We start from the raw sequence: 115,343 nt of genomic DNA on the forward strand, positions 1-115,343 counted from the left end.
CTGCGAATTCATAATGTTGAATTCTTTATAACTGGGAATCATACGGGTTGTAAATTCACCGGTATAGCTCATTTTGCTAACGCCGGCTTTTCCCTTCTTGGTTGTTACTACAATAACCCCTGCCATGGCTCGTGCGCCATAGATAGAGGTTGCTGATCCGTCTTTCAATATTTGAAAGCTCTCGATATCATCTGAATTCAACCCGGCAATGGCTGAACTGATTAGCGTCTCTGCATCTCCTGAAGATAAGTCATCCGGACCTACGTCAATAGCATCCTCCATGATGACTCCATCTACTACCCATAATGGCTTTGAACTACCGAAAATAGATGTGGCACCGCGTACCCGGATTTTCGGGGCAGTACCAAACGTGCCGGAAACATTTTGTACAGATACGCCTGCGGCGCGTCCTTCAAGTCCACGGCTGATATCAGGCAAACCATCTAGTTTCACTTCATCTGCGGACAATTGTTTGGTTGCTCCTGTAAACAGGCGTTTATCCATTTTTTGCATACCTGTTACTACTACTTCTGATAAAGTTTGTACATCAGGCATTAATGTAACATTCATAGTTGGGGTAGGAGTCAGATCTTGTGGCTTCATTCCTATATAAGAAAATTGTAACAGGGATTTATTGGATACATTTTCTATCGAAAACTTTCCGTCTATGTCTGTTAATACACCGGACTTGCTTCCCTTGATGACAACAGTTGCACCGATGAGAGGCTGTCCGTCATCACCGGAAATTACCACTCCTTTTACATTGAATACTTTCGCTTGCTTGGAAGGACCTTTGGAAGTAATTGTGATAAATTGATCTTCAATATGGTATTCTAGTGGCTTATTGGCTAAGATAATATCGAGAGTCTGCTCTATACTCTTATCTTTGACAGAGCCGGAAACGGTGAATTTCTTGACATCGTCATACGTAAATAGGATTTTGTAGCCGGAGAGTTTTTCCAGACGTTTAAGTACGGACGGCAATCGTTCGTTGCTAATCTCAATCGTGATTTTCTTTTGTGATTGCGTTTGAGCATTAACTTGGTAAGGCTGGAAGCACAATACGCATAGAAAACACACAATAAATAAGTTCCAATTATTTCTCATACGTTTGTTTTTAATAACACAATTTGGACATGTTTATATAACTAATGCGTACGAGAAAAGAAAATGGATACCCCTTTTGCGATTTATTTTTTAATAAAAGTGATATTTTGTTGTTTATTGCATAGATTTGTTATACTTATGCAATAAAAACCTAGTCTATGGTAAGCGTATTGCCTTGCAAGGTGACAGTGACTTTTTTCATTCTATTAAGCAATGAGATTGTATGCTCTAAATCTTTAGTGCGATCGGATATGAAGTGCATTTTATACGTCATTGCTTCTTTGTTTCTGAATTCTATGTTTACATTGTACCAGCGTCCTAAGTTTTGCATAATATCTTTCAATGTAATATTGTCAAAATAGAAATAGCCGTCTTTCCAATAAACGTAAGAGTCTAAGTCTACTTCTGTTAGAACGAAATTTCCATCAGATTGCAGGTGTGCATCTTCTCCCGGATATAGTCGGGTATATGATCCTCCTTTTGTGTTACTTACTTCTACTTTCCCGTTAATAAGTACTACATGAGTATCTTCGGGAGTATAGCTACGTATATTGAATTCCGTACCGAGAACGCGGGTTTGGACTGTCTTGGTTTTTACAATAAAGGGGCGCTTGGCGTCTTTGGCTACCTTGAAATAAGCTTCGCCTTCTAAAGTAACGATACGCTCGTTGCCAATAAAGGCTGTAGGGTAAACAAAATTACTATTGGCATTCAGCCAGACTTCTGTGCCGTCACATAATACCACTTTGAAACTTTCACCTCGTGGCACGGTAAGTACGTGTGTCTGTGTAGTTGTTGAGATGACTTGCCTATAATCCAGCTCTTTCTTTTCAGACTTTGCGATGGCGGTTTTAGGCAGGACTTGATTGTTTGACTGCGGTTCGTCTAACACAATTTTTTCTCCATCATCTTTTTGCAAAACAATATGTTGGGGAGTAGTATCAGCAGTGAATACAGTGATTGGTTCGAGTGCAGGGGTTGTCAGACTATTAATTAAATAGTAACTCCCGAATAGAACGGTAATCATGGCGGCTATTCCGATAGTTATTTTCCAGAGATTGGAACGCATTCGTGTTGAATGTTGTTTTTTCTTGAATCGCTCCAATTCCATTTCTACATTGGGAAGTTCTATTCCTCCTTTTTGTTGTAGGAAAAGACTACTATCCATGATGTCGCGACAAGCTTGCAGGATTTCTTTATCTTTAAGCATCTCCTGCAGCTGTTCGTCGTTTATATCTGAAGAACTCTCCATGATGTCGAGCGCCTTCTTTACAGATTCATCTGTATTGTTTATATTGTCAATATCTTTATTCATCACTGTTTGACTGTATCATACTTGTTTATATTACGTTTAATCATAAAATAAAGATACCTGATTTATGATTTTTTTGCACATTCTTCACGTATCACCTGTAATGCTTTCACAATATGCTTCCTGACTGCACTGACACTGATATTTAACTCTTCTGCCACTTCCTGATATTTCTTGCGTTGAATATAACATTCTTCTAAAATATGCCTGGTATGTGGAGTCAGTTTTTCCATTGCCTTGCTGATATGCATCATTCTTTCATCCTGCTCCAGATATTCCGTTTCAACATAACTTTGGGTCAGTTCGGAATAGATTTGTACATACTGTTCATGTATATTCTGATGTCGCAGGAAGTCAATGCTTTTGTTGCGAACGTAAATATATAGATAAGATTTAGCCGTGGCTTTATCTATTTTTGCATAATTGGCCCAAATAAATTCGAAGGCGTCGCTTACGATATCCTTGCTAGCCTCCATATTATTAATCAGGTGAAATGCATAATAATAAAGTTGAGGATAGTACTCTTTAAAAAGAAAATCAAAATCGGCCTTATCTTCCACGTGCTTTAAAAGTGTTGAATAGTAAATAAATCGCGTTGCAAATAAACAAATAATAATTGAGAAAAGCAAAATGGCTTTTATTTTATATTTATCGTATCTTTGTGGCATCATATTTTTTCAATTAATATTCATGTAGGACCTGAAAAGTAATAATGGAGAGTATTTTAATTACAGGCGCGAGTGGTTTTATCGGCAGTTTCATCGTGGAGGAAGCGTTGAAGCGAAAGTTTGGTGTGTGGGCCGGGATTCGTTCTACGAGTAGCAAGCGGTATTTGAAAAACCGGAAAATCCACTTTCTGGAACTGGATTTTGCGCACCCTAATAAACTTCGTGCCCAACTCTCCGGGCATAAAGGCACTTACAACAAATTTGATTATATCATTCATTGCGCCGGTGTTACAAAGTGCCCCGACAAGCACTCTTTTGACTATGTGAATTATCTTCAGACCAAATATTTTATCGATACGTTGAAGGAGCTGAATATGGTTCCGAAACAGTTTATCTATATCAGTACATTGAGTGTGTTCGGACCTGTACGTGAGAAGGACTATACTCCGATAAAAGCGGACGACCCTCCGGTACCCAATACTGCTTATGGACTGAGCAAGCTGAAAGCGGAGTTGTATATTCAGAGTATGCCCGGTTTCCCTTATGTCATTTATCGTCCTACAGGAGTCTATGGACCTCGTGAAGCTGATTACTATCTGATGGCAAAGTCTATCCAGAAACACGTTGATTTCTCGGTCGGTTTCCGTCGTCAGGATTTGACTTTTGTGTATGTGAAAGACATTGTGCAGGCTATTTTCCTGGGAATAGAGAAAAAAGTAGTTCGTAAGGCGTATTTCTTGACAGACGGGAAAGTTTATAAAAGTCGTGCCTTTTCGGATCTGATACAAAAAGAATTGGGTAATCCGTTTGTTCTTCACTTGAAATGTCCATTAATTGTGCTAAAAGTTATATCTTTGTTCGCTGAATTCATTGCTACACGTTCCGGGAGGAGCAGTACCCTGAATTCGGATAAATATAAGATAATGAAACAACGCAACTGGCAATGCGATATAACCCCGGTAATGGATGAACTGGGGTATGTGCCCGAATATGATTTGGAAAAGGGAGTTCGGGAAACCATTGCCTGGTATAAAAATGAAGGATGGCTTTAGACTTATTTAAGCGCATAGAAACCCGGAAAGGGTTGTTTGCTGTGGAAAAGATTACATTGATTTATAATCTGTTGACTTCCATATTGATTCTGTTCCTGTTTCAGCGGATGGATCATCCATGGCACATGTTGCTGGATAGGGCGATGATCGCGGCAATGACTTTTTTATTGATGTATCTTTATCGTCTTGCTCCCTGTAAATTTTCGGCGTTTGTGCGTATTGTTATTCAGATGAGTCTGCTGTCTTACTGGTATCCGGATACTTTCGAGTTCAATCGTTTCTTTCCGAATTTAGATCATGTATTTGCAACTGCCGAACAGTTTATTTTCAATGGTCAGCCTGCTATTTGGTTCTGCCATACGTTTCCACATCTTATAGTCAGCGAGGCATTCAATATGGGATATTTCTTTTATTATCCGATGATGCTGATTGTGGCTCTATTCTATTTCATTTATAAATTTGAGTGGTTCGAGAAGATGTCTTTTGTGCTTGTCACTTCTTTCTTTATTTACTATCTGATTTATATATTCGTTCCTGTTGCAGGCCCTCAATTCTATTTTCCTGCCATTGGTATTGATAATGTATCTAAAGGTATTTTCCCTGCTATTGGTGATTATTTCAATTATAATCAGGAGTTGCTTCCCGGACCGGGCTATCAGCACGGATTTTTTTATAGTTTGGTGGAAGGCTCGCAGCAAGTGGGTGAACGCCCTACGGCGGCATTCCCCAGTTCGCATGTAGGCATTTCTACTATTCTGATGATTATGGCTTGGCGTGGCAGCAAGAAGTTGTTTGCCTGTCTTATACCTTTCTATATGTTGCTCTGTGGGGCTACCGTATATATTCAGGCGCATTATGTGATTGATGCCATTGTTGGTTTTTTCTCTGCATTCCTATTGTATGTAGTCGTAACCTGGATGTTTAAAAAGTGGTTTGCGCAGCCGATGTTTAAATAGAAACCAAAGACCTTGACGTTTTAATTAGATCATGTTATTCTTCAGGAACAAGTACAAGTTCCTGAAGAATAGATATAATAGGTGTTGATTTAAATTTCCGGATTTTCTTTGCGTTGGGAAGTGATTTCATCAAATATCTGGAAAAGCTCTTCTTTTGTTTCTGCTCGTAACATCGCAATACGTGTGTTGCGGAAGTTAGGGATTCCCTTGAATAGAGGGCTTGCGGCCAGATGACGGCGTACATGCAAAATACCTCTACGCTCATCGAGCAGATTAACGCTGTCTACCACTTCCTGACGAAGTACTTCCATACACCATTCAAAACTAAGTGGAGGTAATTCTTCACCTGTCTCTAAATAGTGTTTTACTTCCTTGAATATCCATGGACGACCGAAGCTGGCGCGACCGATCATTACAGCATCTACTCCATAACGGTCAAAACACTCCTTACAGCGTTGAGGATTGGTCACGTCTCCATTACCGATAATGGGAATATGCATTCTCGGATTATTCTTCACTTCGCCTATCAGTGTCCAATCCGCCTCTCCGGTATACATTTGTGCGCGGGTACGGCCATGTATAGTCAATGCGGCTATGCCACAATCTTGCAATTGTTCCGCTAATTCTATAATTACTTTATTGTTTGCATCCCATCCCAAACGAGTCTTCACTGTTACGGGTATTTTCACCGCATCTACGACAGCACGGGTGATCTCCAGCATCTTGGGGATATTTTGTAGCATACCTGCTCCAGCACCTTTTCCAGCTACTCTTTTCACGGGACATCCGAAGTTAATATCCAGAATGTCAGGTTGTGCCTGCTCTACAATCTTGGCAGCTTCCACCATTGTCTCTGTATCTTTCCCGTATATCTGGATGGCGACAGGACGTTCTGCATCGCTGATACTTAGTTTCTGCGCAGTCTTGCTGACAGCGCGTATCAGTGCGTCACTCGATACAAACTCGGTGTACACCATGTCTGCTCCGAATTTCTTGCATATCAGGCGGAAAGCCGGATCGGTTACATCCTCCATCGGGGCAAGTAAGATGGGGTGTTTTCCTAAATCTATATGGGCTATTTTCATATATAATATTACTGCTTATTAAAGTTTTTATTGGTTGCTTTATATTTCTGTTTCGGATGGTTGGGAATTCCGGGGTATAGTCTCTCTATTGTACCGTTTTGAAGCATTCTGGGGATAATAAAATTGATAAGATATTTAAGTGTTTTATGAACTTTTGTTGCTATTTCTTCAATACTAATATAGTCTTGTGATAGCGAAATGATGAGTGCTTGCAATTCTTCAAAAGTCATTCTTTGTTTATTTTGCTTTGAACTCTCCATGTTACTCTTCAGACTCTCCATGTTACTCTTCAGACTCTCCATATTACTTTCCGAGCTCTCCATATTACTTTCCGAGCTTTCCATATTATTCTCTGAACTTTCAACCTTATCTTCCAAAGTTTCAAACTTTCCCTCAGATTCATTAATATGGTATTTCGTTCCTCTGCCATTTCCTTCTGCAATCAAAAATCCTTCATTACAGAGTTTTTTTAGCATCTTTGTGATATCTGAACGATGTTGAGGAACAACGTATTGTAGTTGAGTGTTATTAATCTCATTTTCACTATAACAAGTAACCAAAGCCGTTAACTCATCTTGGGTTAGTTTTTCAATCTTTCCATCAAATAGTTCTTTTAGTTTGATTACAGCATCATCCGGTAATAAACTTATCATAGGTAAAGTTAGTTCCACCTTGTCCGGACGGTTCAATTCTTCAACATACGGTTTTTGCCAGTTAGCTTCTCTCCAACCTTTTATAATCTTATTTACACCGCTACCAGCTTTCTCCGAGAAACCGATTAGCATGAACATTTTTTGTAATGCTTTATTACGGCATACGCTGTCTCCCCCTGAATAATATTGTGTTTTGCTGACCAACATTGTTCCGGGATTCTTGAAGCGGTATTTATCTACCCACTGTTCAACAACAATGTTTCCTTCTTCCGAGAAATCACAATGAATAAGTGTGTTGATAAATGCTTCACGTATTGCAATATGTGTGGGAGTCTCATCAATTCGTATACCATTTCTTATTTGGAAAGGTTTAGGGAGTATGACAGTCAGTTTAGGGTATACTTTGCGATAAAATTGGAAGAGATTTGCTTCCCAAGTTCCGTCCGGGCAGATACGATCTGACCATCTGATAGAATCGTCTGCTCCTAAATGTTCCCTATAATCTGGAAAATAATTAGGAGCGCATTCAGGATCTGTGATACTTTCTGTTTTGCCGAACATAAGTATTCCGGCTAAAGTGAAACCTTCCTCTTTAGTATGCCGGTCTTTACGATACGCTTCCAATTTTGTCAGAAATTCCAGGTCATTCAGGCTAAGCCATGGATGAGATGGTTTCAGATTGGCAAATAGTTGCCTGTATTGTGTCAGGGTTTCCTTATCAATATCTTCTATGGAATAATTGCACAGGATTCTGGAATCACGTGGGTGGTTTTCGTCCGAATCTGCAATCAAGCGTTTCACTTCAGCATCTGTACATTTATAATCGCCTTCATGGTTACGTTTAAATGTATGTCCGCCAAAAGGATTTCTTGTTCTGTAGATAGGACGTTGTATACGGGTTGCACGAGGAACATAAATGAGGAGCAGATTTTTTCCTTTATAACAACCTTCATACAGGTCGTTATCAGAAAGCAGATTCTCATTTACACAATCCGGATTATTAATCTGATTCCAAAAGTCTTTTTTGTACTGGCTGATTTGTTCTTTTGTCAGTCCTTCAATAATGAATTGCTGTTTATACTCTTTCACACCAAGTATAATAACTCCTCCATCTGTATTGGCAAAAGAAGAATAAGTGTCCCATAAACTGTTGGGAAGACCATCTTTGGCAATCTTGAATTCCAAATCTACAGCTTCCTCTTTTTGTATCAACGAGTCTATATAGTCGGTGAAATCCCACTCTTCCAGATTGTTGAGTACGATTGGTTTCTTATTTTCCATTTCTTCTTTCTGCTTTATTCTCTGCAAAAATACGGATAAATTCGTACCTTTGCACACTTCTATCATATTAATGATTATTGGACAGTAAAATGAATATAAAAGATTTTGAAATAATGGCTCCTGTGGGTTCGCGCGAATCTCTTGCTGCGGCCATTCAGGCAGGTGCCGATTCTATCTATTTCGGTATAGAAAACCTGAATATGCGTGCCCGTTCGGCTAATACATTTACGATTGATGATTTGCGGGAAATAGCCCGTACGTGTGACGAGCACGGGATGAAGAGCTACCTGACGGTCAATACGATTATCTATGATAAAGATATCCCTCTGATGCATACCATTGTCGACGCAGCCAAGGAAGCGGGAATTTCTGCGGTGATTGCAGCTGATGTGGCAGTGATGAATTATGCCCGTCAGATAGGACAGGAGGTGCATCTTTCCACCCAGTTGAATATCTCCAATGCGGAGGCCTTGAAATTCTATGCGCAATTTGCAGATGTGGTAGTATTGGCCCGTGAGTTGAATCTGGAACAGGTGGCCGAGATTTATCGTCAGATACAGGAAGAACATATCTGTGGTCCGAGCGGTGAACAACTTCGTATCGAAATGTTCTGCCACGGCGCGCTTTGTATGGCAGTATCGGGTAAATGCTATCTCTCTTTACATGAGATGAATCATTCGGCCAATCGCGGTGCTTGTATGCAGGTATGTCGTCGTTCTTACACGGTTCGTGATAAGGAAACGGATGTGGAACTGGATATTGATAACGAATATATCATGTCTCCCAAAGACTTGAAGACCATCCATTTTATGAATAAAATGTTGGATGCCGGTGTACGTGTATTCAAGATTGAAGGCCGTGCCCGTGGACCTGAATATGTACGTACGGTGGTTGAATGTTACAAAGAAGCTATCAAGGCTTATTTGGATGGAACATTCACCGATGAAAAGATTGCGGCTTGGGATGAACGCCTGAAAACCGTATTCAACCGTGGCTTCTGGGATGGGTATTACTTGGGACAGCGTTTGGGCGAATGGACCAGGAATTATGGTTCGGCAGCTACGGAACGTAAGATTTATGTAGGTAAAGGTATCAAATACTTCTCTAATATCGGAGTTTCCGAATTCCTGGTAGAAGCGGCTGAAGTAAGTGTAGGCGATAAGCTTCTCATTACAGGGCCGACTACCGGTGCCCTATTTATGACTTTGGAAGAAGCTCGTGTTGACTTGGAATCTGTGCAAACAGTGAAGAAGGGACAGCATTTCTCCATGAAATCGGATAAGATACGTCCCAGTGACAAGCTGTATAAACTGGTATCGACCGAAGAATTGAGGAAGTTCAAAGGACTCGACATTGAGCAAAAAAGAGGCTAACTGTTATTTCTCAACTTTTAATTCTCAATTTAAATGAACTATATCTATGAATTGGAAATGAAGGTTCGCGATTACGAATGTGACCTTCAAGGTATTGTCAATAATGCCAATTATCAGCACTATCTGGAACATACCCGCCACGAGTTTCTGACTTCGGTGGGTGTCAGTTTTGCTGCACTTCATGAGCAAGGAGTCGATCCGGTAGTGGCACGTATTAGTATGGCATTCAAGACTCCATTGAAAAGCGGAGATGAGTTTGTCTCGAAACTATATATGAAAAAGGAAGGTATCAAATATGTGTTTTATCAGGATATCTTCCGTAAGAATGATAATAAAGTAGTAGTGAAATCCACTGTTGAGACGGTATGTGTGGTAAACGGACGTTTAAGTGACAGCGAATTGTTCGATAATGTCTTTGCGCCCTACCTGAAATGAACAGCTCGGAAGAAGAACAAATTTATAGTATTGCTCTGACAATGGTGCCCGGTATCGGGCACATAGGAGCAAAACATTTGATAGATGGAATGGGTAATGCCGTTGATGTCTTCCGTCTGCGCAAAGAAATACCGGAACGTATTCCAGAAGTAAGTCAACGGGTGATAGAGGCATTGGATTGTCCGCAAGCTGTGCTCCGCGCCGAACAAGAATATGAATTTATCCGGAAGAATCGGATCTCTTGTCTGTCTTTTCATGATGAGGCTTATCCTTCCCGTTTGCGGGAATGTGAAGATGCCCCTGTCGTTCTTTTCTTTAAAGGAAATGCCGATCTAAATTCCCTTCATATCCTGAATATGGTAGGAACCCGTAATGCTACTGATTATGGGACACAAATCTGCGCCTCTTTTCTGCGGGATCTGAAAGCACTTTGTCCTGAAGTGCTTGTAGTCAGCGGTCTTGCTTATGGAATCGATATTCATGCGCATCGTGAAGCTTTGGCCAATGAATTACCTACAGTAGGTGTTTTAGCTCATGGGCTGGATCGTATTTATCCTCATGTCCACCGGAAAACAGCTGTTGACATGCTTGAAAAAGGGGGATTACTGACCGAATTTCTGTCCGGCACCAATCCCGACCGGCATAACTTTGTCAGCCGTAACCGTATTGTCGCCGGTGTGTGTGATGCTACAATTGTCATTGAATCAGCAGAGAAAGGCGGTTCACTGATTACAGCCGAACTTGCCGAAGGTTATCATCGCGACTGTTTCGCTTTCCCCGGTCGCGTGAATGATGAATATTCAAAAGGATGCAACCTGTTAATCAGAGAAAACAGAGCTTCTTTGTTATTATCAGCCGAAGATTTTGTGAAGGCTATGGGCTGGGAGGTTAGTGCTCATTCGGCAAAAGTGGCAAATGTGCAGCGTAGTCTTTTTCTTGATTTGTCTGAAGAGGAGCAAAAGGTTATTGAAATTCTTGAGAAACGAGGCGATTTACAGATTAATACATTAGTAGTTGAAGCGGATATTCCCGTGCAGAAAATGAATACGATTCTTTTCGAGCTTGAAATGAAAGGTGTAGTTCGTGTGTTGGTAGGGGGAATGTACCAGTTATTATAGTAATTTCCTGATAATTTGTATACTTTATATTGTGGAGAAACAGAAACCTTTTCGTATTTTTGGCAAAATTTCGAAGGTACAATGAGCATGGCAAAAAAGACAAAAGCAGATAAAAAGACGAAAAGCACAGTGAATAAAGTTTCTTATCATTATCGACCGGACAATATGACTTTGCAAGACTGGCAGATTGCTTTGCGGAGGCAGGCGGCAATGAAAGAGAAGTTTGTAATATTTGAGAGAGACAAAAAAGAATATCCCGGTTATTATACGGTGATAAATCCTACATCCGGCAATGAATATAATGTGGTATATAGAGGACATCAGAGTCCTTGGAATTATTGTTCGTGTATGGATTTTAAGGCAAGCCAATTGGGTACTTGCAAACATTTGGAAGGAGTCAAACTATGGATTAGAGAGAAAAGACGTAAAGTTTGCCGTGTCACGCCACCGTATTCTTCCGTATACCTGTCTTATCAGGGAGAGCGTAAAGTTTGCTTGCGAATCGGTACGGACAATGAGGAGGAGTTCCGCAAACTGGCAAGTCCTTATTTTACTCCCGACGGAGTGATGCGCCCTGCCGCCATTGACTCGATAACTGAATTCTTGAGGGCTGCTACCCGCCTGAATAACACATTCCGTTGGTATCCCGACGCACTGGGATTTATACTTGAACAGCGTGATTTGCGGCGGCGGTCGCAATTGCTACCGGACTATGCTTCGGACACAGCATTGGACACATTGCTGAAAACAAAACTTTACCCTTATCAGAAAGAAGGAATCCGTTTTGCTTTTCGTGCCGGAAAATCTATCATCGCGGATGAAATGGGACTGGGCAAAACTATCCAGGCTATTGGAACGGCTGAACTGATGAGGAAGCATCAGTTTATATCTTCCGCTCTGATTATATGCCCTACATCATTGAAATATCAATGGAAAAAGGAAATAGAGCGTTTTACCGATGCCAAGGCTATTGTGGTAGAAGGAAATCACCTGACCAGGAAAGTGCTATATGGAGCGGAAGAATTTTATAAGATAGTGTCTTACAACAGTGTGTGCAATGATATTAAAATCTTGAAGTCTCTTCATACTGATTTCCTTATCATGGATGAAGTGCAGCGTCTGAAGAACTGGAATACTCAAATATCCAAAGCAGCCCGTCATATTGAGTCGGATTATTCGGTTATTTTATCCGGTACTCCATTGGAGAATAAGTTGGAGGAACTTTATTCCATCATGCAGTTTGTCGACCAGTTTTGTTTGGGACCTTATTATCAGTTTCTTGACCAGACTGTTGTCCGGTCGGATACGGGTAAGGTGGTTTCTTACAAGAATCTGAATGCCATTGGCGAGCAGATGAAGAACGTACTGATTCGCCGCCGGAAAAAAGATGTAGCTCTCCAGTTGCCCGGGCGGATGGATAAAGTTCTGTTTGTGCCGATGACTGAGCAACAGAGGAATATGCATGATGAATATCAGTCTATCGTGTCGCAACTAGTATTCAAATGGACGAAAACCCGTTTCCTGAGTGAGAAAGACCGGAAGCGGCTATTGTTGATGCTTAGCCAGATGCGTATGCTTTGCGACAGCACTTATATTCTTGACCAGAAAACCCGTTATGATACGAAGGTGGAGGAAACGCTGAATATTCTCAGGAATGTCTTTGAGAGTGGAGATGAGAAGGTGGTTATTTTCAGCCAATGGGAGAGGATGACTCGTCTGATAGCGAAAGAACTGGACGTTTTAGGTGTCCGGTATGAGTATCTTCATGGGGGGATTCCTTCCGAAGCCCGTAAAAATCTGACGGATAACTTTACCGAACTGCCGGAAAGCCGCGTCTTTCTGTCAACTGATGCCGGAAGTACAGGGCTGAATCTGCAAGTTGCGTCTATACTTATCAATCTCGATTTGCCTTGGAATCCGGCCGTTCTCGAGCAGCGTATTGCCCGTATTTATCGTATCGGTCAGAAAAAGAATATCCAGGTTATCAATCTTGTTGCCAGCCAGACTATTGAAGAGAGGATGTTGTCTACCCTCAACTTCAAAACTTCTCTTTTTGAGGGTATCCTTGATAATGGTGAAGATACCATCTTCTTGGAAAACAGCAAGTTCGACAAGATGATGGATAGTCTCAAGGTGGTGGCCGAACCGTCTGAAGAAGTGGACGGAGCGCATAATCGTATGGCGGGCTGCAGTATTGATTTGAATGATAATGAAGAGAAAGTTGTGGAGGAAACGGCTGTTTTGCAAACGACGGACACGGATTCATTGGCATTGCTTGAGGAAGAAACACCTGAAGAAGGAGTAACAGAGGTGAGTACGGAAAAGAAGTCTTCTGTATCTGCGGCAGATAATAATCCGGAGCAATTGCTTCAGCAGGGATTTTCTTTCCTTAGCGGACTGGCACGTACGCTTAGTTCGCCAGAAGCTACTCAGAGATTGGTTGATTCTATTGTAGAGGAAGATAAGGAGACAGGTCGGACTAGTATTCGGATACCTGTATCTGATAAAGAGAGTGTAGTGGGGATTCTGAATTTGTTCGGGAAGCTGTTGGCGGCAGGGAATAAGACATAAAAAAAGGAGCAACGCCTTGCTCCAACCTTTGTTAACCTTAAATCTAATACTATGAAAAAAATCACATGACAAATATAAGCCTTCTTCTTGCCCTTTCCAAATAATTTTGTTGTATTTGTTTCTCTTTTGAATTCTTTTACGGATTTTCACTGTTAACGGGCACAATATGCTTCCATTCCCAGTGATGTTCGAGATTCTGTATAGCTTTATTGCTGAGTTTGCTTTAAATTTCTTCACATACCGGCATATCCATTCCCTTATACACCACCACAATCTTATGAAGTTGTGTGGCATCGACCGCATTCTTCACCGTCTCGGTTTCTGCATAGCGGTTAGCTTGTGTAATCCCTTCCAGACGCAGTTCTTCCACACGGCTTTCGGGGTCTTTATATTTGGCGTATTTCAGTTCTACAATGTAGCTGTGCTTCATGCCAGAATAGATATCCAGTAGCGGACAGAGGAAAATATCGACATATCCTGCCTGTGTATCCTGTTCGGAAATGGGACGGTAGAAGCGGTTCTGTGCCGTCATGGCAAGCGTAAAGCCGTGGACAAAAAGTTCACCTTTCTGTTTGTCGCGTTGGGAAGTGTAACGTTTCAGGCAGTCGGCAATATAACCGAAATAGGCTTTCCAGTTAGCGTGGTAGGCAAGGGTGCTGGCAGTTCGTTCTTCTCGTAACCGCTGAAACTGAGATCGGCTTCGTCATAAGTACTCAGCAGATAGGTGTAGATTTGTTCGCGGACTACCTGATTGGGGATGGTAAGTTTAGTCTTTCCTTCATACATACCACTGATAGTAAGCATGCCGAAATAATAGAGCAGGCTCACAAAGTTGTCGGGGTTGGTGATCCCTGGGTGCTTTGCCTCGTTGAATATAATTCTTGACGAAGTAGAGCACCATATTTGAGTTGTGCATGGTGGTTTCGCCATAACATTCTTCCGTAAAGCAGTAGTTGTCATACCAGGGTTTTATTATTTCTATCAATTCGTCCACCGTATCTTGTGGCAGATAGTCGGCATATATTTTGCAGAAGTTCTCAAAGGTGGTGCCACAATGCGCATCCAGCCTCTTTCGGTAGTTGTGCAGTTCACCGACTATTCCGGAGAAGTTGAGATACAGCACCAAATACCTGTTCCGGTCAGGGGGTAGGGTGTTTTCCGATGTAAAGGTCGTCAAACAGGGCATCGAACTTATTCTTGGCAAGTATATCATAATAATGTTGCAACATATTTACTGTAAGACTTTTGCCGAAACGGCACGGGCGAATAAAGAAGAAAAACTTGTCTGCCTCTTCTATCATGGGGATAAACCGGATTTTGTCCACATAGTAACAGTCGTCGCGGCGGATTACTGCGAAGTTCATCATGCCGTATGGGATACGTTTTCTGCGCGGTATTATATATTCTTCCATAATTTAGTTAGTTTTGTCTTAAAAGTGTCTTTAGAGTAGTAGTGATGCACAGAGAATCGATTTATGATCGGCAATCTGTGCATCTTTTATTGTATATATGTCAGTAAAGCATTTCTTTTTTAAACCATACTCCAAATACTGGATCTGCAAGAACTATCTCTTTTCCATTTGTCTCTATGAGCTCCTTTTGTAGTAATGCATTTTTTAAGCGGACAATATTGGCCGATGTTCCTAAATTGTATTTTGAAATGACTTCTTTGCTGCTGAATTTAGTGTGTATTCCATCAACAATTGCTTTTAGAAAATTCATTTGATAGGCAGAAAGGTTTTCTGTTTCACTTTGGAATAGAATATTGTTTTGGTCGAGTAGGTCTTCCAATGCATAAGAAAGTTGTTCTGTGGTTGCCGTATTAATGGTACGTATCCAAAGTAGCCAGGAAAGTTGCTGTACATAAGACGAATGGTTGTCTACAAGGCGGCAGATTTCTTCTGCAAGTTCGGGAGAAATGTGTTTTCCTGTATTTTCAAATCGTTTGCATATATATTCAATCCAGTATTTTGTTTCTATTTTTGCGAGATAGATAGCATCTCCAAATTTATAGAATGGTAAATTCTTCTTTTCAAAGAGTTCGTTCATTAAATGCTTTTTACTTCCGAAAAGACAATATGAGACATGTTGTTGTAATTGCCATACGCTACGTAGCTTTTTCTGAAACGTTTTGGAATCTTCGAAATCCGAAATTTGTTGGAACTCATCAATGCAAATGACTATCTGTATTCCTTTCTCTATTGCAATTTTTTCGGGTAACTGTAAGATGTCATTCTCCGTATTATTTTGCATGTTGTACTCGAATGATATAGAGAAATCGTTCATCGGATCTGCTCCGATAGAGATTTTGGGATTGATGTGTGAGAGGAATTGTTTAGTATTCTCTATCCATTCCTCCCATTTGGAAGAAGTTTGTTTTAAGATAGAAGTGGCAAAGAGACGATAAAACTCATTTTCGGTGCGACAGGAAAAAATGTCTATGTAGACCACTTTTCTCTTGCTATCTTGTGATAGCTGGGCTACTTTCTTAACTAGTGATGTTTTTCCCCATCTTCTAGGAGAAATAAGCACTGTATTTACACCATGTGCAAAGTTTAGGAGTAAACGTTGAGTCTCTTTTTCGCGATCTGTAAAGTTATCTCCGGAAGTGGCTACACCAAAAACAAACGGCTTTTCCATAACTATTCTTTATTATTCTTATTGGGCAAATATAGTGATTCTTTGAAATACTAACAAGTTTGTTACTAACAATGTTGTTACTAATAGACTTGTTAGTATTCTTAAAAGAATAAATGCGAACATAAAACAATTTGATTTGTTATTTATAGTAAATGGATCTATGTGGAGGTGGTTTTCTTGCATTATGATATTAAACATCTCTTTATATCTATTTTTTAAGGTGATTGTTTGACTATATGTCAGTTTAAACCTTTATATTTGTATATGTGAAGTTAACCGAAGAAAAAATCACTTATTATTGGCTATGATGAAAAAGGAAATTAAATTCAGTCTTGTTTATCGGGACATGTGGCAATCTTCCGGTAAATATCAACCTCGGGTTGATCAGCTTGTTCGTATCGCTCCTTTGATTATTGAGATGGGCTGTTTTGCCAGAGTTGAAACGAATGGCGGTGCTTTTGAGCAAGTGAATCTGTTGTACGGCGAAAATCCTAATAAGGCTGTCCGTGCTTTTACCGCACCTTTTAAAGAAGCGGGTATTCAAACGCATATGCTCGATCGCGGATTGAATGCGTTGCGCATGTATCCGGTTCCGGCAGATGTGCGTAAATTGATGTATAAAGTCAAGCATGCGCAAGGAGTGGACATCACACGCATTTTCTGTGGACTGAACGAAACAAGAAATATCATTCCTTCTATTAAATATGCTTTGGAAGCAGGTATGATTCCGCAGGCAACTCTTTGTATCACCTATTCTCCCGTACACACTGTTGAGTATTATGCCCGAATTGCCGATCAACTGATTGAGGCCGGTGCACCTGAAATATGCTTGAAGGATATGGCGGGTATCGGTCGTCCGGGTATGTTAGGAGAATTGGTCAGGACTATCAAGGAGAAACATCCGGATATATTGATTCAATATCATGGTCATAGCGGACCGGGATTGTCTATGGCTTCTATTCTTGAAGTTTGTGAGAATGGTGCGGATATCATTGATGTGGCTATGGAACCGATGTCCTGGGGCAAAGTGCATCCGGACGTAATCTCTGTGCAGGCTATGTTGAAAGATTTAGGCTTCCAGGTTCCCGACATAAATATGAAAGCATATATGAAAGCTCGTGCCATGACGCAAGAATTCATTGATGATTTTCTGGGTTATTTTATGGATCCTACCAATAAATACATGTCTTCACTTCTACTGAAGTGTGGTTTACCGGGTGGTATGATGGGTTCCATGATGGCAGACTTGAAAGGAGTGCATTCCGGTATCAATATGATATTAAGGAGTAAGAATGAGCCGGAACTTAGTCTGGATGATCTGCTTGTGATGCTTTTTGATGAAGTGGAATATGTATGGCCTAAGCTGGGGTATCCTCCTTTGGTGACTCCTTTCAGCCAGTATGTGAAGAATGTTGCATTAATGAATCTTATGCAGCAGGTAAAAGGGGAAGATCGCTGGACAATGATAGATAACCACACTTGGGATATGATTCTGGGTAAAAGTGGACGTCTTCCGGGTAAGCTCGCTCCGGAGATTATAGAGTTGGCGGAATCTAAAGGATATGAATTTGTCGATACCGACCCGCAGTTGAATTATCCGGATGCTTTGGATGAATATCGAAAGGAAATGGATGAAAATGGCTGGGAATATGGAGAGGATGACGAGGAACTTTTCGAACTGGCCATGCACGATCGCCAGTATCGTGATTATAAGTCCGGGGTTGCCAAAAAGCGTTTTGAGGAAGAGTTACAACATGCTAAAGATGCAGCAATGGCAAAGAACGGATATTCGGAAGAGGAAATTAAGAAATTGAAACGTGCCAAAGCAGACCCGGTCATTGCTCCTGATAACGGGCAGGTACTTTGGGAAGTTTCCGTAGAGGGACCATCCATTGCTCCATTCATCGGACGTAAATATCAGCATGACGAAGTTTTTTGTTATCTTTCTACCCCGTGGGGAGAATATGAAAAGATTCTGACCGGATTTACCGGAAGGGTTGTGGAGATATGTGCACAGCAAGGTGCCAATGTACATAAAGGAGATGTAATAGGTTATATTTTACGGAGTGATATTTTTGCGTAGACTCTTATAAGAGTTAGGGTATAGGTAACTCAATAAAGAATTTTAGGGACTGTCTAACAAGTCTTTTTTTAACGATTTCACCCTTGTCAGAGTTTGAACTCTAACAGGGGTGATTTCTAATTTTAGGGATTTGTTAGACAGCCCCTTTCTTTTGCATATAAATTCTGTAAAGACGATCATGGAAATTCTTATTTGTTGTAACTGAATGGATATTTATCGGTAGTAGAATGGAATGTTTAATATGGAATGAGCGTATTTTGTAAAAAATGCGATGATCAGAGCAAAAAAAACGGACTTATTTTGTTCTTTCTATAATTAAGTACAATTGCTTGAATTTCACGATTGGACGGCCAAGGTAGCTGGAGGTGCTGTAACCGTTCGCTTTTGCCCAATCTACGACTTTGTTACGCTGCTTTTCCGGATAGTAGATTGTAAGTAGTTTTTTCTCTATTTGCTCTCGCCATGATTCTGGTAAACTTATGTTGTTAAGGTGGCTAATTGAGGCAATGCCAAGAGCGAGAGCAACGACACTATGGGTGAAGTCTCCACTTTCGGGTGTGGGCTCTATCTGTAAATTTTGTTTCACTCCATCCACGAGGCTCTTGATAGCAAGAATATCTTGGGTGAGGTTGAGTTCTGAGATGAAATCAACCTCTACTTTTGCTAATTGATGAAATAGATCTCCTTTCTCTGCGCCAAGTAGTTTTAAACCCCAATCAATTTGGAAACACAGAGATTCTACAGCTCTCTTTATACTGAGAGCATCTTTTTTCTTTGGATTTTTTTTGTATGCCATGACGAATAGAATGTTAAAATGAGTGTGCAAAAATAATGGTGAAGTATGCAGAAACGTTGCACACATAAAAAAAATTGCTATAAATTAATATATTTAGGTGGTATGCAGTTTTTTTGCATACAAAAAAGTTAACTTTGTACTAAATAAGATTATGAATTCTACCCTATAAAACATGCTATCAAGATATCTAAAGTAGGAAAAACAATTAGATGAGATATACAAAAAGGGTTTAAGCAATTGAATAATAAAAAATAGTAATAATATTTTGAAAATCACGGAAGTTTAGAAAATGATAAGTAAAACCTTCAACCGCTATATCTGGTTGCTCAACACGCTGCTTCAGCATCGCAGATTAACTTTTGAGGAGATAAGCTGTCGATGGAAAGATAGTTGTCTCGGTGATGGTAGACCGCTTGCATTACGTACATTCCACATGCATAGAGAAGCTATTGCAGAACTTTTTGGTGTAGAGGTCGAATGTGATACATCCAGCTATGAGTATTATATTTCTTCTTCTAGTCAACTGAAAAATGACAAGACTCGTCAGTGGTTGCTTAACTCCTTCACTGTGTCTAACATGATAGAAGCAGGGCGCAACATGAAAGATCGAATTTTGTTTGAGGAAATTCCTGAAGGAACTGAATATCTCCAAACAGTCATAGATGCAATGCAACGAAAAAAGGAATTGAAGATTGATTATAAACCTTTCAATGGTCATCAGTCAATATTTCACTTGCAGCCATACGCTATGAAGGTTTACCATCAGCGTTGGTATGTAGTCGGCTATCTCAAAGAGCAGGAGGGAATAAGGAATATTGCCCTTGATCGTATTTTGGAAATGGAATTGACAGATGACTCATTTATACTTCCCAATGATTTTGATGCAGAAGAATATTATGCTCATACAGTTGGCATATTTGTCAATGGCAAATTGAAGCCACAGAAAGTAGTTGTTCGGGTATTCGGTGTTCATGTAGAGTATATGCGTTCTCTGCCACTGCATTTCTCTCAACAAGAGATAAAAACAGAACACAAAGAGTACAGCGACTTTGAATACCAACTTTGCTTAACTCCAGAGCTAACAAGTCAGCTACTTGCTATGGGTGAAAAGATCGAAGTTATGGAACCAATAGGGCTGCGTGAAGAAATTAGAAAACGACTTTTTGCTGCCATAAATAGATATAAATAGGAAAATAATGGCGTGCAGAGTCTTAGCAGAGATCAATAATACATAGTTATAAACTCTAAATGAAGAAATTGAAAATGGTTAATAATTACACAATAAAAACAACCTATTACGATAGGAAAATGGATGAAAAGTTGCTAACCCAAATAAACGAGCGGTTTCCTTGGATCATCAGTTATGTTAAATCACATAATTGTTTAGATTTCCAGACTGGAAATGATCCTAAAACTAATCGTTCTTGGTTTTCTATATATAGAGGTACTGGACGTATACTAACCTTTCGTAGTCATTCGGGTAAAGTTAATGAAATATGTGATGTAGCCGAGGCTTACAAAGAATTAATGCAACCAGATTTTTTTAGAAATCCAACACCGGATCAGTTTGATACATATTTAGCGAAAATCGCTTCCACGGAAAAGTTCAAAAGATACTATAATACAGATGTTTACAATGAAGGATATTATCAGACATTAATAGGACGTCGTTATACGTTTGGAATTAAAGATACTGATGATTTTATTCTTTTTGACAAGGAACTAGTTATCGGTTTTAAAACAAAAGGCATAAAAGATGAATGGAATAAGGAAATTGTAGACCAACAAACATTGAAAATTAAACAATTAAGAAAAACGTACAATGGAGAACTTCCTGAAAATATAAAACCTGAGTATGGTGAATTTGACTTCCTTGGTCTAAATACTAATGGAGATATATTGATAATGGAACTTAAACAAAATGATCCTACTAAGACTGCATTGTCGCCCATTCAAACTTCATATTACTATCTACAGTTTCAAAAATTAGCTAGAGAAGATGATAAGTTGTACCAACGAATAAAAGCAATGATCGAGCAAAAAATAGATTATGGACTTATCGGTTCCAGTTACAAAAATAAAATACCATTAAAGCTTTCCGGAAGAATAATACCGTGTGTAATTGTGGGAGAAGACAGTAATTTGTCTAAAACAATCTGCGAAAGATATAGATTTATTCGTGATTTATTTTTGCCAGAAATGAAAGCATACACATGCACACCTAAGGAGGGTACTCTCGTTACATCAAAAAACTTAGAAAACAGAATGAATCTTATTATTCATCGTGGGGCTGACCAGATAGGTGGTTGTATTACAGAAATATCGACTGAGAATTGTAAAATTCTTATAGACTTCGGTAGCAATCTTCCTGGTTGCAAAAAAGAAGAACTGACAGAAGAACAAGTAAAATCAATCATAGGAAATGCTGATGCCGTATTCTATACACATTATCATAGTGATCATGTTGGTTTGCACCATCTGATACCAACAAATGTCCTTCAATATATAGGAGTAGGAGCAAAAGAAGTTATGCTCTGCAAATATGACGCTTTGAGGGGGCACGGAGATTACTCCAAACAGATTGAAGCGATAGAGCGTATGGAAACCTATTGTGCGGCAAAACGTATTGATGTCAGTAAGAAAGGGAAGATTTTCGTTACTCCTTATTTTGTTAGTCATTCTGCTTTTGATGCATATATGTTCTTAATAGAATGTGAGGGAAAGAAGATATTGCACACAGGAGATTTTCGCAGACATGGCTATATTGGCAAAGGTCTTTTTCCTACTTTGAAGAAGAATGTGGGAGAAGTTGACATACTTATAACAGAAGGAACAATGTTAGGGAGAAGTCAAGAATGTGTGATTTCAGAGAGCGAAATACAGAAGAATATTATAAAGGCATTGCGTGAACACAAGTATGTCTTTGCCTTGTGTTCGTCAACTGACCTTGACCGGCTTGCAACATTCCATGCGGCGTGTAAAAAGACTGGACGTATATTCTTAGTTGATGAGTATCAAAATAGGGTCCTTAATGTATTCACGAAATATGCAGGATGCAAATCTGATTTATTCCAGTTTAATGCTTTCAAGCTAATCAATTATAGAACTGTCAATGTTAGAAACAAGCTACAGAAGGAAGGGTTCTTAATGCCAATTCGAATGAGCAGTGGCTATTTGCTTAAGGGAATGCTCGATATATATAATGATGAAAAACCGTGGTTGATATATTCTATGTGGGGTGGCTATGCAAAAGAGGGTAAAAACTACACAAACAGCGATGTTATAAATATCCGTAATCTGTTTGGCGATAGAATATTAGATGGAACAATGGATGGTGTTCACACAAGTGGACACGCTGATGTTGAAACATTAAAAGAAGTCTGTCAAACTGTTCATCCTCGTATTGGAGTCATACCTATACATAAAGATGAGAACTCACGATATGATAGCATTAGTGGAATTTCTTCATACTTTATATTCGACGAAGGTGATGTTGACATACATGACATTCATATTTCTGTAAAATGAAAATACTTCAAATTTCTGATACACATAATCAGCATCGGCAGTTGACCGATCTTCCAGCTGCTGATGTCATTGTACACTGTGGCGATTTTACGGACAATGGTACAGAGGAAGAAGTGCTTAACTTTCTCAACTGGTTCATCGAATTACCCTATCCTCACAAAATCTTCATAACTGGTAATCATGACCTTTGTCTTTGGGAGGCTGAAGGCATTGAAGATTTGCCTAATAATGTATACTTCCTTCAAGATTGTGAATGTGAGATTGATGGTATTAAGTTCTTTGGTTTGGCATATAACCATCCTGAGACTTTGATACCAAATGATGTTGATGTGCTCATTACCCATGAACCTCCTATCATGATACTTGATGAATCAGCAGGAATTCACTGGGGAAATGCATTACTTCGAAACAAGGTTTACGAGGTAAAGCCACATTATCATTTGTTCGGTCACGCTCACGAAGGATATGGTACATTCAAGGATGAGCACATCATTTTCTCAAATGGGGCAATACTTGATGACCACTACAACTCTTGCTATAAACCTAAACTGATTATCTACAAATAGGTCGAAACTATAGTTTTCCCAATAGTTGTTGACTGACAAGACAAGCTTTTAACTAGTAGATACACAGAGAATCGATTTATAGTCGATAATCTGTGTATCTTTTTTTATTTATGACTGACTTTAGTTATCCAAACTTGCAAAATCGTTCCAATCGTTTCACAGAACCTTTCATGCCTTTGTTTTTGTTCTAAAAGTATGATTCGATTTGTTTTCTAACTTCTATATTTGTCATCAGAAACGAACGACAATGAAACATGGTATCTATATATTGACTATTCTTATGGCTTTATTAAGCCTTCCAGAAAGTGGGTATGCTTCGATTCCATTTTTCGCTGTTGCGAATGATACAATCCGGCGGATGGTGATATATTTTGATGCGAATGAAGCGAAAGTGGATCTTAGTTATAAAGATAATAATCAGGCAATTACAATTTTAGATTCTTTGCTTCTCGGAAATTTAAATACGAAATATATAACAGCGCTGAATGTGGAAACTTTTGTTTCTCCTGATGGTGATGAATCTTATAATAGAAGTTTGGCTGCTCGGAGAAATGATTCGATAAAGGAATTCTTACAACGGTATAATTCGGATGTTAGTGTTGATAAGATTCATTTTTTTTCAGGGGGAGAGGATTGGTCGGAGTTTCGTAAGTTGGTGGTATCCGACTCTAACTTACCAGATCGGGAAGAAGTGCTGATATTGATTGATTATCATAAGAATGATGTCAATAAACGGAAACAACTGTTGCGAAAATTGAATCGGGGAATTGCTTACCGATACATTGTTCACAATATCTTTCCAGAACTGCGGAGATCGGTTATTACGATTGTCGGAGAAACTTCGAAATTAGGTAAAGAGGCTTTTGAACCGGTATCTTCTGTCTCCGGGTTGTTTGTTTCAAAGCAGGAAGAGGCGCTTCCGAAAGATCAACCTGATAAGCCTGTGGGAGAAAGTGAAGAAAAACAGGCCTGTGAGGTCGATATATCGGAGGCAGAAGGGCCGGTGAAAAGCCAAACTGTACTTGCAGTGAAGAATAATCTGTTATATGATTTGGCATTGGCGCCAAATATAGAAGTGGAAATTCCGATAGGCAAGAGGTGGTCTTTGAATACTGAATATAAATGTCCGTGGTGGCTGAATAGCAAACATGATTTCTGCTATCAGCTCCTTTCGGGAGGGATGGAAGGACGTTGTTGGCTGGGAAACCGTCAGAAACGCGACCGATTGACCGGACATTTTATCGGACTTTATGCTGAAGGCGGGATATATGACTTCCAGCTGCGTGGAGACGGCTATCAAGGTAAGTATTACGGAGCTGCGGGAGTGACTTATGGATATGCACGGCAATTGGCACGGCATTTTTCCCTTGAATTCAGTCTTGGCATAGGGTATTTGACAACAGAATATAAAAAATATACTCCTTATGAGGGAGATATTGTATGGACAAATAGTGGGCGTTATAACTTTATTGGTCCTACCAAGGCGAAAGTTTCTTTGGTATGGTTGATAACAACAAAGAAATAGGAGGGCGTAATGCGAAATACAAGATATGGGTTTCTTGTGCTTTTGTCCTCGCTGCTGATGCTAACTGGATGTAGCCGTCGCGATATATTGGATGATTATCCCGTAAGTGGGGTAGATATAAAGCTGGATTGGGATGGAGTGACAGTTCAACTGCCGGAGGGAGTTCGGGTGATTTTTTATCCGAAGAACGGAGATGGCAGGAAAGTAGATAAATACCTTTCGGTACGAGGTGGAGAAATGAAAGTTCCTCCGGGGAGGTATTCGGTAGTAGTCTACAACTATAACACGGAATCTATACGAATCAGGGGCGAAGAGTCTTATGAAACGATAGAAGCCTATACGGGAAACTGTAATGGTTTAGGGATTGAAGGAACGGAAAAGATGGTTTGGTCACCGGATTCATTGTATGTGTTGAATATAGATGAGCTGGAAATAGAGAAGAGTGAAGAAGTGCTTCGCTTAGACTGGAAGTTGGAATCTGTGGTGAAGAAATATTCTTTTGCAGTAGAGGCTAAAGGTTTGGAGTATGTTGCAACAGTGGTAGGAAGCATTGATGGATTATCCGATTGTTACTGTATAGGCAAAGGTCGTGGAGTATGTAGCTCACAACCTATCTACTTTGAGGTAAGGAAGGGAGACAATAAGGTAACGGCATCTTTCACCGCTTTCAAACAAGTAAAGGAAATGACAATGCCGACGCGAATGTCAACATCAGAGAGAGAAACTTCTAGTGAGAAAGATGCTATAATATTAATATTGAAATTTATCAAAACAGATAATACAGTTCAGGAAGCAACAATTGATGTTACTGAAATAATAGGTACACTTGAAAATGCTGGAACAGGGGAAGATGGAAAACCAACCCCACCACCGGAGATTGAGTTACCGCCTGATGATAAGATTGAGGTTGATAAGCCGGAAACACCACCGAATCCTGATGGAGGTGGAGGAATGGGCGGCAATGTTGATGGATGGGGACCCGAAGATAATGTTGAGTTACCCGTGAATTGAAATAGAAGCTATAAACAAAATATAACAATATTATAAACTTAAAAAAATACAGTTATGAAGAAGATTTTATTGGCAGTTACAGCTGCTTTGGCAATTACGGGTTGCTCACAGAATGAAGAATTTGAGAATGCTGGACAGAATGCAGTCATAAACTTTGAGAGCATAGTCAGTAATGCTACAAGAGCCACGGAGATGAAGCTCGATGAATTAAAAACTCAAGGTTTTCATGTTTATGCATATAATACAGGTGATGCTGTTGTTGGAACTGGAACTTTAAATAAGTCGATAATGGAGAATGAACCTGTTTCATGGAATTCGGGTGACAATAAATGGACATCTAATAATGCATATTACTGGCCTTCTCAGGGAAAAATCCAATTTTTTGCATATTCTTCTTCTCGGTCATTAACACTAACAGCTACTGATACAGATCAGTATCCTACATTGGTTAATTATCAAATTGCTGATACGGCACCTAATCAGGAAGATTTGCTTGTGGCTAAAGTTACGGATAAGACAAAAGCAGATTTGAGTGTTAATTTCACGTTCTCACATGTACTTACACAGATTCAATTTGCTATAAAATCAAAGCTTGATGATAAGTTAACATATACTGTATCTAAAATAGAAATAAATGGAGTGAATGATAAAGGAACATATAAATATGCTGATAATGTTTGGACTTCTTTGGAGGGATCTGCAACATATATTTATCCTTTGGATGATATTACTACTACAAATAATGCAGTTCAGGGAACAACGAGTAAAAATATTGGTACTGAATCTTTAATGTTATTGCCTCAAACATTGACAACAAGGAAAATGTTAGTAAGCTATAATGTTACTGATAAGAATGGTGATGAAGTGTATACAACAGGAGCTACTCCTAAAGAAGTTGATTTGAAGGATGCTATATGGGGAGTAGGTAAAAGTATACGTTATACATTGTCTCTAACAAATGATGCTGCAACTATTGGGTGGGATGTTACTGATGTAGATAAATGGGCTGATGAGGATAATCAGGAAAAAGATCCTGTGGCTCCTGCAGTGTAATAACTAGTTGCATAGGAATGTAGAATGCTTGAACATATCTTAATTTAAGAATCTTGAAGCCTAGTTTTTCAAATCAGAAAAACTAGGCTTCAAGATGTTCAAGTGAGTATCTCTTATCTAACCTCTTTTTCACTTTTCTCTTTTTTTTTATGGCAATATGAAAGATTTCATATATTTTTGCTGGCAGCATAAACAAAAACAAACACAGTCAGCGTATGCCATCTATTTGTCAAGGAACCTGGGATTGTCAAATATGTCCAAAAGCGGTGAGTAATGCCATTACTCATGTGATTTATCAGCGTGGTTTTCATAAACCGGCTCAAAAGTGTGAAGAAAATCTTATCCTTTTTTTGATGAAGGGAGAAATACTGGTCAATAGTAAGGAATATGCGGGGACAATGCTTAAGGAAGGTGAATTTATCCTTCAGGCCATTGGTTCTATGTTTGAGATGCTTGCTATGACTGAATGTGAGTGCATTTATTATCGTTTTATCCAGCCCGAACTGTTTTGTGATTTCCGTTTCAATCATATCATGAAGGAAGTATCTCCTCCACTTATTTATACTCCATTAAAAATAATTCCAGAACTGCAATATTTCCTCAATGGGTCTATCACTTATCTGAAAGGGGATAAAGTCTGTCGGGATTTGCTATCTCTGAAACGAAAAGAATTGGCGTTTGTATTGGGATACTATTATTCCGATTATGATCTTTCGAGCTTGGTGCATCCACTCTCTAAATATGTAAACAGTTTCCAATATTTCATTATTCAAAACTATAAGAAAGTAAAGACTGTGGAAGAACTGGCACAATTGGGTGGATATACCCTTAGTACATTCCGTCGTATCTTCAATAACGTCTTTCATGAACCTGTTTATGAATGGATGCTGGCGAGACGTAAAGAGGGCATTCTGGACGACTTGAACAACTCTGAATGTAGCATCTCGGAGATATGCTATAAATATGGTTTTGAATCTTTACCCCATTTTTCTAATTTCTGCAAGAAATCTTTTGGTGCCTCTCCACGTAATTTACGTAGGCAAGACATTTCATAAATGCAACTATGTAAAATAACTGCGGTTCACCGGTTTCACCCAATTCTCTAAATGCCGATGAATAAGGTAACAGCGGGTGAAAGCAAGGGAGAAATTCAGGCGAAACTGAACCTTCCCGGTTTCACCTATTGAGTTTATTCATACCGACTGTTGGACATATAGCTCCAAGGTGTTGGATATATAGCTCCAAGATGCTGGATATATAGATGCAACAACTCAAGTATTAACACATGAGAACTAAGGTGTTAAGACCTGGTGGCCAAAGTATTACATCCGCACAGTTCACTCATTAATACCTGAAAGCGGATTTGCTATAAGCATATCCGGATTAGCTATAATGATAATTGTTTTAGCTCAAGGGATATTTTAATAAGACAGGTGAAAGTGGTAACGAATGATTTTACCTTATTTCAATCCTCGCTTTCACCCGTAATTCTCTCATTCATAACAGTTCTGGCTATAAGGTGAAATCGGTGAAACTTATGAATTAAAAGTTCATGTTACTGATCCGTATTAATAATAATTGTGATCTACTCATACATAAAGAAATCCCCTGTCGGACTAGCCGGCAGGGGATTCTGTCATTAATCAAATTAAGCTCTCGCTATTGAAATCTAGCAATTTCTAGTCTTTTAATTTTGCGATGATGAAGTCGCGGTTCAAGCGAGCGATGTTGCTGATAGAAATATTCTTCGGACATTCAGCTTCACAAGCACGAGTGTTTGTACAGTTACCGAATCCCAGTTCATCCATCTTTGACAACATAGCTTTTGCACGGCGCAAAGCTTCCGGTTTACCTTGCGGCAACAAGTTCAACTGGCTAACTTTTGCAGAAACGAACAACATAGCAGAACCATTCTTACATGCAGCTACACAAGCACCGCAACCGATACAAGAAGCAGCATCCATAGCTTCGTCAGCGATAGGTTTCGCGATCAGGATAGCGTTAGCATCCTGCGGAGCACCTGTGCGTACGCTTACATAACCACCAGCTTGCATAATCTTGTCGTATGCAGTACGGTCTACCATCAAGTCTTTGATGACAGGGAAACCAGCCGAGCGCCAAGGTTCAACAGTGATGGTGTCACCGTCGTTGAAACGACGCATATAGATCTGGCAAGTAGTAGCACCTGTTGCAGGACCGTGCGGGTGTCCGTTGATGTAAAGAGAACACATACCGCAGATACCTTCGCGGCAGTCATGATCGAATACTACCGGTTCTTTTCTTTCGCTGATGAGCTGTTCGTTCAGAATATCCAGCATTTCGAGGAAGGAAGTATCACCGGGGATATCTTTCATTTGGTAGGTTTCAAAAGCACCTTTAGCTTTCGGACCAGCTTGGCGCCATACCTTCAGTGTAAATGATATATTTTTATCCATTTTCTTCTAATTCTTTTAAATGTTTAACTTCACCGATTAGCTCTTGTAGTTACGAGTCTGAACCTTGATAGCTTCGTATACCAGCGGTTCTTTGTGCAATACCGGAGCCTTTTCATCATCACCTTGATATTCCCAGCATGCTACATAGAAGAAGTTTTCGTCATCACGTTTTGCTTCTCCTTCTTCAGTCTGGTATTCTTCACGGAAGTGACCGCCACAACTTTCGTTACGGTTCAATGCATCGTAAGCAACAAGCTCACCCATAGTGATGAAGTCGTACAGACGGATTGCTTTGTCAAGCTCTACGTTCATACCTTCCTTAGAACCGGGGATAAACAAGTTCGTTTCGAATTCCTTGCGGATTTCTTTCAGTTCGGCGATACCTTTTTTCAGGCCTTCTGCCGTACGTCCCATGCCTACATATTCCCACATGACATGACCCAGTTTCTTGTGGATAGAATCAACAGATTCTTTACCCTGGATGCTCATGAACTTGTCGATCTTAGCTTGAACGGCTTTTTCAGCTTCAGCAAATTCAGGAAGATCGGTAGAGAAACGAGGAACAGTGATCTGATCTGCCAGATAGTTCTGGATAGTGTAAGGCAATACGAAGTAACCGTCAGCCAAACCTTGCATCAATGCAGAAGCACCGAGGCGGTTTGCACCATGGTCGGAGAAGTTACATTCACCGATAGCGAACAGACCCTTGATAGTGGTTTGCAGTTCGTAGTCTACCCAGATACCACCCATTGTATAGTGGATAGCCGGATAAATCATCATCGGGTTATAATATTTCACACCACTGATTTCTTTAGCCAGTTCGCCCGGATTAACGTCAGTGATTTCTTCGTACATATCGAAGAGGTTACCATAACGTTGAAGAACAACGTCGATACCCAAACGGTTGATAGCTTCAGAGAAGTCGAGGAATACGGCCAAACCTGTGTTGTTTACACCGAAACCAGCGTCGCAACGTTCTTTAGCGGCACGGCTGGCAACGTCACGCGGAACCAGGTTACCGAATGCCGGATAGCGGCGTTCCAAATAATAGTCGCGGTCTTCTTCCGGAATATCACTTCCTTTGATTTCGCCTTTCTGGAGTTTTACAGCATCTTCTTTTTTCTTCGGAACCCAGATACGACCGTCGTTACGGAGAGATTCAGACATCAAAGTCAGCTTAGACTGCTTGTCGCCATGTACCGGAATACAAGTCGGGTGAATCTGAACGTATGCAGGATTTGCGAATACAGCACCCTTGCGGTAGCAAGAGATAGCAGCTGTACAGTTACAACCCATAGCGTTAGTAGACAGGAAGTAAGCGTTACCATAACCACCGGTAGCGATTACTACAGCGTGAGCGGCGAAACGTTCCAATTCGCCTGTTACAAGATTTTTTGCGATGATACCGCGGGCACGTCCGTCAACGATGACAACATCCTGCATTTCATAGCGGGTATACAGTTTAACAGTACCTACGTTTACCTGACGGCTCAATGCAGAGTAAGCACCCAGCAGCAATTGCTGACCAGTCTGGCCTTTAGCGTAGAAAGTACGGGATACCTGTGCGCCACCGAAAGAACGGTTGTCCAGCGTACCGCCATATTCGCGAGCGAAAGGAACACCTTGCGCTACACATTGGTCGATGATAGCGTTAGACACTTCAGCCAAACGATATACGTTTGCTTCACGGGCACGATAGTCGCCACCTTTTACAGTATCGTAGAACAGACGGTAAACCGAGTCACCGTCATTTTGATAATTTTTTGCAGCATTGATACCACCCTGTGCAGCGATAGAGTGTGCACGACGGGGAGAATCCTGAATACAGAAATTGAATACTCTGAAACCCATTTCACCAAGTGAAGCAGCGGCAGAAGCACCTGCCAGACCCGTACCCACAACGATGATGTCCAAACGACGTTTATTAGCGGGGTTCACCAATTTCTGGTGAGCTTTATAGTTGGTCCATTTCTCAGCCACCGGGCCTTCTGGAATTTTTGAATCTATCTTGATCATAATATTATTTACAATTTAATCATTTACAATTTACTATTTAGCAAGCACCGCCACAAATCAGTGTTTTCACGAAGAATACCACTACTACCAGTGCGAAACCGAGTACAACAATCGTAGAATAGATGTTAGAAATACATTTCCAACGATTGATCCATACTTTGTTGTTCCATCCCAGTGATTGCATAGAGCTCCAGAAACCGTGAGTCAGGTGGAACCACAAAGCAAACAGCCAAACGAGGTAAAGAACTACGTAAACCGGGCTAGAGAAAGTCTGCTGGATGTGATAAGCACCGTTAGCGGCATAAGCCAGCGTCAGTGTATCAGCGTGCATGCCCATGTTGTGCATCAGTTCCGGCAACTGCATTTTTGCCCAGAAGTTGAAGAGGTGCAAACCAAGACCTACGATAACGATCAGACCCAGCACCAACATGTTTTGAGATGCCCATTCTACAGTTTTTGGTTTGTCAACCACTGCATAGCGTTCGCTACCACGCGCTTTGCGATTCTGCATTGTCAGCCAGAATGCGTAGATGATGTGAATCACAAAAAGAGCGGCTAGTCCTGCGGTAGCCACTAACGCATACCAGTTTGCTCCCAGGAACTCACAAATCATGTTGTAACCATCAGCCGAGATGATTGCAACCAAGTTCATCGCCATGTGAAATGTTAGAAACAGGACAAGGGCGATACCGGTAACGCTCATCACCACTTTCCTTCCTACAGATGAATTACTTAACCACATAAATGATTGAATTTAAATTATTTAATTGTTAGAACTAAAATTTCGACGTTTTACACCTCTTACAGACTGCAAAAATAGGGGAAATAGATTGATTGAGCAAGGAATTAAAGAAATAATTCTTTAATAATGGATCAATGCGCCAATGTGTCAATATGCCAGCCAGTATGTACGCATGGTGCAACTGATTGGCACATTAGTAGGATGAGGCTGTTTATTGTACTTTCCCGATTTTCTCACCGCCGGCTGCTTTCTTGCGTAAAGCGCGTGGGGTATCTCCGAAAGAGTCTTTACAAAAGTGGGCGAAATGCGACAGGGAGTCGAATTCGTATCTGTTACAGATTTCAGTGATTCGCATTTTGGTGTGCTGTAGGTCTTCCAGGATTCCTTCCCGTTTCTTTTCCAGTATCCATTCGTATACGGGCACACCATAGAGGTTTTTGAATAGTCGGCGGAAAGTAGTGGTCGTATATCCTCCCAGATGCGCAAATTCTTCCACGTTCTTCACCTTGCTGTAATTCTGCATGACGAAATAGTGGAAACTTTCCGTATAAGTGCTGATCGGATAGAAGAATGAACTCAGTTGGGGCAGCGGATAAAAGTTGGTAATCAAGAAAACCAGTTCTTTGCATTTTAAGTCGATATACTTGCTGCAAGGGTTTTCCTCAGCGAGGAATTCGGGCATACTGGTGACAAGGTGGTAAAGCCTTTCGCTCATAATCAGTGGAGTGTAGGTCAAAGGAGCTTCCGCCTGTTCCATCATTTCCCTATATCGGTCTTCGCAAAGCAAAGGCAGTTCGTTGAACCAGTAGACAACGTATTCAACATCTGTCAGTGCCAGTATTTCGACCTTGGAGCCAATAGCTTGCAAAACAATTTGTCTCTCGCGTAACGTTATTCCGGGATGCTCTTCGCTATTGATAAGTAATTCGCCCTTTATCATAAAAAGCATACAATTCTGCGTACACTTATCCTTGGGGATATGCTCTCCTTTAGGTAAGTTTCTATATACAAGGATATTCTCAACATTTTTTGGACATCCCGTACAGTTGGTATATTGTATGCAAAATGAATCTCCTGGCATGAGTTTTATGCGTGATTTATTATCTTAACGGAACAAAGATAGGCTTTTTTTGCGGAAAATGGAACTCTTTCTTTTATTTATGTTTTAGTAGAAACCTGCAAATATTATTCTTATCCCTTTGGATGATGTTAAAGAATTCAATATTTATCTGTTGTAAATTTCTGAATAGAAAACTTTATGTTGATTTTTGGAAGTATTATAGTTGTTTTTGAACATCTGTTTCCCTTTGATATGCGTATTTTTGCAATCTAAACGTTTTAATTATCAATCATTATGCTAATGCTAAGAAAAATTGTATTCTTCCTTTTTGTGTTTGTTGGATTATCATTGTTTGCACAACAAGACTATATGGTCAGTTCTTATGTGCGGGGTAATTTTTACAACCGTGGTCGTATCTCTACAGAAAGCTTGCGGGCAAGTGACGACCTTATTTTCTTGAATGTTCATCCTAATAAAGACGGATCATTGTCATTTGAGAATCCACGTGTATTTCAGGGAAAAGGGGTGACCACTTGGGAAGGTTTGATTAAATCGGTTCGTGCAAAAGTAAAAGGTACAAAAGTGAAAATACGTTTGGGTGCTTCCAGTGGCGAATGGAAAGCGATGGTGGCCGATGAGGCCGCTCGTACGACGTTTGCAAAGAACATAAAGACTGTACTGGAAAAGAATAAACTGGATGGCATTGATCTTGATTTTGAGTGGGCGGAAAATGAGAAAGAATATAAAGATTATAGTTTGGCTATCCTGAAGATGCGTGAAGTGTTGGGAGACAAGTATCTTTTCAGTGTATCTCTGCATCCTGTTTGTTATAAGATTAGTAAGGAAGCTATTGAAGCAGTTGATTTTATTTCACTTCAGTGCTATGGTCCTTCACCGGTTCGCTTTCCGATAGAGAAATATTGTTCGGATATACAGATGGTATTGGAGTATGGTATTCCGAAGGAAAAACTGGTGGCAGGAGTTCCTTTTTATGGGGTGACCAAAGATAATTCAAAGAAGACAGAGGCTTATTTCAATTTTGTACAGAATGGATTGGTTACGAGTCCTGCACAGAATGAAGTGATCTATCAGGGAGATACTTATGTGTTTGACGGTCAGGATAACATTCGTATCAAAACCCGTTATGCAAAGGAACAGAAGCTGAAAGGTATGATGAGTTGGGATTTAGCTACGGATTTGCCGTTAAGTGACAGCAGGTCATTACTAAAAACAATGACTGAAGAATTGAGGGAATGACTTAGTTTGCACGACTGCTGCTTGTAAATCCTTTTTATAGATGCTGCCTAACAGGCTCTGTTTTAATAGGTTCCTCCCCTCCTTTATTATAAATCAGATTTATAAAGAATGTGTTAAAACGCTTTTCTTTAGAGAAATACTCCTGCCGCATCGTTTGAAGTGGCCTCCAAAAGTTGGAGGTTTATAAATTAACAAAATAAATAAAGAGTTCGGTATTAGCACCGGACTCTTTCCTTTTAATTTAGGCATTATGACTTTACCCTCTTCTTTTTCGGTAGGAGCTTAATTCGTTTTTCAAAACGTATTAAATGTAAATGGCTCTCTCCCTTTTTATGATTGTATGATCTGCTTCAGGTAATCCGAAGGCGAGACGCCAAATTCCTCTTTAAAGCATTGACGGAAATACCCCGTACTGTTCATTCCTACTTTATAGGCGATTTCAGAGATGTTGAACTTCCCTTCAAGCAATAAACGTTCTGCATTCTGCATTTTCACTTTCCGGATATATTCGTTGGTCGATAATCCTGTCAGTGCTTTCATTTTCCGGTAGAGGGTGGAACCGCTCATACACATCTTGTCTGAAAGATAGGTAATATCAATCTTCTCCGAAGAGAGGTTTTCTTCGATTAAAAGGGTGATTTTTTCAATAAATTCATTATCCAGCTTGCTTAGAGCTTCGGCGATTACGATACGTTTTTCTTTTAAATCTGCCTGATTGCCCGGAACGGATTGTGTCTGGAATTGAGCTATCAGTTTCTTTCTTGATTCCAGCAGATTATTGATACGGCTACGCAGCAGAGAAGCACTGAAAGGCTTTGTCAGATAAGAATCGGCTCCTACCTCATATCCTTCTTCTTTATCTTGCAGAGAATCTTTGGCTGTCAATAGGATGATAGGGATATGACTGGTCCGTACGTCCTCTTTCAATTGCCGGCAGAGAGTGATACCGTCCATGACAGGCATCATAATATCGCTGACTACGATATCCGGGATGCGGCTAAGAGCTTGTTGCTTTCCTTCTTCTCCATTGTAGGCGGTGAGTACTTCGAACGAATTTGCGAAGGACTCGGCGATATATTTCTGTATCTCTTCATTGTCTTCTACAATCAACAGGATCGGTTTGCCGGTATCCAGTGTGGTTTCTTGTGGATATTCAAGGCTTGCTTCCTGATTCGTATCCTCTTGAATCGGTTCTGTAGAATCTGCGTGTAAAGCATTGGGATAGATATTATCCGTCAATAGGCTGATATAGAAAGTACTTCCTTCGTTTTGCATACTTTCTGCCCGGATTTCTCCTTCATGCAGGGTGACCAGATTCTTTACTAGGGCCAGGCCAATGCCTGTACCGGATGCCTGATGTTTGCCGCTTTCCTGATAATAACGGTCAAAAATATGTGGCAGGGCTTCAGCAGAAATTCCATATCCCGTGTCACTGACTTTTATCTCCGTATAAGCAACTTCATTGCGCATTGTCTGATACAAACTTAGAGTGACGCGTCCCTGTTCCGTATATTTGATCGCATTGGAAATCAGGTTGTCCAAAACGATGGTAATGATTTCCTTATCAAAGAAAAGGAGCATTTCTTCTTTCTCTATCTGAATCTGGAAATCAATCTTGGTCTTTTGATTTAGTTCTTTGTATTTAAGCCCTATCTCATGGATCAGAGGAGCGATATTGCCTTTGCTGACACACAATTTCTTGTTTTGTGTCTCTGTCTTCCGGAATTCCAGTATTTGATTAATCAAGTTGAGCAACCGTAGTGCACTCTGATGGATGACAGATAACTTCTGGGCTTGTTTTGCCGGAAGTGAGGTCTCTTTTTGCATATCTTCCAGAGGACCGAGGATTAAGGTCAACGGTGTACGTAGCTCATGGGTAATATTAGTATAGAACCGCAAACGTTCCTGGTTCAATTCCTGTTCCTGCTCATGGTTTTTCTTTTCCAAAGTATAGAGGCTTTCCAAATCCAGCTTCTTTTTATATGCATGCAGGATAAGATAAGTGATGCTGATAGATACCAAAATATAGATAAGCTTTACCCACCATGTCAGCCAAAGAGGGGGATTGACACGGATGGTAAGTGAAGTAGCTTCTTCCGGCCATTCCTGATTATGTACCCTTGCTTTGATGAGGAATTCATATTTTCCCGGAGGAATGTTTCGGAAAGTGACGCTGTTGTTCTCATTGACGGTGTACCATGAGTTTTCAAGCCCTTTCAGCATATAAACATATTCCACTTGGTTGACTAGTGAATAGTTTTGTACGTTAAATGTAAGTCCAAAGCTATTTTGCGCATGACTTAATTCTACATTCTGTCCTTTGGATAAATTGATAATCATGTCATTATTTTCCAGGTTGCTCAATCGTCCGAGTATTTTCATTTCTGTGATAACTGCTGCCGGAGCTGGTTGTTCGTTCATGGTGATATCGGGATTGAAGCAGCATACTCCATTGATAGAACCGAAATAAATCCATCCGTTCTTGTTTTGTGTTACACAACTGCTTGAGAAACTTCCCGCCGGTACATCATCAGAGTGACCATAGTTGTAAAAACAGTCTTTGCTTGTAACATAACAGCTGATCCCTTTGTTGTTACTAAACCAGATATTTCCTTTTTTGTCTTCTGCTATAGCGCAGATATTCGTATTGATCAAGCCGTCTTTCCGTTGATAAGTCTTATAATTCAGTTCATCGGTAGACAGGAAACAAACCAATCCCTCTCCTGTTCCTATCCACATTCTTTTTTGTTTATCTTGTATGATCTGGTTGATAGTATTGGAACAGAAACCATCCCTTTGAGTGAACGTTTTGATTTTTTGTAAGTCCGGAGTGTATATACCAAGTCCGTCTCCGAAAGTCCCAATCCAGAAACGCCCTTTCTCATCTTGAGCTATGGAGCGTATAAAGTTGCTTTGTAGTTCGCTGTTTTCTGTATTATAATGTCGGATAATCTCCATTGTAAGAGGGTTCAATACAACAATCCCTCCACTGTATCCTACCCAAATGTTGTGTTGGGCATCTTCATAGATCGTACGAACATCCTGATTAGACTGCCCCATAAGAGAGATGGAACGGAATTTTTTATTCCGGTTATCATAATAGCTGATTCCCCCTTGGTAGGAACCAAACCATAAATTACCTTTTGAATCCTGCAAAGAGGCTAATATAAAATTCGAAGGAATATTTCCACTCTCTTTTTTATAGATAGCGATACGTTTCTCTCCTTCAAATACATTGATTCCTCCACCGTCTGTTCCGATCCAAACCCGTCCTTGTCTGTCCATACAGAGGCTACTGGCTACTTTATTGTTCAAACTGTTCTCATTGTTTGGAATAGGAGAATAGCTCAATGTGGTGAACAAAGGTGATTTACTGCTGATAAAATTGATTCCTCCTCCCCATGTTCCTATCCAAATGTTATCAAAAGAATCCTGAAATATGCATCGGGCACTTGCGTTAGAGAGGCTTCGGCTATCGTCACCTTCCTGTATGTATTCAAGAGAAATCTCCTCTGGTGAGAGAAACATACTTTGTTTTAGGTTCAATATAGCAATGCCATTCAGCTCGGAGGCAATCCAAAGCTTATTATCTTTTAGTTGGCGGATAGATAATATACGACTGCATAAAGTGTCATACTTGTCATTCTTGTTTTTTTTGAACGTAATGAAGTTTTCATTAGCAGCATTATATAGGGCCAATCCTTTATTTGTACCTAACCAGATATTTCCGTTCGTATCTTTTATAATACAAAACACATCATTACCGGGTAAACTCATTGGGTTTCCGGCTTCGTTCCGGAAGTTTTTTACACTTTTATCTTTAAGAGAAAGAATACTGAACCCGCTTCCGACATGTCCGATATACAAATTCCCATCACCTCCGTCCAATACTGTCCATGTTTGCTCACAGGGTAGATCGGGAACTGTATTTTTATTATAATGAGTGAATTGTCCGCTGGTGATATCAAGATATTCTATACCTCTATAATAGGTACTAATCCATAAACCATCATCATGTTGAGTGGAAGGAGAAATGTCTGTTACGTCATTCGTAATCAAACTATGTGGATTCTTCGGGTTATGCTGATAAGCGGTAAATGTTTGCTCATTATAATTATATGCATTTAGTCCGTCTCGTTGAGTGGCTATCCAAATAATGGGACGTTTCGTGTCAGCATACACCCGGTTAAGCTCGTTGCCGGTGATTCCCTGATTGTCCTGTGTCAAATCATTTTTATAGTAAGTAGTAAAGCGGGTACCGTCAAACTTATTAAGTCCTTCTTCTGTGGCAAACCATAAGAACCCTTGTTTATCTTGTGTAATGCTGACTACATAATTATTTGATAATCCTTGCTCTATCCCCAATCTTTTTACGGAATGAGACTGGGCTATCAACTGAAAAGTTGATAACAAGAATAAAAATAGAATAGAAGCAATGTGTTTTTTCATAACTCGTGCTTATTTGTTTCAATTACAAGTCCAAAAATAGGAATAAATATTTTATTTAGAGTATGTAAATCGTTCATTGCATGATTTGTGTAGCTCTTCTGCATAATTTTTGTTTATTCAGTCTATATCAATGACGTATATTTGTGTTCGAAAAAACAACAAAAAATGTTTAATCTTTAAATTCTAATTTATGAGGTATTTAAGAATCTTATGCATATGTATCATACAGCTGTTTCTGTCTGCTGTTGCATTTGCACAAACACAAGTTACAGGACATGTAGCTGATGTAAGGGGAGAGGATATCATTGGTGCCAATGTAACTGTAAAGGGAACTTCTAATGGGACAATTACAGACATCGATGGTAATTTTACAATCAATGTAGATGATAAGAATGGAACACTGGCAGTCTCGTTTATTGGTTATAAGACTAAAGAAGTGAAGATTGGCGAAAAGGCACGTCTTCAGATTGTTCTTGAAGAAGATACCGAAACTTTGGATGAAGTTGTAGTGGTAGGTTATGGTACACAAACCAAGAAAAGTTTGACCGGAGCAATCAGTGATGTCAAGTCTGATGCGTTGACACGTTCTGTTTCTACTACTACTGCCGGAGCGTTGTCCGGTAAAATAGCAGGTGTGTCTACACGTGCTGTGGATGCGCGTCCGGGTAGGGGAATTAATCTCGAAATTCGTAATATGGGTAGTCCGCTGTTTGTAATTGATGGTATTCCTTATGGAGGTATGAATAGTCGTGACTGGTTGCAGGCATCGGATGTTTCCGGTAGTGATGTCTTTAATGCTCTAAACATTGAAGATATTGAAAGTATCACAGTCTTGAAGGATGCTTCTGCTGCTATTTACGGTTTGCGTGCATCAAATGGTGTGGTTTTGGTAACTACCAAGAAAGGTAAAAAGAATGATAAGGTAAGTATCAATGTAAATGGATATTATGGCTGGCAAAACCTGACCCGTTTCCCGAAATTGGCAAATGCGGGACAATATGTAAGAGGGCTGGCTGAAGCAGCGCAGAACAGAGGCGAAGATCCAAGCAAGCTATATAGCCCCGAAGAACTGGCGAAATGGGAAGCTGGTACGGAACCGGGATATAAGAGTTATGACTATTATGATATGGTGATGAGAAAAAATGTGCCGCAGTATCACATCAATGCTAATGTGACGGGTGGCTCTGAAAAGACTAACTACTACCTTTCTGTAGCCCATACCGGACAGGATGCTATGATGCGTGACTTCAAATATGAACGTACTAACCTTCAGTTGAATATTGATACAAAGATTACAGACCGTTTTACGATCGGTGCACAGATCAGCGGTAAATACGAAAAGACCGAAGATGTAGGTTTGCCTGGCGGTGATGGATATTATTCGGCTATTTTGTCTATGTTCAAAATGCAACCGATTGAAAGTCCTTATGCTAATGATAATCCGGAGTATATCAATAATGTACATGAGAATGGTTACAATCCGGCAGCTTTTAGCCGTGATATTGCCGGCTATAAAGATAATCTGACTCGTAATGCCAATATCAATGCTTATGCGCAGTATGATTTCTCATTTGGTTTGACTGCAAAGGCTACTTTCTCGTACAATTATACTAACAGTCGTTTTGACGGTTATCAATATGCTTATCAGATTTATACCTACGATAAAGAGAAAGATACTTATAATGGAACTCCTGCAGTAGGACGTTGGAGAAGTCAAATTGATCGTAGCGTTCCTGCGCGTTATATGCAGTTACAATTGAATTATGCCAAACAGATTAAGAATCACAATATTTCGGCTGTTTTGGGTTATGAAGCCTCCGATTACGATTGGACTAAGAAGACTTATGGCACAGAACCTTCTACCGACTATTTGCCGCTATTGCAGTTCGATGAACTTAACAGTTTCGGTGATGAATGGAGCTACGAGGCACGTGCCGGATGGATTGGCCGTATCAATTACGATTTTGCTCATAAATATCTGGTCGAATTACTGGCTCGTTATGATGGTTCTTATCTTTATGCAGCGAATAATCGTTGGGGATTCTTCCCGGGTGTATCTATCGGTTGGAGAATCTCGGAAGAGAAATTCTTTGAAAAGTTGAGACCAGTTGTAGATGATTTAAAGATTCGTGCTTCTATCGGTCAGACAGGTACAGAAAAAGATGTAAAGTTGTTCGATTACTTGAGTGGTTATACCTGGAATAATGGTAACGCTGTATTGGATGGTGAACTGGTTACCGGACTGAATCAAAGAGGATTGCCTATTACAAATTTGTCCTGGACTAAGAATACGACATCGAATATCGGTTTTGATTTGACTATGTTCAATAATCGTTTGAAGATCACAGCCGATGCTTTCCGTAAGGATATTACCGGTGTGCCGGCTGCTCGCTATGATGTATTGCTTCCGAGCGAAGTAGGCTATTCGTTACCTAACGAAAATTTGAACAAACAAGCTTATATCGGTGCGGAGGGTATGGTTACATGGACCGACCATATCGGTGATTTGAACTATACTGTAAGCGGTAACTTTACTTTCTCACGTTACAAAAGTATTGAGACTTACAAACCGCGTTTTAATAACTCCTGGGATGAATATCGCAATTCTGCAGAAGGCCGTTGGGGAGGTATTTATTGGGGGTATCAGGTTATCGGACAATTCCAGTCGGAAGAAGAAATTCGTAATTATCCGGTAAACCTGGATGGAAATAATAACCGCACCCTGCTTCCCGGTGACTTTATCTATAAAGATGTGAATGGTGATGGCATCATCAATGGTATGGATGAGCGCCCCATCGGTTATCCTGAAGGCTGGGCACCTATCATGTCATTTGGTGGTAATATTGGTTTGCAGTGGAAGGGCATTGACTTGAATATCGACCTTTCCGGTGGTGCTATGCAAGGATGGAGACAGAACTATGAGTTGGCCAATGCATATCATGGCAACGGAAACTCTCCGGTTTATTTGTTGGAAGACCGTTGGCATCGTGCCGACTTGTATGATCCGGATAGTGAATGGATACCGGGACGTTATCCGGCCATCCGTAAAGGTGAATTCAGCTATAACAATAAGAATAGTGACTTTTGGTTGCACAACGTACGCTATCTGCGTATCAAGAACCTGGAAGTGGGTTACAGCCTGCCGGCTCAACTGTTGAGACCGATCCGTGCACAGAAGGTACGTGTTTATGCGAATGTTTCTAACTTGTGTTCGTTCGACAATGTGGGTAAGTTTGGAGTCGATCCTGAAATTACCGCCGCAGCTGCAGTGGTATATCCGCAACAACGTACATTCCTACTTGGATTTAATATTACATACTAAAAACGAAAGTGATCATGAAAAGCAAATCTATAAAAATACTTCTGATGGGAGCTGCCATCACTTCCATGTTGTCGAGTTGTGGTGACAGTTGGTTCGAAAGAGAACCCAAAAACATTCTTACTAATGAGTTGGTATGGAATGATCCGAACATGATTAAATCGCAGTTGGCCAATCTTTATAATCGTATTCCGCAGTTGCACGGTGATTTCAATACCGGTGGTATGTGTGAAACAGACGATGCGATGTATTGTGGTACATTAGATCAGAATTATCGTAACGAGCTGCGTTATGGAAACGATTACGGACGCTGGTGGGATTACGGACTGATACGTGACATCAATATGTCTATTGAGAATATCGATAAGTATGGAACCGATATTTCGGCAGATGAGAAACTTCAGTTCAAGGCAGAGTTCCGTTTTATCCGCGCCTACGTTTATTTTGAGCTTGTAAGACGTATGGGTGGTGTACCATTGATTACAACGACTTTGGAGTATGACTTTAGCGGAGATCCTTCTTATTTACGCAATCCACGTGCAAAGGAACACGAAATATATGATTTTGTATATAGTGAATGTGAAGCGATTAAGTCGCAATTGGGTAATAAAGGCAGTCAGACTCGTGCCAACTATTACACAGCGTTAGCGTTAGAAAGTCGCGCTATGTTGTATGCCGGTTCTATCGCTAAGTACAACGCGCTGAAAACTCCTAATATTGTGACTTCCGGTGGAGAAGTGGGTATTCCGTCCGATATGGCAGATGATTACTATCGCAAATCATTGACAGCTTCGCAAGAGATTATCACAAAAGGTGGATATGAACTTTATGAGAAGGAGTCAGATAAAGGGGTGAACTTCTACAAGATGCTTATGGACAAGACCCTGAATAAGGAAGCAATTTGGGTGAAAGATTATAAGAATCCTCTGAAGGTGCATAGCTTCGGTTATGATAATGTAGTTCATCATTTAAGAGAGGATAACGACAACTCTTCTTGCATCGGCCCGTCACTAGGATTGGTAGAGGCTTTCGATTATCTGGATGGAACTCCGGGAACGTTACATTATAAGAATGGTGATGATTATGTAGTATATGACACTCCAAGCGATATTTTTGCCAATAAGGATGCACGTTTGTATGGTACGATTATCTATCCGGGTTCCAAGTTCAGAAATCAAGATGTGGATATTCAGGCAGGAGTAGCAGTTTGGAACGATAAGACCGGTTCTTATGACTTGCTGACAGACCCGAAATTGGGAAGTTTTTATGAAGATAATAAAACTTTTGTCGGCCAGGACGGACCTCAAACCAACAGTCCTAATGTGAGCAACACCGGATTCTATATCCGTAAGTTTATCAGTGAGGCATCCGGTTACACTCTCCGTAACTACGCTGAAAACTGGTGGCCTTGGTTCCGTTTGGGTGAAATCTATTTGAATGCCGCCGAAGCTGCTTTCGAATTGAATGACGAGCCGACAGCTTTACCCTACATCAACCGCTTGCGTCAGCGTGCCGGTTTCCCGGCCAACAGCTTGACAAGCCTGACAATAGAAAAGATTCAGAACGAACGTCGTGTGGAACTGGCTTTCGAAGATCACCGTTATTTTGATATGAAACGATGGAGAATAGCTGATATTACCTGGAACGGAAATACTGATAATGATAAAGCTATCGTATATGGTTTATATCCTTATCGTATTGCAGTGGCAAAACCGGGAACACAGGATCAGGACAAGTACATTTTCGTAAAGACCAGATCCGAACGTTTCAAGGTGGCAAGAACCTTCCAGCAGTCCAACTATTATTCATTCATTGCTGATGATGTAATTAATAACAATCCGACGATTGTTAAGAATCCATTCCAATAAAAAATAAGAGATTATGAAAAAGATTATACCTTTCTTTATTATGATATGTTGTTTGTTGGCAGTAAGCAGTTGCAGCTACGACAACTTTGAGGAACCTAAAGCCACATTAACCGGAAAAGCTATTTATGATGGTGAGGCAGTAGGGGTTAGAAGCGGAAGTTCCGAATTTGCTTTGTTTCAGGATGGTTATGCTCTGAAAGGTTCTATTCCGGTGTATATTGCCCAAGATGGAAGTTATTCCGTGTCGCTTTTCAATGGTGATTACAAATTGGTGCGTATGGGTAATGCACCTTGGGAAAGACCTTCTAATGATACGATCTATATTAGCGTAAAAGGAAACACTGTGCAGGATATTCCTGTGACGCCGTATTTCTTTGTCAGAAACGTGTCTTTTGCTAAAAACGGTAACAAGATTACAGCACGTTTCACCATTAACAAAGTGGTTGCCAATGCCAATATGGAAAACGTAGGTATCTATCTAGGTACAGGTATTCTGACGGATGAGAAGCAGAAAGAAGCAGAGTTGAAGTTGGGTAATGCTGTTTCACTCGATCAGGAAAACACAGCTGAAATTGAAATCCCGAGTGGTTTGGTAAACGAGTCGTATCTTTACGCCCGTGTGGGAGTCAAATCGGACAAATCATCAGAATATTGCTATAGTCAGTCTATTAAGGTAGCATTGAAATAAATAGTATCAAGAATATAATACTTGAGGGGGAAGTATCGCAACCTGATATTTCCCCCTTTATCTAATGAATGAAAATAATGATAGTAACGATTAAACAAACTCTAATTGCGTTCGGTCTGCTGTTAGCGGTGACATTTCCTGCTTTCGCACAATCAGGGAATCCTGTCTTGCCGGGTTTTCATGCCGATCCTGAAATCTTGTATTCTAATAAGACAAAGAAATACTACATTTATTCTACTACAGACGGTCAGCCTGGATGGGGTGGTTGGTATTTTACTGTTTTTTCGTCCGTCGACTTGAAAAATTGGAAGGATGAAGGAGTCATGCTGGATTTAAAGTCAGACCAAGTGCCTTGGGCGGATGGTAATGCGTGGGCACCATGTATAGAGGAAAAGTTAGTAGGAGATCAATATAAATATTTCTTTTATTACAGTGGAAATCCTAAGACAGGAGGAGGAAAGCAGATCGGAGTGGCTACAAGTGATTCGCCTGCCGGACCGTTTGTTGACTTGGGACATCCTATTATAACGGATTCGCCTACAGGACACGGGCAACAGATTGATGTGGACGTGTTCACCGATCCAGCTTCGGGGAAGTCATATTTGTATTGGGGAAACGGTTATATGGCAGGTGCAGAGCTTAATGATGATATGATTTCAATTAAGAAAGAAACTATCACAGTGATGACTCCCGAAGGAGGAACGCTACAGGATTATGCGTATCGTGAGGCTGCTTATGTGTTTTATCGTAACGGGCTTTACTATTTCATGTGGTCGGTAGACGATACCGGCTCTCCTAATTATCATGTAGCTTATGGCACTTCGACATCACCTTTGGGGCCGATTAAAGTAGCTAAGAGCCCTGTCGTATTGATTCAAAACCCGGAGAAGGAAATATATGGCCCTGCTCATAATTCCATATTACAGGTTCCCGGTACTGATAAGTGGTATATTGTTTATCATCGCATTAATAAGAATTATCTGAAGAGTGATCCCGGTGTTCATCGTGAAGTATGCATAGATCGTATGGAATTTAATGAAGATGGTAGCATTAAACAAGTAATACCCACCCGTTAGTTATATCTTTTCGGATTTCAATAGATTGTTTGTATGTTTTTAGAACTGTATTGTGTGATTTGAATAATTAAAGATTTTAGATGAATAGGATGAAAGGTAAAAAGATTTTAGCCGCTTTAGGCTTCTTCTCAATAGCCGGTGTGGCAGGTGGATGTTCCCAACCTGCCCCCGAAATACGTTATCAGATAGAAACAGACCAACCCTGTCAGACGATGGCATACTTCAGTGCTTCCGATGCCTGGAGTATGCAATTCATCGGGCTTTGGCCACAGGAGAAACAAAACCAAATAGCCGACTGGCTGTTCAGCACGGAGAACGACGCCAACGGACAGCCGAAAGGTATCGGCCTGTCACTCTGGCGTTTCAATGTCGGAGCAGGTAGCACGGAGCAAGGAGAGAACAGTCAGATTGCCTCTCCCTGGATGCGTGCCGAATGTTTCCTGAATCCCGACGGAACATACGACTGGAACAAACAACAAGGGCAACGCAATTTCCTGAAACTGGCAAAAGAACGGGGAGTCAACAAATTTCTGGCTTTCTTGAATTCGCCTCCCGTATATTACACACAGAACGGATTGGCTACCAACACCGGACGTGGAGGTACGGCGAACCTGAAACTGGATTGTTATGAAAAGTACGCTCGTTTTCTGGCAGATGTAGTGCAGGGAGTAGAACAACACGATGGCATCAAGTTCAACTATATCTGTCCTTTTAATGAACCGGATGGACACTGGAACTGGGTCGGTCCGAAGCAGGAAGGTTGTCCGGCAACGAATAGGGAAATAGCTCGCACGGTTCGTCTGTTGAGCAAAGAGTTTGTAGACCGGAACATGGATACACAGATTATGGTCAATGAGTCTTCCGATTATCGTTGTATGTTCCGCACTCACGAAACGGATTGGCAACGGGGGTATCAGATTCAGGCTTTCTTCTGCCCGGATAGTGTGGATACGTATTTGGGAGATACTCCGAATGTTCCCCGTCTGATGCTCGGTCATAGTTATTGGACAACGACTCCGTTAAGTGAGCTGCGTAATATCCGCTGCCAGCTGCGGGATACATTAGATAAACATCAAGTAGGTTTCTGGCAAACAGAAACCTGCATTATGGGCAATGATGAAGAAATTGGTGGTGGAAATGGTTTCGACCATACGATGAAGACAGCGCTCTATGTGGCACGTATCATTCATCACGATATTGTATATGCCAGAGCTGAAAGCTGGCAGTGGTGGCGTGCTATTGGCGGTGATTATAAAGATGGATTGATTCGCGAATATACTACGGACAATAATTTCTTAGATGGCAGAGTAGAAGACTCCAAACTGATGTGGGCTTTAGGTAATTATAGTCGTTTTATCCGTCCGGGAGCAGTTAGGTTATCCGTTTCGGCTTTCGATCAAACAGACGCTTTGATTCCTGATGGTGACACCGACCAGCAAGGATTGATGTGTTCTGCTTATAAGAATGTAGACGGAACGTATGTGATGGTAGTTATTAATTATGCCAATGAAGAAAAAGAGTTTTCTATTCATAAAGGAAAAGTAGGAAATACGCAATGGCAGATTTATCGTACTTCGGATAAAGAAGGGGAAAATTTGCTTCCGGTGGGGACAGTGAAAAGTGGAAAGATTGTTCAGATTCCGGCGCGTTCTATTATAACGCTTCAGGGCAAATAAAAAACTGTCTCATATTTTTGAGTGGTATATTTGTACGCCTGCCCATTGCTAATTAAGATAGTAATTAACTTGTGTAATTTTTGCACAAGTTAGACGAAAATAGAGGGAAATTCAGTTGTTGCAAAATTTGCGACAACTGAATTTCCCTTTTTTATTTCTTTTGATTTCCTTTTATTCATCTGTCTTTATCTCCGCCTTGCCATAATATCCCGGCATCGGCACATAAATCGGATTATAATAAGTATTGATATTCTTCAACTTCTTCTCCTCCTCTTTCAGCCGTTTGATTTGCCGTGCGGCAGTGGTAGGGGTAAAGCCGCACAATCCTTGAAAGTCGCGACGGGTTAATACAGGGTTGCTCTTGAAGTAGTTTGTCAGCAATTTGTCTATCTCGTCATTTGAAAGGACAGCCGAATGGGGTTTCAGTTTACTTCGCTCCACATGAACAACACTGACAGACTTTTTCAGTTTGACGTCCGCTTTAAAGCTGATATTGGCTTTGAGTTTTATCTGATTCGCTTTTAGTTTGGGCGAAGTGATAGGTTCTTGACTATTCAGCTTTATCTGGAAATAACCGATGCCATCCAGATGGACGCTTTGTCCTTCCCGAAGACGATCCCCCATAAAATGACTTAGGGATTCGAGAACTGACTTTACATCCCCTTCAGTTAGAGAAGTTGCTATCTGGATTTCTTTTGCCAAATAGTCTGTGTCAATGTGTTGGAAGTTGACTACACGTGCGTGATACACTTCTTTGTCTCCCTCATCTTTGGGACGGGGAGTCTTGTACAATTCAAATTGTATTGCCATTATTAATTTGTTTTCGCCTTATACATTACTACGTACCTTTAATTTACCGTTGCAAGCCTATAAGGACATTGTTTTTTGTTGTTGCGAAGCTAATCGATCATCTTCGGACTTAGGGGGGAGGGTGTTATATAGCTGTTGTTTGTTTGTTATCAAGCGGCTTTTATAAGTTATCCTGCCTTTATTCTTAGACTAAGGCATAGGGATAGTTGTCTTCCGGTGCCTTTATCATTAGTTTCCCACGGCCGTGGAGAGATCTCTTCATGGCTGTGGTAGTATCTTTCCACGGCCGTGGTAGGAATTCGCCACGGCCATGAAGAATGTACTATATCGGTAGCAAAGATAAACTATATCAGGGAGAAAAGCAAAGTATTCCTACTTGTTTGAGGTATTTGTATGCCTTGTTCTATCTGATAGAGGAATGTGTATTTTTATATAGGAAGAAGATCCTAATATGAAGATGTTTATATAGAAATATATAAAAAGAGATTTACTTGTGGAGCGTATTCTTATTCGGAGTATTCCACACCTTCGTCTGATCGCATACAATATCCATCCATTGGTCACCACATTTAATCTTGAAATCTCCTTTTTCCAGTCTCCATTTACCGTCATATCCTACAAATGCCAGATCGCTTCCTTTCAGTTTCAGCGTAACAGTCTTTGTTTCTCCCGGCTTCAGAGAAATCTTTTCGAAGTTTCGTAAACGAATATTGTCCGGTGTACTGCTTGCCACTAAGTCCTTAGAGAACAATAACACACTCTCTTTTCCGGCAACTTTGCCCGTGTTGGTTACGTCAACTGTGAATATCAATTCATCGTCAGCATTAAAAGTCGGTTTATTTACTTTTAGGTTGCTGTACTTATAATTAGTATAACTTAATCCGAAACCGAACGGCCATTGAATATCCATCACCGAGTCATAATTGTAGTTACCTCCCATTTGCCCCATGTTTTCGCAAGGCTTGTAGTCATAAGTCGCCAAGGCATTGATTAGTCGGGGATAGGTGAACGGCATTTTTCCACTGAAGTTGGCATCACCGGCCAATAAGTTAGCAAGTGCATCGCCACCGTAATTGCTTGGCAACATGATGTTGACAACCGCTTTAGCTAAAGGCACTATATCGTTGATAATGCGCGGACGTCCCTGATTCAGAATCAGGACAATAGGTTTGCCCGTACCAGCCAGAGCCTTCACCAGATTTCGTTGGTTTTCCGATAATGTAAGATCAGTCAGGTTACCCGGAGTTTCGCAATAAGAGTTTTCGCCGATGCAGGCGATGATAATATCCGCTTGTGCTGCCGCTGCCACCGGTTTTTCAATTTCCGGTTTGTTCTCTTCCCACCAGTTATCGTTCTTATAAGGGGCGTAGGTCACTCCCGGTTCATAGATAATATTCTCTTTTCCATATTTCTCACACAAAGCCTCGTAGATGGTATGATATGCCTGTGCATATTCATCGGCAACGTGTCCTTGCCAACTATACGACCATCCGCCATTCAGACAACGCATCGAGTTTGCGTTCGGCCCGGTCAGAAGAATCTTTTTGCCTTTCGCTATCGGCAGGATATTTCCGTCATTCTTTAGCAACACTTCCGATTCCTCGGCGGCCTGCAAAGCAACAGCTGCAAATTCCTTAGAACCGAACTTGTCATACTTCTTAATATCCCAATACGGATGGTCGAACAATCCCAGACGATATTTCAGACGCAACACACGGGCTACTGCATCGTTGATGCGTTCCATCGATACCTCTCCTTCTTCAATCAACTCTTTCAGATAATCGCAGAAACTCACTTCGTATGGAACCATCGACATATCGATACCGGCATTGATGGCAATCTTGACAGCCTCTTTCTTGGTGGCAGCGATGTGATCCCGGGTACAGAGATTGTTAATGTCCGCCCAGTCTGTAACAATCAGTCCGTCCCACTTCAAGTCTTCTTTCAGCCATTCGGTCAGCAACTCACGGTTGGCGTGAAATGGCAGTCCGTTGTCAACACCGGAGTTTACCATTACGCTCAATGCACCCTGACATACAGCGGCAAGGAAAGGAGCGAAATGTTTTTCACGCATATCACTGCGTGAGATGGAAGACGGAGTACGGTCTTTACCGGAAACAGGTACACCGTAACCCATATAATGCTTCATGCACGCAGCTACATGGTATTCTCCGATACGGTTCGGGTCTTCTCCCTGAAAACCTTTCACGGCCGATACACCCATTTCTGCGTTTACATAACAATCTTCACCATAATTCTCCCACATACGTGCCCAGCGCGGGTCGCGGCCTAAGTCGACTACTGGGGCGAACGTCCAGGGGATGCAGCCTGCTTTGGTTTCATAAGCGGAGATTTCGGCACCTCTTCTCGTTAGCTCGCGGTTGAAGGTGGCTCCCATGTTGATGCCTTGCGGAAACATCGTTCCGTCCAATGTGTAAGTCGTTCCATGAATCTGATCTACCCCATAGATGCAGGGAATACCGATCTCCTTCATCGATTTTTCCTGTATCTGTTTGATAGCTTCCGCCCACTTCTCCTTTTTTTGTGCTACCCCTAAAGGAACATTCAACAGGGAGCCTACTTTATATTTGCCGATAACAGTGTCGAGCATTGCCTCGCTAAGGCAGAACCCCTTTTTGCGACTGGTTTCAAGATCAGAAACCACATCAATGGTGATTTCACACATCTGACCGATCTTTTGTTCGAGAGTCATTTTCTGAAGCCATTCCCGGATGTTAGCTTCAATAGCCGGATCAGCCGGGATGGCAGGAGAGGTTGTCTGTGCATGGGGCGCAAGACAAGTACCGGCAAAGGCTGATACTAATACCATTTTCTTAATGCTTTTCATGAGTTGATATTTTTAGAGTAAGACTTAAATCCTATTACAAATGTAGGAAGATTTGCAATCACCCGAAAGGGCGAAATGCAATTGAATACAAATCATGCCCCAATAAGATACATTCTGTGCGTATGAGTAAAACATTTGGCAGACCGGGTGTGAACGAAATACCGTATTTCTCTGGTGAAAAACATCTACTTTTGTACTGTCGGCTGACAGAAGATGTTTAACTCTTAAATTATATAATATGCGAAACGCTTTATTTCTTATTTCCATCTTACTTTGTTCCGTATGCGAGGTATCGGCACAGGGGTACAATAACCCTGTAATCTCCGGTTTCCATCCTGATCCGAGTGTTTGTAAGGCAGGGGATGATTATTACCTGGTCAACAGCAGTTTTCAATATTTTCCCGGAGTGCCTTTGTTTCACAGTAAAGACCTTGTGCATTGGGAGCAGATAGGAAACTGTCTGACCCGTCCGTCCCAACTCAATCTGGCTGATGCCAATTCGGGAAGCGGTATTTTTGCTCCTACCATCCGCTACAACGATGGAATATTCTATATGATTACTACCAATGTCTCCGGCAAGGGAAACTTTTTGGTGCATACCACCGATCCCCATGGCGAATGGTCCGAACCAGTTTGGTTGGAGCAAGGAGGCATCGATCCTTCGCTTTATTTTGAAGACGGCAAATGTTTTATGGTCAGCAATCCGGATGGGTACATCAACCTGTGTGAGATTGATCCCATGACAGGCAAACAGCTTTCTTCTTCCAAAAGAATATGGAACGGCACCGGAGGCAGATATGCCGAAGGTCCGCACATTTATAAGAAAGACGGCTGGTACTATCTGCTGATTTCGGAGGGCGGTACGGAATTGGGACATAAAGTAACCATTGCCCGCAGCCGTTACATAGACGGCCCTTATCAGGGAAATCCGGCAAATCCTATTCTGACTCATGCCAACGAGTCGGGACAATCCAGTCCGATTCAGGGAACCGGACATGCCGACCTAGTGGAAGGTACTGATGGTTCCTGGTGGATGGTTTGTCTGGCGTACAGAGTGATGCCGGGTATGCATCATACGTTAGGTCGTGAAACTTATCTGGCTCCGGTGCGGTGGGATAAGGACGCTTGGCCTGTAGTCAATGGTAACGGAACCATTTCTTTGAAGATGGACGTGCCTACCCTGCCTCAACAGGAAATGAAAGGCAGACCGGAACGAATAGACTTTAAAGAAGGACGACTTTCTCCCGAATGGATTCATCTGCAAAATCCCGAAGCGAAGAATTATACTTTTACCAAAGATGGAAAACTTCGTTTGATAGCGACCCCCGTTACGTTAAGCGACTGGAAAAGCCCTACCTTTGTCGCCTTGCGGCAAGAGCATTTTGATATGGAAGCATCCGTTCCGGTAGTCTTGCAGAAAGCCGGAGCGAATGATGAAGCGGGAATTTCCGTCTTTATGGAGTTTCATTCTCACTACGATTTATTTGTCCGCCAGGATAAAGATCGGAAACGTTCTGTTGGCTTGCGATATAAACTAGGAGAGATTACCCATTGTGCCAAAGAAGTTTCTCTGCCGGCGGATGGTGAAGTGGAATTGGTGGTGAAGTCGGATATCAATTTCTATTATTTCGGTTATAAAGTGAATGGAATATATTATGACCTGGGTAAGATGAACACGCGTTATCTAAGTACTGAAACAGCAGGTGGATTTACCGGAGTTGTCTTGGGACTTTACGCTGTATCGGTTTCTAAGGAATCAAAGATGTATGCTGATTTTGAGTGTTTTAAGTATAAAGGGAAACAGGGAGAAAACAAATGAATCCCCTTTATAAAACAAATTCACCCCATCGTTTCCAAAACGCTCCCTATATGAATAACATTACAGAGGTGAAGTTACATGCCGAATACATAATTTTGTGGCGTAGAAACGAAATATGTTTTGATGAGACGAGGTTAACGATTTTAAATTTAATCTAATAGTATATGAAGAATATGGAAAAACAGTCATTCAATGATGGATTATTTAGTCCATCGGGTATTAAACGAGTCATATTTATGCTGGGGTTATTGACTACCTCTTTTATATCATGTGTTTTAAATTAACTATTAAACAATATACCATGAGTAAACACTTTTCTTTAAAATGCACATTTGTGCATCTCTTTAGCTTTGCGGTAATCATTCTGTTGTGTTTGCCGATAATGTCTGTGAAGGCTGTTCCTTCGCAAACTTCAACTGTCAGTGGTGTAGTTATCTCGGGCACTGATGAGTTGCCTTTGGTGGGGGTTAGTGTCTTGGTGAAGGAGACAGCCAATGGAACAATCACCGATATGGATGGAAACTTCAAGCTGAATGTGGTGTCCGGACAGACTTTAGTCTTCTCTTATATAGGATACGTTACGCAGGAAATCGTTGTGACGGATCAGAAATCGCTCAATGTAATATTAAAGGAAGATACCGAAATTCTTGATGAAGTAGTGGTGGTGGGTTATGGTGTGCAGAAAAAGAAACTGGTGACCGGTGCAACGGTGCAGGTGAAGGGTGAGAGTCTTGCCAAGATGAATACCAATAGCCCTTTGCAGGGGATGCAAGGACAGACACCTGGGGTGAATATCTCTTCTACTTCCGGCCAGCCGGGCTCGGACATGAAAGTCAGTATTCGTGGTCTGGGTACTGTCGGAAATTCTAGTCCACTGTATCTTATTGATGGTGTGGGCGGTGATATTTCCACCTTGAATCCTGCCGATATAGAAAGTATCGATATATTAAAGGATGCAGCTTCGGCAGCTATTTATGGTGCTCAGGCTGCCAATGGTGTAGTGTTGATTACCACAAAATCGGGCAAGGAAGGAAAGGCGCAAATTTCCTTTGATGCCTATTACGGTGTACAGACAGTGGCCCGGAAGATAAATATGCTGAACGCAAAAGAATACATGACCATTATGGACGAGCAGGCTGTTAATTCCGGAAATACACCTTATGATTGGAGTTCATTTCGGAGTATTTATGATGCTAATGGAAATGTACACGACACGGACTGGATAGACTCGATGTTTAAAGATAATACCAGAACGCAGAGTTATACATTGGGTATCACCGGAGGTTCGCAGACTTCCACTTATGCCTTATCGTTGGGGTATATGAGTCAGGAAGGAATAGTGGGCGGTAAGGACGTTTCGAACTATGAACGTTACAATTTCCGCATCAATTCCGAGCATAAGATATTCAAGGATTCGGATTTGCTGAAAGTGGGCGAGCAGGTCAGCTTCGTCTACAAAATGAACAATGGCATTTCAGTATCCGACCAATATAACAATACTTTGCGCGGTGCATTTGCCACTTCGCCGCTTGCTCCAATCTATAGCGATAATAATGCTTATGATTCTTCTTATAACGATACATCGAACTCCGATTGGTATAACGGTGACGGCAATCCTTACGGTTCAATGATGACCAACAGCAACAACGAGAACAAGACGGCCACATTCTCCGGCAATGTATATGCCGAACTGCAACCGGTCAGGAACTTGAAGTTGAGAAGCGTATTCGGAGCAGTGTACGGTTCTTCGGAATACCGTAGTTTCAATCCGCTTTATCAATTCTCAATTTATACTTATAATACGACCCGTACATCAGCCACCCAAAATATGAATCATTCTTTAGGAATGACCTGGACTAATACGGCTGCTTATGACTGGACATGCGCCAAACATGCATTCAATGCTTTAGTCGGAATGGAAGTATATCGCTATTCTGGTACTTATCTGCAGGCCAAAACCGGAGCATTGAGAGAAGGCTTTGACGATTGGGATCATGCCTATGTAGGTAATGGTACAGCTTCGAGCGCCGACGACGGAATGTCTGTCGATGGATATCCGCATGATGAAAGTCGCTCTGTTTCTTACTTTGGACGTTTTGGATGGAACTGGAAGGAAACCTATATGCTGAATGCTACCTTGCGTGCTGATGGCTCATCGAAGTTTGCACGTGGCAACCGTTACGGTGTATTTCCATCTATATCTGCAGGATGGACTCTCTCAAATGAAAAGTTCATGCAGAATACTCAAAATTGGCTTGATTATCTGAAGTTGCGTGCAAGTTGGGGGCAAGTCGGCAATCAGAATATCGATAATTACCAGTATACGGCTCCTATCACCTCTTCCAATACCCATTACATTTTCGGAACAGCCGATGGTGCTCCGGCACAGTCTGGTTACTGGGGTGCATATCCCAGCCGTCTGGCCAATGAGAGTGTAACTTGGGAGACTTCGGAACAGACTAATATAGGTATTGATGCACGTTTCTTAAAAAGCCGTTTGAGTTTGACCGCCGATTTCTATATCAAGACAACCAAAGATTGGCTGGTGGAAGCTCCTATTCTGGCTACGGCAGGAACGGGTGCACCTTTTATCAACGGCGGCGATGTGAAGAATACAGGTATTGAACTGGCTTTAACCTGGAATGACCGGGCAGGTAAGGACTTCAATTATAATATTGGTGTGAACGGTGCATATAACAAGAATAAGGTAGGGAATATTCCTACTGAAGATGGTATCATTCACGGCAAAATCAATATGTTGTATGATAATACACCGGAGTTCTACCGGGCACAAAACGGTCATGCTATCGGTTACTTTTGGGGATACGAAACTGCCGGTATCTTCCAGAACAAAGAACAGATTGCCAACTGGAATGCCGACGGAAAGCATGGCATCCTGCAGGCCGACGCACAAGCGGGTGACGTTATCTATGTAGACCAGAATCAGGATGGAATTATCGACGATAACGATAAGGTGGATTTGGGCAATGGTACTCCTGATTTTACTTACGGATTCAATGTCGGATTTAACTACAAAAACTTTGATTTCTCATTGGTAGCCTATGGAGCCGCTGGCAATCAGATTGTGCAATCGTACCGTAATCATGCCAATAGCAAGGCTAACTATACGACTGCCATCCTGAATCGCTGGACCGGAGAAGGAACTTCCAACCGGATGCCTCGTGTGACGGACACTAATATCAACTGGCAATTTTCCGACCTCTACCTGCAAGACGGTGACTATCTGCGTATCAGCAACATCACCTTGGGCTACGATTTTGCCAAGCTGATTAAACTCAAAGTTATCAGTCAGGCCCGTTTGTATGTTCAGGTACAGAATGCGTTTACTTTCACCAAATACGATGGTATGGATCCCGAAATTGGTTACGGAACCTCCGACTGGGTATCGGGTATCGACCTGGGGTATTATCCTCGTCCGCGTACATTCCTCGTTGGTGTCAATCTGAAGTTCTAATTTATAACCTTAAAAAAATCAGAGAATATGAATAATATGAAATTATATATAGTGGGAATGGTACTAGCTGTGATGTCACTTACGGCATGTACGGCAGGCTTTTTGGATGTAGAATCGAAAAAAGAATCTACTACCGGCAATTTCTACAGGACGGAGAGTGATGCGTGGCGAGCATTGATAGGTTGTTATGATGGCTGGCAGTGTACTACGTCCAGTCAGGCATGTGCCTTTTATTTTGCTTCGCAAGTCATGGCGGACGAGTGTTTTGCCGGTATGGGAAATACTGACGCTCGTAACTATCAGGTGATAGATCGCTTCGATGCCACTCAGTCTCCTTCCGATATGAACTTGTTGGAAACGGAATGGACTAACTATTATGCGGCAGTGTATCGATGCAATGAACTTCTGGCTCATGAAGGTCAGATATCCTGGACAAGTGACCAGACGAGAAATACTTATATGGGTGAATGTCGTGCCTTACGTGCCTTGTGCTATTTCGATATGGTCCGTCTTTGGGAAAATATTCCCTTATTCACCGAACCTGTGAATGAGAACCGTGCACAAGCCAACCCGGAAGAGGTGTACAATCTTATCTTCAGCGATCTTAAATTTGCTGCGGATAATATTCCGGCAGGCGCATATCCTAAAAGTGCGGCTGCTTCGAATGACGGTCATATAACCAAGTTTGCTGCTGAAGCGCTGTTAGCTCGCGTTTACTTGTTTTATACAGGCTATTACGGCAAAGAACCTCAGGTAGAAGGTGTCACCAAAGCTTCGGTATTGCAGGGACTGGAAAATTTTATCTCTGTAGCAGAAACTGAAGGCTACGGGCTGGTTGGAGAATTCAAAAACTTGTGGCCGGCTGCTTCCACTTCATGGAGCCGAAATGCGGCGACAGGTGATTATACACAGACTAAGACCTATGCCGGAAAAGGTAATATGGAGGTGGTATTGGCACAGAAATTTAATTATACGCAAGATTATGATGGAAATAATGATGGAAACCGCTGGCTGGTCTACATGGGGATACGTAGTTATCTGAATCATGCACCTTACGGAAGAGGATGGGGAGGATGCACGGTCAATCCTAAAATGTGGACTGTCTATGGTACGGGTGATGCACGTCGTGAAGCTTCTATCATCAATTTGGATAGTGAAGGTATCACCGATGATTCGGAATATGCAAAATCGTATGCCGATCAACGTGAATACACCGGATATACGGTAAAGAAATATACTCCGATGTCGAAATGGGTTAAAGATGAAAAGTCTGGTGCATGGTCGATTACTGATGAAATTTCTGGTTTAGGTGAAGGCGATTTCCAGATTTCACAATATCAGGATTTCATTGTGATGCGCTATGCTGATGTGTTGTTAATGGCTGCTGAATTAGGAAGTCCGAACGCACAGGCATATTTCAATCAGGTACGCCAGCGTGCTTATACATTGAATGATGGTGAGGGAAACTTGTCGGTTTCAAATGATTATCGGGAAGTTGCGGTCACAAAAGAAAATATAATAAAAGAGCGTATGCTGGAGTTTGCTTTTGAAGGACAGCGTTACTGGGATCTACTGCGTCAGGGTGTGGATTATGCCGCTTCGCAGATTGCAGGTACTACGTCGGTTGTCAGCGGGGGAAATCCCGAGGATGTAAGCATTACAGCTTCGAATATTATCGGCAAGCGAGGTTTTTCTCAAATTCCGAATAATCAGATTATACTTTCGAATGGCGTTTTGAAACAGAATGTAGGTTGGTATTAAAAAATGGAAGTTATGAATAAGATTGTATCAAAATTATATATAGCATTGCTGGCAACGCTCGTCACATTGTTGTCGGCATGTACTCCCGAAACTTATGAATTGGGAAGTCAGGATATCGTTTCGGATGACCTGGCCGAAGGAATTGCTTTTTCGATCACACATGATGCGGTGAATCCGAATATTGTTTATCTGAAAAGTCTGATGCCTTCAAATTATCAGGTATGTTGGGAACATCCGCAAGGACGGAGTCAGAGTGCGGAAGTTAAGTTGCAGATACCGTTTGAGGGAGAGTATAGCGTGAAGTTCGGTGTACAGACACGAGCCGGAATAGTGTATGGTCCCGCTGCTAAGTTTACCATCGACAGCTTCTGTGCCGAATTTGTGAATGATGCCTTATGGACTTATTTGTCGGGAGGAGTCAACAATGAGAAGGTTTGGATTTTCGATAACGGTTCGTATGGATTTGCTGCGGGTGAAGTGACTTATGCTGATCCAAGCACGACCGTAGAGTGGAACAACTGGAGTGCCAACTGGGATCCGGGCGTTGGTCATTCGGGAGATGATGCCATTTGGGAGAGTACGATGACTTTCGGTCTGACCGGCGGAGCGAACGTGACAGTTTATAATTCTTCTTCACAGAGCACAGCCGTAGGTACATTTATGCTCAATGTAGACGATCATACCATCACGTTTACCGACTGTGAACTGTTGCACACGCCCTCATGGTCGGACAGAAGTACGAATTGGAACCGGAATCTGAAGTTGCTCGAACTGGATGAGAATCACATGCGTATCGGGGTGATGCGTGACAATAGCGAAGGACCCTGGTGGCTGGTATGGAACTTTGTTTCGAAAGAATATGCCGACAATTATGTGCCTGAAGATAGGCCAGATCCGGAACCTGCATTGCCTGACGGATGGGAAGACATGGTATCGGAAGTCGTGACTACCGAAATCAAATGGACGATGTCGCCTGATGTTCCGTTCGACTGGGCAAACCTGGATGGTAGCTTAATGAATAACTTTACAGCCGGTAACTATCCCGAGTGGGCAACTCCGGTCAGCGGATTGGAAAAACTTGCGTTGACTTTGAATTCAAGTACAATGACCTATTCTCTTGTTCTGCCTGATGGTACTTCTTCGGACGGAACCTATAGTTTGGATAAAAAAGGCATTTACACCTTCAGTTCAGCCTTGCCTGCCTGTCACATCGGTGGCGGTGATATTATGTTTGGAGCAGATGCTAACAACCAGCTTCGCATCCTCCGCATCGAGAGTGCAGGAGGATCGGTGATAGGTATGTGGCTTGGTGCGCGCAGCTCTGAAAAAGATGAATATCAGGCTTATCACTTTGTGCCCAATGCCGGAGGAAGCTCCGAACCGGAGGCAACCACTATTACTGTTGACAACCATAAATTGGTGTGGGGACATCTGGAGAACGATAAGAATAATTTTCGTATCGAACTGTACAATCAATATGGTCAGACTGCATCTGCATCTCCGGTTGATCCGGCAAGCATTGTGTTCGACTATTCAATGGAGCTGACTTTTACTATTAGCGGATTGAGTGGCGATGCGGCCACCAAGGAATATAATGCAGGTCTGATGTGTACGGCAAGTGGTTGGTGGCCTAGTTATTCAGGCACGAGTGATGTAAAGGTGAAAGGCAACGGTACTTATACTATCAACATTAAACCGGAAGCGGCCTATAACGGTGTAATCGTATTCGTGATTGATATCATTGATATGTTCAGTGACATTGCAGAACCGGATAAAGTGAACGTTACTATAGATACTTTAAAAATCTTGTAATTGAATGAGTATGAATAAGATTTGTTGTCTTTGGACGTATTATGTTTTCTGTCTGGCAGGTATTTTGCTTATTTCCTGTACGGAAGATGAAGTAGCGGGAACTCCTTTCATTACAATCTCAAAGCAAGAATTGACTTTCGGTAAGAGCCAAAGCGAGACTTTACTCTATATACAATCAAACGTGTCTTATGAAGTAGTGTCGGATTCGCCGGAGTGGTGCAGCATCACCCGGCAGGAATCGGACTCGAAAAAGACTGGCAAGTATCTAGTCAGTGTAACTGCCAATCCTGATACGGAATCCCGTTCGACTACGATTAAGGTGACAGGAAGTGAAATGAATGAGGTGGTACAGGTGAATCAGCTCGCCAGTGACCTTTTAGTAGCGGAAACACACGAAGTGACTGTTGCCGGTGAAGGGGAAAACTTTTCTATTAAGATACAGGCATCCGGAGATTATGAGATAACGGTTGATGCCGGATGGCTTCATCATAATTCTTCACGTGCTCTGACTGAAAAGGTGGAGACATTTACCGCCGATCCTAACGTTGGTAATGAAGCTCGTACAGCCGTTATCACATTCATGCTGAATGACATTATAGAATCGGTTACCGTGATTCAACAGGTTTCTTCGATACCAGAAGCAGATATGACAGGCATGGAGAAGAATGCGATGGAATTGATGAAGGAAATTGCGATTGGATGGAATCTGGGTAATTCGCTGGAAGCTGTCGGTGGAGAAACCGCCTGGGGAAATCCGGCTACTACCAAAGCCATGATTACCAAGATAAAGGAGCTTGGATTCAGTGCGGTACGTATTCCTTGTGCCTGGAATGATTATTTGGTAAGTGATGGTAGCTATGAAATACAGGCGTCATGGCTCAACCGTGTGAAGGAAGTGGTAGACTATTGTGTGGATAACGAACTGTATGCTATTCTTAATATTCATTGGGACGGAGGTTGGTTGGAGAATGATATTCCAAACGGATATAATAAAGCTGTAGACCAAAAACAACGAGCTTTGTGGCAACAGATTGCTACTTTCTTCAGAAACTATGACGAGCGTCTGATTTTTGCTGGCTGCAACGAACCGAATGTTGAGGATGTCGATGATATGACAGTACTGCTACAGTATGAACAGACATTTGTAGATGCCGTTCGTGCTACAGGAGGGAAAAATGTGTATCGTAATCTCATAGTACAGGGACCTGCTACGGATATTGACAAGACTATTCGATGGATGGACCGATTGCCCGAAGATCCGACGGACGGACGTATGATTGTTGAAGTACATTATTACAGTTCGTGGCAGTTCTGCGGCATGGAGAAAGATGAGAGTTGGGGAAAGGCTTTCTATTTCTGGGGAGAAGAGAATCGCGGGTATGCTGTTGGCAATTACGAAGGTCGTTGGGACAATATTGGCGGAGAGGAATATATGAAAGCTCAATTTCAGAAACTGAAGACCCGGTTTGTAGAACAGAATATTCCGGTACTCATCGGTGAGTTTGCGGCTATCCGTCGTCAACTGTCGGATGAAGAAGCCCAAAGAGGACATGACTTGTCGCGTGCGGCGTTCGACAGATGTGTAGTACGCCAGGCGCGTGCTCATGGACTGGTTCCATTCTATTGGGATCGTGGGGACGGTATTTTGAATCGCAATACGTTGGACATTTATGACAATTTGGAGTATAACGGTCTGATAGAGGGACTCGCGACAGAATAGTCCGGATTAGAGTTGCTCTGTTGTTTCTATTGAGTATTAATAAAACATAAGGACGGTCTGGGCGGGAATCTCTGTTCAGACCGTTTGTTTTTTTGTAGCCCCTTCACTTTTTTCTAAATTACCGATGAGTAAAGGCTTTCGCAGGCTCTTTTTCTTGGCTGTTTGGTAATATTTTATTTTCTTTGTACAAATCTGAAAAACATGATAAGAAAGAACCTTTTATTGTTTGTTTTACTTCTCTCTTCGTGGATGGTGGTTGCGCAATCCTATCAGTTTAAGCATCTGGAAGTATCGGATGGGCTGTCTAATAACTCTGTAAACACTATTTGTAAAGATCGTGATGGATTCATGTGGTTTGGTACGACTACCGGACTGAACCGCTATGATGGATATACTTTTAAGATTTACCAGCATGCCGAGAATGATCCGGGATCTTTACCGGATAATTATATCACTGATATTGTGGAAATGCCTGATGGACGGTTTTGGGTAAATACGGGCCGAGGCTATGTGTTGTTTGATAAAGAACAGGATTGTTTTATCACCGATGTTACCGGATTCATGAAGAATCTCGAGTCAGGAGGAGTTCCGGAACAGGTCTTTGTAGACCGGGAAGGGAATACATGCCTTAGTGTGGCAGGTGAAGGATGCTACCGTTATAAGGAAGGTGGGAAGAGACTTTTTTTTTCGTATGTGGAACATTCATTGCCGGAGCATGGAGTGACACAAATAGCGGAGTGTAGTGACGGACTTTTGTTGATTTATAATACAGGACTGCTTGTCTGTCTGGATCGTGCCACATTGGCAATAAAATGGAAGTCTGATGAAATAAAAAAATATATTCCGGCAGGAAAGACAATAGAGTTTTCGCTCTTTGTAGACAGAGACAATTGTATCTGGGCATACAGTCTTATGGGAATCTGGGCGTATGATTGTGGAACAAAAAGTTGGCGGACAGATTTGACCGCTATTTGGTCGTCACGTCCGGACGTAATTATTCATGCGGTGGCACAGGATATAGAAGGCAGGATTTGGGTTGGAAAAGATTATGACGGTATAGACGTGCTTGAGAAGGAAACGGGGAAAGTAACTTCTCTTGTTGCCCACGATGACAATGGACGGAGTTTACCTCATAATACCATTTATGACTTATATGCTGATAGGGATGGTATCATGTGGGTAGGCACTTATAAGAAAGGAGTATCTTATTATAGTGAAAGTATCTTTAAATTCAATATGTATGAATGGGGAGATATAACTTGCATAGAACAGGCGGATGAAAACAGGCTGTGGCTAGGAACAAATGACCATGGGATTCTTTTGTGGAATCGCTCTACAGGAAAGGCTGAACCTTTCTGGCGAGATGCCGAAGGACAGTTGCCGAATCCGGTTGTATCTATGCTGAAGTCAAAAGATGGTAAATTATGGGTCGGGACATTTAATGGGGGATTGTATTGTATGAATGGTTCCCAGATACGTTCTTATAAGGAGGGTGTCGGAAACGCTTTGGCGAGTAATAATGTCTGGGCATTGGTGGAGGATGATAAGGGAAGAATCTGGATTGCTTCATTGGGAGGTGGTTTGCAATGTTTAGAACCTGTGTCCGGTACTTTTGAAACTTATACCAGTAGTAACTCGGCTTTGTTGGAGAATAATGTAACCTCTTTGTGTTGGGTAGATAATAATACATTGTTTTTCGGAACTGCCAATCAGGGAGTAGGCATGATGGATATGCGTACTCGAGAAATAAAAAAGATTCAAGGCCAGAGCGGTAATGTCAAGTTATCGAATGATGCGGTTAATCATGTATATAAGGATAGCCGGGGATTGGTATGGATTGCTACCCGTGAGGGATTGAATGTGTATGATACGAGACGCCATGTATTTCTTGGTCTGTCTTTTGTTGCAGAAGCTAAAGGAAATTTTATTGCAGCAATTACGGAAGATCAGGAGCGTAATATGTGGGTATCGACCAGCAGAAAGGTGATTCGGGTAACAGTAGCTTCCGATGGAAAAGGGAGTTATCTTTTTGATTCCAGGGCTTACAATAGTGAGGACGGATTGCAGAACTGTGATTTTAACCAGCGTTCTATCAAGACGTTGCACAATGGAATCATTGCGATTGGTGGTCTGTATGGAGTCAATGTTTTTGCTCCGGATCATATACGCTATAATAAAATGCTGCCTAATGTGATGTTTACAGGTCTTTCGCTGTTTGATGAGGCTGTGAAAGTGGGACAGTCGTATGGTGGAAGAGTGTTGATTGAAAAAGAGTTGAACGATGTAGAAAATGTAGAGTTCGATTATAAGCAGAACATTTTCAGTGTATCTTTTGCTTCGGATAACTATAATTTGCCGGAGAAAACTCAATATATGTATAAGTTGGAAGGGTTCAATAATGACTGGTTAACCCTGCCGTTAGGAGTACACAATGTGACTTTCACTAATCTTGCTCCGGGAAAGTACGTTTTGAGAGTGAAAGCGATCAATAGTGACGGTTATGTCGGCATAAAGGAAGCCACGCTGGGTATTGTAGTCAATCCTCCTTTCTGGATGTCATGGTGGGCTTATTTGTTGTATACCGTCGGTTTGGTTATCGTGCTCTTCCTGGCGCGTTACCGGATGCTGAAACGTGAACGTGAGAAGTTTCATCTTCAGCAAATAGAAAATGAGGTGGCGAAGAATGAAGAAATAAATAATATGAAATTCCGTTTCTTCACGAACGTTAGCCACGAATTGCGTACACCGCTCACTTTGATTATTTCTCCTTTGGAAGGCATGCTGAAGGAAACGACTGATGAATTGCAGAGTACACGTTTACAATTGATGTATCGTAATGCACAACGGTTGTTGCATCTGGTTAATCAACTGCTCGATTTCCGTAAAGGAGAAATGAGTACTCATCAGTTGTCTCTGTCGGAAGGAGATATCATTTCGTATGTGCATAGTGTTTGCAACTCTTTCCTGTTGATGGCGGATAAGAAACACATTCAGTTCTCTTTCTTTTCGGGTATAGATACATTCTCGATGGCTTTTGATGCTGACAAGGTAGGAAAGATTGTGATGAATTTGCTTTCTAATGCTTTTAAGTTTACTCCCGAAGGAGGGCGTGTGACGGTGATGATAGAGCATGTGGCAGGAACTCCCGATATATTGGAAATCAAGATTGCCGACACCGGAATAGGAATTAGCGATGTGGACAAGGAACATATCTTCGAACGTTTCTATCAGGCGGGTCATAAGGGAGTAGAGGAAACTACCGGAAATGGTATCGGCTTGAGTTTGGTACGTGATTTTGTCACTTTGCATGAAGGAGAAGTGAAGGTATTCGATAATATAGGGATGGGGTCTGTTTTCGTTATTCAGTTTCCGGTAAAACATGTGGAGACACAGGTGCAGTTGCCGGAAGAAACGGGTATGTCGGCCGGGGATGAAGAAGATAAGGAGATGAAAGAGGAAGCCAGGGAGGAAACGGAACGCAAAAATTTCCCATTGTTGCTGATAGTAGATGATAATGAAGATTTCCGTATCTTTATGCGTTATAGTCTGGAGTTGCAGTATCGTGTCAAACTGGCTGTGAATGGTAAGGAAGCATGGGAGATGATGCAGGAAGAATTACCCGATCTGGTTATCAGTGATGTGATGATGCCCCAAATGGATGGCAATGAGTTGTGTCGCCTGATAAAACAAGATAAGCGCACAGCGCATATCCCTGTGATTTTGCTGACAGCACGGCAGAATACCGAAGCGAAGCTGGAAGGACTGCAGACAGGAGCGGACGATTATGTAACGAAGCCCTTCAATATGACTATTCTTGTATTGCGTATCCGTAAACTGATCGAACTAAGCCGTTATCATCGTGTCACCCAGGGAATGATTGATCCTGCGCCTAGTGAGATTGTGATTACTTCATTGGATGAGAAGTTGATAGAGAAAGCAATCAAGTATGTGGAAGATAATATGTCACGTACTGAACTCTCGGTAGAGGAACTTAGCCGGGAGCTGGGTATGAGTCGTGTGCATTTGTATAAGAAATTGCTTCAGATCACAGGAAAGACACCGATTGAGTTTATCCGCGTGATCCGCTTGAAACGGGCAGCGCAATTATTGCGTGAAAGCCAGCTTCATGTGTCCGAAGTAGCCTTCGAAGTAGGCTTCAATAACCCCAAATATTTCAGTCGTTATTTCAAGGATGAATTTGGTGTTTTGCCCTCCGTTTACCAGGAAAAAGAAGGGAAATAACAAATGATACCTCTGAAAAAAACATATTGTCCGGTCACTGTTTAAAAGTTCCCCTTCTGTAAAACATTAGAAGGGGAACTTTTCATTTATAGTACTTACTTTTGCGATATGAGAAAATATATTGTTGAACCCTAAAGGTAGGTATGATTATGAATATGAAAAACATTTTCTATTGCCTGTTGCCGGGACTTCTTTTCGGAGCATGTTCCAATAAGGTCTACGAGGAGACAGGTGATAGCGTGATAGTTAAAGTACAACAGAAAGAAATAGGAGGGCCTCGTTTAGTTCGCCTTCAAGTGATGGGAGATAAGTTAATCCGTGTTTCCGCCACTGCCGACAGCAAGTTTGCCGATCCGCAAAGTTTGATTGTTGTTCCGCAGGAAAAACAAACATCCTTTGCCGTTGTGCAGAATGGCGATACGATTATAGTGTCTACTGAAGAAGTAAAAGCATCCGTACTGGCTAGTACCGGGGAAGTGTGGTTTACGGATCGAAACGGAGAGTTAATCCTGCAGGAAAACAAGGGAGGAGGAAAGAAGTTTACTCCGATAGAAGTGGAGGGGACGAAAGGATATACGATCTGTCAGGTATTTGAGTCTCCCGAAGATGAGGCGTTTTACGGATTAGGTCAGCATCAGGCGGATGAATTTAATTATAAGGGCAAGAATGAAGAATTGTTCCAATACAATACGAAAGTATCTGTTCCGTTTGTTGTTTCGAATAAAAATTATGGCATACTACTGGATAGTTATTCGTTGTGCCGCTTCGGTAATCCGAATGATTATTCCCAGTTGAACCGTATCTTTAAACTTTATGATAAGACAGGTCAGGAAGGGGCGCTTACCGGTACTTATGTACCGAAAAAAGGAGAAACTCTGGTTCGTCGGGAAGATTCCATTTATTTCGAGAATCTGAAAACGATTGAGAATCTTCCGAAGAAACTGCCGTTAATGGGGGCTAACGTCACTTATGAAGGAGAGATAGAGCCTGCTCAAACGGGAGAATTTAAGTTTATTCTTTATTATGCAGGATATGTCAAGGTTTATTTGAATAATGAGCTGGTAGTGCCGGAACGTTGGCGTACTGCATGGAATCCTAATAGTTATAAGTTTGCTGCTCATTTGGAAGCAGGAAAGCGTGTGCCGTTGAAAATCGAGTGGCAGCCTGATGGTGGGCAGTCTTATTGCGGGCTGCGTGCATTGACACCCGTTGATCCGAAAGAACAGGGGAAACAGTCGTGGTGGAGTGAAATGACCAAGCAGCTCGATTATTATTTTATGGCTGGTGAAGATATGGACGATGTGATTAGCGGTTATCGTACGCTGACCGGAAAGTCTCCCGTTATGCCGAAGTGGGCAATGGGTTTCTGGCAAAGTCGTGAGAAGTATAATACACAGGATGAAATGTTGGGAGCACTGAAGGGTTTTCGTGATCGTAAAATTCCGTTGGATAATATCGTACTGGATTGGAATCACTGGCCGGAGAATGCCTGGGGCAGTCACGAGTTTGATAAGCCTCGTTTTCCGGATCCGAAAGCAATGGTCGATTCAATCCATGCTATGCATGGTCGTATGATGATCTCGGTATGGCCTAAGTTCTATATTACTACTGAACATTTCAAAGAATTCGACGAGAATGGCTGGATGTATCAGCAGTCTGTCAGGGATAGCTTGAAAGATTGGGTAGGTCCCGGTTACCATTATGGTTTTTATGATGCATACGATCCCGATGCACGGAAATTGTTCTGGAAACAGATGTATGAGCATTATTATCCGTTGGGTATAGATGCCTGGTGGATGGATGCCAGCGAACCGAATGTGCGTGACTGTACAGACCTGGAATATCGGAAGGCTTTGTGCGGGCCTACGGCATTAGGTTCCTCAACAGAATTCTTCAATGCTTATGCACTGATGAATGCGGAAGCGATTTATGACGGCCAGCGCGGGGTGGATAATAACAAACGGGTGTTCTTATTAACCCGTTCGGGATTTGCCGGATTGCAGCGTTATTCTACGGCTACATGGAGTGGGGATATCGGTACACGTTGGGAAGATATGAAAGCGCAGATTTCTGCAGGGTTGAATTTTGCGATGAGTGGAATTCCTTACTGGACAATGGATATTGGCGGTTTTTGTGTAGAGAATCGTTATGTGGCAGGACAGAAACAATGGAACGCGACAAAGACGGAAAACGCCGATTATAAAGAATGGCGTGAGTTGAATGCCCGCTGGTATCAATTCGGTGCGTTTGTGCCTTTGTATCGTGCACACGGGCAATACCCTTTCCGTGAAATATGGGAGATTGCGCCGGAAGGGCATCCGGCTTATCAGTCGGTTGTGTATTATACCAAGTTACGTTATAATATGATGCCGTATATTTATTCGTTGGCAGGTATGACCTGGTTGGATGATTATACGATCATGCGTCCCTTAGTTATGGATTTCACAGTGGATGCCGAAGTGAATAATATTGGTGACCAGTTTATGTTCGGTCCTTCGTTTATGGTATCTCCCGTTTATCGATATGGTGACCGCAGCCGTGAAATTTATTTCCCTCAATCAGAAGGCTGGTATGATTTTTATTCAGGCAAATTTCAGGCTGGAGGAGAGAGAAAGGTTATAGAAGCTCCTTATGAGCGTATTCCGTTGTATGTGCGTGCCGGTGCTATCGTACCATTCGGAGATGATATTCAGTATACGGATGAAAAACCGGCGGATCATATCCGTTTGTATATTTATCAGGGAGCGGATGGAGAGTTTACGTTATACGAAGATGAGGGTGTGAATTATAACTATGAACAAGGGAGGTATGCCATGATACCAATGAAGTATGATGAAGCTACCAAGACTTTAGTGATCGGTGAACGCCAGGGAGATTTTCCGGGTATGCTGAAAGAACGGACTTTCACTGTAATTACGGTCAATAAGGAAAAAGCCCAACCGTTTGATTTGAATGCGAAAGGGGTGACTGTGAAGTATAATGGCAGCAAACAGACATTGAAACTGTAAGCTGAATGATAATCCGTTGATGATGATTGGTAAACTAAAATATTTGATGCTGGGGGGCTGCCTTATACTGGGGAGCTGCTTGGCATTGGGAGGCTGTCTGATGTTATTAGGAGCATGTAGCAGTTCTCCCCTTGTATCTCCGCGGGAGCGATCCGACTTTAATGCAGACTGGCGTTTTCATTTGGGAGACGGGCTGCAAGCGGCACAACCTGGTTTTGCCGACAATGACTGGCGTGTACTGGATTTGCCCCACGACTGGGCGATTGAAGGAGACTTCAGTCAGGAAAATCCTTCCGGTACAGGAGGAGGGGCACTTCCGGGAGGAGTCGGTTGGTATCGCAAAATCTTTAGTGTAGACAAAGCGGATGCAGGAAAGATATTTCGCATTGAGTTTGACGGAGTATATATGAACTCGGAGGTATTTATCAATGGTGTTTCATTGGGAGTACGTCCTTATGGATATATTAGTTTCAGCTATGACCTGACTCCTTATCTGAAATGGGATGAACCGAATGTGCTGGCTGTACGTGTGGATAATGCGGAGCAACCTAATTCACGGTGGTATTCAGGTTGTGGCATTTACCGGAATGTGTGGCTAAGCAAGACCGGCCCAATACATGTGGGTGGATGGGGAACGTATGTCACAACCTCGTCAGTTGACGAAAAACAGGCTGTACTGAATCTCGCTACTACCCTTGTGAATGAAAGTGATACGAACGAAAATGTTACTGTCTGTTCTTCCTTGCAGGATGCTGAAGGCAGAGAAGTTGCTGAAACCCGGTCGAGCGGGAAAGCGGAAGCCGGTAAGGAAGTTGTTTTTACCCAGCAACTGACTGTAAAGCAACCTCAACTGTGGGATATTGATACTCCTTATCTGTATACACTGGTTACCAAAGTGATGCGAAACGAAGAATGTATGGATAGGTATACTACTCCTGTTGGTATTCGCACATTTAGTTTTGATGCCCGGAAAGGATTCACGTTGAATGGCAGGCAGACAAAAATTAATGGTGTGTGTATGCATCATGACCTGGGCTGTTTGGGAGCGGCAGTCAACACACGTGCCATTGAACGGCAATTGCAAATTCTGAAAGAAATGGGGTGTAACGGCATACGTTGTTCCCATAATCCTCCCGCACCCGAACTGCTTGATCTTTGTGACCGTATGGGATTTATCGTGATGGATGAGGCTTTTGATATGTGGCGGAAGAAAAAAACGGCACATGATTATGCCCGTTACTTCAATGAATGGCACGAGCGCGATTTGAATGACTTTATTTTGCGTGACCGTAATCATCCTTCTGTCTTTATGTGGAGTATCGGTAATGAAGTCCTCGAACAATGGAGTGATGCCAAAGCGGATACGTTGAGTCTGGAAGAGGCCAATCTGATCTTAAATTTCGGACATTCTTCTGAAATGTTAGCCAAAGAAGGAGAGGAGAGTGTCAACTCTTTGCTGACGAAAAAACTGGTAAGCTTTGTAAAAGGGCTTGATCCTGCCCGTCCTATCACTGCCGGATGCAATGAACCGAATTCCGGCAATCATTTATTCCGTTCCGGCGTACTGGATGTGATTGGCTATAATTATCATAACAAGGATATTCCCAATGTTCCGGCTAATTTCCCGGACAAGCCGTTTATCATTACTGAAAGCAATTCAGCGTTGATGACTCGCGGATATTACCGTATGCCCAGCGACAGGATGTTTATCTGGCCCGAGCGTTGGGACAAATCCTTTGCCGATTCCACATTTGCCTGTTCATCTTATGAAAACTGTCATGTGCCTTGGGGAAACACTCATGAGGAAAGCTTGAAATTAGTCAGGGACAACGACTTTATCAGCGGGCAATATGTATGGACGGGATTTGATTATATCGGGGAACCGACTCCTTATGGATGGCCTGCGCGTAGTTCGTACTTTGGTATTGTAGATCTGGCTGGTTTCCCGAAAGATGTCTACTATTTGTATCAGTCGGAATGGACGGATAAGCAGGTGTTGCACCTTTTCCCGCACTGGAACTGGACTCCGGGACAGGAGATTGATATGTGGTGCTACTATAATCAGGCTGATGAAGTGGAACTGTTTGTGAATGGAAAGTCGCAAGGAGTGAAGCGTAAAGACCTTGATAATCTGCATGTAGCTTGGCGTGTGAAGTTTGAACCGGGAACGGTGAAGGTCATTGCACGAGAGAGTGGTAAGGTAGTGGCGGAAAAGGAAATCTGCACAGCCGGAAAACCCGCAGAGATTCGTCTGACTCCTGATCGTTCTATTCTGACTGCTGATGGAAAAGATTTGTGTTTTGTCACTGTGGAGGTGTTGGATGAGAAAGGAAATCTTTGCCCTGATGCTGACAATCTAGTGAATTTCACAGTACAAGGTAATGGCTTTATCGCAGGGGTAGACAACGGAAACCCGGTATCGATGGAACGCTTTAAGGATGAAAAGAGGAAAGCATTTTATGGAAAATGCCTTGTTGTCATTCAGAACGATGGAAAACCGGGAAAAGCAAAGCTGACGGCTACTTCAGAGGGACTTCGGCAAGCTGTACTAAAGATTTCGGCAGAGGAATTGTAAACTGTAAATGATTATTGGAATAATGAAGACATTTTTATTGACTATATGTTTCCTGTCTGTTCAGACAGGTATGGTGGCGATTGCTCAAGACAAAGAACAAACACCGGTGTATCTGGATGATACACAACCGATAGAGGTTAGGGTACAGGATGCGTTGAACCGTATGACTGTGGAGGAGAAAACTCGTCTTAGTTATGCACAAGGGAAGTTTAGCTCCCCTGGCTGTCCCCGTTTGGGTATTCCTGAACTTTGGATGAGTGACGGACCTCACGGCGTACGTGCCGAAATTAACTGGAATGATTGGGGATATGCCGGATGGACGAACGATAGTTGCACAGCCTTTCCTGCACTGACCTGTCTGGCAGCTAGCTGGAATCCGCTATTAGCAGCGAAATATGGATATGCTATCGGTGAAGAAGCCCGTTATCGTGAAAAGGATGTTTTGCTGGGACCGGGTGTGAATATCTATCGTACTCCGCTCAACGGGCGTAACTTTGAATATATGGGGGAAGACCCTTATTTAGCCTCGGAGCTTTGTGTACCTTATATTCAGGGAGTGCAGAAGAATGGAGTAGCCGCCTGCGTAAAACATTACGCACTGAACAATCAGGAATTATGGCGGGGACATATCGATGTGCAGCTAAGTGACCGTGCATTGTATGAGATATATCTGCCTGCCTTTAAGGCTGCTGTGGAAAGAGGGAAGGCTTGGTCTATTATGGGAGCGTACAATAAGGTGCGCGGAACTCATGCTACTCATCATAAACTGCTGAATAATGATATATTGAAGGGAGAATGGAATTTCGACGGTTGTGTCATAACAGATTGGGGAGCTGCGCATGATACCTATGAAGCTGCCATGTATGGCTTGGATATTGAAATGGGATCTTATACGAATGGTTTGACTTCAGAATCGGAATTCGGTTATGACGATTATTACTTGGGTAAGTCTTATCTGAAAATGGTTCGGGAAGGTAAGATTCCGATGGAAGTAGTGAATGATAAGGCTGCCCGTGTGTTGCGTCTGATTTTCCGTACAGCCATGAATCGCAGGAAACCGTTCGGGACACTGACTAGTGAAGAGCACTATCGTACGGCTTATGAGATTGCAACAGAGGGTATTGTCCTGTTGAAAAATGGAACCGGTAAGAAACAACCTGCCTTATTGCCTGTACCTCAAGGAAAATACAAACGTATTTTAGTGGTGGGAGATAATGCTACCCGTAATTTGATGTTAGGTGGTGGCTCTTCAGAGTTGAAAGTTCAGAAAGTGATTTCATCACTGGACGGTATAAAGGCCAAATTTGGTGACGGTGTGGTTTATGCACAAGGTTACACAAGCGGTCGCCCGATGTATGGACGGGCGGATGTTATTCCGCAGGTTACTGTGGATTCTTTGCGTAATGATGCGGTGGAAAAGGCGATGAATTCGGATTTGGTGATTTTTGTAGGCGGACTAAATAAGAATCATTTTCAGGACTGTGAGGGTGGAGACCGTTTATCATACGAACTTCCTTTTGCGCAGAATGAGTTGATAGAAGCCTTGTTGAAGGTAAATAAAAATCTGGTAGCAGTGATTGTCAGCGGAAATGCGGTGGAAATGCCTTGGGTAAAGGAGATTCCTTCTATTGTCCAGTCGTGGTATTTAGGCTCTGTTGGTGGGGAGGCGCTGGCTGATGTGTTGAGTGGAGAGGTGACTCCCAGTGGTAAACTTCCTTTCTCTTATCCGGTGAAACTGGAGGATTGTCCGGCTCATTTCTTTGGGGAAATCAGTTATCCGGGCGATAGCATCCGTCAAGAATATAAAGAAGATATTCTGGTTGGCTATCGTTGGTATGATACGAAGAAGGTGCAGCCACTTTTTCCTTTTGGTTATGGCATGAGTTATACTACCTTTGAGTATAGTAAACCTGTAATATCGGCTCAAACAATGAATACTGATGGCAGTATAGATGTTTCTGTAAAGGTTAAGAATACAGGAAAAGTAGCAGGGAAAGAGATTATCCAACTATACATTGGTGATGAGGAGTGTAGTGTCCTCCGTCCGGTTAAGGAATTGAAAGATTTTCGGAAGGTACAACTTCTTCCGAATGAAGAAAAAGAGGTGAAGTTTACAATCAAACCGGAAGCATTGCAATTCTTTGATGATAAACAGCGTACTTGGGTGGCAGAACCTGGAAAATTCAAGGCATACATTGCCGCCTCTTCTTCTGATATTCGCGGTACGGTGACATTCGAATATATTCAATAATAAAGTTAACGGATTGATACACAGCGCTTAGTGGACATATAGATACAGAGTGGTGGATATATATACTCACCATCGTGTATCTATATGTCCACTATGATGAGTATGTATGTCCACCAAACTGAAAGACGATGTTTTATGATTGTTTATTGAATACCCTATTTTAGTTTCTTCTGATATTCATCCGAATTCAATATTTCCAGTGCTTTTTGTATACTCTCATTCGTGGTATTCATTACCCGGAAATATTCGTTCATATCCCAAAGGTCACGGGCTATCAATGCTTTGAGCTGGGTCTTGATAAGAGGGAGCGATTTCTGATATTGCTCTTCATTGAACTTCACTCCTTCTTTCTCTCCGATTTCTTTTAGATTGGCGAGCATGTCATCATCGACTACGAATTTCTCATCAAACGATTCGAACTTCTTGTATTTGTTTGCCAACTCTTTCCGGTGTCCTTCGATAAACTGCATGGTGAATTTAATCACGGCTCCTTTGGCTACCAGATTACGGTGATAATCCGTATAAAGAGTAGTGTCGATAGGTACGAAATAATCCGGCATGATACCACCTCCACCATAGACGGTACGTCCGAGTTTCTTGGTTTGTACTTTCAGCGAATCCGGGAAATGAATACTGTCAGCATTCATCAGTTCACCGTGGTTGAAACGTTCTATCAAATCCTTGTTGTAATCAACAGTACTGTCGTACGGTTTTTGGATGGAACGACCCGATGGAGTATAATAGCGTGCAATAGTCAAACGAATCATGGAACCGTCCGGCAGGTCGATAGGACGTTGCACCAATCCTTTGCCGAAAGAGCGGCGTCCTACAATAATTCCTCTGTCCCAATCCTGTACTGCGCCACTGACAATTTCACTGGCAGAGGCTGTGTACTCATCCACCAGAATGATAAGACGTCCATTACGGAAATCTCCATTCCCTTTGGCATAGAAATCACTGCGTTTGGCAGTCCGGCCTTCGGTATATACGATTAGCTCCTTTTGTCCCAGGAATTCGTTAGCAAGGTCAATGGCTGCATTGAGATAACCACCTCCGTTTCCTTGCAGGTCGAGAATCATATCCTTCATACCTTGCTTCTGAAGGCTTGTCATTGCTTTTTTGAATTCTTCGGCAGTGGTTGCTCCAAAACGGTTGATGCGGATATAACCCGTTTTAGGTTGAATCATATAGGAGGCATCGAGGCTAAGGATAGGTATCTTGTCTCTTTTCACTGTAAACAATAAAGGGTCTTGCACGCCACGACGAACGATTGTCAGATTGACTTTCGAACCTTTCGGACCACGAAGGCGCTTCATAATATCTTCCGTACTCATTTTCACTCCGGCAATGGCGCTGTCATTGACCGCAACGATACGGTCACCGGCAAGGATGCCGACTTTCTCGGAAGGTCCGTTGCTGACAGGTTGCACCACCAACAGGGTGTCTTCTATCATCTGGAATTGCACTCCGATACCCTCGAAGTTACCTTGAAGTGGTTCGTTCATCTTCTTCACTTCCTCTGCATCCGAATAAGTAGAGTGCGGATCAAGTTGTGCCAACATTTTGATGATGGCTTCTTCTACCAACTTGTCTTCATCTACTTTGTCCACATAGAAATTGGAGATTGCAAACTCTGCCATTTGTAACTTTCGCATGGCTTCGGAACCGAAGTTCTGGGCTTGTATGGCAACTGCCCACAAGCAAACGGATAGTATAATCGTTAGTTTCTTCATCATCTTTTCTGACTCATCGCCTATTCCCTAACGAGTGTTATTCACTCATTTTCATTCCTTTGGGAATAAACTGGCTGATATCTTTATTATAGGTTAATAACTCGCGTACAATTGTAGAGCTGACGCAAGTCAGTTCCGGTTCTGTGAAGAGCAGGATGGTTTCAATCCCTGCCAGTTTGCGGTTAATGTCTGCAATGGTCTCTTCATACTCGAAATCCTTCACCGTACGGATACCGCGGACAATGAACCTGGCCTCTACTTCCTGCGCAAAATCAATTGTCAGACAGTCATAGGACATCACCTGGATACGAGGTTCGTCTTTATAAAGTTCCCGAATCATTTCTTCTCTTTTCTCAATGGGGAAGTAGGTATTCTTGTTCTCATTGATACCGATTCCTATCACAATTTCGTCCATAAAGGTAAGTGCACGTTCCACTACCGAGTAATGTCCGATGGTGAAAGGGTCGAAAGTACCCGGGAATATTGCTTTTCTCATGATGCCAAGTCTTCTTCTATAACCAGATTGTCTATAATAAAGTTCTGTCGTTCCATGGTATTTTTGCCCATGTAGAATTCAAGTAGTTCTTTCACTGCATCCGTCTTTCGCAAAGAAACTTGCTCCAGACGCATGTCTTTACCGATGAAATGCTTGAACTCGTCCGGTGAAATCTCTCCTAAACCTTTAAATCGCGTGATCTCCGGATTCGGGCTTAGTTCGTTAATTGCATTGACACGCTCTTCTTCACTATAACAATAGATTGTTTTTTTCTTATTGCGTACACGGAACAAAGGCGTTTGCAGAATATATACGTGGCCTTTTTTTATAAGGTCAGGGAAGAATTGCAGGAAGAAAGTAATTAGCAGCAGGCGGATATGCATACCGTCCACATCGGCATCGGTTGCTACGATGACTTTGTTGTAGCGTAGTCCGTCCAAGCCATCTTCTATATTCAGGGCTGCCTGAAGCAGATTAAATTCTTCGTTCTCGTAGACCACTTTCTTAGTTAACCCGAAAGAATTCAGCGGTTTACCACGTAGACTGAACACTGCTTGCGTGTTCACATCACGGCTTTTGGTGATGGAACCACTTGCAGAGTCCCCCTCGGTGATAAAGATGCAGGAGTCTTCTTCCAGTCCTTTTCCTTTCGGGTCGTTGAGGTGAATACGGCAGTCGCGCAATTTGCGGTTGTGCAGGTTTGCCTTCTTTGCACGTTCACGGGCGAGTTTGGTTACACCTGCAATGGCTTTACGCTCTTTCTCGGATTCTTGGATCTTTTGTTGTATCGCTTCGGCTACATCCGCATTCTTGTGCAAGAAGTTGTCCACTTCCTGTTTGATAAAGTCGCCTACATATTTATTGACTGTCACTCCGCCGGGAACCATATTGGTAGAACCCAGCTTCGTTTTCGTCTGACTCTCAAAGATAGGCTCTTCCACATTGACGGCAATGGCAGCAACCAGTCCGTTACGAATGTCGGTATAGTCCATGTTCTTGTTGAAGAACTCTTTGATGGTGCGGGCGATGTGTTCCTTGAAAGCACTCTGATGCGTACCTCCTTGGGTAGTATGCTGACCGTTGACGAAGGAGTAATATTCTTCTCCGTATTGTCCGGTATGCGTGAAGGCGATTTCGATGTCTTCCCCTTTCAGGTGGATGATCGGGTAAAGTCCGGTTGCCGTCATATTGTCGTTCAAAAGGTCTACCAGGCCGTTGCGCGACAAGATACGGTGTCCGTTATAGATAATGGCAAGCCCGGTATTGAGGTACGTGTAATTACGTAGCATTGTCTCAATAAATTCAGGCTTGAAACAGTAATTCAGGAATAATGTATTATCCGGTTCGAAGAAGATGTAAGTTCCGTTTTCTTCTTCGGTATTCTGCGTCTCATCGGTCAGCAGGTTTCCTTTTGAGAAAGTGGCGATACGTACTTTGCCGTCGCGGTAACTGCGTACCTCGAAACGGGAGCTCAAGGCATTGACGGCTTTCACACCGACACCGTTTAGTCCGACACTTTTTTTAAATGCCTTGCTGTCGTACTTACCACCGGTGTTCAGCATGCTGACGGCTTCGATGAGTTTTCCCTGCGGGATGCCTCGTCCGTAGTCGCGTACGCTGACACGGAGGTTTTCTTCAACGGTAATCTCGATTTTCTTACCGGCTTGCATTTTGAACTCGTCAATACTGTTGTCAATTACTTCTTTCAGGAGGACATAGATTCCGTCTTCGGCATGTGCACCGTCGCCCAGCCTTCCGATATACATACCGGGGCGTGTGCGTACATGTTCCATGTCACTTAGGTGACGGATGTTGTCGTCAGTGTACTCTACTGCATTGTTGTTGTCTACAGGTATCAATTCGTTCTCTTCCATAGCTGTTATAAATGAAGAATGAAGAATAAAGAATGAAGAATTGCCATGCGGCATTAAGTAGTAGCGCAGCCAAATTCTTCATTCTTCATTCTTAATTATTAATTTCTTTAATGAACGCACGGCGGCGCTTATGTTGTTGAGTCTCAAAGTAATCCCATTGTGCCTGAACTTTTCCGTTCAGTTCCAGTTCGGGGTTGCTTTCCGCAAAGATAAAACCTAATTTTTGATAAACTGGAATTAAATCGGAAAATAACAAAGCGTTAACACCTTTGTTTTGATATTCCGGTTTCACTGCAACGAGTAGCAGATCAAGCATTTTGGCACGGCGTTTCATAAATAGTGCCTTTAACAGATAGAACCATCCGAGTGGCAACAGACGCCCGTGTGATTTCTGTAAAGCCTCGGCGAGAGATGGCATGGAGATACCTACACAGACCAGTTCGTCATTGGCATCAGTAATCAGTGTAACCATCCGTAAGTCAAGGATCGGCAGATACATTTTCACGTATTGGTCGATTTGCCGCTGTGTCAACGGAGAATAGCCATAAAGAGGACTGTATGCTTCATTCATCAACTCGAAAATCTTCTGTCCGTAGTCTTTGGCTATTTTTCTTCCGGAAGTATATTTCTTTATCTTGAGGTTATATTTTCGTTGGATCAGTTCGGAGATACGTTTATGCTTGTCGGGAATGGCATCCGGTATGTAGATTTTGTATTCCACCCAGTCGGCGTCTTTCTCGAAGCCTAACTTTTCCATGTGTACAGGATAGTATGGGTGGTTGTAGATAGTAGCCATGGTACTAAGTTGGTCGAACCCTTCAACTAACATTCCTTCCGCATCGAAATCAGTAAATCCGAGAGGACCGGCAATGTGAGTCATGCCTCGTTCTTTTCCCCATTCTTCCACCGTTTTGATGAGTGCGGATGATACTTCGGGATCGTCGATGAAGTCTATCCATCCGAAACGAACGTTTTTACATTCCCACTTCTCGTTCGCCTGATTGTTGATGATTGCAGCTACACGTCCTACTATTTTATCGTCCCGGTATGCGAGGAAATAATCTGCTTCACAGAATTCGAATGCTGCGTTTTTCTTCTTGTTGAAGGTGTTGAGCATGTCGTCATAGAGGTCAGGCACAGAGTAAGGGTTACCCTTGTACATTCTGTAATTGAAACGGATAAATTTCTTAAGTTCTCTCTTTGTGGAGACTTTCTTGATTGTAATAGCCATATCTCGTATTTATGATTTGAGCAGGCAAAGATACGTGATAATCTTTAAATTACAACGCGACGGAAAGAGAAAATATAGTCTCTGGACGATTAGGGAGTGGACTGTAAATATGAAAAATACCGGAAATGATGATCATACATTCATTGCCGGTATTCTTTTTCTGTTTTTGTAGGCCGTTTATTGGCTGATGTGTCCTTCGAAAGGCGAGGCAGGTAAACCGGCTGCGTTGTATAAGTTAGCATCATCGGGATTATCTCCCCAAGCATATCGTACAGAGACCGGTTGCTGTATTTCCTTATTCCATACTATTACTTTATTGTTTTCGATTTTAGCCTGTGCCCATTGGTATTTTCCATCTGCGCCGGCAATGGCGAATCCTGATAAATAGCCATATTTATTACGAGCTACTAGTTGCTCGTCACAAGCGTTAAAGGTGACCTCCAGTGCATCTCCGATTCTTTTTACCGACTGGAATATCGGGCCGGTGCAAACAATAGAGTTATATCCGTAATCATTGTGGAGAGCATGCAAAGCAAGTCGTTTACCTACATCTTGTTTGTTGCGGGGATGTATGTCATTTTCTTCACCGATGTCTATAATGACGGCCTGTCCTGTATGTGGTAAGGCCAGTGTCTTCGACTGTGTATCCCGCAGGTTTGCCCAATGACTTTCAGAGGGCTGCTTGGCCGGAGACATGAAGTTTGCTAATTGAACCCAATAAAATGGAAATTCGTTATTCCATCTACTTCTCCAGTCTGTAATTAAAGCCGGAAATAAATCAATGTATTCGTTGGCGCGGGCGGCATTGTTTTCTCCCTGATACCAGATTACCCCTTTCATCCCCAAACCTACCAGTGGATGAATCATTGCGTTGAACAGCAAAGAAGGAAAAGCGTTAGGACCATATTCTACATAATCATATTGTGCACTCGATACTGCAACTTTATACTTCCAATTATCACACAAAGGGAAAATTCGGTTGTTGACTTTCAGGTATACTTCATCTTTAGGACCATATAGACCGCCTCCTCCACGATAGTCGGATATTTTAATAGTGATGGTATTCTGTTCCTTTAATACTTCTGCCGGGATCTTGTATAAACGTTTCAGGTCATATCCTACCGTTCGTCCTACTTCATGTCCGTTAACCCAGGTAATGTCATCGTCATCGATAGTACCGAGACTCAATTCTGCATCCTGTCCTAAACAGTTGGCCGGTATGGAAAACTGATAAGTAAACCATACAACTCCATCTATACCGGATAACTCTTCATTTGACCATAATGACGGAACAATATGTTCCTTCCAGTTTTCTGTAGGGGTGTTTTCTAAATACCATTTCTCTTTTTCTCCCGGTTCGTTTATGATGGCTTGTTCGAATTCTTTTTTGACTTTGTCACTGTGCTTGATGTATTCTTCGAATTCAGAAGAGCGCATACGGGCTAATGATTTTTCATATTTCGGGAAATGCTCTATCACTTCCATGCTCATCCAGGTTTCGATGTCCGTACCACCCCATGAGGAGTTGATGAATCCGATAGGAATATTGAGTTTTTGGTATAATTCACGCGCAAAGAAATAGCCGACAGCTGAAAAATCAGAAGCGGAGGCGGGTGAACATACTTCCCATTTACCTTTTAAGTCGGTTTTAGGAGTGTGCCCCATTTCTTGAATTACGTTGAATGAACGGATTTGAGGGTAATTGGCAGCTGCGACTTCTTCGGTGGCATGATTAGCGCTACGCAGACGAAACTCCATATTTGACTGTCCGCTACAGATCCATACTTCACCGATTAAAATATCTGTAAATGATAAAGTCTGCTTGGGGCTTTTTACATTTAGAGTATACGGTCCACCGGCTTGCATAGGAGGTAGGCTGACTGACCATTTCCCATTTTTATCGGTTCGGGTACTCTTTTGAGCATTTCCTAATGTTACGCTAATTCGCTCACCGGCACTGGCAGTTCCCCATATATTGATTGGCTTCTCACGTTGCAGCACCATGTGGTCTGAAAAGAAAGAAGGTACGGAAAGCTGTGCCATTATTTGTGATAGGACAAATAACAAGCAAACTGTTAATGATAGAAGTTTTTTCATCCGATGAGTATTTGGTGATTATTCATTAATATATTCTTTGGGAAGCAATATCTTACGAAGCGTATCAGCAAAGATTGCAGCCATGCGCTGTTGAATAAATGAATGTTCTCCATGTGGCGGATGCCATCCAAATACTTCTCCATGAGTCTCTTGTGAATCCCCAGTGTAAATTAGGCTATATTGTTTTCCTGTAACCGGATGTTTCTGGTTTTTGGAGAATCCGATGTATCTGTCGAATTCTACTACCGGGAATCCCCATTTTTCTGCCAGTTTTCGGACCGAAGTGTTGAATATCGGACGACTGTCATGCCAATGAGTACATAAGACAATAGAAGCAGGTTTCCCATAAGGAGTGTTGTAATATCTGGATTTTGGATTGAATTTCTGGTTATAACAGTCTGATATGTAGCGCTTGATGACATAATCATAGCAAACGGCATAGTCGGAAGCATCAAAAGGAGTTTTATAATCCTTGTAGTTCTCTTTTAAGTTTGCTTCGTTATATACGTCTTTTTCATGTACTTGCATCAAGACAAATACATCAATGTTATCGAACTCTTCCGGGGTATAGAGAGTACCGTCCAGCATTTTATTTGCAGTGTGAGCAATAGATTCTGCACTTACAGCCCGATTGATGGGGATGGCGTGAAGGGCACGACATCCCATTTCAAACCACTTATTGTTAGGTTCGGCAAAAGATGCTCCGGATAATAAAATGGTATAAGTGTCTTTATTTTGGGCTATTCCTGCTAAAGCGAGCAGGCAAATGAATGTGAATAAGGTGATTCTTTTGTACATAGTTATCGTTGATTGATTAATTGGTGAATAAAATCAAGTTCAAGTGAATGTTTTCCGGCTTGTAAAGTTATAGATTTTTGGGGTTCTGGCATTGTAAAAGGAACAAATGTTGCAGAAGTGCCTGCCGGAATATCGATTGTATAACGGATGCAGTCATTAGTTTGACGAACCCAGTTGATATTTAACCAGCCATAGGGAGTATTATAGCGTATGGTAAGTTCATTCATGTCTGCCGGAAAGAAAGGTTTTAGCAAAATATGCTTGAATCCGGGATGTTTTTCATCTATCTGAATTCCTCCCAGTCCTTTGTATAGCCATGCTCCTATTTCTCCGAACATAATATGGTTATATGAGTTGTCGATAACGACATCTGTCCGCCAATTTTCATGTAGAGTTGTAGCACCTTGTTTGATCCAGTACCCCCAGGAAGGATAGGTGTCTTGTGATGCGACTTTGTAAGCTGTTTCCGCATATCCGTTATCTGACAGGGCGGAAAGTAGGGCCTTGCTTCCTAATAAACCGACGTCCAGATGATAATCGTCTTTTTCTACCAATTCATGTAGTCTGGCAGCAACTTTCTTTTTATCTTCTTCCGGAACGATTCCCCAGTATAATGGCATGGCAAGTTCTGTCTGTGTTCCCTCTGCATATATTCCTGTTTCCTTATTGAGAAAACTGGTGTTGATAGCCTCTTTTATTTTTTGTGCCAGCGTGTTATAATAGGAGGCATCTTCGGCATATCCGAAAAGTCTGGCTGCTTTGGCTAGAATACAGACGTCCGTATAATAATAGATAGAGGAAGTCAAGGTTATATTGCTTTTTGAGCGTACAGGTACCCAGTCGCCCAGTCCCCAGTCTGTAAGATGATTGGTTGATATGGATTCTATATAGGAGACATATTTTTTGATTGGTCCGTACATGCGGCGGAGTAATGTGGTATCTCCGTAAAATCGATAAATTTCCCAGGGGATAATGGCGACAGCACTCGTCCAGTCGACCCCGTTGGCCCAATCATAGCCCCATACAGAAGTTGGGATGATACATGGGAGGACTCCGTTGTCTTTTTGTTCATCACAAAAGTCGTTCATCCATTTCTCATATATAGAGATACCATCAAAATTGTATAATCCTGTTTCTATGGCAATATGTGCGTCTCCTGTCCAGCCATTTTTTTCCCGTTGAGGGCAGTCAGTCGGGTAACCGAACAAGTTGGCTAAATAGGAACTGTTAGTGGCTTCCCATATTTTGTTTAGCAGATCGGATGACGAGGACCAGTAGCCGATGGTCGGAACATCACTGTGCATTTCTACTGCAATAAGATTTTCGTCGGATAATTGAATAGGGTCAGATGATGAGACTTCTACAAACTGAAAACCTTTGTAGTTGAATTTGGGCATGAATCTATCTTGCTTTCCGCTAAGTATGACGATGTCTGTTTGAAAAGGATCGCTGTCGTCTGTCGGCCGGTAGTGATAATCTATATTTGCCATGTTTACCATACCGTTTTTGTCTAAAAGTTCCCCATGTTTCAGGCGCAGTTTTGTTCCTTTTTTCCCTTTCACTTTTAGCTCGGTGACACCTGCAATGTTTTTGGGGAAATGATAGACGTAGCAGCTGTCATTTATTTTTTTACATTGAGTTGCTGTATAGCGGGCTGTTTCACGAATCGGATGCATAACTTGTGATTTGATCGTTTCCGTAGGCGATTCGGTTTCTTGTGCATGATACCATCCGGTAGCGTTGAATCCGGGGGAGTCCCAGCCTGCTAATTCTTTCTGTGCATCATAATGCTCGGCTGTATAGATGCTGTTGAAAATAACCGGGCTGTCAGTTGTTTGCCAGGTTGAGTCAGTACCCAGATATTCTGTTGTTCCATCTGTGTAACGCAGATGTAGTTGTGCTGTGAATTTAGGGCGGTTTCTCCATGAAGCCTTGTCGAAAAACCATACTGCTGTGGATTGATGATTATACCAGCCGTTCCCCAGTTGTACTCCTATTACATTTTCACCCATAGATAGTAATGACGTAACATCATGAGTGACTGATAGTATACGTTTGTCGAAATGTGTATACATAGGGTCTAGGAAATGATTTCCTGCCCGTTGCCCGTTGACAGAGAGCTCATGCAGGCCTGCCGATGCAATAGTGAGTAAGGCTTGCTCGATTGTTTTGTCTAATTGGAAGCTCTTTCTATAATAGGGTGCCGGATGGTATGTGATGTCATGTTTGTCAGTAATCCATTTCCCTTTCCAGTTGTCGGATGATAAACATCCTGTTGTGAAGGAGGATATAGGGGAAAATGTAGTTTTCTGTTTGGAAGAGGTTTGATAGCCTATTTTCCAATAATACGTTGTATATGAATCTAATGGTTGTCCATCATAGGAGACTCTTATGGGAGCTCCTATGATGGATTTGTTCCAATAACCGGACTGTCTGCCTGATAATTGAGTACTGTCTGTTGATAGCCATATCTCAACTCTGTTGATACTATCTTCCTCTAGTAGCGGAAGTTTCCAGGAGAGTCTGGGAGTTTGAGTATCTACTCCTACAGGAACGGGCATATTCTCACATTTTAGTTCAAATGGCGTTTTTAACTTTTGAGGTGCACATGAGAATAGGGTTATACCCAATAGTAAATACAAATAGGACAGAATTGGAATATGTGCCATATTGGTTAGTTGGTTATTGATGAATTTACTTTTTTCTTCTTTCTTCGAGTTCTGTTGATATCTCATAGAGTCTTTTTTCATTTAACGGATAACGTGAAATGAAGAATGCTGATAGCATGGTGGCAATTGCCGGGAAAATACTCATCATCATACAAATGCCGGTTTGAGCAAAGTCAGATTGAATTACATTTGCTTTGAAACCGAAATAAGCTAGTAACCATCCGGTCAAAGCACCTCCAATAGTCCAACCGAACTTTTGAGACATGGACGAAGAAGAAAATATCAGACCGGTTGCACGTCTTCCGGTTTTCCATTCGGAGTAATCTGATATATCTGCATACATAGACCATAACAAGGGAGAAATAATACCCGCACAGATACTTATTAAGACCTGTAAACAAAGAATTCCCCAGATAAAATCTTTAGGAAGGAAGTAGAATAAAACGCTTAGAATGGTAGCGCCAACCATTGCCATAAAATAAGTTTTCTTTTTACCGATTCTCTTGGTCAAGGATGGCACAAACATGATTCCGAGAATATTGGCTGCTTGGCCTAATACCAAGTAGATAGTAATTAGAGTAATGGCACTGTTCATGAGTGAGAAAGAGAATGTATCGGAGCTGTCTACATAATATTTGAAATAGAATACAGCGGAACCGTCACGAAGAGAATTGAAAACTAATGCCATGATTCCTGCACATAAAAGAATCCACCAGGGTTTGTTTCTGCCCAGATCTTTCAGATCTTCTTTCAGCGACCCTTTTTCTTCTTTTATGGGCTGCACTCTTTCTTTTGTCCATAGAAAAGTTAATAAGAACATTCCACTAGCCATAATCGCAAATACGACTGCAGCCATTTGCCAGCCGAAAGCGATATCGGGTATATTCTCCGTTATCTTCATTTTACTGAATATATCGACCAGTGGCTCAATGAGGAATAGTACCAGAATACTTCCTCCAAAAGCAAATGTCATGCGGTAGGAGGAAAACTCTGTGCGTACTTGCGGATTGGCAGACATTACTCCTAATAGAGATGCGTATGGAACATTGATTAATGAATATACCATCATCATAAGGGTGTATGTGGCATAAGCAAATATTATTTTGGTAGTCATGTTATCTCCAAAAGAGGAGAAGGTCAGTATACCACAGATGCCGAATGGTATGGCTACCCATAGTAGGTAGGGGCGGAATTTACCCCAGCGTGAGCTTGTCCGATCGCCTAATATTCCAACAAACGGATCGAGGAAAGTATCCCAGACGCGTGTGATAAGGAACATCGTCCCTACCACAGCCGAAGAGATACCTACCACGTCTGTGTAGAAGAATAGCAGATACATTGTGAATAACTTCCAAAACATGGAAGAAGCAGCATCTCCTAATCCATACCCGATTTTTTCTCTTAGTTTTATGTTTTCCATGGTGATGTATTTATTGTTTCAGGTATTGTTTATTATGATTTACCATAGTAATGATCCGCTTCACAGATTCTATAGAACGGAAACCGTCAGTTGGTGTGTGCAGGCAATAATCTACAAGTTGGCTTACTGTTGATTCAGCTACATGAAGACGTGTGTCAGAAGACGCATAATAGATATAAACCTTTCCATTATCATCTTCAATCCATCCGTTTGAGAATAATACATTCGATACATCACCGATTCTTTCCTCTCCAATGGGGGCCATGAAATAACCTGCAGGCTCGGCAATAATCTGTGTCGGATCTTCTAAGGAAGTCATATATAAGTATAATACATAGCGTAGTCCGGCTGCGCATCCTCTTACACCATGTGCCAGATGTAACCATCCTTGTGGGGTTTTAATAGGGTGTGGCCCTTCTCCGTTTTTCACTTCCTTGATCGTATGATAAAACCGTTTATTGATGATCTTTTCCTCTTTTATTTCTGCATGACAGATATCATCGATGAGTGCCCATCCGATACCTTCTCCATTGCCGGCGTCAATAAAACCATCTTGAGGGCGGGTATACAGGGCATACTTCCCATTCACAAATTCCGGATGAAGCACTACGTTACGTTGCTGGCTCGGAGATTTCAGATCCGGCAAGCGTTGCCATGTTTTTAGGTCTTTTGTTCGTGCAATACCTGCAACGGCTACTGCGGAAGATAAATCACCGGCTGGAGCGTTTGTATCTTTGCGTTCCGCACAAAAAATGCCATAAATCCATCCATCTTCATGTGCGGTCAGGCGCATATCGTACATATTGGTATCAGGAATGTCTGTCTCCGGCATTTCTATCGGATAATCCCAAAAACGAAATCCGTCTACGGGACTATTACTTTCTGCTACTGCAAAGAATGATTTTCGGTCTGCTCCTTCCACACGCGCCACAAGATAGTATTTATGATTGATCTTGATGGCTCCCGTATTCATTACAGCGTTGATACCAATTCTTTCTTCCATGAATGGGTTTTGTTTTTCATCAAAATCATACTTCCAGATGAGTGGTGCATGTTCTGCTGTTAATACAGGGTGGTAGTAACGTTTATATATACCGTTGCTATTGTTACATATCTCATTTTTTCGGTTGATAAGAGCTTCATAATTTTGTGTTAGCTCTTCTAATCTATTACTTTTCATATTCTATAGTTATTTTTCTCGGTTAATTATTCTATAATTAAAACCCAGTCATTTCCTTTTCCCTTTGTGGGAGAGGATACGGGAATGGTATCTGCTGTTGTATTTTGATGGAATGTGATTCTTCCATTGCGAGGATTCATCCACTTTAAAGACCGTTTGGATGCCTTCATTGAAGGCAAATAAATCGTTCTCTCTCCACCTTGTGGAAAATATACTAATAAGTAGTCTTTGTTGCCGAATGCTACGGGATAGTTTTTATTTTCTAAAGGTACATCGCCAAAGATGGTTTGTAGGTTTTTTCCTTGAGTAAAATCAAATTTCTCCCATAATCTGCGAAAGTGAATTAAATCCCAGGCTCCTTGTTTATCCATTGATTGGTACCATGGAGTGTCGGCGTCACATTTAGGCTCACGTCCGGTATCAAACATCTGCCATATATCATTACAGCCGTATGTATATCCACAAGCTCCGCTGAACATACTTTGGTAAAGTGTATGGCGGATATCATCATCTCCAAATCTTCCATTTTCTTTTTTGAAATTGATCGGAATATTTTCATATCGGGGTTCTCCGTCCATGCATGGCTTGTGTGGTTCCTTTTTTAAATCGGGCAAAAGCAGACGTTGATAGATTGCGAAATCTTGTTGTGCGTGTCCGGATTGACACATATTAAAATCCAGCCACGAAGCATTGTGAAACCAGAACGAGGATGAGTGCTCTCCATGAGGATGATAGGTCATCAAATGGTTTTTGTCTACACTTTTAATACCGGTTGCTAATGCATTCCAAATGGCAAAGTTTTTTCCGTCTCCACTTCGATCACCTCCTATTATCCATATCAGATTGGGTGCGTTCATATAACGTTCTCCTAACCATTTGCCGTATCTATATGCATTTTCCGGTGTAAAAATCTCCGGTCCTTTTCCCCATTGTTTGTCTACCTTATCTCCCCAGGTTGGTAGTAGAGCTATGTATAAACCTTTGGCTGCTGCCAGAGAAATAACTTTGTCTACATGAGTGAAATAGCCGGGAGCGGGCTTGTCAATATTGCCGTCAATTAACTTAGGTTCTCCGTTAGATGAAACATCCATATCATCTAATTCATCCAGGATTACCGTTTGTATGACGGTAAATCCTTTTTCTCTGCGATTCTCCAAATATAGTTCAGTCTCTTTGTCATTTAAGCGGCTGATGAGTTCCCATGCTGTATCTCCCATGTAGAGAAAAGGAGTTCCGTTACTGTATTCTAGGTAACGTCCTGAAGAATTTACCCTTAAGTTTCCTTTGGATAGATTCGTGGCGTTTCCTGTCCACCGGTCTTCTTGGGCGGAAGTTCCAGTTATACAAAACATGAATAAAATATAGCAGATGGAGAATCGTTTGAACATAATTCTATTTTTTAAAGGTACTTGTATATTTCTCAATGATAGGCATTTGCGGTCTGTCTTTTCCGTCTTTGGGGGTGATTGCCATGAAATAGGTATCCCACCACGGACCCGCAGCCCAATATGTACCATTGATTCCATTTTCTTGTAAATATCCCAAGAATAAGTCGAGGGTTTCATTCCAACGGGGATCATTGTCGGGGATTCCATATTCTCCGATAAAACCATGGAATTTATTCTGTTTAATCCATTCTACAAATGGTTTTACCCGGTCGATTCCTTTCTCCGGATAACATTCTTCCTCTTCGTATGAATATTTGTACGTACCGGATGCATCCTTGTCAAAATATACATGAGCTTCAAAAGCAAGGTTATTAGCCGGGTCTTTTAAGAATTTGAGTGTATCACTCTGCTCGATCCAACGCTCTGCTGATGACCAGTCGTTGCCGCCTACCATAATAAGCGTATTTGTGTCGACTTCTCGTATGGCATTGATGGACGCTTGCGCCATGTCGAACCACTTGGTTTCCGGGGCCAGATCATGTGGTTCGTTCATTAGCCCGTAACCATATATGTTTTTAAAAGTGGAGAATTCTTTAGCGATAGCTTGCCAGAAAGAAGCTAGGTCTTCGATTGTTAATCCGTTGTTTCCAATGAGGGTATGTTCGTTGTTCATGAAGCGGCGACAGTAATTATGTAAGTCAAGAATAACCACCATATCGCGTTTCTCTGCTGCTCTGACCAATTCTTTCATTTTATTGAGGTCATGCTGGTTTAGCGGTCCTTTTAAGTCAAGTTGTAGCCGTTCCCATTTGAATGGTAACCGGATAAGTTTCAGCCCTTTCTTTTGCCAATATTCGAGGTCTTGATCTGTCGGGTAGGTATAGTCTTTATTATACTCACCGGGGAAAGATGAACCGAAGTCCGCGCATGCCAAGTTTACTCCGTAAGGTTCACCTGTCTCTTTTACCGGAGGTTGATTACTTTTACATCCATTTAGAGTAAGAAGGCTAAGTAGTAGAAAAGCCGAAATAAAAACTTTTTTCATAATGTTCTGTTTAATAGGGTGATTGAAGATTCCAGCCTTTTACAATAACTGGAGATTCCAAATTTATTTTTAATATTTTTGATTCCTGTGGGTTAAGCCATATATAGTTCTCCGAAACGATAAGTTGGTCCATTTTTTCTGGTACTTCTACGTGTACTCCGATAGCAGGGTGCTTTCCTGTATTTGTTAAAGTCACCATATTACCTGTGCGTTCCATTTTAATTTCTGTTTGGGGCATTGATACGATGGAGCCCGGACGTACTTCGTAATTGGTAAAGTAATAATTCCGATATATGTTTTTGTTATCTTTGATTATGTCCAGAACAAAGAATAGCATGGTCGATTTGGTTTGTTCTCTATTCAGATTTATTTCTCCTAGTTTTTTGACGACATTATCATCGCCGATACCGTTGAAAGTATGGGTGGCAACAGTATCTAGTAATGCATTGTATATAGACACTTTGACTTGATAAGGTTCTTTCTCTAATGTTTGGCAGTCATCAAGTAGATAGACAGGAAGACTGACTTCTTGACTGGCAAGGTTGCTGCGGTCAAATAGCATGACTGCTGCTAACGGGGCAAAAGACTTTTGCACAAAATAGTGAACGGGTTTTATGATACCATAATAGTCTACACATGACCATGATACACCAGGATAGTTATCGTTCATCTTATAATAAAGTGCTCCGGTAGTATGAGGCCATAATGTGCGTGCCCGTTCTAATGTATGGCGCACTCCTACTACTTGTGCTAACTGTGACCCGAGTATGAAAGAAGCCAGCGAGTCCTTCGGCATAAAATAACCGGAATATTGAGTAAGTTTCTCCATTTCTCTCATCGTTCCGAAGATAGGAGTGTGGTGCGTGAAATTACCGCTCCTTTGGGGAGGCCACACTTCTTTTTCCTCGTCCAAATATCTACGCACTGTCTCGATGTGAGGCAATGATGCTATCCCAAATTCTCCCCAAAAAGGAGCGGTCATATTCAAATTGTGATTAAGATGAGCATCGTCCCACCAGCAGTTGTAATTGTGCAGGCTGCCTCCCCAGGCTTCCCCACGATGGAAGGGACGTGTTCCGTCAAGTTCTATACTAAGTCGTCCCATCATGTCAATTGCAGGTCCGAATGGTTTATCTGATTCATTCCCTGCTCCCCACATAATAAGAGAAGGGTGATTTCTTAATCGTTTGGTATTTCTTTCCACTGTTTCTTGCAGGATAGTGTACGGTTGCGTGTTATGGCTATTCCAGGCCGTTGGCCATTCTTGCATGACTAAAATACCATATTTATCGCATAATTCGTAAAAATCATCGGTTTCGGGCATTCCTCCTCCCCAGGCTCTTAACATTTGTATGTGCTGGCTTTGGGCTATCTGGAGCAAATGCTCGTATTTATTTCTTGAGAAGTCCATTAATGCATCCATAGTGCACCAGCCTGTTCCTTTTATGAACATCGGCTTGCCATTGATGACGAATGTCCAGTTATAATAATCTTCTTTAGCACCATCAATTAATGGTCTCATCTCAATAGTCCGTATACCGAACGACGTTTTTATATGGGCTGTCTTCCCTTTTTGTGGAACGAAGAATAGGTTGAGGTCGTATAGTGATTGTTCTCCTCTGTCATTGGGCCACCAAAGATGCGGATCTTTGATTTGAAAGTCTAAAGATAAAGTTTCCTGTTTTTTCTGACTATTTATGTCGAAACGATAATATTGTGTTATTCCTTTGAAGTTCTTGGGAGATACTTCTGCATATAATACTCCTTTTAATGGAGATGATTTTTTATGCAGATCAAGAGTTAAGCGCATTTGACCATCGAGCGAACGAGTAGCGATGAAGGGTGATTCTATTTCTACTGCGGCTTGTTCTTTTAATTGAACACTACGCCAGATTCCTAATGATGGGATTTGTGCATAATGCCATCCATAAACGCAATTGAATACAACTGTATATTTCCAACTTTCATTTGCGTTGGGAGGCCAGTTGCCCAGAAACATTTGAGGGATGGCTTCTAGTTTTACTATGAGAGTGTTTTTATTCTTTAAATGGTTACCTATTGAAAAATCGGGCCCTCCGAACATACCTTCGTGTGTTCCTAAAAGTTTTCCATTGAGCCATATTGTACATTTGTTAGCAATTCCGCCAAAAGATAATATACAGTGAGATGAGGGGGAGTCTAGTTCGAACTCCCGCTTCATCCACCATGTCTTGTAAGATTGTTTTTCTGCAATAGAGTCATTCTGTCCGATGTATGGATCGGGTATGATTCCATTTTCTACTAATGCGGTGTGAATACTACCAGGCACATGGGCAGGTATTTGATCTGTCCAGATAGTGTGTAAACGTTCTTTTTCAGTTCCTCCTTCTGCCAGTTGCCAGGTTCCGTCCAAAAAGATGTTTGCAGGAGTATCTCTGACAAGAGGAATATTTCCTGTTTCAGTCATCTGTATACCTTTTACTCCCATTGGAGATAGCTTTGCTGCAAAGCTTTCTCTGTCTATCTCATCCATTGATTTTTGTGCAATAACCATTGGAGTGGATAGCAGTAAAGTGATAATAGGGATGATTCGAGTTCTCATGGACAGTATTTATTCTGATTATTGTTGTGTACTTTTATATTTCAGGAGCGTGCTTAATTGCGGACGATCCTGTGTGTAATTATTGGTCGGTTGGACAGATAAGGGATAATCACCCCATCGTGGACCGGCAGACCAGTAAGTTCCATTTATTCCATTTTCTTGTAGATATTTAAGTGCTGCATCAAGAATATCCATCCAACGGCCGTCAGTATCAGGTATACCATATTCACCAACGAATCCACGTTTATTATTCTCTTTCAGCCAGTCAACAAAAGGTTTCAAACGAGCCACCCCTGTTTGAACGGTTGCACCATCTTCATCATATCCTTTATTATAGTTTCCGGAAGAATCCGAATCGAAATATATATGTGCCTGGAATATCAGGTTATTACTTGGATCTGTAAGAGTTTTCAGATTGTCACTGCATTCTTTCCATCGTCTGGCAGAACTGAATTCGTCTCCGCTAACTATGATGGTCGTTTTAGTATCTATAGTGCGGATGGCATTAATGCAGGCTTGGGCTATGTTAACCCATGGTGTCGATGCCAGCATTTCGTAGGGCTCATTCATGATGTCGTAACCCCAGATATTTTTATAGTCTTTAAACTCTTTTGCCAGTTTCTTCCATACGTCACAGAAATTGTCAACAGTGCATCGTGCATTACCAATGATTGCATATTGATTATTTTGTGAACTTTGACCGTCGCAATATACACAATATCTTCCAAAGTTATGCATATCCAGAAGTATCTGTATGTTTCTATCTTCAGCGGCTTTGACGAATTTCTTCATTTTTGCCAGCTCTGTTGCATTTAATTCCCCATTCATTGTGGGTTGTATACGTTCCCAACGAAAAGGAAAACGTACCAGATAAAGGCCTTTGGCTTTAAAGTAATCCAAATCTTTTTCTGTGGGATAACCATAGTGGGTACCATCCACCCCCGGATACACATTCCCAAATTCAGCTCCTGACAGGTTAACTCCAAAATAAGCTGTTTGTTTGGTTGGTTGAGGCTCATCACTATTTTCTTCTTCGTCTGATTTGGAACAAGATGAAAATAGAAGTGCTACAATCGTTACTAATGAAAATAAGTCTTTTAGCATAAATCGAATCTTTTTGATTATGAGGGAACGCCCATATTAAAGCGTTCCCTTTTTTATTTTTACTTATGAACAAATCTGAAATTACACATACTTAAATCAAAATCCTGTGCAGATTCAGGAGAGAATATGATTTTGAAAGCTGTGTTGGTACTGGGATCGATGGAACTGGGCAACAATGATTCTGTGTCAGCACTGATCCGTACTGTTTGCCATCCGCCATAAGTATTGACCGGAATTCCTCCTTTGGAAGGATACCATCCATAATCTCCTAAGATGATACGCGCTTGGGCTGATATCGGGAATTTAGCTCCAGTACAGATTTCAAATCTTAAATCGTATGATGAAAGATCTGCGGCTACTTCTGCTGGTACAGTAATATATCCGGCCCACATAACCATCCATCCCCAAGCTTTCACGGAATTATTGAATCGAATATATTTTCCTCCTTCTACTAATGGTTCCGGTTGTCCTTCTAATGTGCCGTCACATAAGAAATTTTTCGGGGCATCAGGGAATTGGCTGGAATGTGTAAAAGCACCGCTTCCCGGCCAATTATTGAAATCAAAAAGTTGAGATACTCCCGGATCCATGTATGTGAGCTTGTATGCTTCATCCATATTGGCTCCTTTTATAGTAAGGGTAGATTTCGGAGTGGCATTTGCCGGGATTTCTATTGTTAGTTCTGTACGAGTGGCATCGATTACATTTACCGGTAAATTACCTAGATTAACAATTGCTTCTTCGATTGTAATACCGTAAAGGTCAAAGTTGTCACCTGTAATAACTGTCGTATCTCCTGGTTGGGTAAATTCATTCTTGAGTCCATTGATTGTTAAATCAGGGATGGAAACAACAAAAGGAATACTTAGTTCTCCGTGTTTGGTTGTAATATAAATCGTGTTGGTCACTTCTTTAGGAAGTGCACGGGGAATAGGTGCGAGAAGCATATCGTAGGTCGAATATACCTCCTTGCTGTCCACTTCGATATCATTGAATTTTAGAGAGGTGATGTCTCCGAGATTTGTTCCCTCAATTCGTACTACTTGTTCGAAATTCGCTCCCTCAATGGGAAATTCAGCATCTGTTGCCAAAACAACTTTGTCTACAGTCGGAGCACCTGTTGACGGTTTGTTTTCTTTGGCTTTCAGATCGTCGACTTCAACAATATCCGTACAGGATGTTAAAGCAAATATGGATGCTGCGATTATTGCAAAATATTTTATTTTCTTCATAATCTGTTTTATTACATGGTTATAAGTGATTAATCCCAGCCAGGATTATTCTCATTAATTCCTTGGTTCGTCAGGATTTCAAGAGTCGGAATCGGGAATAGCAGATGTTTACTGGAACGTTGTTTTACGTTATTGGCTTCATCCATTCCGCCTAGAGCATTCATTGCCTGCAAATAAATTCCCCAACGTATTAAATCCCAACGACGATCGCCTTCCAAGGCTAATTCCATTGCACGTTCTTCAAGGATTGCAGAACGCAGGCTGGTTTTATCTGTAAAGTTTGCCAGTTCTTTACCTGTTGCGTTACTACGGGTGCGGACATCATTTAAAGCGTCTACCGATTCTTTTGTCGGACCATTTAATTCATTAGCTGCTTCTGCAAAAATTAGAACAACATCAGCATAACGTAAAAATGGGTAATTGGCATCTGTACGAGGTTGAGTCTGATCGGCTATTTGTTGTGAATATTTAGTGGTGAAAGCAAAGAACTGTTCTGAACCTGCTTCATCACATCTCCATCCGGAGGTTACTTTAGGATTATCGAACGGAGGCTCTTTGGCTTCAACCATACGTTGCCATTTCCCGAAGTTCGGATAGTATGAACCACCACCCCAACTTGTATCGGAGTTCTGACGTATCCAACAATGCAACACTCCTTTGTCCACGCGGTAGTCTTTTTCTTCAAACAATAGATACCAGTGTTTTCTACATCCTACCGTTAAACTATTGTCTATGTTTCCTGCTGCATTGAGTCTGCCACAGTAGTGCGAGCTGAATAGTGTACCGTATAATTCATCACCGGATTTAGTTTGTAAACCGAATAAGTGTTCACTACAAGTTTTGCCGGAAGGAGACCAAATCAAATCATAGTCCTCAAGTTTGTGTGTCCCATATTCTCCTTCGATTACATCTCCCGCAACTTCGTAGGCCAGTCTGTAATATTCTTGAGAAGAAAAGCTTTCGTAACCGGCAACTTGATCCTTGGAGAATGTTGTCGGAACAGGTTCTGTATACACTTTGGTCATAGTACCATTTACATTCTGCATAACAAACGGTGCACCGGTTTTTACTGTTATTTGTTCTCCGGTAGACATGGAAGCAGAACCGATAGTTGCATATACTTTGGCTAACAAACCTGCTGCAGTTGCAGCACAGACTCTTCCGGGTTTAAAGCCATTATCTGTGTTTTTATAAATCATATCTTTAGCATCTTTAAGCAAAGGTATGATTGTTTCCGTGTAGACTTGTGCAATCGGAATACGCGGATTGTTAGTATATTGTCCGGATTCGTTTACACTGACCGAATAAATAGGGATAGCTCCATAAGCACGTACCAAGTAGAAATATGCCCATGCTTTAAGAAAATAACATTCTCCTAATGCATTCTTTTTAAATTCTTCCGATACATTCTGCATCTTATTGATTTCAGAGACCGCTATATTTGCCCGGTTAATCAACGAGTACATTCCGGTCCAAAGTACATCGGCCTGTCCGTCACCTCCCTGGAAGTTACCGCTTCCAAACTGGCTGAACTGCCATACTGCACCGGAAATATAGTCACAGTCATAATCCAGCGGTCGTGGGAAACTACCGTATCTGAACATGGCTTCGTGTAATGTATTATATACTCCTGTTACCCACATGTCGGCACCATTATCAGAATCCTCAACATCTTCAGGGACAATGAAGTCGAAAGGCTTTTCTTCGATCATACTTTCGCATGATGTCATTACTGCTCCGGATAATAGGAGACTGGATGCCATCAGATATATGAATATATTTTTCTTTTTCATCATTTCTTGAGATTATAAAGTTAATTTAAAACCTATTGAATATGTTCTGCTGCTCGGGTATGAGAAAATATCAACTCCTCTTCTAGAAGCGTCAGAACCAAAGGCGTTTACATCCGGATCAAACCAACTATAACCTGTAATCGTGAATACGTTTGTTACTGTACCGAAAACAGATAAATTGCTAATACCTTTTATGACTGAACCGAAATTGTAGTTTAAGTTGATTGTTTTTAGTCTGAAGTAAGAACCATCTTCTACATAACGATCGGAGAGTTTCATGTCACGAGTCATTGCAGTAGTGACGCGAGGCCATCTGGCGTTAGCTGCATTCTCTGGTGTCCAGCGTGAATCATAAGCATCTTGAGTGATGTTTGCAATACTGCTCATTCCGATATTAGTCAAGTTTCCGTTAAAAATATCATTTCCATGAGTTCCTTGGAAGAACAATCCCAAAGTCAGATTTTTCCATCGCAAATTGGCGTTCAAACCATAAATAAAATCAGGATTGGTATCACCGATGATGGCGCGGTCTTCTGACGTTATTTTTCCGTCATTGTTTTTGTCCAGATATTTGATTTCACCGATCATTCTGCGAGCCTCATCATCAGATGCTTTAGCATATATTGGATCTGCACGGACTTCTGCTATATTATCATAGAAGCCGTCTTCTATATAGCCGAAGATTGTTCCGATAGGTAGTCCGTTTCTTTGCAGAAATACTTCTTTGGCACTATACCATAATTGGTTAGCATATTGGTCAGCTGTTAAACCTCCGATTTCATTTTTATTAAAAGAGATGTTGCCGTCGAAGTCTAGGCTCCAGTCTTTTTTGTCTAATGCAATGATTTTACCAGTTAGTTCAAGTCCTTTGTTTTTTACATGGCCGAAATTCGTCCACATTGTAGTATAACCGGTACTGTTCGGTATAGATACATTTTGTAGCAGGTCATTGGTTTTCTTGTAATAATAGTTAGCGGATAAACTAATTCTGTTATTCCAGAATCCCATGTCGAGCCCGACATTATATTGGTCGGTTGTTTCCCATTTGAGTTTATCATTCAAAGGACCTTTGTAAGTTTGTCCTGCAAATCCGCTGCTTAATGTTCCGTCCAGAGGATAATTGAATGGTGCAAGTGAAGCGATAGTCTGATAACTGCTGATAGCTTGATTACCGGTTTGACCGTAGCTGAGTCGCAACTTTAAGTTACTGAATATATTCAGGTTTTTGATGAATTCTTCTTCCGATATGGTCCATGCTACTGCTCCTGAAGCGAAGTTCGCGAATTTATTTCCCGGAGCGAAACGACTTGAACCGTCACGACGGAATGATGCTGTGAAAATATAACGATCCTTGAATGTGTAGTTGGCACGTCCTAATAAAGAGACTAGAACTGCTTGGCCTCGATAGCTGGCCGGTGTTTCAATATTTAATGCTTGGCTCATATCGAAGTCTTGTGTGATGTCAGTCGGAAAGTTGGATGCATTCATTGTTTTTCCACCCCAGTCCGATTTTTCGTAAGTGAAACCAGCTACTACATTGAGATGATGTAACTTGTTAAATGTCTTATCGAAAGTAACCAATGATTCTGCTGTTAAGTTCTGCCAGAAGTTATCACTCTTACCAGCACGTCCGTTAGATGCTTTACCTTCTCCTGTTTCACGATTGTAGTAACTTGCACGATCGTTTACTGAATAACTGATACCTAGATTCTGACGGAATTTCAAACAGTCGAGGATTTTAATCTCGGCAAACGCAGAAGTAAATACGTTGATTGATTTTAGCTCATCTTTAGCTGTATTAACGTATGTACGTGGATTGGCTGACAACCATGCATAAGAATCATCTTCTGTCTTGTCTCCTACATATAATGTTGGTAAATAAAGCATGGCAGAACGGATGATGCTATAATCATAAGAATTTGACTTGGCAAACTTAGTTAACGAACGGGTGAAGTTGATATTTAGTCCCGTATTTAACCAGGGTTTCACATGGCTTCCGATATTGGCACGAACAGCAAAGCGTTCATAACCAGAATTCTTGATAATACCTGTCTGGTCTGTATAGTTGCCTGAAAATGCATAGTTGCTCTTTTCATTTCCTCCTGATACACTAAGATTGTATTCTTGTGTTAATGCATCTTGTAAGATCTCGTCCATCCAGTTGGTGCCCTCTACCCATTCTTTATTGCCGTATTCGTCTTCGCGATAACCCGGATTGAGATAATCTTCCGGTGAAGCATAGTATTTACCGGAGTTGGGAACGATTTTATCGTTCTCGTCGCGACGGTAGTTCCATTTACCACGATAAGGAAGGTATGAATAAGGAAGATTGTCATAAGCAGCTCCATTGATTACACCCTCATTTACATAATTAGCATAGGTGTAAGCATCCAGCATTTTAACCATTTTGGCTATTTTGGAAAGTCCGAAATTGGCCGAGAACTCAACTTTAGCGTCTCCGGCACGACCTCTTTTAGTGGTAATCAATACGACACCATTCGCTCCGCGAGAACCGTAAATGGCTGTTGCAGAAGCATCCTTTAAAATGTCGATTGATTCGATGTCATTAGGGTTGATCAATGACAGAGGATTAGTGGTGGAGTTGTTGCCCTCGTTGGCTTTACTGCTTGGAGTATCTCCTACCTCAAACGGAATACCGTCGACAATGTAAAGTGGTTGTGAATTTGTAGAGAATGAGTTAGCACCACGGATGGTGATACTTACACCTGAACCGGGAGCACCGTCACTCTGGTTTACTTGTACACCAGCTAATTTTCCTTGTAGGGCTTGGGAGATGCTGGTCGGGTTACCAAGCATCAAGTCATCACTTTTAATAGAAGCAACGGCTCCGGATAAATCTTTTTTCCTCATTGTACCATAGCCGATAACTACTACTTCATCCAAAGATTGAGTATCATCTTTGAGTGAAACATTGATTGTTTTACGGTTTCCTACAGTGACTTCTGTTGTTTTATAACCGATAAAAGTGTACTGAAGAACAGATTTTTGGCTTTCTACTGTTATAGTATATTTACCATTTAAGTCACTGATGGTACCATTGTTTTTTTTAACTCCTAACTCAACAATATTAACTCCGGGAAGAGGTTCACCTTTACTGTCTGTTACAGTACCTTTAATTTCAATACCTGCTGCTGATGCAGCTGTATTTATCATCCAGAACATAATCAAAAAGAGCCAGACTCCTTTTGATCCTTTTAGCATCCGCACTTTTGAGCGGGGAAAAGAAAAGAGATTCTTTTTCATTTTTATCAAATTTAAAATTAACTTTAGTATAAAATCTCGTACATTTATTATTGATGCAAAGCTAGTAAATAAGGAATGTAAATTATTGACGTTATTTGCCTAAAACTGATATTATTTTATCATTCTTTATTTTTATAAATATGTGAGTTGTATTGTCGGATAAACTTACGGCTTTGACGTCCTGCAGGTTTTATTAAAGACTCGTCCCATCCTCCGTTTTTGTTTGCTCGCGGAAGAATCATGGAGCAAGTTTCGTTCTTGTCTGAAATGGACCAGTTAACCCAGCTGATCTTTTTGCTTTCCAGCCATTCTACCCAACGAGTCCATTCTGGTATATCTAATGGACCATCGCCAGTACATTCCATGCCTGCACATTCAGACACAAAAATGGGAATTCCTTTTTCCCATGCTGCTTCAGCTCTATCCCGTAACTCTTGTTTATGAGTGGCGGCATAGAAATGGAGGGTATACATTATATTATTGAATCCTTCTAAAGGACTTTCTGCTACCAGGTGTAAGTCTTGGTCCCAGTGTGGGCTGCCTACAAGAATAATATTATCAGGATCATATTTACGTATTTCAGAGATAATATCAGTTGCATATTCTTTCACACTTTCCCAACTGTCTTCCATAGGTTCGTTGTATATTTCATAAATAATATGAGGATATTTTCCGTATTTCTGTGCCATCATTGAGAAAAATGCTTTTGCTTCTTTTTTTTGTGGATAATAAGTATGCCAGTCGATTATTATATAGAGGTCGTTTTTAATTGCCGCTTTAATCACTTTATTCATGCATTTTAATGCAAATTCCGGATTTTCAATGTAGTTGTCTTCAATAACTGTTCCCATGGCGGCGCGTAAAACGGTACATTTCCAATCTTTTTTCAACCATTTCACAGATTGCTTATTGTAAAATCTGGGCCATAGGTTGTGCCAGCCATAACTAACCCCTCTTAATACAATAGGGTCTCCGGTTTGGCTGCATAATTGGTTACCTTTTACTTGTAGTTGTCCCCATTGTTTTACAGGATCTTTACTGTAACTGAATAATGATATCATGGAGAATAAGGTGATAAACAAAATGACTTTCTTCATTTTCATAATAAATTAGGTATAACATATAAGATGGACGTTGCAAAGTAAGCACAAAAAAAATATGTAAAAAAGTGCTTTGTTATCATATACTGATACTTTTCTTACTATTTATTTAAGGCAAGAGTATATTACCTTATTATATATATACAAAAAAGATTAAGCCGGAAAATAAATATGATAACAGATGGCTTGAAGGTTAAAATAGTATATTGATTTGATAATAAAGTGGTTGTATGCTTATATAAGTTGCCGTACTTTTATGAATTAAATTTTATAGATAGATTCATGTTTTATTTTATATTTATCACCTTATGAAAAGAAGTATTTTTTTAGTTTGTTTTGTTGTTTTCGGGGTTGTGTCATTGTCGGCAATTGGCTCGATAGTCTCTGTAGCACAGTCGGGTTGGCAGACTGATAGTATATCTTATGGTATATCTCGAATGGTTGATATTGCATCTTTGCCCCTGTTAGATCGTGGAATCTCTGTCCATTATGAAGGTAGTATTGATAAAAGAGGAAAGAATGCCGACTGGGACTGGAGTCTTTACCAGGATCAACGTGGAGAATGGGTAATATTTGATGTTGATGGTCCGGGATGTATTTATAATCTTGTACAACATCGCTATATGAGTTCAAGTGATCCGCTCTTCCGTTTTTATTTTGATGGAGAAGAAACGCCTCGTTTTAGTTTACATTTATCTGAATTCGGAGAGAAAGAGCCTTTTATAAAACCTTTGGCTGAAAGTTATATTGGTCCGTTTGATAACGGAAGAGGGCCCATACGTGTTGCACGGAGTTTTGTTCCAATGCCGTTTAACAAGGGCTGCCGTGTAACCACCGATGTGAAACTGGAAGGTTATGAAAGAACCAAAGGTGAAGGAGGTTGGGGACATGTTGTATACCACACTTATGCGGACAATGGTATCAAGACCTTTACCGGGAAGGAGAATTATGATACTTTGATACAATTATGGAAGAAACAAGGAAGTAATCTTTTGTGCAAAGATCAATTGGCATATCATCGTAAGTCGGAACAAAAGATTAATGCTGGCGAATCCATTACTTTATTGGATGAAAAAGGAGAGGGAGCTATTGGTTCTTTAAAATTTTATTTTCCGGAGATTAATGAGCAGCACTTGCAGGATGTATGGATTCATATGTTTTGGGATGCTCATCAGCAACCCGATATTTCATGTCCTTTAGCGTGTTTGGGAGGCAACTCTTTGGGCTTTCACGATACCAACTATTTGCTGTCAGGATATAACACAGACGGTTGGTTTTATAATTATTTTCCAATGCCATATTGGAAGCATGCGAAGATAATAATTGAAAATCGTAGTGGCGTTCCTGTTTCTTTGGGATTCTCAGAAATAGCTGTTTCCAGGTCGGTTTATCCCACATCTAATACCGGATACTTTCGTAATACACCATATTATACCCGAAAACATGTGGCAGGAATAGATAGTCCGATAGCTGCTATTCAAGGAAGAGGAAAGATGGTTGCTGCTCATGTTACATGTCATGCCGAACGTTCACATATCATTTCTTGCGAGGGGGATGTTCGTGTATATATTGACGGCAAACGAACACCACAAGTTGAGAGTGACGGTTCTGAAAGTTATGTTTGTTATGGTTGGGGATTCCCGACCCCGCCTGAAGTGCATCCAATGGGAGGGTATGACGGTCTTTCGGATAACCCATGGTCTATGACTCGTTTTTGTATAGGCGATAGTTATCCTTTCTATTCAGAACTGAAGTTTGGAATAGAGTCGGGCGAATATAACAATCAGTATTTGGAACACTCGGGTACTATATTCTATTATGGTCAAGATAAAAATGTACTGGTGAAAACTGATAGTTTGGATTTAAACTCTTCTCGTTCTATTAAACGGCACTCTTATAAAGCTATGGGTAATGTACGCAGAACAAAATTGGAAAGTTTCTTTGAGGGAAATGAGGATCGTATTTTATATGTAGGAGAAACCGTCCGGTTTGAAAGTTTTAGTAGTTTTAGAGTGAATATATCTTCTCAAAATGAAGGAGTGCGTTTGCGTAGGTTGAGCGACCAAAACGATGTTCGACAAGCAGCCCGTGTTTTTGTTGATGGTGAAGAGGTTACAGAACGTTTATGGTATGTAGCTGATAGTAACCCTTATAAACGCTGGCTGGAAGATGACTTTGAAATTCCAGCCAAGTATACTAAGGGAAAGAAATCATTAAATATTCGTATCGTACCAGTTTCTATGTCTAAAGAGGGAAAAAATACTTGGAATGAAGCTGAATATCAGGTATTTTGTTATAATAATTAAGTGTTATAAATCAGTACCACCGTGTACGCCACATAACAAAGTATCATAATCCCTCCTTCGATTCTCGTGATAGTCCTTTTGGCAAAGAACAGCCCGAATAACCAGAGCAGGATACCGGAACCTACTAGCGTAAACAGGTCGAAGTTGGTAATTCCGCTAAGATGGAGAGGGGTGATGCTGGCGCTACATCCCAGTACAAAGAATATATTGAAGAGGTTACTACCGATTACATTCCCAATGGCAATTTCCGGATTCTTCTTTAATGCGGCAACGATAGACGTAGCCAGTTCAGGAAGGGAAGTACCTCCTGCAACCAGTGTCAGTCCGATAATCGATTCGCTGACACCCAGGTTGCGGGCGATGCCCGTAGCGCCGTCAACAAACAACTGACCTCCAAAAATAAGGGCAGCCAAGCCTCCGATGATATAAAGAATGGATTTCCACCAGGGGAGTGATTTGATTTCTGTCTCCTCTTCTATGGTCGGAGGTGCTATCTGTCCCGCCTGTTCCGTTGTGCCCGGCTTGGAGGCGATGGCAAAGGTGTAACCCATGAAGATGACAAAGAAACAAAGTAATAATAAGCCGTCTACTCTGTTCAGGATATTCTCCGGAGCTTTATCCAGAAATACATCATTGGCACAAATCAGCAAGACAATAGAAGAAAGTATGCAGAGCGGTATCTCTTTTCTAAGTGTATTGCGGGTGATGACAATCGGGGCGAATAAGGCCGTGCAGCCCACAATCATCAACGTATTGAAAATGTTACTTCCCACCACGTTGCCTATGGCAATATCCGCGCTGCCTTTGATGGCAGAAGATACACTGACCGTCAGTTCCGGGGCAGAAGTGCCGAATGCAACGATGGTAAGTCCGATCACGATGGGAGGGATATGAAAACGCTTGGCTACCGAGGCGGCACCGTCTGTTAATCCGTTGGCTCCTAGAAGAATGAGGATTAATCCCCCGATAAGTAATAATATATTCATGCTTTTTTCTCTTTTAGTGGCAAAGATAATCAATTTGGAAATGGTAATGTCAAAAACAATCCGTATGTTTGCTCTGTTTTTAATGAAATGTTAGATTAACCTTAATTATAATCAAGGAATATAAGGTATGGAAATAAATAAAATAAAACGGTCGTTACTGGTGTTGTTCTTTTCTTTCCTGGCAATCGGGGCGCAAGCACAGTTGGAACAGGCGGTTAAGAAGATATTTGCCGGAGATACAATAACGGGCGGACATGTTCCTTTGAAACGGGATTCGGACTCTATCCATCTGGTAAATATGCAGAAATCATTGGAAGAAGCCCGGCTCAATGAGGCGAATATGAGGATGGAAATGGAGCAGATGAAACTCCAGATGGCTACCGCCGACTCCGTAAAATATGCACAGCAACGACAGCGTATCGACTCCCTGCGGCAGTTCACAAAAGGAATACCGGTAGTGGCGGACGGTGATACCTTATTTTACCTTTTCACCAAACGGGGTGGATATACTCCCCAGCAACGTGCCCAAATGACCGGTGCGGCAATTGAAGAAATAGGAAGACGCTTCAATCTACAACCCGATTCTGTGGCTATCGACCATTCGGACATAGTTTCCGATTTGATGTACGGCAGCAAAGTATTGCTTTCTCTTACCGATCAGGATGCCTTATGGGAAGGAGTTTCCCGTGATTCGCTAGCTAAGGAAAGACAGCAGAGTGTCATTACCAAACTGCATGAGATGAAAGCCGAGCACGGACTTTGGCGAATGGCAAAGCGTGTGCTCTATTTTGTGTTGGTAATTACAGGACAGTATTTCCTGTTCCGCTTGACCAACTGGTTGTTCCGTAAACTGAAAGCGCGTATCCTGCGCCTGAAAGACACGAAGATAAAACCGGTAGCCATCCAGGGATATGAATTGCTGGATGCGCAGAAACAGGCGAATCTGTTAGTATTCCTGTCCAGTATCGGGCGGTATATACTGATGGGATTGCAGCTACTGTTTACCGTACCGTTGATTTTTATCATCTTCCCGCAGACAGAAGGACTGGCATATCAACTGTTGGGCTATATATGGAATCCGATTCGCGGTATCTTTGTGGGTATTATCGATTATGTGCCCAAACTGTTTACCATCATCGTCATCTGGTATGCCGTGAAGTATTTGGTACGTCTCGTCTTGTATCTGGCACGTGAAGTGGAAGCAGGACGACTCAAAATCAACGGCTTCTATCCGGACTGGGCGATGCCGACTTTCCATATCGCCCGTTTCCTGCTCTATGCATTTATGATTGCGATGATTTATCCTTATCTTCCGGGCTCCGATTCCGGTGTGTTCCAAGGGATTTCGGTATTTGTCGGATTGATCGTTTCGCTCGGATCAAGTACGGTTATCGGTAATATTATTGCCGGACTGGTGATTACTTATATGCGTCCGTTCAAGATGGGCGACCGGATCAAATTGAATGATACCACCGGAGATATCATCGAAAAAACTCCTCTTGTCACCCGCATCCGGACTCCTAAAAATGAGGTTGTGACTGTTCCCAATTCATTTATCATGTCGTCTCATACGGTAAACTATAGTACTTCGGCACGCGAATATGGACTGATTATTCACTCGGAAGTATCTATCGGTTATGATATTCCCTGGCGGCGGGTTAATCAGATACTGATTGACGCTGCGTTGAACACTCCCGGAGTGGTGGATGATCCGCGTCCGTTTGTGTTGGAAACTTCGTTGAGCGACTGGTATCCGGTCTATCAAATTAATGCTTATATCAAACAGGCAGATAAGATGGCACAGATTTATTCGGATTTGCATCAGAACATTCAGGATAAATTTAATGAGGCCGGCATTGAAATTATGTCACCGCACTATATGGCAGTTCGGGATGGGAATGAATCGACAATTCAGAAAGGCGCTGTGAAAAACAGCGGTCCTGCGAAGACAGCGGAGCAGGGTGATGTATCGGAAAAGGCATAGAGTTACGTCCCGATGATGATTGCGCATCCGGAGAACACTAATAAGATGAAGTAAGTAGCTGACTATTGGTTGGCTGCAAACGTATATTATCCCACAAAATAGGTTCAAGGGTAATTATATAAAGAAGCGTCCCTTTCATCGCGAAAGGAACGCCTCGGGTTGTGTGTTTTTTCACTGAGAGTAGAATTTATATCATCAAGAGAATTTATTTCTTTCGGGTCACCGTATAAAGTATATTCCCTTTTTTATCTATCATACGAAGGTTGAGCTCTTTTTTGTCGATAGAGCAGACAGAGAAACCCGGTTCGGGGCTGCAGAACTTTGTACCTTCGATAGGTTCCACTTTGCGTGCCAGTGAGCCGGAGGAGTTAACGACATAATCGATGTCACTTCCCGGAACCCGGATATGCTGGAAGTTATGGATGTGTCCGCAGATGTACATATCTACCTTGTGCTTGCGTAAGATGGTGTCAACCCGTTTCTGCATGTCCAGTCGTTCGCTTTCCTCTTTGGGAGTATAAGCGTAGATGGGATGGTGTCCGGCTACGATAACCCAGTCTTCTTTTGCATTGGCAAGCACAGATTCCAGCCAGGATAGTTGCTTGTTGACATCCTGTTTGCAGGCATCGGGATATTTATCACTTTCCTGGCGGTATTTCTCAATCAGAGGAGTCGTGTCAATCCAGACGATGCGGATGGTGGCACCTTTCTCTTCGAATGTTTGGGTGTAATAACGGGCGGGCATTGTCCAGCGGCGGCTGATATGGGTGTAATCCAATACGGCTTGCGTGTTTCCGCGATATTCATGGTTTCCCAGGATAGGGAACCAGTCGATCATTAGTTCCGGATGGGAGTAGATTAATTCGTAGTTGGTCATCCACAAAGGGTCGTTCACGCTGCGAACTCCTTCGAAGTGATGGACATCTCCGGTGGCCAGAACAAATTCAGGACCGATCTCTTCGCCCATCGTACCCATTAATTCGGCTATTGGCTTTTGGTCGTAATATCCGTTGCGGCCTAAATCATTCGCTACGTAGAAGTTAAACTTCTTGTCAAATATAGAGTAGTCCGTCAACTGTGCCTGAACGAATGTACAGACGGAGACTAATGCGAGAATCAATAAACTCTTAATTTTCATATTCATATTCTGTTGTATATTAGTTGTTTATATATAGATAGTTATTCTGAATCTTTTGGCTTGTTGGTTTAAAAGGAAGAGAACGTTTCTTTTAAACCAATGCTCTGTTCCTTTTAAACCAACGGGGGCTTCCTTTTAAAGGAATGAATATCGTTGTTTGGCTCGCATCAGAAGTTCACTTTTACGCCGGCGTTTATCTTTACACCGTAGTGTTCAGACTGCATGGTACGGTCTTTAGTGCCCTGATAATAACGCAATGGTTGGTTCAATAAGTTGGTAGCATCTGCGTAGAATGTTGTTTTGAACTTCTTGCCGAATGTATAGCTTGCGTTCAGGTCCATATAGTTCACGGCATCATAGTAACGGTCTAGTGCGGCAACTTCTCCCATTTCGTCGATAAAGCTGGATGCAAAGTTGTAGGAGAGACGTACGTTAAAACCTTTCTTTTCGAAGTAGAGTGAGGCGTTTGCCGTATGTTCGGGAGAACCGGGTAAGGAGAGGTCTTTCTCATTTTCGCGCCCTTCGAAATTGAAGTTGTTCACTTTGGTGTGAGTGTAGGTGTATGTACCGTAAAATCCGATGCATTTCAATGCCGGAGCGATGAAGCTGAAATCACGTTGATAAGCCAGTTCCACACCAAGCAAGTCGGCATCACCTGCGTTTTTGGGTTGGGTGAACTTCTTGTATTCATTGTTTTGGTAGGTATAGTCACCAATCACCTGATCGACAATGAAATCGTTGATTTTCTTATAGAAGATACCTGCACTGACCAGACCGACGCTCTTGAAATAGTAATCGGCACTTAAATCGAAGTTGTATGAGAGGGTGGGAGTCAGGTCAGAATTACCCATCACGAGTTCATTGTCGCTGCGGTTGATATTGACACATGGAATTAATGCGGAATATTTGGGGCGGCTCAATGTTTCTGTGAAAGAGGCGCGAACTTTGAAATCATCGGTCACATCGTATTTCAATAATACGCTGGGGAGCCAGTTGACATAGTTGTTTTTATGATCTCCGGTCGGTTCAAGCGTTTCGTTTTCCTCTTCATCCACCATCCAGTTCCAGCCGTCGTATTTGATATGAGTGGCTTCCATGCGGAGACCCAGCATCATTTTTAGTTTCTTTCCCAGGTTTTGGTCGAAGCGGAAAAAAGCGGAAGTCACATTCTCTTTAGCATGATAGTTGCCGGAAGATTCTTCGAGCACCTGTTCACCCTCCATGTTTTTCAGGTCGAGCGAACCCAGATATTCTTTGGATACGAAATCGGTGGCTTTATACTGATTGCCGGGCATGAAGCCGTCGCGAATCTCACTCGTGAGGTTGTCCATATACGCTGTTTTGTATGCATCCTTGTAGGCGTCTGCGTAGTCGTAGACGGTTACATCGCGATTTTTAGTCTTGGATGCATATTTGGCTCCGAATTTCAGGCTGTTTCCATAGATTCCGTTGGCCAGCGGCAGTTCGAAATCTACTTTGAACTTCAGGTCTTTTTCGTAGATTTCCTGGTTGCTTTCGGTTAGTTCTTTCACTTTCCATTTTCCTCTTTCACCGTCCACTTCTCCGTTGTGCAGGTTTACATCGGTTGTCACATACGGAAAACGGCCGCCTGCATCCACGATGTCAAATCCGAGAAAGTCTTGTTTCAGATTGAAGTATCTTTCGTTCGGACGGTCTTCGCTGGCACCTGCGTAAGAAGCTCCCCAGTTCATTGACAGTTTGCCGAACTGATGTTCTCCGCCCAGGCTGAAATCCATTGTCTGTTGCAGTTCCAAGCGGGCGTTTTTGTTGTTGGGAGTACCTCCCTTAGTCTCTATTTGGGCAGATTGCTGCATTTCGCCTTCATCGTCCGGTCCTGTTTTGTCGAGGTCTTTGTAGGTGACGCGATAGCGGTTTTCCCAGTCGTGACGGCGGTTGTAGATGCCTTGCAGTGTCAGTCGGTGATTCGGGTTTATTTCGTAATCGAAAGCCAGTGAGTAGCTTTGGCGTTCACGTGTCACGTAGTACTGGCGTTTTTGTGCTTCTACCATTACTACTTCTCCTTTCTTATTCACATCGTATTCAAATTCTACATCATCCGAACCTACCGGAGCATTTTGATAAGAAACGGCTGCCATCATTCCCAATTTGTCGTTGAAGAAGCGGTCGCCATAAGTGAAACCCAGGTTCAGTTGGGCTTTCTGGCTAATCCAGTTGTATCCGGTTCCTGCTGTGGCACTGATGGTTCGTTTATAAGGAGTACTTTTAGTAATCAGATTGATAGAACCGCCAATGGCATCTCCATCCATATCCGAGGTGACTACCTTGCTTACTTCGATGGTTTGTATCATATCGGCAGGAATAAGGTCGAGCTGCACATTACGTGTGTCGCCTTCGGCAGAAGGGAGACGGTTGCCGTTGATTGTTACAGAACTAAGATCGGCCGAAGTTCCGCGTACTTGTCCGAAGCGGGCTTCTCCCTGATCGTATTGTACGTTAATACCATTGATACGCTTCAGTGCGTCTCCGATATTGGAGTCAGGGAATTTACCCACCTGATCGGCTGAAACGACATTGGTGATCCCTAGTGTGTTCTTCTGCGAGTTGATGGCGCGGCGTTGCCCCTGAAAAGCTCCGCCTACTACTACCTCTTGCAGTTCGAGTCCTTCATTCAGGATTACGTCTTTTTCGAGTGTCTTTCCGGCCGGAATGGTGATTTTCATTTCAACGGGTGAGTAGCCTACGTAGCTTACTTTTACGGTGTATGTGCCCGGAGTAAGATTGGCGAAAGTATAATAACCGTTGACATCACTGGTCACCCCGGTATGTAGCTTTTCGATATAGATGGATGCTCCCGGAAGGGTCTGTTTGGAAGTATCTACGATGCGTCCGCGGATAGTGCCTTGTTTGACTACGTTCACTTTTTCTTCTGCGAAAGTGTTACCGCTTGTGCTCATGACCAAAAGAACAAATGAGACAAATTTCAAAAATCGTTTCATAAATGTTAGCGTGCGTTAATTATTTGCTGCAAAAGTAGAGGGTTGACGTTTCTTACTTTTTACAGTTGGTTGAAGAACGCGTAACAAATATGCTACGTTTGTATTACAGCTTCCGGAACCGGTGATTGACGGGTTTTCTATCCTGGGAAACTATGGATTTTGCGGAAATGCATAGGCTGTATCAGATTATATCAGGATTGGGCTCCGGTATTACTGTTGTGTTCCGTATAATGAATATCAAAACGTCCGTTAGTCAGCCGTTTGCCGTTACCGAATGTGACACTGATAATTTTCATTTCTGTGTCGAAACGGCTTATGAAAGCTGTTCCGTCTTCCAGCTCTTCTCTTCCGAACTCTATATCGGTAATCGTTGATTCTTTGCCTTCTTGGGGCGATAAAATAGTGAAAGATAGATTGATACCGGGCTTTACGGAAACACTAACAGAGAGTTTGTCTTCTTCTGTGTAATAGTGGAATGAATCATACGTCCATACATACGAGTGTCCCCAATTCAGGTATCGCCCTCCCACATAAATCCAGCCGTCCATCAGGCAACCGAATGTGTTGGCTCCTGTAGTGGTGGCAGAAGGCAAAACGGTGATGTCGATCGATTCATCTTCCGTTTCTTTACAGCTCCAGAGGCTGATGATGGAAAAGAGAATGAGTATATATTTCTTCATAGTGCTTTTTTTAGTGGATGTTAGAAATAATAGGATAATCCCGTAGTGATGTTTAGTCGCGTGAGGTTGACATCATCATTTGAATTGAGTTTTACAGTAACCTTTTCTTCGTGATAGTAAGTCCTTATTCTAAGTAGCTCACTATACATATATTGTACTCCTAAACTGACTCCCAGGTTGGAATTCAGCTTATAGGTAAGATTGGCATTGGTGAGGAGACCGATAGTGAAGGCTCTCACTTTTCGTGTGTTGCCGAATACCTCGCTGTTGTTCCGCAGAATGACTCCGCCGGGACCGGTTGTCACCCGGATTTGCCAATGTTTGGTATTGGCATTACACATTCCGATTTGCGTGCCGATGAAATGAACCCATAAATGGTCTTTTCCTTCAAGATGGCTTCCTTTGGAAGAAAATCCGGTGTAGATTCCTCCGAAGATAAAGCGTTTGAGAGGACGGAAGTGGTATTGTCCATCCCAGCTTACGCCTTGTGCAAGTGTACGTTGGTAGCTGTGAGTACTTAGCGTTAGTGTGGGAGGATTATGGAACATCACACCGTATCCGGCATGGAACGAGAACTCATGTCGCTCAAAATCTCTCTGTGAGAAAAGCCGAGTATGACAGGACAGCGTGAATACGATTAATAATAGAATCGCTTTTACGGGTGTTTGATTCATCTGAATTAGTTTAGATTGCGTTTCTTTTCGCAAAAATAGCAAATAGTTCAGACTTTCTCGCAGCGGATGATGACTTTTTGCCCATTATTTAATGTGCTGGCAAATAAGTAAGTATCTCCTCCTTCTGTCAGATGAAGCCGTTTGCGAAGTTCGGCTACTGTGGCGGGAAAGTTGCGGACAGTCACATTTGCTTTTTTCAGATCTGCCAGATTTTCCTTTACTTCTTTTTTATTGAAACTGCACTGGTTGACAATGCGGAAGATTCTTCCGGGGAAGTTTTCAATGAAAGAATCGGAGGTGTAAAGATGACTGTTGGGATGCAGTTTCCGGACGGGGTAGGCTGCGGCAATGCTGCGGAAGGCACCGGCTTTCAGAAGAGATGCATTCGGTTCGTAAAGGTAATCGCCTAAAGAATCGGTATAAGTACATTGGCTACGCTGCTCCTGTTCGCGGGTGAATACGAAGTGCTGTTCTTCTTGAGTCCCTTTCGTGAAGAGGTTTACACAATGAATGGTGATTTCCGCCGGTGATGTTTGTCCGAGTAGGATGAGTAGTTCCTTACATTCGTTGTTGACGGATAGGATATGAACTTCCTGTGTATGTTTCAGCTCTTTCAGTGCCAATGAAAGATCGAGCATGGGAGAGAGTTTTATCATTATCCGGCTGGCTTTGCTAAGCAGAAGATCTTCAAGCTCGGCTACGTTCGGTTCGCAGTCGGCGATGGAGACCGTTTTTCCGCCGTGTTCATTGCGGCGGGCAGGGTCGAGGAAGATACAATCTACGGGGGACATTGTTTGCAGATAGGCTACTCCATCCTCATTTCTTACGTTTATATGGTTTAGATTCAGGATGGGAAAGTTGTGTGCCGCTATTTCACAAAGCTCTTCCTGGCGTTCTACATAAGTGGCGGACTTGAATCCGGTGGCAAGAAAAGAACAGTCTATGCCGAAGCCTCCGGTGAGGTCGGTCAGCGAATCTCCTTGCAAAAGACGGGCTTTGTAGCGGGCAGTGATTTCAGAAGAGCATTGCTCTAGCGACAGATGTTTCGGATACCATATCTCTTCTATTTCTCGCCATGAGGGAATCTTTTCGGCGGCAACCTGTCTTCCTGCAATTTGGGTGATGGCAGTCGGCATATTTATATCCGGATACTTTTTAGCTTGTAAAGCCAGTGTACGTACATCGTCCGATGAATGTTCGCGGATAAAAAGTTGAGTTTCGGGGGAGATTTGTATCATGGCGTTATTGTGTTATAGGATATTACAATGAATCGTTGAGCACCGGTTATGATCTTGCCGAGCGCCGATTTATGGTATTAACTTATATTTCTGTCTGGCTACATCCCGGCTGCAAAAATTGAAATGCCACCACTCGCTGGGTAATGCACGGAATCCGGCTTCTTTCATTACTTTTCGCAGGAGTATCCGGTTCTGACGTTCTGTTTCACTCATTTTTCCGCTATGTACCAGTTCGTTTTCGTTTGTGATGTGGGCTTCCACGCCCAAATGGTCTACTTGGGTTCCCATAGGTAAGGGCTGCCCTAAAGAGTCTTGAATACTGATGTCTACTGCCAGTCCGTAGTTGTGTAGTCCGCCTCCACGGTTTGGGTTAGAGACATATTTGTATTTGGATGTTCCTTTCACTACGTTCCACATCTTCTTCTGTACTGACATAGGGCGGGCTGCATCGTAAATGATAAGACTATAAGACGGGTATAGCTCTTTCAAGGCTTTTTGTGCTTCTATAAGAGCGTATGCCGCATCCGGATGCAGATAGGCTTCCGTTAAGTTGTCGTAAAGCACTTCGCCAGTGAAATTATCAGCTTGCGTATACATTAACTTAACAACGAGGCTACTATCCAGATCGGTTACATTGACGAGTCCCAGTGAATCCATGTAGAGAGCTATTGCGCTTCGCTCTGGCGGTGGCGGTAAGACGGTGGCACTTTCTTCGACGGCTTGCATATCGTCCGGCGTATATTCGTATTTCGTCAGGGCGGGGCTCTCCGTTTCCTTTTGGCTGGAAAAGAAGGAGCATCCTGTCAGCAGCAAACAGAAGATAGCTAAACTATATTTTAGAATAATCATTCAACCTTTTGTATTTAGTGTGCCAAAGATACTTCTTTTTGGCTTTAGCTCCAATAAGCTACCTTTAAATCCTGATTGTTTAAGTGGTCAGGTCGTGCCATTATATTGGCGCAGTTATGCCTCTACGTTGGCACAACCTTGCCACTTCGATGGCACAGCCGTGTCAATACGGTGGCACAAAGTAAGAGATTAAGTCGTTGCAACAATCTTCTTAACGTTGTATACTAACCACTGCTTTCTTCAGATTGGCGACCCCTTTCCAGATGTCCAACAGGTGCAAAACCTGTTCGTCTTTGGCTTTGCTGTGGTTGATTGATAACAGTTCCGCATAGATCTCCAACAACTTTTTTAAGTCTTTGATCGGCTTCTCCGGAAGTCCGGTCAGCATTGCCACGATTAGTTTCTCCAGCTCCCGGTTGTGCAGGGGACTGACATTCATCATTTGTTGCTGTATCAGGTCGGTGAGTCTTTTCAGCGGTCCCCAGCCGGTATGTTGGTGTGAACCTAAGATTTTACCTATGCGCTTACTGTCTATGCATCCTTTGCCGACACGGTCTATCCAGATTTCGGCGGCATAAGAACGGGAAGTCTTATCTGCTACTAACATACAACTGGCTTCCAGTATGTAAGACGCCTCATGCCAGGTGTGTCTTAACTGATGAAGTGCTTCGATGGTGGCTTTGGTGATGCCTATTTCCCTAACCTCATTTAACATCGGATCGTAAATGGCACTGCGGATACACCATACTAATAATGGTTCCGGCATATTGGGAGTTAACCATGCTAAACGTGGCAAGTCATTTTGTATATCGTCGAAGCGCTCTATCAGCGGATACATTTCGACCACTAACGGATGCGAATCGTATGAATGGTAACTGATTTTCTCATTGTATTCGTTTTTATTGGCTACATGAGAGTTCTTGCTTTCCGGAATATCGAAAGTAAGAGTTGCAGAGTTCCATTCTACTACTTTTTTGTTGTAATCGGTATATGAGTGAGTTTGCAGATAGGTTCTCCATACAAAGTTTCCGGTCAGGAATTCGCGTGAACCTTTACTGTAAGAGAAATCTTTGAATTCGGAGTAGATTGTCTCCGGTGACTTGATGAGCCCTGCTGTCATCCACCAGGAAGGATGGGTGAAGGGTGCTTGAGGGAGTGCGTTTTCTGCTCCCAACAAGAAAGAAAGTAAACGTTGGTATTCCCCCTTTAAGTCTTGAAGGAGGATAGGGAGCTCTTGTGATGAATCATCCAGTGCCACTCGCGAGAGTGCCGTTTGCATATCCATATCGTCTGGCTCGGCGTTTGCTTGCTGATATTGTTTTAATCTTTCTATCAGGGTTGCCGGGGCAATAAACATAGGTATATGGGTGGGAGTGGACAATAGGGGTAAAGGTTTCTCCTTACTTTCCAAAAGGTCTAGTGTTCGGCATAATAGCTGCTTGTGAACAGGGAATTTCTCTTTTTGGTTCGTTTTCTGACGGATGGTGAGTTTCTGCAGATTACGATAGTTCCATTTACCTTTCTGCAGTTCGTCTTTCTGTACCATTTTCTGATGCAAGTCACTTAGCTCTTTTGCTTCTTTAGGAAAGCGTTTAACCAGTAGTTTTGCATAATCAAGGAGGAAAGTTGCCATCAGTTGGTCTAATAGGCCGTTTCGTGAACTTCCTCCGCTTATCAGTAGTTTGTAAGCGCGTTGAAGGATGGGTGTCCATTGTGAGATTTGTTTTGTGTCCTGTTGACGGTCCCATTGCACTAAGGCACCGAGGAGCAGGTCGAAGTGATAGA

70 protein-coding genes and 1 pseudogene (2 of these 71 cut by a window edge) are annotated in these 115,343 nt (G+C 41.9%); 31 read left to right on the forward strand and 40 right to left on the reverse strand.

The features are described from left to right. From DW173_RS10190 to DW173_RS10200, 3 genes are all read right to left on the reverse strand, one after another. Positions 1–1,107, reverse strand: the 5' end (the start) of a protein-coding gene (locus DW173_RS10190) for a SusC/RagA family TonB-linked outer membrane protein (protein WP_009040343.1). 2,484 nt of this gene lie to the left of the window's left edge; only the first 1,107 of its 3,591 coding nucleotides appear in the window; the start codon lies at positions 1,105–1,107; its stop codon lies off the left edge, out of view. A 151-nt stretch (positions 1,108–1,258) separates the two neighbouring features. Further along, a complete protein-coding gene (locus DW173_RS10195; protein ID WP_008023435.1) occupies positions 1,259–2,422 on the reverse strand; it encodes a FecR family protein in 1,164 nt (387 codons plus the stop codon). A gap of 62 nt (positions 2,423–2,484) precedes the next feature. Continuing rightward, a complete protein-coding gene (locus DW173_RS10200) occupies positions 2,485–3,087 on the reverse strand; it encodes an RNA polymerase sigma-70 factor (protein ID WP_008023434.1) in 603 nt (200 codons plus the stop codon). 44 nt (positions 3,088–3,131) lie between these two features. Between DW173_RS10200 and DW173_RS10205 the strand changes: the two genes are divergently transcribed. Together DW173_RS10205 and DW173_RS10210 are read left to right on the forward strand one after the other, a co-directional pair. After that, a complete protein-coding gene (locus DW173_RS10205; RefSeq protein WP_008023433.1) occupies positions 3,132–4,139 on the forward strand; it encodes an NAD-dependent epimerase/dehydratase family protein in 1,008 nt (335 codons plus the stop codon). Next, positions 4,130–5,095, forward strand: coding sequence for a phosphatase PAP2 family protein (locus DW173_RS10210; RefSeq protein ID WP_049701384.1), 966 nt, complete (start codon positions 4,130–4,132; stop codon positions 5,093–5,095). The genes DW173_RS10205 and DW173_RS10210 overlap by 10 nt, the downstream gene beginning before the upstream one ends. A gap of 89 nt (positions 5,096–5,184) precedes the next feature. Here the strand turns inward: DW173_RS10210 and dusB are convergent, their stop codons facing one another. Further along, a complete protein-coding gene (gene dusB, locus DW173_RS10215; protein ID WP_120144399.1) occupies positions 5,185–6,180 on the reverse strand; it encodes a tRNA dihydrouridine synthase DusB in 996 nt (331 codons plus the stop codon). Positions 6,181–6,188: 8 nt separating this feature from the next. Further along, a complete protein-coding gene (locus tag DW173_RS10220; protein ID WP_049701383.1) occupies positions 6,189–8,180 on the reverse strand; it encodes an RNA-binding domain-containing protein in 1,992 nt (663 codons plus the stop codon). 23 nt (positions 8,181–8,203) lie between these two features. Between DW173_RS10220 and DW173_RS10225 the strand changes: the two genes are divergently transcribed. The 4 genes from DW173_RS10225 to DW173_RS10240 all read left to right on the forward strand — a co-directional run bounded on the left by DW173_RS10225 (position 8,204) and on the right by DW173_RS10240 (position 13,611). After that, entirely contained in the window at positions 8,204–9,487 is a 1,284-nt protein-coding gene (locus tag DW173_RS10225; protein ID WP_120144400.1) for a peptidase U32 family protein, read from the forward strand. A gap of 33 nt (positions 9,488–9,520) precedes the next feature. Further along, a complete protein-coding gene (locus DW173_RS10230) occupies positions 9,521–9,922 on the forward strand; it encodes an acyl-CoA thioesterase (RefSeq protein ID WP_007757582.1) in 402 nt (133 codons plus the stop codon). Further along, a complete protein-coding gene (gene dprA, locus DW173_RS10235; protein WP_004317027.1) occupies positions 9,919–11,040 on the forward strand; it encodes a DNA-processing protein DprA in 1,122 nt (373 codons plus the stop codon). Before DW173_RS10230 ends, dprA begins: the two co-directional genes overlap by 4 nt. Positions 11,041–11,127: 87 nt before the next feature. Then, positions 11,128–13,611, forward strand: coding sequence for a DEAD/DEAH box helicase (locus DW173_RS10240; RefSeq protein ID WP_008016071.1), 2,484 nt, complete (start codon positions 11,128–11,130; stop codon positions 13,609–13,611). A gap of 223 nt (positions 13,612–13,834) precedes the next feature. Here the strand turns inward: DW173_RS10240 and DW173_RS10245 are convergent. Continuing rightward, a pseudogene (locus DW173_RS10245) lies at positions 13,835–14,978 on the reverse strand (AAA family ATPase). Positions 14,979–15,123: 145 nt separating this feature from the next. Further along, positions 15,124–16,251: an AAA family ATPase gene (locus tag DW173_RS10250; RefSeq protein ID WP_004317037.1), complete on the reverse strand. Its 1,128-nt coding sequence runs from the start codon at positions 16,249–16,251 to the stop codon at positions 15,124–15,126. A 307-nt stretch (positions 16,252–16,558) separates the two neighbouring features. On the opposite strand from DW173_RS10250, the gene DW173_RS10255 reads away from it, so the two are divergent. After that, complete coding sequence (locus tag DW173_RS10255) at positions 16,559–18,334, forward strand: oxaloacetate decarboxylase (RefSeq protein WP_118195540.1); 1,776 nt, start codon at positions 16,559–16,561, stop codon at positions 18,332–18,334. Between the two features lie 295 nt (positions 18,335–18,629). Here the strand turns inward: DW173_RS10255 and DW173_RS10260 are convergent, their stop codons facing one another. Then, positions 18,630–19,130 carry a hypothetical protein gene (locus DW173_RS10260; RefSeq protein ID WP_008997593.1) on the reverse strand — a complete coding sequence of 167 codons (501 nt, stop codon included), beginning with the start codon at positions 19,128–19,130 and terminating at the stop codon, positions 18,630–18,632. 289 nt (positions 19,131–19,419) lie between these two features. On the opposite strand from DW173_RS10260, the gene DW173_RS10265 reads away from it, so the two are divergent. The 7 genes from DW173_RS10265 to DW173_RS10300 all read left to right on the forward strand — a co-directional run bounded on the left by DW173_RS10265 (position 19,420) and on the right by DW173_RS10300 (position 27,868). Further along, positions 19,420–20,319: a helix-turn-helix transcriptional regulator gene (locus DW173_RS10265; protein ID WP_008770528.1), complete on the forward strand. Its 900-nt coding sequence runs from the start codon at positions 19,420–19,422 to the stop codon at positions 20,317–20,319. Between the two features lie 59 nt (positions 20,320–20,378). Beyond that, on the forward strand, positions 20,379–22,658 hold the full coding sequence (locus DW173_RS24145) for an MBL fold metallo-hydrolase (protein WP_225739727.1): 2,280 nt from the start codon (positions 20,379–20,381) through the stop codon (positions 22,656–22,658). Beyond that, positions 22,655–23,224, forward strand: coding sequence for a metallophosphatase domain-containing protein (locus tag DW173_RS10280; RefSeq protein WP_120144401.1), 570 nt, complete (start codon positions 22,655–22,657; stop codon positions 23,222–23,224). The genes DW173_RS24145 and DW173_RS10280 overlap by 4 nt, the downstream gene beginning before the upstream one ends. A 247-nt stretch (positions 23,225–23,471) precedes the next feature. Further along, positions 23,472–24,749, forward strand: a complete 1,278-nt coding sequence (locus DW173_RS10285; RefSeq protein ID WP_120144402.1) for a DUF3575 domain-containing protein — start codon at positions 23,472–23,474, stop codon at positions 24,747–24,749. 9 nt (positions 24,750–24,758) lie between these two features. Continuing rightward, positions 24,759–25,760 carry a DUF5119 domain-containing protein gene (locus DW173_RS10290; RefSeq protein WP_233562144.1) on the forward strand — a complete coding sequence of 334 codons (1,002 nt, stop codon included), beginning with the start codon at positions 24,759–24,761 and terminating at the stop codon, positions 25,758–25,760. 54 nt (positions 25,761–25,814) lie between these two features. Next, positions 25,815–26,813 (forward strand): fimbrillin family protein, encoded by a 999-nt coding sequence (locus DW173_RS10295; protein ID WP_008023403.1) that lies wholly within the window; start codon positions 25,815–25,817, stop codon positions 26,811–26,813. Positions 26,814–27,028: 215 nt separating this feature from the next. Further along, positions 27,029–27,868 (forward strand): helix-turn-helix domain-containing protein, encoded by an 840-nt coding sequence (locus DW173_RS10300; RefSeq protein ID WP_120144403.1) that lies wholly within the window; start codon positions 27,029–27,031, stop codon positions 27,866–27,868. Positions 27,869–28,492: 624 nt separating this feature from the next. Here the strand turns inward: DW173_RS10300 and DW173_RS10305 are convergent. From DW173_RS10305 to DW173_RS10320, 4 genes are all read right to left on the reverse strand, one after another. Further along, complete coding sequence (locus DW173_RS10305) at positions 28,493–29,248, reverse strand: succinate dehydrogenase/fumarate reductase iron-sulfur subunit (protein ID WP_004298485.1); 756 nt, start codon at positions 29,246–29,248, stop codon at positions 28,493–28,495. A 36-nt stretch (positions 29,249–29,284) separates the two neighbouring features. Beyond that, positions 29,285–31,264, reverse strand: a complete 1,980-nt coding sequence (locus DW173_RS10310) for a fumarate reductase/succinate dehydrogenase flavoprotein subunit (RefSeq protein WP_004298483.1) — start codon at positions 31,262–31,264, stop codon at positions 29,285–29,287. Between the two features lie 37 nt (positions 31,265–31,301). Then, entirely contained in the window at positions 31,302–32,006 is a 705-nt protein-coding gene (locus DW173_RS10315) for a succinate dehydrogenase/fumarate reductase cytochrome b subunit (RefSeq protein WP_004298481.1), read from the reverse strand. Between the two features lie 211 nt (positions 32,007–32,217). After that, positions 32,218–33,087, reverse strand: a complete 870-nt coding sequence (locus DW173_RS10320) for a helix-turn-helix domain-containing protein (RefSeq protein ID WP_120144404.1) — start codon at positions 33,085–33,087, stop codon at positions 32,218–32,220. A 273-nt stretch (positions 33,088–33,360) separates the two neighbouring features. Between DW173_RS10320 and DW173_RS10330 the strand changes: the two genes are divergently transcribed. Next, a complete protein-coding gene (locus tag DW173_RS10330) occupies positions 33,361–34,323 on the forward strand; it encodes a glycoside hydrolase family 18 protein (protein ID WP_120144405.1) in 963 nt (320 codons plus the stop codon). Between the two features lie 330 nt (positions 34,324–34,653). Here DW173_RS10330 and DW173_RS10335 read toward each other — a convergent pair whose 3' ends face one another. Further along, positions 34,654–38,772, reverse strand: coding sequence for a hybrid sensor histidine kinase/response regulator transcription factor (locus tag DW173_RS10335; RefSeq protein WP_120144406.1), 4,119 nt, complete (start codon positions 38,770–38,772; stop codon positions 34,654–34,656). 190 nt (positions 38,773–38,962) lie between these two features. Between DW173_RS10335 and DW173_RS10340 the strand changes: the two genes are divergently transcribed. The 5 genes from DW173_RS10340 (at position 38,963) to DW173_RS10360 (ending at position 47,399) form a co-directional block, all read left to right on the forward strand. Then, entirely contained in the window at positions 38,963–42,094 is a 3,132-nt protein-coding gene (locus tag DW173_RS10340) for a SusC/RagA family TonB-linked outer membrane protein (protein ID WP_120144407.1), read from the forward strand. 14 nt (positions 42,095–42,108) lie between these two features. Continuing rightward, positions 42,109–43,959: a RagB/SusD family nutrient uptake outer membrane protein gene (locus DW173_RS10345; protein ID WP_118407091.1), complete on the forward strand. Its 1,851-nt coding sequence runs from the start codon at positions 42,109–42,111 to the stop codon at positions 43,957–43,959. 13 nt (positions 43,960–43,972) lie between these two features. Next, positions 43,973–44,647 carry a DUF3823 domain-containing protein gene (locus tag DW173_RS10350; RefSeq protein WP_008642297.1) on the forward strand — a complete coding sequence of 225 codons (675 nt, stop codon included), beginning with the start codon at positions 43,973–43,975 and terminating at the stop codon, positions 44,645–44,647. Between the two features lie 68 nt (positions 44,648–44,715). Then, complete coding sequence (locus DW173_RS10355; RefSeq protein ID WP_008646688.1) at positions 44,716–45,723, forward strand: family 43 glycosylhydrolase; 1,008 nt, start codon at positions 44,716–44,718, stop codon at positions 45,721–45,723. Positions 45,724–45,803: 80 nt separating this feature from the next. Then, positions 45,804–47,399 carry a glycoside hydrolase family 30 protein gene (locus tag DW173_RS10360; RefSeq protein ID WP_369904640.1) on the forward strand — a complete coding sequence of 532 codons (1,596 nt, stop codon included), beginning with the start codon at positions 45,804–45,806 and terminating at the stop codon, positions 47,397–47,399. 171 nt (positions 47,400–47,570) lie between these two features. Here the strand turns inward: DW173_RS10360 and DW173_RS10365 are convergent, their stop codons facing one another. Together DW173_RS10365 and DW173_RS10370 are read right to left on the reverse strand one after the other, a co-directional pair. Beyond that, the gene (locus DW173_RS10365) at positions 47,571–48,209 is read right to left on the reverse strand and encodes an HU family DNA-binding protein (RefSeq protein ID WP_120144409.1); all 639 of its coding nucleotides are present in this window, start codon (positions 48,207–48,209) and stop codon (positions 47,571–47,573) included. A gap of 487 nt (positions 48,210–48,696) precedes the next feature. Next, positions 48,697–51,057 carry a glycoside hydrolase family 3 protein gene (locus DW173_RS10370; RefSeq protein ID WP_120144410.1) on the reverse strand — a complete coding sequence of 787 codons (2,361 nt, stop codon included), beginning with the start codon at positions 51,055–51,057 and terminating at the stop codon, positions 48,697–48,699. 238 nt (positions 51,058–51,295) lie between these two features. Here DW173_RS10370 and DW173_RS10375 point away from each other — a divergent pair, with 238 nt between their 5' ends. From DW173_RS10375 to DW173_RS10415, 9 genes are all read left to right on the forward strand, one after another. Further along, positions 51,296–52,876 (forward strand): glycoside hydrolase family 43 protein, encoded by a 1,581-nt coding sequence (locus tag DW173_RS10375; RefSeq protein WP_008646683.1) that lies wholly within the window; start codon positions 51,296–51,298, stop codon positions 52,874–52,876. A 301-nt stretch (positions 52,877–53,177) separates the two neighbouring features. After that, positions 53,178–56,351, forward strand: a complete 3,174-nt coding sequence (locus tag DW173_RS10380; RefSeq protein WP_120078964.1) for a SusC/RagA family TonB-linked outer membrane protein — start codon at positions 53,178–53,180, stop codon at positions 56,349–56,351. Positions 56,352–56,378: 27 nt separating this feature from the next. Beyond that, entirely contained in the window at positions 56,379–58,112 is a 1,734-nt protein-coding gene (locus tag DW173_RS10385) for a RagB/SusD family nutrient uptake outer membrane protein (RefSeq protein ID WP_008646681.1), read from the forward strand. Positions 58,113–58,124: 12 nt separating this feature from the next. After that, the gene (locus tag DW173_RS10390; protein ID WP_120078992.1) at positions 58,125–59,924 is read left to right on the forward strand and encodes a hypothetical protein; all 1,800 of its coding nucleotides are present in this window, start codon (positions 58,125–58,127) and stop codon (positions 59,922–59,924) included. A gap of 10 nt (positions 59,925–59,934) precedes the next feature. Then, positions 59,935–61,644, forward strand: coding sequence for a cellulase family glycosylhydrolase (locus DW173_RS10395; protein WP_008646674.1), 1,710 nt, complete (start codon positions 59,935–59,937; stop codon positions 61,642–61,644). 201 nt (positions 61,645–61,845) lie between these two features. Then, the gene (locus DW173_RS10400; protein WP_008646673.1) at positions 61,846–65,886 is read left to right on the forward strand and encodes a two-component regulator propeller domain-containing protein; all 4,041 of its coding nucleotides are present in this window, start codon (positions 61,846–61,848) and stop codon (positions 65,884–65,886) included. A 143-nt stretch (positions 65,887–66,029) separates the two neighbouring features. After that, the gene (locus DW173_RS10405) at positions 66,030–68,894 is read left to right on the forward strand and encodes an alpha-xylosidase BoGH31A (protein WP_199722830.1); all 2,865 of its coding nucleotides are present in this window, start codon (positions 66,030–66,032) and stop codon (positions 68,892–68,894) included. Positions 68,895–68,913: 19 nt separating this feature from the next. Next, complete coding sequence (locus DW173_RS10410) at positions 68,914–71,469, forward strand: beta-galactosidase BoGH2A (protein ID WP_008646669.1); 2,556 nt, start codon at positions 68,914–68,916, stop codon at positions 71,467–71,469. A gap of 22 nt (positions 71,470–71,491) precedes the next feature. Beyond that, the gene (locus DW173_RS10415) at positions 71,492–73,720 is read left to right on the forward strand and encodes a glycoside hydrolase family 3 C-terminal domain-containing protein (RefSeq protein ID WP_083792329.1); all 2,229 of its coding nucleotides are present in this window, start codon (positions 71,492–71,494) and stop codon (positions 73,718–73,720) included. Between the two features lie 155 nt (positions 73,721–73,875). Here DW173_RS10415 and DW173_RS10420 read toward each other — a convergent pair whose 3' ends face one another. The 17 genes from DW173_RS10420 to DW173_RS10500 form a co-directional block, all read right to left on the reverse strand. Further along, complete coding sequence (locus DW173_RS10420; RefSeq protein ID WP_120144432.1) at positions 73,876–75,453, reverse strand: S41 family peptidase; 1,578 nt, start codon at positions 75,451–75,453, stop codon at positions 73,876–73,878. A gap of 37 nt (positions 75,454–75,490) precedes the next feature. After that, positions 75,491–75,949 carry a pantetheine-phosphate adenylyltransferase gene (gene coaD / locus DW173_RS10425; protein ID WP_004298426.1) on the reverse strand — a complete coding sequence of 153 codons (459 nt, stop codon included), beginning with the start codon at positions 75,947–75,949 and terminating at the stop codon, positions 75,491–75,493. Continuing rightward, entirely contained in the window at positions 75,946–77,823 is a 1,878-nt protein-coding gene (locus tag DW173_RS10430) for a DNA topoisomerase IV subunit B (RefSeq protein WP_004317072.1), read from the reverse strand. Before DW173_RS10430 ends, coaD begins: the two co-directional genes overlap by 4 nt. 91 nt (positions 77,824–77,914) lie before the next feature. Further along, a complete protein-coding gene (locus tag DW173_RS10435; RefSeq protein WP_008023379.1) occupies positions 77,915–79,054 on the reverse strand; it encodes a GNAT family N-acetyltransferase in 1,140 nt (379 codons plus the stop codon). Positions 79,055–79,231: 177 nt separating this feature from the next. Further along, on the reverse strand, positions 79,232–81,151 hold the full coding sequence (locus DW173_RS10440) for a sialate O-acetylesterase (protein WP_120144411.1): 1,920 nt from the start codon (positions 81,149–81,151) through the stop codon (positions 79,232–79,234). An 18-nt stretch (positions 81,152–81,169) separates the two neighbouring features. Further along, positions 81,170–81,949 (reverse strand): DUF5040 domain-containing protein, encoded by a 780-nt coding sequence (locus DW173_RS10445; RefSeq protein ID WP_004317074.1) that lies wholly within the window; start codon positions 81,947–81,949, stop codon positions 81,170–81,172. Positions 81,950–81,951: 2 nt separating this feature from the next. Then, the gene (locus DW173_RS10450; RefSeq protein WP_120144412.1) at positions 81,952–84,684 is read right to left on the reverse strand and encodes an alpha-L-rhamnosidase; all 2,733 of its coding nucleotides are present in this window, start codon (positions 84,682–84,684) and stop codon (positions 81,952–81,954) included. Then, positions 84,644–86,038 (reverse strand): MFS transporter, encoded by a 1,395-nt coding sequence (locus DW173_RS10455; RefSeq protein ID WP_004302618.1) that lies wholly within the window; start codon positions 86,036–86,038, stop codon positions 84,644–84,646. Before DW173_RS10455 ends, DW173_RS10450 begins: the two co-directional genes overlap by 41 nt. A gap of 10 nt (positions 86,039–86,048) precedes the next feature. Further along, on the reverse strand, positions 86,049–87,218 hold the full coding sequence (locus DW173_RS10460; protein ID WP_120144413.1) for a glycosidase: 1,170 nt from the start codon (positions 87,216–87,218) through the stop codon (positions 86,049–86,051). Between the two features lie 26 nt (positions 87,219–87,244). After that, positions 87,245–88,606: a DUF4038 domain-containing protein gene (locus tag DW173_RS10465; RefSeq protein WP_120144414.1), complete on the reverse strand. Its 1,362-nt coding sequence runs from the start codon at positions 88,604–88,606 to the stop codon at positions 87,245–87,247. 4 nt (positions 88,607–88,610) lie between these two features. Next, positions 88,611–89,651, reverse strand: coding sequence for a glycoside hydrolase family 5 protein (locus DW173_RS10470; RefSeq protein WP_120144415.1), 1,041 nt, complete (start codon positions 89,649–89,651; stop codon positions 88,611–88,613). Positions 89,652–89,661: 10 nt separating this feature from the next. Continuing rightward, positions 89,662–92,232 (reverse strand): glycoside hydrolase family 2 protein, encoded by a 2,571-nt coding sequence (locus tag DW173_RS10475; protein ID WP_120144416.1) that lies wholly within the window; start codon positions 92,230–92,232, stop codon positions 89,662–89,664. Positions 92,233–92,250: 18 nt separating this feature from the next. Further along, complete coding sequence (locus DW173_RS10480) at positions 92,251–93,336, reverse strand: glycoside hydrolase family 5 protein (protein WP_004298400.1); 1,086 nt, start codon at positions 93,334–93,336, stop codon at positions 92,251–92,253. Positions 93,337–93,395: 59 nt separating this feature from the next. Continuing rightward, complete coding sequence (locus tag DW173_RS10485) at positions 93,396–94,568, reverse strand: glycan-binding surface protein (RefSeq protein WP_004298397.1); 1,173 nt, start codon at positions 94,566–94,568, stop codon at positions 93,396–93,398. Between the two features lie 29 nt (positions 94,569–94,597). Continuing rightward, positions 94,598–96,361: a RagB/SusD family nutrient uptake outer membrane protein gene (locus DW173_RS10490; protein ID WP_117809047.1), complete on the reverse strand. Its 1,764-nt coding sequence runs from the start codon at positions 96,359–96,361 to the stop codon at positions 94,598–94,600. Between the two features lie 12 nt (positions 96,362–96,373). Further along, positions 96,374–99,625 (reverse strand): SusC/RagA family TonB-linked outer membrane protein, encoded by a 3,252-nt coding sequence (locus tag DW173_RS10495; protein WP_120144417.1) that lies wholly within the window; start codon positions 99,623–99,625, stop codon positions 96,374–96,376. Positions 99,626–99,744: 119 nt separating this feature from the next. Beyond that, complete coding sequence (locus DW173_RS10500; RefSeq protein WP_117809046.1) at positions 99,745–100,722, reverse strand: glycoside hydrolase family 5 protein; 978 nt, start codon at positions 100,720–100,722, stop codon at positions 99,745–99,747. 311 nt (positions 100,723–101,033) lie between these two features. Here DW173_RS10500 and DW173_RS10505 point away from each other — a divergent pair, with 311 nt between their 5' ends. Next, positions 101,034–103,031, forward strand: coding sequence for a DUF2961 domain-containing protein (locus DW173_RS10505; RefSeq protein WP_004298387.1), 1,998 nt, complete (start codon positions 101,034–101,036; stop codon positions 103,029–103,031). On the opposite strand, the gene DW173_RS10510 is transcribed toward DW173_RS10505, so the two are convergent. Continuing rightward, positions 103,028–104,017: a calcium/sodium antiporter gene (locus tag DW173_RS10510; protein WP_087317387.1), complete on the reverse strand. Its 990-nt coding sequence runs from the start codon at positions 104,015–104,017 to the stop codon at positions 103,028–103,030. The genes DW173_RS10505 and DW173_RS10510 overlap by 4 nt on opposite strands. Positions 104,018–104,144: 127 nt before the next feature. On the opposite strand from DW173_RS10510, the gene DW173_RS10515 reads away from it, so the two are divergent. Further along, the gene (locus tag DW173_RS10515; RefSeq protein WP_008023353.1) at positions 104,145–106,001 is read left to right on the forward strand and encodes a mechanosensitive ion channel family protein; all 1,857 of its coding nucleotides are present in this window, start codon (positions 104,145–104,147) and stop codon (positions 105,999–106,001) included. A 205-nt stretch (positions 106,002–106,206) separates the two neighbouring features. On the opposite strand, the gene DW173_RS10520 is transcribed toward DW173_RS10515, so the two are convergent. From DW173_RS10520 to DW173_RS10550, 7 genes are all read right to left on the reverse strand, one after another. Further along, entirely contained in the window at positions 106,207–107,139 is a 933-nt protein-coding gene (locus tag DW173_RS10520) for a metallophosphoesterase (protein WP_004317085.1), read from the reverse strand. 167 nt (positions 107,140–107,306) lie between these two features. Then, positions 107,307–110,117 carry a TonB-dependent receptor gene (locus DW173_RS10525; protein ID WP_049701379.1) on the reverse strand — a complete coding sequence of 937 codons (2,811 nt, stop codon included), beginning with the start codon at positions 110,115–110,117 and terminating at the stop codon, positions 107,307–107,309. Positions 110,118–110,308: 191 nt separating this feature from the next. Then, positions 110,309–110,797, reverse strand: coding sequence for a hypothetical protein (locus tag DW173_RS10530; RefSeq protein WP_004317088.1), 489 nt, complete (start codon positions 110,795–110,797; stop codon positions 110,309–110,311). Between the two features lie 20 nt (positions 110,798–110,817). Then, positions 110,818–111,471 (reverse strand): hypothetical protein, encoded by a 654-nt coding sequence (locus DW173_RS10535; RefSeq protein WP_120144418.1) that lies wholly within the window; start codon positions 111,469–111,471, stop codon positions 110,818–110,820. 47 nt (positions 111,472–111,518) lie between these two features. Continuing rightward, on the reverse strand, positions 111,519–112,709 hold the full coding sequence (locus DW173_RS10540) for a class I SAM-dependent methyltransferase (protein ID WP_199722831.1): 1,191 nt from the start codon (positions 112,707–112,709) through the stop codon (positions 111,519–111,521). 69 nt (positions 112,710–112,778) lie between these two features. Then, positions 112,779–113,558, reverse strand: a complete 780-nt coding sequence (locus DW173_RS10545; RefSeq protein ID WP_120144419.1) for a M15 family metallopeptidase — start codon at positions 113,556–113,558, stop codon at positions 112,779–112,781. Positions 113,559–113,769: 211 nt separating this feature from the next. Further along, positions 113,770–115,343 carry the 3' portion of a DUF6493 family protein gene (locus DW173_RS10550; RefSeq protein ID WP_120144434.1) on the reverse strand. The gene runs 1,330 nt beyond the window's last position, so the window shows 1,574 of its 2,904 coding nt (coding positions 1,331–2,904); the start codon falls outside the window, past its right edge; it ends in the stop codon at positions 113,770–113,772.

This window comes from Bacteroides sp. AM16-13 (genome assembly GCF_003602705.1).
Classification (GTDB): domain Bacteria; phylum Bacteroidota; class Bacteroidia; order Bacteroidales; family Bacteroidaceae; genus Bacteroides; species Bacteroides xylanisolvens.

What these genes read in the sequence shown, in the direction of transcription:
- DW173_RS10195 (WP_008023435.1), bottom strand. Translation starts at nt 2,422, where the DNA reads ATGAATAAAGATATTGACAATATAAACAATACAGATGAATCTGTAAAG.
- DW173_RS10200 (WP_008023434.1), bottom strand. Translation starts at nt 3,087, where the DNA reads ATGCCACAAAGATACGATAAATATAAAATAAAAGCCATTTTGCTTTTC.
- DW173_RS10205 (WP_008023433.1), top strand. Translation starts at nt 3,132, where the DNA reads ATGGAGAGTATTTTAATTACAGGCGCGAGTGGTTTTATCGGCAGTTTC.
- DW173_RS10210 (WP_049701384.1), top strand. Translation starts at nt 4,130, where the DNA reads ATGGCTTTAGACTTATTTAAGCGCATAGAAACCCGGAAAGGGTTGTTT.
- dusB (WP_120144399.1), bottom strand. Translation starts at nt 6,180, where the DNA reads ATGAAAATAGCCCATATAGATTTAGGAAAACACCCCATCTTACTTGCC.
- DW173_RS10220 (WP_049701383.1), bottom strand. Translation starts at nt 8,180, where the DNA reads ATGATAGAAGTGTGCAAAGGTACGAATTTATCCGTATTTTTGCAGAGA.
- DW173_RS10225 (WP_120144400.1), top strand. Translation starts at nt 8,204, where the DNA reads ATGAATATAAAAGATTTTGAAATAATGGCTCCTGTGGGTTCGCGCGAA.
- DW173_RS10230 (WP_007757582.1), top strand. Translation starts at nt 9,521, where the DNA reads ATGAACTATATCTATGAATTGGAAATGAAGGTTCGCGATTACGAATGT.
- dprA (WP_004317027.1), top strand. Translation starts at nt 9,919, where the DNA reads ATGAACAGCTCGGAAGAAGAACAAATTTATAGTATTGCTCTGACAATG.
- DW173_RS10240 (WP_008016071.1), top strand. Translation starts at nt 11,128, where the DNA reads ATGGCAAAAAAGACAAAAGCAGATAAAAAGACGAAAAGCACAGTGAAT.
- DW173_RS10250 (WP_004317037.1), bottom strand. Translation starts at nt 16,251, where the DNA reads ATGGAAAAGCCGTTTGTTTTTGGTGTAGCCACTTCCGGAGATAACTTT.
- DW173_RS10255 (WP_118195540.1), top strand. Translation starts at nt 16,559, where the DNA reads ATGAAAAAGGAAATTAAATTCAGTCTTGTTTATCGGGACATGTGGCAA.
- DW173_RS10260 (WP_008997593.1), bottom strand. Translation starts at nt 19,130, where the DNA reads ATGGCATACAAAAAAAATCCAAAGAAAAAAGATGCTCTCAGTATAAAG.
- DW173_RS10265 (WP_008770528.1), top strand. Translation starts at nt 19,420, where the DNA reads ATGATAAGTAAAACCTTCAACCGCTATATCTGGTTGCTCAACACGCTG.
- DW173_RS24145 (WP_225739727.1), top strand. Translation starts at nt 20,379, where the DNA reads ATGAAGAAATTGAAAATGGTTAATAATTACACAATAAAAACAACCTAT.
- DW173_RS10280 (WP_120144401.1), top strand. Translation starts at nt 22,655, where the DNA reads ATGAAAATACTTCAAATTTCTGATACACATAATCAGCATCGGCAGTTG.
- DW173_RS10285 (WP_120144402.1), top strand. Translation starts at nt 23,472, where the DNA reads ATGAAACATGGTATCTATATATTGACTATTCTTATGGCTTTATTAAGC.
- DW173_RS10290 (WP_233562144.1), top strand. Translation starts at nt 24,759, where the DNA reads ATGCGAAATACAAGATATGGGTTTCTTGTGCTTTTGTCCTCGCTGCTG.
- DW173_RS10295 (WP_008023403.1), top strand. Translation starts at nt 25,815, where the DNA reads ATGAAGAAGATTTTATTGGCAGTTACAGCTGCTTTGGCAATTACGGGT.
- DW173_RS10300 (WP_120144403.1), top strand. Translation starts at nt 27,029, where the DNA reads ATGCCATCTATTTGTCAAGGAACCTGGGATTGTCAAATATGTCCAAAA.
- DW173_RS10305 (WP_004298485.1), bottom strand. Translation starts at nt 29,248, where the DNA reads ATGGATAAAAATATATCATTTACACTGAAGGTATGGCGCCAAGCTGGT.
- DW173_RS10310 (WP_004298483.1), bottom strand. Translation starts at nt 31,264, where the DNA reads ATGATCAAGATAGATTCAAAAATTCCAGAAGGCCCGGTGGCTGAGAAA.
- DW173_RS10315 (WP_004298481.1), bottom strand. Translation starts at nt 32,006, where the DNA reads ATGTGGTTAAGTAATTCATCTGTAGGAAGGAAAGTGGTGATGAGCGTT.
- DW173_RS10320 (WP_120144404.1), bottom strand. Translation starts at nt 33,087, where the DNA reads ATGCCAGGAGATTCATTTTGCATACAATATACCAACTGTACGGGATGT.
- DW173_RS10330 (WP_120144405.1), top strand. Translation starts at nt 33,361, where the DNA reads ATGCTAATGCTAAGAAAAATTGTATTCTTCCTTTTTGTGTTTGTTGGA.
- DW173_RS10335 (WP_120144406.1), bottom strand. Translation starts at nt 38,772, where the DNA reads ATGAAAAAACACATTGCTTCTATTCTATTTTTATTCTTGTTATCAACT.
- DW173_RS10340 (WP_120144407.1), top strand. Translation starts at nt 38,963, where the DNA reads ATGAGGTATTTAAGAATCTTATGCATATGTATCATACAGCTGTTTCTG.
- DW173_RS10345 (WP_118407091.1), top strand. Translation starts at nt 42,109, where the DNA reads ATGAAAAGCAAATCTATAAAAATACTTCTGATGGGAGCTGCCATCACT.
- DW173_RS10350 (WP_008642297.1), top strand. Translation starts at nt 43,973, where the DNA reads ATGAAAAAGATTATACCTTTCTTTATTATGATATGTTGTTTGTTGGCA.
- DW173_RS10355 (WP_008646688.1), top strand. Translation starts at nt 44,716, where the DNA reads ATGAAAATAATGATAGTAACGATTAAACAAACTCTAATTGCGTTCGGT.
- DW173_RS10360 (WP_369904640.1), top strand. Translation starts at nt 45,804, where the DNA reads ATGAATAGGATGAAAGGTAAAAAGATTTTAGCCGCTTTAGGCTTCTTC.
- DW173_RS10365 (WP_120144409.1), bottom strand. Translation starts at nt 48,209, where the DNA reads ATGGCAATACAATTTGAATTGTACAAGACTCCCCGTCCCAAAGATGAG.
- DW173_RS10370 (WP_120144410.1), bottom strand. Translation starts at nt 51,057, where the DNA reads ATGAAAAGCATTAAGAAAATGGTATTAGTATCAGCCTTTGCCGGTACT.
- DW173_RS10375 (WP_008646683.1), top strand. Translation starts at nt 51,296, where the DNA reads ATGCGAAACGCTTTATTTCTTATTTCCATCTTACTTTGTTCCGTATGC.
- DW173_RS10380 (WP_120078964.1), top strand. Translation starts at nt 53,178, where the DNA reads ATGAGTAAACACTTTTCTTTAAAATGCACATTTGTGCATCTCTTTAGC.
- DW173_RS10385 (WP_008646681.1), top strand. Translation starts at nt 56,379, where the DNA reads ATGAATAATATGAAATTATATATAGTGGGAATGGTACTAGCTGTGATG.
- DW173_RS10390 (WP_120078992.1), top strand. Translation starts at nt 58,125, where the DNA reads ATGAATAAGATTGTATCAAAATTATATATAGCATTGCTGGCAACGCTC.
- DW173_RS10395 (WP_008646674.1), top strand. Translation starts at nt 59,935, where the DNA reads ATGAATAAGATTTGTTGTCTTTGGACGTATTATGTTTTCTGTCTGGCA.
- DW173_RS10400 (WP_008646673.1), top strand. Translation starts at nt 61,846, where the DNA reads ATGATAAGAAAGAACCTTTTATTGTTTGTTTTACTTCTCTCTTCGTGG.
- DW173_RS10405 (WP_199722830.1), top strand. Translation starts at nt 66,030, where the DNA reads ATGATTATGAATATGAAAAACATTTTCTATTGCCTGTTGCCGGGACTT.
- DW173_RS10410 (WP_008646669.1), top strand. Translation starts at nt 68,914, where the DNA reads ATGATGATTGGTAAACTAAAATATTTGATGCTGGGGGGCTGCCTTATA.
- DW173_RS10415 (WP_083792329.1), top strand. Translation starts at nt 71,492, where the DNA reads ATGAAGACATTTTTATTGACTATATGTTTCCTGTCTGTTCAGACAGGT.
- DW173_RS10420 (WP_120144432.1), bottom strand. Translation starts at nt 75,453, where the DNA reads ATGAAGAAACTAACGATTATACTATCCGTTTGCTTGTGGGCAGTTGCC.
- coaD (WP_004298426.1), bottom strand. Translation starts at nt 75,949, where the DNA reads ATGAGAAAAGCAATATTCCCGGGTACTTTCGACCCTTTCACCATCGGA.
- DW173_RS10430 (WP_004317072.1), bottom strand. Translation starts at nt 77,823, where the DNA reads ATGGAAGAGAACGAATTGATACCTGTAGACAACAACAATGCAGTAGAG.
- DW173_RS10435 (WP_008023379.1), bottom strand. Translation starts at nt 79,054, where the DNA reads ATGGCTATTACAATCAAGAAAGTCTCCACAAAGAGAGAACTTAAGAAA.
- DW173_RS10440 (WP_120144411.1), bottom strand. Translation starts at nt 81,151, where the DNA reads ATGAAAAAACTTCTATCATTAACAGTTTGCTTGTTATTTGTCCTATCA.
- DW173_RS10445 (WP_004317074.1), bottom strand. Translation starts at nt 81,949, where the DNA reads ATGTACAAAAGAATCACCTTATTCACATTCATTTGCCTGCTCGCTTTA.
- DW173_RS10450 (WP_120144412.1), bottom strand. Translation starts at nt 84,684, where the DNA reads ATGAGATATCAACAGAACTCGAAGAAAGAAGAAAAAAGTAAATTCATC.
- DW173_RS10455 (WP_004302618.1), bottom strand. Translation starts at nt 86,038, where the DNA reads ATGGAAAACATAAAACTAAGAGAAAAAATCGGGTATGGATTAGGAGAT.
- DW173_RS10460 (WP_120144413.1), bottom strand. Translation starts at nt 87,218, where the DNA reads ATGAAAAGTAATAGATTAGAAGAGCTAACACAAAATTATGAAGCTCTT.
- DW173_RS10465 (WP_120144414.1), bottom strand. Translation starts at nt 88,606, where the DNA reads ATGTTCAAACGATTCTCCATCTGCTATATTTTATTCATGTTTTGTATA.
- DW173_RS10470 (WP_120144415.1), bottom strand. Translation starts at nt 89,651, where the DNA reads ATGAAAAAAGTTTTTATTTCGGCTTTTCTACTACTTAGCCTTCTTACT.
- DW173_RS10475 (WP_120144416.1), bottom strand. Translation starts at nt 92,232, where the DNA reads ATGAGAACTCGAATCATCCCTATTATCACTTTACTGCTATCCACTCCA.
- DW173_RS10480 (WP_004298400.1), bottom strand. Translation starts at nt 93,336, where the DNA reads ATGCTAAAAGACTTATTTTCATTAGTAACGATTGTAGCACTTCTATTT.
- DW173_RS10485 (WP_004298397.1), bottom strand. Translation starts at nt 94,568, where the DNA reads ATGAAGAAAATAAAATATTTTGCAATAATCGCAGCATCCATATTTGCT.
- DW173_RS10490 (WP_117809047.1), bottom strand. Translation starts at nt 96,361, where the DNA reads ATGAAAAAGAAAAATATATTCATATATCTGATGGCATCCAGTCTCCTA.
- DW173_RS10495 (WP_120144417.1), bottom strand. Translation starts at nt 99,625, where the DNA reads ATGAAAAAGAATCTCTTTTCTTTTCCCCGCTCAAAAGTGCGGATGCTA.
- DW173_RS10500 (WP_117809046.1), bottom strand. Translation starts at nt 100,722, where the DNA reads ATGAAGAAAGTCATTTTGTTTATCACCTTATTCTCCATGATATCATTA.
- DW173_RS10505 (WP_004298387.1), top strand. Translation starts at nt 101,034, where the DNA reads ATGAAAAGAAGTATTTTTTTAGTTTGTTTTGTTGTTTTCGGGGTTGTG.
- DW173_RS10510 (WP_087317387.1), bottom strand. Translation starts at nt 104,017, where the DNA reads ATGAATATATTATTACTTATCGGGGGATTAATCCTCATTCTTCTAGGA.
- DW173_RS10515 (WP_008023353.1), top strand. Translation starts at nt 104,145, where the DNA reads ATGGAAATAAATAAAATAAAACGGTCGTTACTGGTGTTGTTCTTTTCT.
- DW173_RS10520 (WP_004317085.1), bottom strand. Translation starts at nt 107,139, where the DNA reads ATGAAAATTAAGAGTTTATTGATTCTCGCATTAGTCTCCGTCTGTACA.
- DW173_RS10525 (WP_049701379.1), bottom strand. Translation starts at nt 110,117, where the DNA reads ATGAAACGATTTTTGAAATTTGTCTCATTTGTTCTTTTGGTCATGAGC.
- DW173_RS10530 (WP_004317088.1), bottom strand. Translation starts at nt 110,797, where the DNA reads ATGAAGAAATATATACTCATTCTCTTTTCCATCATCAGCCTCTGGAGC.
- DW173_RS10535 (WP_120144418.1), bottom strand. Translation starts at nt 111,471, where the DNA reads ATGAATCAAACACCCGTAAAAGCGATTCTATTATTAATCGTATTCACG.
- DW173_RS10540 (WP_199722831.1), bottom strand. Translation starts at nt 112,709, where the DNA reads ATGATACAAATCTCCCCCGAAACTCAACTTTTTATCCGCGAACATTCA.
- DW173_RS10545 (WP_120144419.1), bottom strand. Translation starts at nt 113,558, where the DNA reads ATGATTATTCTAAAATATAGTTTAGCTATCTTCTGTTTGCTGCTGACA.